This window comes from Limnobaculum zhutongyuii (assembly GCF_004295645.1).
Lineage (GTDB): Bacteria > Pseudomonadota > Gammaproteobacteria > Enterobacterales > Enterobacteriaceae > Limnobaculum > Limnobaculum zhutongyuii.
In genome coordinates this window covers 1,553,454-1,668,796 of record NZ_CP034752.1, presented here as the reverse complement: position 1 = coordinate 1,668,796, position 115,343 = coordinate 1,553,454, and the positions used below count along the sequence as shown (strand labels likewise).

Annotated in this window: 108 protein-coding genes, 3 tRNA genes, 2 pseudogenes and 1 other annotated feature (2 of these 114 cut by a window edge); of the genes and pseudogenes, 26 read left to right on the top strand and 87 right to left on the bottom strand. The window is 44.6% G+C overall.

All coding sequences use genetic code 11. The features are described from left to right. The 23 genes from EKN56_RS07285 to cydH form a co-directional block, all read right to left on the bottom strand. Positions 1–857, bottom strand: partial view of a DUF4123 domain-containing protein gene (locus EKN56_RS07285; RefSeq protein WP_130591167.1) — the 5' portion only. It extends 145 nt beyond the left edge of the window; only the first 857 of its 1,002 coding nucleotides appear in the window; it begins with the start codon at positions 855–857; the stop codon falls past the left edge of the window. A gap of 34 nt (positions 858–891) precedes the next feature. Further along, complete coding sequence (locus EKN56_RS07280) at positions 892–3,918, bottom strand: type VI secretion system Vgr family protein (protein ID WP_130591166.1); 3,027 nt, start codon at positions 3,916–3,918, stop codon at positions 892–894. A 4-nt stretch (positions 3,919–3,922) separates the two neighbouring features. Then, positions 3,923–6,679, bottom strand: coding sequence for a type VI secretion system ATPase TssH (gene tssH / locus EKN56_RS07275; protein WP_130591165.1), 2,757 nt, complete (start codon positions 6,677–6,679; stop codon positions 3,923–3,925). Positions 6,680–6,838: 159 nt separating this feature from the next. Further along, positions 6,839–7,327, bottom strand: coding sequence for an Hcp family type VI secretion system effector (locus EKN56_RS07270; protein WP_108899318.1), 489 nt, complete (start codon positions 7,325–7,327; stop codon positions 6,839–6,841). A gap of 10 nt (positions 7,328–7,337) precedes the next feature. Continuing rightward, entirely contained in the window at positions 7,338–9,053 is a 1,716-nt protein-coding gene (locus EKN56_RS07265; RefSeq protein ID WP_130591164.1) for an OmpA family protein, read from the bottom strand. A gap of 238 nt (positions 9,054–9,291) precedes the next feature. Further along, the gene (gene tssL, locus EKN56_RS07260; protein WP_130591163.1) at positions 9,292–9,951 is read right to left on the bottom strand and encodes a type VI secretion system protein TssL, short form; all 660 of its coding nucleotides are present in this window, start codon (positions 9,949–9,951) and stop codon (positions 9,292–9,294) included. Further along, on the bottom strand, positions 9,948–11,300 hold the full coding sequence (tssK, locus tag EKN56_RS07255; RefSeq protein ID WP_130591162.1) for a type VI secretion system baseplate subunit TssK: 1,353 nt from the start codon (positions 11,298–11,300) through the stop codon (positions 9,948–9,950). The genes tssL and tssK overlap by 4 nt, the downstream gene beginning before the upstream one ends. A 21-nt stretch (positions 11,301–11,321) precedes the next feature. Further along, positions 11,322–12,860 (bottom strand): type VI secretion system contractile sheath large subunit, encoded by a 1,539-nt coding sequence (gene tssC, locus EKN56_RS07250; RefSeq protein ID WP_130591161.1) that lies wholly within the window; start codon positions 12,858–12,860, stop codon positions 11,322–11,324. 37 nt (positions 12,861–12,897) lie between these two features. After that, positions 12,898–13,410, bottom strand: a complete 513-nt coding sequence (tssB, locus tag EKN56_RS07245) for a type VI secretion system contractile sheath small subunit (RefSeq protein ID WP_130591160.1) — start codon at positions 13,408–13,410, stop codon at positions 12,898–12,900. Positions 13,411–13,988: 578 nt separating this feature from the next. Further along, positions 13,989–14,750, bottom strand: coding sequence for a vitamin B12 ABC transporter ATP-binding protein BtuD (btuD, locus tag EKN56_RS07240; RefSeq protein ID WP_130591159.1), 762 nt, complete (start codon positions 14,748–14,750; stop codon positions 13,989–13,991). Further along, the gene (btuC, locus tag EKN56_RS07235) at positions 14,734–15,735 is read right to left on the bottom strand and encodes a vitamin B12 ABC transporter permease BtuC (protein ID WP_130591158.1); all 1,002 of its coding nucleotides are present in this window, start codon (positions 15,733–15,735) and stop codon (positions 14,734–14,736) included. The genes btuD and btuC overlap by 17 nt, the downstream gene beginning before the upstream one ends. 86 nt (positions 15,736–15,821) lie before the next feature. After that, positions 15,822–16,118 (bottom strand): integration host factor subunit alpha, encoded by a 297-nt coding sequence (ihfA, locus tag EKN56_RS07230; RefSeq protein ID WP_029095030.1) that lies wholly within the window; start codon positions 16,116–16,118, stop codon positions 15,822–15,824. A gap of 4 nt (positions 16,119–16,122) precedes the next feature. Then, positions 16,123–18,510 (bottom strand): phenylalanine--tRNA ligase subunit beta, encoded by a 2,388-nt coding sequence (pheT, locus tag EKN56_RS07225; RefSeq protein WP_130591157.1) that lies wholly within the window; start codon positions 18,508–18,510, stop codon positions 16,123–16,125. 16 nt (positions 18,511–18,526) lie between these two features. Further along, positions 18,527–19,510 (bottom strand): phenylalanine--tRNA ligase subunit alpha, encoded by a 984-nt coding sequence (gene pheS, locus EKN56_RS07220; protein ID WP_130591156.1) that lies wholly within the window; start codon positions 19,508–19,510, stop codon positions 18,527–18,529. A 97-nt stretch (positions 19,511–19,607) separates the two neighbouring features. After that, positions 19,608–19,730, bottom strand: a sequence feature (Phe leader region). Further along, a complete protein-coding gene (gene pheM / locus EKN56_RS20910; RefSeq protein WP_157953066.1) occupies positions 19,681–19,725 on the bottom strand; it encodes a pheST operon leader peptide PheM in 45 nt (14 codons plus the stop codon). Its footprint overlaps the feature before it by 45 nt. 145 nt (positions 19,731–19,875) lie before the next feature. Continuing rightward, on the bottom strand, positions 19,876–20,232 hold the full coding sequence (gene rplT, locus EKN56_RS07210; RefSeq protein ID WP_027273088.1) for a 50S ribosomal protein L20: 357 nt from the start codon (positions 20,230–20,232) through the stop codon (positions 19,876–19,878). A 37-nt stretch (positions 20,233–20,269) separates the two neighbouring features. Then, positions 20,270–20,467, bottom strand: a complete 198-nt coding sequence (rpmI, locus tag EKN56_RS07205) for a 50S ribosomal protein L35 (RefSeq protein WP_029095034.1) — start codon at positions 20,465–20,467, stop codon at positions 20,270–20,272. Positions 20,468–20,564: 97 nt separating this feature from the next. Then, entirely contained in the window at positions 20,565–21,107 is a 543-nt protein-coding gene (gene infC, locus EKN56_RS07200; RefSeq protein ID WP_130591155.1) for a translation initiation factor IF-3, read from the bottom strand. 3 nt (positions 21,108–21,110) lie between these two features. After that, on the bottom strand, positions 21,111–23,039 hold the full coding sequence (gene thrS / locus EKN56_RS07195) for a threonine--tRNA ligase (RefSeq protein WP_130591154.1): 1,929 nt from the start codon (positions 23,037–23,039) through the stop codon (positions 21,111–21,113). Positions 23,040–23,298: 259 nt separating this feature from the next. Next, complete coding sequence (locus tag EKN56_RS07185) at positions 23,299–24,087, bottom strand: DUF2071 domain-containing protein (protein WP_130591152.1); 789 nt, start codon at positions 24,085–24,087, stop codon at positions 23,299–23,301. A 76-nt stretch (positions 24,088–24,163) separates the two neighbouring features. Beyond that, positions 24,164–25,033 (bottom strand): fructosamine kinase family protein, encoded by an 870-nt coding sequence (locus tag EKN56_RS07180; protein ID WP_130591151.1) that lies wholly within the window; start codon positions 25,031–25,033, stop codon positions 24,164–24,166. Positions 25,034–25,239: 206 nt separating this feature from the next. After that, a complete protein-coding gene (locus tag EKN56_RS07175) occupies positions 25,240–25,785 on the bottom strand; it encodes a YniB family protein (protein WP_130591150.1) in 546 nt (181 codons plus the stop codon). Between the two features lie 185 nt (positions 25,786–25,970). Continuing rightward, positions 25,971–26,060 (bottom strand): cytochrome bd-I oxidase subunit CydH, encoded by a 90-nt coding sequence (gene cydH, locus EKN56_RS21610; RefSeq protein WP_168189621.1) that lies wholly within the window; start codon positions 26,058–26,060, stop codon positions 25,971–25,973. Positions 26,061–26,357: 297 nt separating this feature from the next. Here cydH and purR point away from each other — a divergent pair, with 297 nt between their 5' ends. Beyond that, positions 26,358–27,374 carry an HTH-type transcriptional repressor PurR gene (gene purR, locus EKN56_RS07165; protein WP_130591148.1) on the top strand — a complete coding sequence of 339 codons (1,017 nt, stop codon included), beginning with the start codon at positions 26,358–26,360 and terminating at the stop codon, positions 27,372–27,374. 300 nt (positions 27,375–27,674) lie between these two features. After that, on the top strand, positions 27,675–28,088 hold the full coding sequence (locus EKN56_RS07160) for a type VI secretion protein (protein ID WP_130591147.1): 414 nt from the start codon (positions 27,675–27,677) through the stop codon (positions 28,086–28,088). Between the two features lie 53 nt (positions 28,089–28,141). Here the strand turns inward: EKN56_RS07160 and htpX are convergent, their stop codons facing one another. The 9 genes from htpX to pgpB form a co-directional block, all read right to left on the bottom strand. Beyond that, positions 28,142–29,014: a protease HtpX gene (gene htpX, locus EKN56_RS07155; RefSeq protein ID WP_130591146.1), complete on the bottom strand. Its 873-nt coding sequence runs from the start codon at positions 29,012–29,014 to the stop codon at positions 28,142–28,144. Positions 29,015–29,240: 226 nt separating this feature from the next. Then, complete coding sequence (prc, locus tag EKN56_RS07150) at positions 29,241–31,301, bottom strand: carboxy terminal-processing peptidase (RefSeq protein WP_130591145.1); 2,061 nt, start codon at positions 31,299–31,301, stop codon at positions 29,241–29,243. Between the two features lie 19 nt (positions 31,302–31,320). Continuing rightward, positions 31,321–32,016 carry an RNA chaperone ProQ gene (gene proQ, locus EKN56_RS07145; RefSeq protein ID WP_130591144.1) on the bottom strand — a complete coding sequence of 232 codons (696 nt, stop codon included), beginning with the start codon at positions 32,014–32,016 and terminating at the stop codon, positions 31,321–31,323. A 133-nt stretch (positions 32,017–32,149) separates the two neighbouring features. After that, the gene (locus EKN56_RS07140; protein WP_130591143.1) at positions 32,150–32,608 is read right to left on the bottom strand and encodes a GAF domain-containing protein; all 459 of its coding nucleotides are present in this window, start codon (positions 32,606–32,608) and stop codon (positions 32,150–32,152) included. Between the two features lie 83 nt (positions 32,609–32,691). Beyond that, on the bottom strand, positions 32,692–33,018 hold the full coding sequence (yciH, locus tag EKN56_RS07135) for a stress response translation initiation inhibitor YciH (protein WP_130591142.1): 327 nt from the start codon (positions 33,016–33,018) through the stop codon (positions 32,692–32,694). Between the two features lie 16 nt (positions 33,019–33,034). Beyond that, complete coding sequence (gene pyrF / locus EKN56_RS07130; RefSeq protein WP_130591141.1) at positions 33,035–33,736, bottom strand: orotidine-5'-phosphate decarboxylase; 702 nt, start codon at positions 33,734–33,736, stop codon at positions 33,035–33,037. A gap of 62 nt (positions 33,737–33,798) precedes the next feature. Next, positions 33,799–34,968 carry a lipopolysaccharide assembly protein LapB gene (lapB, locus tag EKN56_RS07125; protein WP_130591140.1) on the bottom strand — a complete coding sequence of 390 codons (1,170 nt, stop codon included), beginning with the start codon at positions 34,966–34,968 and terminating at the stop codon, positions 33,799–33,801. A 6-nt stretch (positions 34,969–34,974) separates the two neighbouring features. Beyond that, positions 34,975–35,295: a LapA family protein gene (locus EKN56_RS07120; RefSeq protein WP_130591139.1), complete on the bottom strand. Its 321-nt coding sequence runs from the start codon at positions 35,293–35,295 to the stop codon at positions 34,975–34,977. Between the two features lie 201 nt (positions 35,296–35,496). Beyond that, on the bottom strand, positions 35,497–36,252 hold the full coding sequence (pgpB, locus tag EKN56_RS07115; RefSeq protein WP_130591138.1) for a phosphatidylglycerophosphatase B: 756 nt from the start codon (positions 36,250–36,252) through the stop codon (positions 35,497–35,499). 249 nt (positions 36,253–36,501) lie between these two features. Here pgpB and ribA point away from each other — a divergent pair, with 249 nt between their 5' ends. Next, positions 36,502–37,092, top strand: coding sequence for a GTP cyclohydrolase II (gene ribA / locus EKN56_RS07110; RefSeq protein WP_130591137.1), 591 nt, complete (start codon positions 36,502–36,504; stop codon positions 37,090–37,092). Between the two features lie 63 nt (positions 37,093–37,155). Here ribA and cysB read toward each other — a convergent pair whose 3' ends face one another. Both cysB and topA read right to left on the bottom strand, forming a co-directional pair. Beyond that, positions 37,156–38,130, bottom strand: coding sequence for an HTH-type transcriptional regulator CysB (gene cysB, locus EKN56_RS07105; protein ID WP_130591136.1), 975 nt, complete (start codon positions 38,128–38,130; stop codon positions 37,156–37,158). A 244-nt stretch (positions 38,131–38,374) separates the two neighbouring features. Then, positions 38,375–40,963: a type I DNA topoisomerase gene (topA, locus tag EKN56_RS07100; RefSeq protein WP_130591135.1), complete on the bottom strand. Its 2,589-nt coding sequence runs from the start codon at positions 40,961–40,963 to the stop codon at positions 38,375–38,377. A 379-nt stretch (positions 40,964–41,342) separates the two neighbouring features. On the opposite strand from topA, the gene EKN56_RS07095 reads away from it, so the two are divergent. After that, positions 41,343–41,594 (top strand): YciN family protein, encoded by a 252-nt coding sequence (locus EKN56_RS07095; protein ID WP_130591134.1) that lies wholly within the window; start codon positions 41,343–41,345, stop codon positions 41,592–41,594. Positions 41,595–41,634: 40 nt separating this feature from the next. Here the strand turns inward: EKN56_RS07095 and EKN56_RS07090 are convergent, their stop codons facing one another. Next, a complete protein-coding gene (locus EKN56_RS07090) occupies positions 41,635–42,045 on the bottom strand; it encodes a VOC family protein (RefSeq protein ID WP_130591133.1) in 411 nt (136 codons plus the stop codon). Between the two features lie 405 nt (positions 42,046–42,450). Continuing rightward, positions 42,451–43,497, bottom strand: coding sequence for a protease SohB (gene sohB, locus EKN56_RS07085; RefSeq protein ID WP_130591132.1), 1,047 nt, complete (start codon positions 43,495–43,497; stop codon positions 42,451–42,453). A 183-nt stretch (positions 43,498–43,680) separates the two neighbouring features. Here sohB and EKN56_RS07080 point away from each other — a divergent pair, with 183 nt between their 5' ends. Together EKN56_RS07080 and EKN56_RS07075 are read left to right on the top strand one after the other, a co-directional pair. Further along, complete coding sequence (locus tag EKN56_RS07080; RefSeq protein ID WP_130591131.1) at positions 43,681–44,442, top strand: YciK family oxidoreductase; 762 nt, start codon at positions 43,681–43,683, stop codon at positions 44,440–44,442. A 181-nt stretch (positions 44,443–44,623) separates the two neighbouring features. Beyond that, entirely contained in the window at positions 44,624–45,247 is a 624-nt protein-coding gene (locus tag EKN56_RS07075; protein WP_130591130.1) for a hypothetical protein, read from the top strand. 265 nt (positions 45,248–45,512) lie between these two features. On the opposite strand, the gene EKN56_RS07070 is transcribed toward EKN56_RS07075, so the two are convergent. The 14 genes from EKN56_RS07070 to rnm all read right to left on the bottom strand — a co-directional run bounded on the left by EKN56_RS07070 (position 45,513) and on the right by rnm (position 59,940). Then, the gene (locus EKN56_RS07070) at positions 45,513–46,784 is read right to left on the bottom strand and encodes an amidohydrolase (protein ID WP_130591129.1); all 1,272 of its coding nucleotides are present in this window, start codon (positions 46,782–46,784) and stop codon (positions 45,513–45,515) included. A 42-nt stretch (positions 46,785–46,826) separates the two neighbouring features. Continuing rightward, positions 46,827–48,125 carry a C4-dicarboxylate transporter DcuC gene (gene dcuC / locus EKN56_RS07065; RefSeq protein ID WP_130591128.1) on the bottom strand — a complete coding sequence of 433 codons (1,299 nt, stop codon included), beginning with the start codon at positions 48,123–48,125 and terminating at the stop codon, positions 46,827–46,829. 640 nt (positions 48,126–48,765) lie between these two features. Beyond that, positions 48,766–50,703, bottom strand: coding sequence for a BglG family transcription antiterminator (locus EKN56_RS07060; protein WP_130591127.1), 1,938 nt, complete (start codon positions 50,701–50,703; stop codon positions 48,766–48,768). Between the two features lie 336 nt (positions 50,704–51,039). Next, on the bottom strand, positions 51,040–51,780 hold the full coding sequence (gene dagF, locus EKN56_RS07055) for a 2-dehydro-3-deoxy-phosphogluconate aldolase (RefSeq protein WP_130591126.1): 741 nt from the start codon (positions 51,778–51,780) through the stop codon (positions 51,040–51,042). 3 nt (positions 51,781–51,783) lie between these two features. Then, entirely contained in the window at positions 51,784–52,896 is a 1,113-nt protein-coding gene (locus EKN56_RS07050; RefSeq protein WP_130591125.1) for a DgaE family pyridoxal phosphate-dependent ammonia lyase, read from the bottom strand. Beyond that, the gene (locus EKN56_RS07045; RefSeq protein ID WP_130591124.1) at positions 52,880–54,019 is read right to left on the bottom strand and encodes an amidohydrolase/deacetylase family metallohydrolase; all 1,140 of its coding nucleotides are present in this window, start codon (positions 54,017–54,019) and stop codon (positions 52,880–52,882) included. Before EKN56_RS07045 ends, EKN56_RS07050 begins: the two co-directional genes overlap by 17 nt. Before the next feature lie 29 nt (positions 54,020–54,048). Next, a complete protein-coding gene (locus tag EKN56_RS07040) occupies positions 54,049–54,699 on the bottom strand; it encodes a DUF4310 family protein (protein WP_130593627.1) in 651 nt (216 codons plus the stop codon). A 99-nt stretch (positions 54,700–54,798) separates the two neighbouring features. Next, positions 54,799–55,596 carry a DUF4311 domain-containing protein gene (locus EKN56_RS07035; RefSeq protein WP_130591123.1) on the bottom strand — a complete coding sequence of 266 codons (798 nt, stop codon included), beginning with the start codon at positions 55,594–55,596 and terminating at the stop codon, positions 54,799–54,801. A gap of 32 nt (positions 55,597–55,628) precedes the next feature. Next, positions 55,629–55,925 (bottom strand): DUF4312 family protein, encoded by a 297-nt coding sequence (locus tag EKN56_RS07030; RefSeq protein WP_130591122.1) that lies wholly within the window; start codon positions 55,923–55,925, stop codon positions 55,629–55,631. Then, complete coding sequence (locus tag EKN56_RS07025; protein WP_130591121.1) at positions 55,925–56,290, bottom strand: SFCGS family glycine-rich protein; 366 nt, start codon at positions 56,288–56,290, stop codon at positions 55,925–55,927. The genes EKN56_RS07030 and EKN56_RS07025 overlap by 1 nt, the downstream gene beginning before the upstream one ends. 20 nt (positions 56,291–56,310) lie before the next feature. Further along, a complete protein-coding gene (locus EKN56_RS07020) occupies positions 56,311–56,649 on the bottom strand; it encodes a transcriptional antiterminator (RefSeq protein ID WP_130591120.1) in 339 nt (112 codons plus the stop codon). 430 nt (positions 56,650–57,079) lie between these two features. Then, entirely contained in the window at positions 57,080–57,961 is an 882-nt protein-coding gene (gene rluB, locus EKN56_RS07015) for a 23S rRNA pseudouridine(2605) synthase RluB (RefSeq protein WP_130591119.1), read from the bottom strand. A gap of 106 nt (positions 57,962–58,067) precedes the next feature. Beyond that, on the bottom strand, positions 58,068–58,688 hold the full coding sequence (locus EKN56_RS07010) for an L-threonylcarbamoyladenylate synthase (RefSeq protein ID WP_130591118.1): 621 nt from the start codon (positions 58,686–58,688) through the stop codon (positions 58,068–58,070). A gap of 331 nt (positions 58,689–59,019) precedes the next feature. Beyond that, a complete protein-coding gene (gene rnm / locus EKN56_RS07005; protein ID WP_130591117.1) occupies positions 59,020–59,940 on the bottom strand; it encodes an RNase RNM in 921 nt (306 codons plus the stop codon). Positions 59,941–60,343: 403 nt separating this feature from the next. Between rnm and EKN56_RS07000 the strand changes: the two genes are divergently transcribed. Continuing rightward, on the top strand, positions 60,344–61,468 hold the full coding sequence (locus EKN56_RS07000; protein ID WP_130591116.1) for a ribosomal protein uL16 3-hydroxylase: 1,125 nt from the start codon (positions 60,344–60,346) through the stop codon (positions 61,466–61,468). Between the two features lie 85 nt (positions 61,469–61,553). Here EKN56_RS07000 and dppF read toward each other — a convergent pair whose 3' ends face one another. From dppF to pepT (EKN56_RS06970), 6 genes are all read right to left on the bottom strand, one after another. Further along, a complete protein-coding gene (gene dppF / locus EKN56_RS06995; protein WP_130591115.1) occupies positions 61,554–62,564 on the bottom strand; it encodes a dipeptide ABC transporter ATP-binding subunit DppF in 1,011 nt (336 codons plus the stop codon). After that, entirely contained in the window at positions 62,561–63,541 is a 981-nt protein-coding gene (dppD, locus tag EKN56_RS06990; RefSeq protein WP_130591114.1) for a dipeptide ABC transporter ATP-binding protein, read from the bottom strand. Before dppD ends, dppF begins: the two co-directional genes overlap by 4 nt. Positions 63,542–63,553: 12 nt before the next feature. Then, a complete protein-coding gene (gene dppC, locus EKN56_RS06985) occupies positions 63,554–64,444 on the bottom strand; it encodes a dipeptide ABC transporter permease DppC (RefSeq protein WP_130591113.1) in 891 nt (296 codons plus the stop codon). 10 nt (positions 64,445–64,454) lie between these two features. Then, positions 64,455–65,474, bottom strand: a complete 1,020-nt coding sequence (dppB, locus tag EKN56_RS06980; protein ID WP_130591112.1) for a dipeptide ABC transporter permease DppB — start codon at positions 65,472–65,474, stop codon at positions 64,455–64,457. Between the two features lie 125 nt (positions 65,475–65,599). After that, positions 65,600–67,192, bottom strand: coding sequence for a dipeptide ABC transporter periplasmic-binding protein DppA (dppA, locus tag EKN56_RS06975; RefSeq protein ID WP_130591111.1), 1,593 nt, complete (start codon positions 67,190–67,192; stop codon positions 65,600–65,602). Between the two features lie 520 nt (positions 67,193–67,712). After that, the gene (pepT, locus tag EKN56_RS06970) at positions 67,713–68,954 is read right to left on the bottom strand and encodes a peptidase T (RefSeq protein ID WP_130591110.1); all 1,242 of its coding nucleotides are present in this window, start codon (positions 68,952–68,954) and stop codon (positions 67,713–67,715) included. A 395-nt stretch (positions 68,955–69,349) separates the two neighbouring features. On the opposite strand from pepT (EKN56_RS06970), the gene potA reads away from it, so the two are divergent. The 5 genes from potA to EKN56_RS06945 all read left to right on the top strand — a co-directional run bounded on the left by potA (position 69,350) and on the right by EKN56_RS06945 (position 74,781). After that, on the top strand, positions 69,350–70,462 hold the full coding sequence (potA, locus tag EKN56_RS06965; protein WP_130591109.1) for a spermidine/putrescine ABC transporter ATP-binding protein PotA: 1,113 nt from the start codon (positions 69,350–69,352) through the stop codon (positions 70,460–70,462). Continuing rightward, positions 70,449–71,324 carry a spermidine/putrescine ABC transporter permease PotB gene (potB, locus tag EKN56_RS06960; RefSeq protein ID WP_130591108.1) on the top strand — a complete coding sequence of 292 codons (876 nt, stop codon included), beginning with the start codon at positions 70,449–70,451 and terminating at the stop codon, positions 71,322–71,324. Before potA ends, potB begins: the two co-directional genes overlap by 14 nt. Continuing rightward, complete coding sequence (gene potC, locus EKN56_RS06955; protein WP_130591107.1) at positions 71,321–72,097, top strand: spermidine/putrescine ABC transporter permease PotC; 777 nt, start codon at positions 71,321–71,323, stop codon at positions 72,095–72,097. The genes potB and potC overlap by 4 nt, the downstream gene beginning before the upstream one ends. 66 nt (positions 72,098–72,163) lie before the next feature. After that, positions 72,164–73,204 carry a spermidine/putrescine ABC transporter substrate-binding protein PotD gene (gene potD, locus EKN56_RS06950; RefSeq protein ID WP_130591106.1) on the top strand — a complete coding sequence of 347 codons (1,041 nt, stop codon included), beginning with the start codon at positions 72,164–72,166 and terminating at the stop codon, positions 73,202–73,204. A gap of 335 nt (positions 73,205–73,539) precedes the next feature. Further along, positions 73,540–74,781, top strand: coding sequence for a Zn-dependent hydrolase (locus tag EKN56_RS06945; protein WP_130591105.1), 1,242 nt, complete (start codon positions 73,540–73,542; stop codon positions 74,779–74,781). A gap of 620 nt (positions 74,782–75,401) precedes the next feature. Here the strand turns inward: EKN56_RS06945 and EKN56_RS06940 are convergent. The 7 genes from EKN56_RS06940 to lolC form a co-directional block, all read right to left on the bottom strand. Then, positions 75,402–75,596, bottom strand: coding sequence for a hypothetical protein (locus EKN56_RS06940; RefSeq protein WP_130591104.1), 195 nt, complete (start codon positions 75,594–75,596; stop codon positions 75,402–75,404). Between the two features lie 204 nt (positions 75,597–75,800). Further along, positions 75,801–76,256, bottom strand: coding sequence for a GNAT family N-acetyltransferase (locus EKN56_RS06935; RefSeq protein WP_130591103.1), 456 nt, complete (start codon positions 76,254–76,256; stop codon positions 75,801–75,803). Between the two features lie 110 nt (positions 76,257–76,366). Beyond that, positions 76,367–77,215 carry a Sir2 family NAD+-dependent deacetylase gene (cobB, locus tag EKN56_RS06930; RefSeq protein WP_130591102.1) on the bottom strand — a complete coding sequence of 283 codons (849 nt, stop codon included), beginning with the start codon at positions 77,213–77,215 and terminating at the stop codon, positions 76,367–76,369. A gap of 28 nt (positions 77,216–77,243) precedes the next feature. Continuing rightward, a complete protein-coding gene (gene nagK / locus EKN56_RS06925) occupies positions 77,244–78,155 on the bottom strand; it encodes an N-acetylglucosamine kinase (RefSeq protein WP_130591101.1) in 912 nt (303 codons plus the stop codon). A 28-nt stretch (positions 78,156–78,183) separates the two neighbouring features. Beyond that, positions 78,184–79,437: a lipoprotein-releasing ABC transporter permease subunit LolE gene (gene lolE, locus EKN56_RS06920; protein ID WP_130591100.1), complete on the bottom strand. Its 1,254-nt coding sequence runs from the start codon at positions 79,435–79,437 to the stop codon at positions 78,184–78,186. Continuing rightward, positions 79,437–80,141: a lipoprotein-releasing ABC transporter ATP-binding protein LolD gene (lolD, locus tag EKN56_RS06915; protein WP_130591099.1), complete on the bottom strand. Its 705-nt coding sequence runs from the start codon at positions 80,139–80,141 to the stop codon at positions 79,437–79,439. Before lolD ends, lolE begins: the two co-directional genes overlap by 1 nt. Continuing rightward, complete coding sequence (gene lolC, locus EKN56_RS06910; RefSeq protein ID WP_130591098.1) at positions 80,134–81,336, bottom strand: lipoprotein-releasing ABC transporter permease subunit LolC; 1,203 nt, start codon at positions 81,334–81,336, stop codon at positions 80,134–80,136. The genes lolD and lolC overlap by 8 nt, the downstream gene beginning before the upstream one ends. Positions 81,337–81,755: 419 nt before the next feature. Here lolC and mfd point away from each other — a divergent pair, with 419 nt between their 5' ends. Further along, a complete protein-coding gene (gene mfd / locus EKN56_RS06905) occupies positions 81,756–85,205 on the top strand; it encodes a transcription-repair coupling factor (protein WP_130591097.1) in 3,450 nt (1,149 codons plus the stop codon). A gap of 86 nt (positions 85,206–85,291) precedes the next feature. On the opposite strand, the gene EKN56_RS06900 is transcribed toward mfd, so the two are convergent. From EKN56_RS06900 to EKN56_RS21455, 8 genes and pseudogenes are all read right to left on the bottom strand, one after another. Then, positions 85,292–86,596, bottom strand: a complete 1,305-nt coding sequence (locus EKN56_RS06900; protein WP_130591096.1) for an NAD(P)/FAD-dependent oxidoreductase — start codon at positions 86,594–86,596, stop codon at positions 85,292–85,294. 253 nt (positions 86,597–86,849) lie between these two features. Beyond that, entirely contained in the window at positions 86,850–87,389 is a 540-nt protein-coding gene (gene ycfP / locus EKN56_RS06895; RefSeq protein ID WP_130591095.1) for an alpha/beta hydrolase YcfP, read from the bottom strand. An 84-nt stretch (positions 87,390–87,473) separates the two neighbouring features. Continuing rightward, entirely contained in the window at positions 87,474–88,523 is a 1,050-nt protein-coding gene (gene nagZ / locus EKN56_RS06890; protein ID WP_185955886.1) for a beta-N-acetylhexosaminidase, read from the bottom strand. Between the two features lie 155 nt (positions 88,524–88,678). Then, positions 88,679–89,260 (bottom strand): penicillin-binding protein activator LpoB, encoded by a 582-nt coding sequence (lpoB, locus tag EKN56_RS06885; RefSeq protein WP_130591093.1) that lies wholly within the window; start codon positions 89,258–89,260, stop codon positions 88,679–88,681. Between the two features lie 12 nt (positions 89,261–89,272). Then, a complete protein-coding gene (hinT, locus tag EKN56_RS06880; protein ID WP_130591092.1) occupies positions 89,273–89,623 on the bottom strand; it encodes a purine nucleoside phosphoramidase in 351 nt (116 codons plus the stop codon). 75 nt (positions 89,624–89,698) lie between these two features. Beyond that, positions 89,699–89,851: a hypothetical protein gene (locus EKN56_RS20900; protein ID WP_168189620.1), complete on the bottom strand. Its 153-nt coding sequence runs from the start codon at positions 89,849–89,851 to the stop codon at positions 89,699–89,701. 174 nt (positions 89,852–90,025) lie between these two features. Further along, a pseudogene (locus tag EKN56_RS06875) lies at positions 90,026–91,087 on the bottom strand (autotransporter family protein); the annotation flags it as partial. 25 nt (positions 91,088–91,112) lie between these two features. Then, the gene (locus EKN56_RS21455; protein WP_168189619.1) at positions 91,113–92,369 is read right to left on the bottom strand and encodes a pertactin-like passenger domain-containing protein; all 1,257 of its coding nucleotides are present in this window, start codon (positions 92,367–92,369) and stop codon (positions 91,113–91,115) included. A gap of 931 nt (positions 92,370–93,300) precedes the next feature. On the opposite strand from EKN56_RS21455, the gene EKN56_RS06865 reads away from it, so the two are divergent. Further along, complete coding sequence (locus tag EKN56_RS06865; RefSeq protein ID WP_130591089.1) at positions 93,301–93,531, top strand: DNA polymerase III subunit theta; 231 nt, start codon at positions 93,301–93,303, stop codon at positions 93,529–93,531. 422 nt (positions 93,532–93,953) lie between these two features. On the opposite strand, the gene EKN56_RS06860 is transcribed toward EKN56_RS06865, so the two are convergent. Beyond that, entirely contained in the window at positions 93,954–94,382 is a 429-nt protein-coding gene (locus tag EKN56_RS06860) for a universal stress protein (RefSeq protein ID WP_130593626.1), read from the bottom strand. 870 nt (positions 94,383–95,252) lie between these two features. On the opposite strand from EKN56_RS06860, the gene EKN56_RS06855 reads away from it, so the two are divergent. Then, on the top strand, positions 95,253–95,513 hold the full coding sequence (locus EKN56_RS06855; protein ID WP_130591088.1) for an IS1 family transposase: 261 nt from the start codon (positions 95,253–95,255) through the stop codon (positions 95,511–95,513). A 356-nt stretch (positions 95,514–95,869) separates the two neighbouring features. On the opposite strand, the gene EKN56_RS06850 is transcribed toward EKN56_RS06855, so the two are convergent. Beyond that, complete coding sequence (locus EKN56_RS06850) at positions 95,870–96,163, bottom strand: hypothetical protein (protein ID WP_130591087.1); 294 nt, start codon at positions 96,161–96,163, stop codon at positions 95,870–95,872. Between the two features lie 567 nt (positions 96,164–96,730). On the opposite strand from EKN56_RS06850, the pseudogene EKN56_RS06845 reads away from it, so the two are divergent. After that, positions 96,731–97,158 (top strand): annotated as a pseudogene (locus EKN56_RS06845) (TOBE domain-containing protein). Positions 97,159–97,233: 75 nt separating this feature from the next. Here EKN56_RS06845 and icd read toward each other — a convergent pair. Next, a complete protein-coding gene (icd, locus tag EKN56_RS06840; RefSeq protein ID WP_130591086.1) occupies positions 97,234–98,487 on the bottom strand; it encodes an NADP-dependent isocitrate dehydrogenase in 1,254 nt (417 codons plus the stop codon). Between the two features lie 132 nt (positions 98,488–98,619). Here icd and rluE point away from each other — a divergent pair, with 132 nt between their 5' ends. The 5 genes from rluE to purB all read left to right on the top strand — a co-directional run bounded on the left by rluE (position 98,620) and on the right by purB (position 102,931). Next, positions 98,620–99,240, top strand: coding sequence for a 23S rRNA pseudouridine(2457) synthase RluE (gene rluE / locus EKN56_RS06835; RefSeq protein ID WP_130591085.1), 621 nt, complete (start codon positions 98,620–98,622; stop codon positions 99,238–99,240). Further along, complete coding sequence (locus EKN56_RS06830; protein WP_130591084.1) at positions 99,233–99,682, top strand: NUDIX domain-containing protein; 450 nt, start codon at positions 99,233–99,235, stop codon at positions 99,680–99,682. Before rluE ends, EKN56_RS06830 begins: the two co-directional genes overlap by 8 nt. Before the next feature lie 122 nt (positions 99,683–99,804). Continuing rightward, positions 99,805–100,908, top strand: coding sequence for a tRNA 2-thiouridine(34) synthase MnmA (gene mnmA, locus EKN56_RS06825; RefSeq protein WP_130591083.1), 1,104 nt, complete (start codon positions 99,805–99,807; stop codon positions 100,906–100,908). Between the two features lie 2 nt (positions 100,909–100,910). Continuing rightward, positions 100,911–101,534, top strand: coding sequence for a high frequency lysogenization protein HflD (gene hflD / locus EKN56_RS06820; RefSeq protein WP_130591082.1), 624 nt, complete (start codon positions 100,911–100,913; stop codon positions 101,532–101,534). 26 nt (positions 101,535–101,560) lie between these two features. Further along, the gene (purB, locus tag EKN56_RS06815; protein WP_130591081.1) at positions 101,561–102,931 is read left to right on the top strand and encodes an adenylosuccinate lyase; all 1,371 of its coding nucleotides are present in this window, start codon (positions 101,561–101,563) and stop codon (positions 102,929–102,931) included. A 71-nt stretch (positions 102,932–103,002) separates the two neighbouring features. Here purB and pepT (EKN56_RS06810) read toward each other — a convergent pair whose 3' ends face one another. Then, complete coding sequence (gene pepT, locus EKN56_RS06810; protein WP_130591080.1) at positions 103,003–104,244, bottom strand: peptidase T; 1,242 nt, start codon at positions 104,242–104,244, stop codon at positions 103,003–103,005. Positions 104,245–104,650: 406 nt separating this feature from the next. On the opposite strand from pepT (EKN56_RS06810), the gene EKN56_RS06805 reads away from it, so the two are divergent. Further along, positions 104,651–105,313, top strand: a complete 663-nt coding sequence (locus EKN56_RS06805; protein WP_130591079.1) for a DedA family protein — start codon at positions 104,651–104,653, stop codon at positions 105,311–105,313. A gap of 55 nt (positions 105,314–105,368) precedes the next feature. Here EKN56_RS06805 and EKN56_RS06800 read toward each other — a convergent pair whose 3' ends face one another. Then, positions 105,369–105,599, bottom strand: coding sequence for a hypothetical protein (locus tag EKN56_RS06800; RefSeq protein WP_130591078.1), 231 nt, complete (start codon positions 105,597–105,599; stop codon positions 105,369–105,371). 160 nt (positions 105,600–105,759) lie between these two features. On the opposite strand from EKN56_RS06800, the gene EKN56_RS06795 reads away from it, so the two are divergent. Beyond that, positions 105,760–105,984 (top strand): hypothetical protein, encoded by a 225-nt coding sequence (locus EKN56_RS06795; protein WP_130591077.1) that lies wholly within the window; start codon positions 105,760–105,762, stop codon positions 105,982–105,984. A 120-nt stretch (positions 105,985–106,104) separates the two neighbouring features. Here the strand turns inward: EKN56_RS06795 and EKN56_RS06790 are convergent. From EKN56_RS06790 to uvrY, 6 genes are all read right to left on the bottom strand, one after another. Beyond that, a tRNA-Leu gene (locus EKN56_RS06790) sits at positions 106,105–106,191 on the bottom strand. Between the two features lie 11 nt (positions 106,192–106,202). Beyond that, positions 106,203–106,276, bottom strand: a tRNA-Cys gene (locus EKN56_RS06785). Positions 106,277–106,301: 25 nt separating this feature from the next. After that, positions 106,302–106,377: transfer RNA gene (locus EKN56_RS06780), tRNA-Gly, on the bottom strand. A 156-nt stretch (positions 106,378–106,533) separates the two neighbouring features. Beyond that, positions 106,534–107,088 (bottom strand): CDP-diacylglycerol--glycerol-3-phosphate 3-phosphatidyltransferase, encoded by a 555-nt coding sequence (gene pgsA / locus EKN56_RS06775; RefSeq protein WP_130591076.1) that lies wholly within the window; start codon positions 107,086–107,088, stop codon positions 106,534–106,536. A gap of 68 nt (positions 107,089–107,156) precedes the next feature. After that, a complete protein-coding gene (uvrC, locus tag EKN56_RS06770) occupies positions 107,157–108,989 on the bottom strand; it encodes an excinuclease ABC subunit UvrC (RefSeq protein WP_130591075.1) in 1,833 nt (610 codons plus the stop codon). After that, entirely contained in the window at positions 108,982–109,638 is a 657-nt protein-coding gene (uvrY, locus tag EKN56_RS06765; RefSeq protein ID WP_130591074.1) for a UvrY/SirA/GacA family response regulator transcription factor, read from the bottom strand. The genes uvrC and uvrY overlap by 8 nt, the downstream gene beginning before the upstream one ends. A 631-nt stretch (positions 109,639–110,269) precedes the next feature. Between uvrY and EKN56_RS06760 the strand changes: the two genes are divergently transcribed. Further along, on the top strand, positions 110,270–110,548 hold the full coding sequence (locus EKN56_RS06760) for a monooxygenase (protein WP_407656549.1): 279 nt from the start codon (positions 110,270–110,272) through the stop codon (positions 110,546–110,548). A 56-nt stretch (positions 110,549–110,604) separates the two neighbouring features. Here EKN56_RS06760 and EKN56_RS06755 read toward each other — a convergent pair whose 3' ends face one another. The 3 genes from EKN56_RS06755 to tusE form a co-directional block, all read right to left on the bottom strand. Next, positions 110,605–111,267 (bottom strand): phage N-6-adenine-methyltransferase, encoded by a 663-nt coding sequence (locus EKN56_RS06755; RefSeq protein WP_130591073.1) that lies wholly within the window; start codon positions 111,265–111,267, stop codon positions 110,605–110,607. A gap of 1,205 nt (positions 111,268–112,472) precedes the next feature. Beyond that, on the bottom strand, positions 112,473–112,790 hold the full coding sequence (gene hspQ, locus EKN56_RS06750; protein WP_130591072.1) for a heat shock protein HspQ: 318 nt from the start codon (positions 112,788–112,790) through the stop codon (positions 112,473–112,475). A gap of 118 nt (positions 112,791–112,908) precedes the next feature. Continuing rightward, positions 112,909–113,238 carry a sulfurtransferase TusE gene (gene tusE, locus EKN56_RS06745; RefSeq protein WP_130591071.1) on the bottom strand — a complete coding sequence of 110 codons (330 nt, stop codon included), beginning with the start codon at positions 113,236–113,238 and terminating at the stop codon, positions 112,909–112,911. A gap of 146 nt (positions 113,239–113,384) precedes the next feature. Between tusE and EKN56_RS06740 the strand changes: the two genes are divergently transcribed. Beyond that, positions 113,385–114,191, top strand: coding sequence for a sulfite exporter TauE/SafE family protein (locus EKN56_RS06740; protein ID WP_130591070.1), 807 nt, complete (start codon positions 113,385–113,387; stop codon positions 114,189–114,191). A 145-nt stretch (positions 114,192–114,336) separates the two neighbouring features. Here EKN56_RS06740 and EKN56_RS06735 read toward each other — a convergent pair whose 3' ends face one another. Then, positions 114,337–114,531, bottom strand: coding sequence for a hypothetical protein (locus EKN56_RS06735; RefSeq protein WP_130591069.1), 195 nt, complete (start codon positions 114,529–114,531; stop codon positions 114,337–114,339). Between the two features lie 392 nt (positions 114,532–114,923). Here EKN56_RS06735 and EKN56_RS06730 point away from each other — a divergent pair, with 392 nt between their 5' ends. Continuing rightward, positions 114,924–115,196, top strand: coding sequence for a YdgH/BhsA/McbA family protein (locus EKN56_RS06730; protein WP_130591068.1), 273 nt, complete (start codon positions 114,924–114,926; stop codon positions 115,194–115,196). A 114-nt stretch (positions 115,197–115,310) separates the two neighbouring features. Here EKN56_RS06730 and zinT read toward each other — a convergent pair whose 3' ends face one another. After that, a protein-coding gene (gene zinT, locus EKN56_RS06725; protein ID WP_130591067.1) for a metal-binding protein ZinT crosses the window boundary here: on the bottom strand, positions 115,311–115,343 show its final stretch. It continues 627 nt past the right edge of the window; 33 of the gene's 660 nt are visible here — the last part of the coding sequence; its start codon lies beyond the right edge, outside the window; the stop codon is at positions 115,311–115,313.

Genomic DNA, 115,343 nt, shown 5'->3' with positions numbered 1-115,343 from the left:
TGTAAATCAAAACAAGGATGAATAGTGAGGGCCCTGACAGATAATCTTTCCAATTCATCATAATAATGAAAAGTGTAATTCTGTAACCTTCCAAAAATTGGCATCAACAAATTATGTGCTTGTAACTCGCTAATCCATGGGGCATTGTCTGAACGACGATAGGTGCATAATCCGCAATTTATTGCCCCTATCCAACGAATTTGACTGTATTGTTCATCGGATAAACCCAGCGTATGAGCTCCAAATAGTTTCGCTTCAATAGCTGGAAATGTATGCAGTTCAGCTTCTCCGGACATTACCGTCCACTGTTCTGCTAAACCAAATAAAATTCGTTTTTGTACCTCTGATAGTATCGGCCAAAGTTGGCTCAAAACAGCCGGGTCGTAAAAACGCAATAATATCGTTCGGTCTTCGGATAAACGCTGAATAGCAACCTGTCCAATGTATCTGGCCAAATCGGGTAACTGAGTATTTGAATTCGCCGCTAACCAACCACAAAAGCGTCGCCCATCCCCCATATCAATTCGTTCCGGGTGAGATTCAAATAAAGATTCATATACCGAATGAAACAACAAATTACAATCTTCCTGCTGATTAAGATTTAATGGCAAAATGAAAGGAACTTTTGTTTTATCTATCGAAGGATGAGGTATAGGAATATAGGTGACCTGGTTGCTATTAATACGTTCATTTATGACATCATCATCAATAAAATCACGTAAGAAAGGATCTAACAATAAATAACATTGATTCGAATAAGTCAGAAAGCGTGTTTTTAACTGTTCAGTTAATAAAGTAGCCTGAACACTTAACTTGGGCTCATGAAATTTGGCATTAATTATTTTATTTGTTTTCATTATAAACCTGTTTCAACAGTCCGTGTTCTAAAGGTTAAAGTTCAACTGATGCCCTTTGCCCCTGAGAAGCCCCTTGTTGCGCTGGCTGACATCCTTCCGGAATTTCAATAACCTGATTCATGCTGGCCGCCCCTTGCTTCTGCAACGCAATCGACTTAACCGTCACATTCTTAGGACACCCCAACTCAATCCCACCATCCTTCAACCGAATATACCCACCACCACAGTTCAGCAATAACTCATTTTTGGCGCTAATGATCACCCGACCATCCACGCTGGCAATCTCCATATCCTGCTTCGAGGCCAACTGCATGGCGTCATTTTGCGCCTGTACTTCCACCTTCCCCTGATTGGCCAGCAGTTTCATACCGCTGTTCTGGGTAAACAGGCTGATACCGTCACCCGTTGCCAGCGTCAGTTTTTTAGCCACGCCAATATCCGCATTGCTGCCCGCGTTGAGATACAGATTGTTAGACGCCGCCAGCTGCATGTCCTCACCGCTGGCAATACCAATACCGTCCGGTGCGCTGGCCAGTATCACGCTCGCCGTCAGGTCCTTCAGTTTTTGCTCAATCAGCGTCTTCTGAGCAGCGATTTCCGCCACCAGCGCCTGTGCCTGTTCTGCTGCATGGTTCAGACCCTGCATCTGCGAGTAAGCCGCTTCCAGTAGGCTCAGCGCAGGCTCCATTTCCCGGACTTCACCTTTGGCGGTCTGCTGCTCATCCGCACTGATAAACAACCCTTTTCCCGCCCGTATCGCCCCCCACTCATCGGTGCGCAGCTCAAACCCTTCTCCCCGCTGTTTACGCTCCGCATCCACCAGATGCCCCATATTCAACTGGGTTTTGCCGTATTCGGTGGCAACTTTGATATGTTCTTTGCCGCGCTCGTCGTCCATCCGCAGTTTGTTATTGGCCGGGGTGCGAATAACATTACGTTTATGATTGGCCACAGTGACCACATCCCCATGACGGGAATCGTGCATGGCGTGGGCAATATACGGACGGTCCGGATTGCCTTCGGTAAAGGCGATAGCCACTTCGGTGCCGTCAATCAGCGGGAAGTGAATGCCGTAGGTTTCACCGGCGTAGGCTTTCGCCAGCCGCATCCACAGGCTATCTTCCCCTTTACGCCAGTTGTCGTTCAGGTCGAAGTCCATCTTCACCCGATAGCGACCCTGTGCGTCGATATAGCTGTAGGTGTCGTTATCCGGACTGGTCACCCGTGCCGGTAAAGTGCCGCTGATAGTTGGCCAGACTAAACGGGCCGGACGATAAGGGCGCAGGACGTCGTAAGGAATACCGGTAAAGCTGATAACGTAAGCCTGCTGACGGTCGCCCTGTGTCTCTACTGAAACAATCAGAATACCGCTGCCCGCTTCCGCTATCGGCGAGCCGGTTACGGTCAGAATCTGTCCCGGTGCCAGATGGGATAAGGTGGTTTTACCACTGATGGTGATTTGTTCAGTCATAAAGCGCTGATGACGCAGGCGTGCGTACCAGGCACCCTGACCTACGCTGTCCGGCTCATCACCAGCAGCGTCTTCACCTTCACTGCCGCCACCGTTCAGGCCATTCAGCAGGTCGCCACCTTTCTCCGATAAACCACTTAACGAGCTGCCAACGCTGTCAAAAGCGCCTTTGGCCTGACCCGCCATATTCTGCACCGCACCAGTCACACCGGAAACTGCTGAACCCGCCACACCGCTTAACTGGCTGACGCCGGGAATATCTCCCAGACCATTCGGCATCATATTGCTGAACTGACCCAGCACATCATCCTGCGCATTCGCGTGGTTAACCACTTCCCCTTTATCACGGTAGTGTTCACCATAAACATAATGCTGACCACGGGTGGTTTTATCTTTTTGCGCGCCGTTGACTTCCGACTTCATGCCGGTTTGCGCGTTACGGTAGTTATAGTCCTGAGTCAGCACACTTTGCGGCACGGTTTTACGCGCCACCGACATATCCCAGACCGACTCCACACCGTTATCATTATTGCCGGATGGCTGACGATAGCTGGCGGTTGGGCCGTCCTGATATTGCTGTTCCGAATCACCAAACACCACCACATAACAGCTGTGTTTGGTATGGGTTTCAAAACTGAACCAGATACCGCTGTCCGCCAGCAAGCGACGAATAAAGGTTAAATCACTCTCCTGCCACTGGGTGATGTACTCTTTTACCGGATAGGTTTCTGTCAGTTCAAAACGAAAATCCACCCCGGTCATCTCGTGTTGACGCAGAACCTGTTCCACCACCTGAGGCACCGTCTGGTTCTGGAAGATAGCGCTGTTTTGGCTGTTGTCCAGCAGGGCTAAACGGGGAGATAAGGTAATGGAATAGCGGGCTTCATCTGCTGAACCGGACAACTGGCTGAAAGCGGTGACCACGCCGTACAGAATCCGGGTTTCACTTTCGCCACCTGTCAGCGAACTGGCCATGCTGCTGATGGATGACAAACCGGAACCTGCTTTACCCAGTAAACCGGATGCCTTACCGGCAATGCCGCCAATGGAATCCGCCATGCCACCCAGCTTGCTTACCGCCGAACTGGCCTGATTCACCATCCCCATACCGCGACTGGCCATCTGGCTGACGCTGTTAATGGAAAAACCAGCGGAAGGAGAATTAAACGCGCTGCCAATTTTGTCACTGAACATGCCACCAAAGGCATTAAAGGCGTTCATCAGTTCATTACTTAACTGACCGGCTGCACCACTCAGGCTGCTGATACCACCGGGAGCCAGCGTGAATACCGCTTTTTCACTCAATACCTGTTCCATGGTCAGGCCATGCTGTGCGGTAAACTGAATGTCATATTGCCAGATTTCGCTCAGGTGCTCATGACCCTGTACGCTTAACACTGAAAGTTGGGCATTCAAGCCGTCAATCGCCAACTGATAACGGTTTAACCCATCACCTAATGATGAAAAGCTTGCGACAGAACTGCTGGTACCGTTGCCATTGCCGCTCTGACCTGACACTCCGCCCAGACCAAAGGCCTGAAGCTGTTCATCCAGCAGATCTTTACCTTTTTTTATCAGTTGGTCTTTCATTCAGTTACTCCTTTTCTGACTCAGAAACGCCCATGGTTATCTCTGCTTCCGGTGCAGAATGTGTACTTGAGACTTCAACGGTACCCTGTTCAATAATATCCAGCGTGATGCCTTCCTGCTCGTTGTAACCTAAGGCCAGCGCTTTGGCTTTTTTCTGCTGTGACTGCATTTGCAGCAGAGTTTGTGACAAGACCGGCAGGATTTGCTGGTTCAACAGGCTGTCGATATTGCGGGCTCCACTGTCTGGTAACAAACAGGCGCTCACCAGCTCGTCAAACAGACTCTCTTCAACCCTGAATTCAATGCCGTAGTGACGCTGTAATCTTTCCGCCACTTTGCCCATTTTTATCGCGACAATTTTTCTTAACGCTTCCGCGCCCAGCGGACGGTAAATCACGGTCTGGAAACGGGCCAGCAAGGCCGGTTGGAAGTGGTCACGCAGAATAGGATGGATCACTTCATGCAACATGGCGGTAGTCGCCTGCGGCTGTTCTTCCAGCAGCGCCATCATGTAGTCGCTGCCAAGGTTAGCGGTCATCAGAATGACGGTATTGCGAAAGTCAATTTCACGCCCTTCACCGTCGCGCATAAAGCCACGGTCAAATACCTGATAAAACACATTGATCACGTCACGATGGGCTTTTTCCACCTCATCCAGCAGAACCACACTGTAAGGGCGACGGCGCACCGCTTCAGTCAGTACGCCACCCTGACCGTAACCCACATAACCCGGAGGTGAACCTTTAAGTTGAGAAACCGTATGGGCTTCCTGATATTCAGACATATTGATGGTAATCAGCGAGCGTTCGCCGCCAAACAAAATATCTGCCAACGCCAGCGCACTTTCAGTTTTGCCAATACCTGATGGGCCCACCAGCAAAAATACCCCTAATGGTCCCTGTTCCGGCGTCAGGCCAGTTTTCGCTGCCCGCAGGCGTTGCGCCAGCGATATCAGCGCTTCATCCTGTCCAATAACCCGTTCTGCCAGTTCGTTTTCTAACATCAACAGGTTGCTTTGCTCATCTTTCATCAGGCTTTCTAACGGAACACCGGTCCAGTCAGCGATAACGCTGGCAACCGTGCGGCTATCAACATCCAGCGATAACAGCGGTACCGAATCCTGCACGTTATAGAGCTGTTGCTGAAGCTGATTAATCTGCTCGGCGATCTCCTGCGGTGTCTGCGGTAGGTCCGACTGATTCAGCCAGGAACGCAATTCGATCAGCTGCTCAATAATTTGCTTTTCACGAGTAAACTGTACGGTACGCTGCTCAATTTTCTGAATCAGCCCTTGCTGTTCAGTTTTAATTTCATCCAGCCGGGATTCAGGGATCGCTTCCCCCAGTTCCCAGTCTTCACTCAGGGCAATGTACTCATACTCCAGTGCGGAAAGCTGTGCTTCTAACAGGGTGATCTCTTCCGGAATAGTATCTAATCCCATGCGCACCCGGGCTGAAGCAGTATCCAACAGGTCCACCGCTTTGTCCGGTAACTGACGGCCCGTGATATAACGGCGCGACAGTGAAACCGCGGTACGAACCGCTTCATCTAAAATATGCACCCCATGGTGCTGGGCATAACGAGACTTAAGGCCTCGCAACATTAATGCCGAGGTTTCATCATCCGGCTCATCCACTTTTACCATCTGAAAACGACGCTCCAGCGCCGCATCACGTTCAAAATACTGTTTGTATTCAGACCAGGTGGTGGCGGCAATGGTGCGCAACTCCCCCCGGGCCAGTGCAGGTTTTAGCAGGTTAGCCGCATCGGCTCCCCCCGCCTGATTACCCGCGCCGATAATAGTATGGGCTTCATCAATAAACAGCAGAATAGGCGTGGGTGATTGTTGTACCGCTTCAATCACATTTTTTAATCGCTGTTCAAACTCACCTTTTACACCGGCTCCTGCCTGAAGCAGGCCTAAGTCCAGCGTGTGAATATTGACTGGCTTTAAACTGTCCGGAACGTTACCTTCGGCAATACGCAAGGCCAAACCTTCAACCAACGCCGTTTTCCCTACGCCGGGCTCACCGACCAGAATTGGGTTGTTTTTACGACGGCGGGATAAGATATCTACCATCTGACGAATTTCCACATCACGACCAAAGACCGGATCGATTTTTTGTTCTTTTGCTCTGGCGGTCAGATTGATGGTGAAACGGTCTAATGCGGTGTGCTGCGCCGGTGCCGCCGCGGTTTTATTTAACGAGCCGGTAGTCGGTGCCACAGGAGCGATATCTGCACCGACGGATTCAACGCTATCGTAAACCGGTGCGTTAACCCGTTCAGGGCTCTCATCAGAAAGCTCGTCCAGAATGGGTAATAAACGCTGAAGCTGAACCTGAGAAACGCTGAGCAATGGCCAGGCGTCACGCGCTTTCAGCCATTGAGGATTGTCGATCAGCGCCTGAAGAATATGGGCTGAACGCACGGAATCTGATTGATTTTCCAGCGAGGCGATAAGCCAGGCTGATTTTAATAACTCTTGTACTACGCCAGACAATACCGGCTTTTGCTGTACCGTATGGGGTAAGGCTTCCAGTTGACCCAGCAGTGCCTGCCATACGCCGTCCAAATCCAGCTCATAACGACGTGCGATCACCGTCATATCGCCGCACCCTTGCTCCAGCAATTTCAACAACCAATGCTCTAAAGTAATTTCTGGATGAGCCCGCGTCTGACACAGGCTGGCGGCAGCTTCTAATGCTCTGGCGCAATAGGGGTTTAATCGACGTAATAGTACGGAAGGATCGGTGATCATTGGCTGCTCCCTGGCACAACATGATTTTATATTGGAGATAGATGCACCGGCAGAAATCCTCCGGTGCATGATGGTGCGAATACCCTAAGTCATTGGAACCGTGGCAAGGCAGCAAGTGAACGCAGCTAACGCCGCCACTGTTTCAAGGACGACGGGGATTTAGCCGCGGCCTTCGTTCCAGCTGTCCGCGTGGATGATGTTGCCATCTTTATAAGTCCACGTGATTTTTTCATAACGCACTTCCACTTCTTCCAGGTGGTTGTAACGCTCTTTGCTTGGATCTTTGATGTTGTGCATGATTGGCTTAATAGAAACCACTTTCACGCTGTCCATCAGGGTGTTGAAGTACTCAACTTCCTGACCGGAATCATCAATACGGAACCATTTGATTTCAGCCGACTTCAGGGTCTGACCGGTGGTCACCGCTTTGTATAAATAAGGGGATGAAGAATCCACTTCTTTAACGAAAGTTAAAGGTGCATGTACGCGAGTACCGGTTAATTTGCCGGTATTACCATCAGTTGGAATATGAACCTTATGGTCAAACTCAACCAGTTCAATACTGCCTTCACGTCCTTGAACCGTCACCGAACCCTTGATGTCTGCACCACCATCATCTTTAACAAACAGATATGCAGGAATTGCCATTACTCTCTCCTTAGTTTTGTTGAGATATCTGATGCCCGGCTTGTGGCTGACACGCCGAAGCTTCTGGCACCAAACTGATTTCCACCCGGCGGTTAGCCGCTCTTCCTTCTGCTGTCTCATTGTCAGCAATGGGTTGAGTTGCCCCGTACCCCTGAATGGCGAAACAGGTTTTCTCGATATCACTGGTTTCTATCATCCAGTCGCGGACCGATTCCGCTCTGGCCAGTGACAGCTTCTGATTATTTTCTGGATTTCCTGTGACATCGGTATGGCCCGCAATCAGAATCAGCCATCCCGGCTTGGCTTTAATGTTGATTAAAGCGTCTACAAGAATTTTGGTTGAACCGGTTTTTAGCTGTGCTTTTCCGGTATCAAACAGTGACATACTGTCCAGCCGCACCAGCTTCGGTGCTTCCTCTGGTGGTGGAGGCGGTGGCGGAGGTGGCGGCGGCTGATAATTTTTAATCGCCACATCCAGCGGCATGATTAAACGCCCTGCGGTATACAACCCTACGCCCAGCCGTTCTGGCTCGCCTTCCCGGTAATACTTATCCAACAGTTGCCGATCGGTTTTCAGCACCTTCAGGCTGGTTAACTTCTCGTCATAGCTATCCATGGCAATCTGCTTGTAAGCATGCAGATCCCCGGCGATATGTTGCAGCAACTGGCGGTTGTTATAAGCCGATGCACACAATGCAACCGCCGCAAATAAGGCCGTCAACATCACTGCATGACAAAGTGCCCGTTTCTTTGCCGGTAGCTGACAGAACACCGGCATGTCTTCCACTAACCGTTCAGGCAGAGGAATTGACTGATTCGCCGTTGAGGCCGCTGGCAGCGATAAAGTGGTAACGTCGGCTAAATAACGCTGCCAGACGTTTTCATTTTCAACCGGCAGACTAACGTTCAGGCACGCTACCGCCCCCGGGATCCACTGGGGAACCGGCTGTTGTGTATCGCTTAGTACCTGAATAACCTGCTCATCCAGCCACTGTTGTAAGGTTTTCAACATCACCGCCAGATGCTGACGCTGATATTGATGTTGCTGCTCTCCCTGCTGACACCACTGGTTTAGCGGCATGTGGCAGTCATCTAAAATGCGTATTTCCGAACTCTGTTTATTCCACCAGAACCAGGGAGCTGATTCTGATGCTTCATCGCCCAGTCGGACATTGACGGCCAGGTATCCCGGTAGCTTATAGCCGCTGGTCTTACTGGCATCCGCCCATGACTGGCGAAACGTTTGCAGATATCCCGTCAGGGACTGGCTGTTGATATAACGTTCAGGTGTCAGGGTAAACAACACCCCTATCCTTCCTGCCATCTCGGGCCAGCGACCACTCAGGGCATCTGCCGTCAGAGAGAGCTCCGACATATCCGGTACTGCAATCCAGATACTCTTACCGCTTATTGCTACCTGCCGATCCTCTTGTTCAGCAAAGTAACGGGTGGTGGCATCGCCGGTGACTAATATCACCGGTAACCGGCGCCTCAGGCGTTCCGGCAATGCTTCCAGTTGTCTGTCCAGCGCATCCAGATAAGGTGATACATGTTTAACCTGTCTGGTATACCGTAAGGTGCGCCACCCTTTATATCCGCTGACCAATAGCGTCAGCACACAACCTATAACTACCCAGCCAGTTGGCAAAGGTAGGAAGAACAGCAGCAGAGCCAGACAGAGACAGGTGGCATACAGCAGCTGCACTCGCCAAGGGTAATCACCCACATTCACATCCTTAATTTCAATCCCACGTCGATTTTGCAATGCCGTATCGTTGTGCAGGATCCCTTACCCCATCGATAAGGTGACAACCCGGGTATGACGCTAAGCTATCCACACGCCTTAAAGTCAATACCTCAGGGACTTTCCCTATTGCTGTGTAAGTTTTTCTCTCCTGTAAAACGCCTGATTAATTGCATTATTTTTCATACCGGTTGCCGTCACAGGCCCGGATCGAAAGTTGTTATGCACCCTGTAATAGCTGAACCAGCGTGCTGTCCAGATGCTGACGTAACAGCATGTACAGTAAAATGACTGCCATGACTGAAATACCGGTCCAGAACAGCAGTGAAGAGTTCCGCCAGAAGCCACCTTTCCCTTGCACCGCGTTAATCATCGATACGTTTTTACTTGCTGAGGATTCAGGCAGCAGATCCCGTACCGCCATCACCAGCTGTTCTCTTTCCGTCTGTGGTTGCGATAAATAGCGCCCCTGAAAACCCAACCCTAAGATGCGGTCATAACAAGCCAGTACCAATTGAGCCCCTTCCGGATGGCGAATACGCTGACGGATACGCTCAAACAGTTCGTCACCGGCCTGATAAGTTTTAAAGAAAGTGACCTGCAATGGCGTGCCCTGCCAAACGTCGTAACCTTCGTCGTTATTGCGTAACAGCACGGTTTCATCCAGCAGAGCGCAGGCGGCATAGCTGATATCGTTAACGACATCCGTGCCACATTGCATTTCGGTTAAGCGTTTACGCAGTTGGTTGATTTGCTCCACGCAACGTTTGTATAGCGCTTCCCCATGTTCCACCACTGAGCCCGCACGTAAATGCACGACCGTCAGAGCGATATCACGCAGCAGTTCATCAATGGAGAGATTTTTCAGGTTTTGGCTCATGATTTAAGTACCGCAAACAGTTCCAGAGAAACGTCCGGCAGTGAACGCGGAACATAAAACTCGCAGCAACGTGCTGCCAGCATGCTCTGCGCGGCCGGATGGGTTAAGTCCAGAGCGAAATACTGATTATCCAGACGCAGCGGAATAGCTGCCGGTACATGACTTAATGCTTTAAGTGGAACGCCGGACAGCGCCGAGTTAATGATTTGGTTCACATCATCCGGCGAACCTACTTTGCACAGCACCGGCATCAGTTCCAGCAGTTGATGGGCAGGCAGTGATGAACGTACTGACAGATAGAAGTCGGTATCTTCCGTCAAACGGCTATCCTGTAAGCGACCGGACCAGCGGGTACCACTGCTGTGAACCAGATCGATAGCAATCACTCTGGATGGCAGGCTGGCTTCTAACAGTTGACCAATCAGCTTAAACAGCGGCGGAAACACCATATTTAACTGGTTATGCTGATAAGACGGGATCGCCTCAACGTCATGCTCCAGAGAGAACGTCAATAAGGCACCAGCCAGCGAAACCAGTTGCTGATAGAGCTGCTCCGGATGGGTCACCGGATATTGCTGTAAGAATTTAAGCAACGGTTCATGGCTGTTCAGCGCGTTAAGCAACCAGAACAGAGACACATCAGCGACGGCAAATTCCGCCATTTGCTGATTACGCTCACGACGCATTCCCATCAGGCGCTGGCGTTTCGACTGCACCTGAGTGCATAACATATCCAGCTGTTGAGTCAGCACGCCATTGCTGGCGGTTAAACTCAGTAGCGGAGGTAAGAAAGCCGGTTCAATGGCAAACAGGCCGTTAGCATCGCGTTTCAGGCGAACCAGTGGACAGGTAAGATAATCCCCCTGCTCTTCGAAATCGAACAGCAGCGTCAGCGCATAGCGCTCAACGGCAATGGATTCATTCCCCTGACCAAACAAGTCCTGAATTTCTATCCATTCCTGCCGGTAGCGTAACGGTCGCTCCGAGTAGTTGCCTTCCTGATGGCAGTTTCCACCGTTAGCGTGTAACAGCGGCAACCCCAACAGAACCGTCACTTCATTACGGTCGGCCGGAATGCTTTGTTTCAGGTCACGGGCCGGAGGTAACGCATCAGAGACGTCGGTATCTATCCAACTGCCATCGGGAAAACGCACGCTTAAACTTTCGGCATTGAGTTTATTCAATGTCAAAGCCTGAGCGTCAAATGCCACGCGCTGAACGCCCCAGGGATTAGCCAGGCAGAGCCTGGCAATCTGGTCGTTACTAAACGCTTCCCATCGACTTTGTTGCTGGAATTGTTCCGGCGACAAAAACGCACCTTCGCTCCATAACGGGCGGTGGATCTTCATTATTTCAAACTCCGGATAAGATTAAGCCTTGGCCTTTGGCATTTGAGAAACCATCGATAAATTGATGTCCATGCCTTCAATCTGGAAGTGAGGAATAAGGAATGTTTTCACCCGGAAGAAGCCCGGGTTATCGTCAATATCTTCTACGATAACTTTTGCCTGACGCAGCGGATGTGACGCCTGAACTTCATCGCTTGGATCGGTCATTTCGGTGACCAGATTATTGATCCAGGCATTCAGCTCCAGCTCCAGCACACGACGATCTTTAGTCGCACCAATGTTCTCGCGCTGAATCACTTTCAGGTAATGAGCAATACGTGACAGCAGGAAAATGTACGGTAAACGGGCATTGATTCGGCTGTTCGCAGTGGCTTCTTTGGTGTCATACAGCGCTGGTTTCTGGGCTGAGTTAGCAGAGAAGAAGCACGCATAGTCACGGTTTTTATAGAATGACAGTGGGATAAAGCCCAGGTTAGCAAATTCAAACTCACGGGTTTCCGGGATCAGAACTTCCGTTGGGATCTTAACCTGATTGCCAGTTCCCAGGTCGTACAAATGAATTGGCAGATCGTCAACTAAACCGCCAGCCTGCGGGCCACGAACCTGAACACACCAACCGTTACGCACAAAGCTTTTCACCATATTGGCAGCAAAAGCAAATGAGGCATTGGTCCACAGATAACGGTCGTGATCCGGTCCTTTTACCTCTTCGGTATAGTTGAAGTTACGCACCGGTACCGTATCCGGACCATATGGCAGACGCGCCAATACGCGCGGCAGGGTTAAACCCACATAGCGGGAATCATCGGTATCGCGGAAGCTTTTCCACTTGGTGTATTCAGCACGATCGAAGTAGTTAGCAATATCTTTAATTGCTGCCACTTCTTCCATGTTGTTCTTACCAAAGAAAGCCGGGCCAACAGAGGCAATAAACGGCATGTGTGCCGCTGCCGCCACTTTAGAGATATTACGCAGTAATGCGATATCCTGCGGACCACGATCAAACTCAAAGTTAGAAATGGTTACGCCAATTGGCTCACCGCCTGGGGTGTCATATTCCTGAATATAGGTATGACGATAAAAGCCGGTTTGAATGGTTTCTGGTGCATCTTCGAAATCTTGCTGCAGTGCTTCTTTTGAAGCATCCAGCACTTCGATTCTGACATTGCGACGGAAGTCAGTACGGTCAACCAGGAACTTTAAGCCGCGCCATGCCGACTCGATAGATTGAAATTCGGGATGATGCATCACGGCATCTAACTGCTCGCTCAACTGTTTGTCGATTTGGCTGATATGGAAATCCAGCAGGCTCTTATCCAGCTTATCCACTTTTTGCGCCGATTGCTGAACCATATTCAGAAATACGTTAACCGCCATAGTGACACGTTCATCAGCAGAGGCTTCCGCCAGCGCATCGTTATCCTGAAACTTAACGATATCGTCAAATTGAGCAACCGGAGTGAGATTAATTTTATCAAACAGAGACTGATAGACGCTGCTGGCATCTTTCACTACAGTGCTGGCAGTTTTAGAACTGGAACCTTGTGTAGAGGTAGACATAGACAATCCTTATAAAATACGTATCAAAGAAGAATGATTACTGAGAATCAGCGCCGTTTGGCAAAGAACCAATTGCCGCTAATTCAGCGCGCAGTTCGTCCGATAGTTGCTCATCTTTTAAAATACGTTCCAGTTCCAGGCGGAAAGTGGCGTTATCCAGCAGGTTGGATTTCAGGTCGCGTAATAAATTACGCATAGCGAGTAATGAACGTAATGCAGGAATTTGTTTTGCTACCTGCTCCGGTTCAAAATCTTTCATATCTTTAAAGCTTAACGATACGTTAGTTTCAGAATCATCACCGGCGAGGGTATTCTTAATGGTGAGTTTGGCTTTAGGATTTAAATCCGCTAATACGGCGTTAAAGTTATTTTTATTGATGGAGATTTTTTCTCTTTCAGCAATAGGTCGATTTTCCTGACCGTGACTGTAGTCTCCCATTACTAATAACTTCAGTGGTAACTCAACTTTTTTCTGTGCGCCACCGGTATGAAGATCCAGTTTTATATTTACGCGCGCTGCGGGAACTTCGTTTTGAAAGCTGTCAGCCATAGTTTTAGTCCTGATCCTTATTGGTAAAAAACACCACAACTACGTTCCCTATTTCCTTGTGTATCAACTACCTGAAATATCCGAGCGCTCGGATGAGGTTCTGCCTCATGGTCGATAACCGTGGTTCCGTCTATTGGTTATTGATAAAAGTTATATTCACTTTTGCGAATAACGTTATATCCACATAAAGATTAAATTGAACTTATTAGTATAAAAAACATTCAATTCATTAATTGAATTTGTTCTTTTTTATATCAAAAAGAACACTAACTAGATACCTGTCAAGGTTGACAGGTATTGTGTTGGCATTATATTAATTTGTTGATTTATATAAAAAATAAAAATTAAAATATCAGAAAGAGAATGTAATGAAGTGTATTTTTTAATCAATAGAGTTTTATTATAAAATAATAACTCTAATTATTAATTATCATTTATTTTGGTTTTTAATAGAGGATAAATTAAGAAATTAATGCGTTTTAATTTCTTCTTTAACAATTATTTCAGTTGAATTAGCTAGCATATACATTATTTTTTTGTGATGAACTTCAAATAAATTCTTTATGGTCAATAAAACATTAAAAACTTTGATTAATCGGCCTTAACCAACGTTGTTTATTTACTTGAAATAATTCAAAACCAATATGAAAGGCTTTTTCTAATTGTTGAACAGACATGACTTCAGCAGTCACACCGGCAGCCATCAATCGCCCCTGATACAGTAACCAAGCTTCATCAGCATGATGTAATGTGTGATTCAGGTTATGAGCGCTCACGATGGCGCTGGCACCTTGTAAGCAGAACTGGGTAAGCAAATTATCCAATGCCGCCTGCTGTGCCACATCAAGGCTGTTCATGGGTTCATCAAGCAACAGAAGTCGGGCTTCAGGATTTAATGCGGGCCAAACCTGTAGAAACACGGCGGCCAGTCGCACCCTTTGCCATTCGCCACCGGAAAGTTGGCTTAATGGTCGGCTCAATTTATCTGCTAATTCCAACTGTTCTGCCAAAAACATCACTACGGCTTCCACTTCTGCCGATGTTGCTATTTTAGGCTGATGCAGAGCGATATATTGAAAAACCTGCATCATCGCCCTGTTGTCTTGATGCTGGCTGAGATAAGCCCGCATGCCGGCCAATTTTATGGCTGAATAATGATGAATGTTGTGTTGCTGCAAAGCTACTGTCCCCTGATAAGGTAACAGACCGGCAATACAGGCTAACAAAGAACTCTTGCCGGCACCGTTTGGCCCTATCACATGTATCAACTTCCCTGCGTCAGCAGAAACGGTTATATCCGACAGACGGGAAGAGAGTGAGATATTAGTAAGTTTTAGCATGCCGTAATAACATCCAGATAAAAAGCGGTGCACCAATAGTCGAGGTAATCACGCCAATAGGTAATTCGGCGGATGACATGGCAACCCGGGAGGTTAAATCTGCCATTAACAAAAGCGTTGAACCAGTCAAAGCACAACCGGTAAGCAAATAGCGATGATCGGTAATATCTGTCAGCCTCAAAATATGGGGAATAATTAAGCCAATAAATCCAATAATTCCTGCCAGCGCCACACTGGTGCCGACTACCCAGGCAATAATCATGACAAAAATATTATGCCAGACGACTAATGGAACCCCTAACTGACGCGCCTGATCTTCACCCAAAGAGAGCAAATTAAGTTTATTACCCTGATAAATTAACCACACCAATGCAGGAACTAATGCCAGTATCAACCATTTTTGCTGCCAGCCAATGCCGCCAAAACTACCCATCAGCCAGTAGAGTAACTGACGTAAATCCATACTGGAGCTGAAATAGACGGCCCAGGTCATAATGGCGCTGCAGGCAATTCCTAACGCGAAACCAATCAGCAGCAGTCTGGCGCCGGGGAGCAGTTTGCGTCGCGATAATCCTAATAAAATCAGCGTCAGGATTAATGCCCCCAAAATGGCATTCATACTTAGCAACCAAACGGGTAATAAACCGCCACCCAGTAAAATGGTCAATACCAAAGCAACACCGGCACCGTTAGCAACACCCAATAATCCGGGCTCTGACAGTGGATTATCAAACAACGATTGCATCACGGCTCCTGACATAGCCAACCCTGCCCCTACGGCAATTACGGCTAATGTTCGGGGAAGACGCAGTTGCCAGACGAACAGCTGCGCCTGTTCGCTAAACCATAATTGTGGAGGCAGCCAGATATCTCCGGCCGACAGGCTGATAACTACTGTGATAGCTAAAAGCAACGCAAACAGACAGAGTTTTATTCTGTCTCTACGCTGTTGCCGTTGTTGAAGCTGAGTAAAACGCAGTCCCATGTCGTTACGGGGTTCTCGAATAGTGAGTATTAAGTGATGATACAAAAGAAAAAGGCCGCCTGCGCGGCCTTTTTAGGTCTGATGTCTTATTCTTTCGGCGTAGCGTTCTCAACCCGGCTCTTTAACTTCTGACCCGGACGGAAAGTGACTACCCGGCGTGCAGTGATAGGAATATCTTCGCCAGTTTTTGGGTTACGCCCCGGGCGTTGACTCTTATCCCGCAGGTCAAAATTACCGAATCCGGAAAGTTTGACTTGTTCACCGTTTTCCAAAGCCTTACGAACTTCCTCAAAAAACAGTTCAACGAGATCTTTTGCATCACGTTTACTCAGGTTAAGCTTTTCGCACAAGTGTTCAGACATTTCAGCTTTAGTAAGCGCCATAGGTTCAATCTCTCAAGGATGCTTGGAATCGCTGTTTCAATGCCTCTACGCATTCTGCAACGGTAGCGGCAATTTCCTCTTCTTCTAGCGTACGCGTGGTATCTTGCAATGTCAGACTGATAGCCAGGCTCTTATACCCCTCAGCGACACCCTTACCTCGATATACGTCAAATAAGTTTACGCCAACCATCTGATTTACGCCAACTTTTTTACATATTTCTAATACATTGGCAGCAGGTATGCTTTCAGCCACAACAATTGCGATATCACGACGGTTTGCCGGGAAGCGGGAAACCTCTCTGGCAAGCGGTACCCGGCGTTCTGAGACTTTGTCCCACAACAGTTCGAATACCACCGTACGACCGTTGAGATCGAGCTTCCGCTCAAGCTCAGGATGCACTACACCAATGTATCCAATGCGTTCGCCATTTAAATAAATAGCCGCACTTTGGCCGGGGTGTAATGCAGGGTTTGCCTCGACTTTAAATTCAATCTCCGACAATTTACCCGTCAATTCTAACACCGACTCAAGATCGCCTTTTAAATCATAGAAGTCAACTGCTTCACGCGCAAGGTTCCAGTGCTCTTCATAGCGATTTCCTGCAATAACCCCTGCCAGCATAACCTCCTGCCGGACACCAAATTCTGCTGTGGCATCAGGAACAAAGCGTAATCCGCTCTCAAACAGGCGTACACGACCCTGTTGGCGGTTCTGGTTATACACCACAGAAGTCAGCAATCCACTCCATAATGAAAGGCGCATAGCCGACATTTCAATCGAAATTGGGTTAGGTAAAATTAACGCTTCCTGTTGAGGATGCAGCAAATTTTGCACTTTAGGATCAACGAAACTATAGGTAATCGCTTCCTGATACCCTTTGTCTACCAGTAGCGCTTTCACTCGACGTAATGATAAGTTTGCTTCACGATGTGAAGTCATCTCAAGATTAGCGCGTAAAGGGACATTTGGAATACTGTTATAGCCATAAACGCGAGCAATCTCTTCAATCAGATCTTCTTCGATTTCCATATCGAAACGCCAGCTTGGTGCAACCGCTTTCCAGTTATCACCTTCACGAGAAACTTCACAGCCTAAACGGCTCAGAATATCGCTAACTTGCTCATCAGAAATGACATGACCAATCAGTTTATCCAGCTTTTCACGACGCAGTAAAATGGTGGCGCGTATCGGAAGCGTGGTTTTATTGGTTGCATCAATGACCGGACCCGGTTGTCCACCACAGATATCCAGCAGCAAGCGCGTTGCTCTTTCTAATGCTGTTTGCTGTAGGGCTGGATCAACCCCTCTTTCATAACGGTGAGAAGCGTCGGTATGTAAACCAAAGCGACGCGCACGACCAGCAATCGCCAGCGGATTAAAGTAAGCGCTTTCCAGGAAGACATCGGTAGTCTCTTCGTTTACACCAGAATGCTCACCGCCAAAAATTCCCCCCATCGCCAACGGCTTTTGACGATCGGCAATCACAACAATATCCTGACTCAGTTTTACTTTATTACCATCCAGCAAAACCAACTCTTCATTCTCTTTTGCCATACGCACGACAATACCGCCGTCAATGCGCGCCAAATCGAACGCATGCATTGGATGACCCAGTTCAAGCAGAACATAGTTAGTCACATCCACGACTGGATCGATAGAACGAATACCGCAACGACGCAGTTTTTCTTTCATCCATAATGGCGTAGCGGCTTTGACGTTAATGCCTTTTACTACCCGACCTAAATAACGAGGGCAAGCTTCACTGGCATCAACCTGAATGGAGATAACATCCTGAATAGCTGGAGCCACAGGAGACATATCAGGTTGGTTTAACGGTAGCTTATTAATCACGGCTACATCCCGGGCAACACCAATGATACCTAAGCAATCAGCGCGGTTTGGCGTTACACTGATTTCGATAGTGGCATCATTTAACTTAAGGAATTCCCGTACGTCCTGACCGATTGGTGCATCTTCTGGCAGTTCGATAATCCCGCTGTGATCGTCACTGATACCCAGCTCAGAGAAAGAACACAACATGCCTTCAGATGGCTCGCCACGCAGTTTAACGGCTTTAATTTTAAAATCACCCGGCAGTACAGCACCAACGGTAGCGCAGGCTACGGTTAATCCCTTACGGCAGTTTGGCGCACCACAAACAATATCCAGCAGGCGATCGCCACCCACATCAACTTTGGTTACACGCAGCTTGTCCGCGTTAGGATGCTGACCGCACTCTACGACACGACCAACAACCACACCGGTAAATTCACCGGCTACCGGTTCCACACCGTCGACTTCCAGACCGGCCATGGTAATTTGTTCAGACAATTGGTCACGATTAATCGCAGGGTTAACCCATTCACGTAACCAGGATTCACTGAATTTCATGTTTTGGCTCCTGCTATTATTTAAATTGTTTTAAGAAACGAAGATCGTTTTCGAAGAAGGCACGCAAATCGGTGACACCGTAACGAAGCATGGTTAAACGCTCCATACCCATACCGAAGGCGAATCCCGAGTAAACTTCAGGATCAATACCCACGCCGCGCAATACGTTTGGATGCACCATACCGCAGCCTAATACTTCCAGCCATTTACCATTTTTACCCATCACATCCACTTCTGCAGAAGGTTCAGTAAACGGGAAATAAGATGGACGGAAACGCACCTGTAAATCTTCTTCGAAGAAATTCTGCAGGAAGTCGTGGATGGTTCCTTTCAGATTGGTAAAGCTAATGTCTTTATCAACAATCAGCCCTTCCATTTGATGGAACATCGGGGTATGCGTCTGATCGTAATCGTTACGATATACGCGACCCGGAGCAATAATACGAATTGGTGGCTGTTGATGATTCATGGTACGAATCTGTACGCCAGAGGTTTGGGTACGCAGCAGACGCTTGGCATCAAACCAGAAAGTATCGTGATCAGCTCGTGCCGGATGATGACCCGGGATATTCAGGGCATCAAAGTTGTGATAGTCATCTTCAATTTCAGGGCCGGTAGCTACCGCAAAACCTAACTCACCAAAGAAATCAGCAATACGGTCAATGGTACGGGTTACCGGATGTAATCCACCATTTTCCATACGACGACCAGGCAAAGACACGTCAATGGTCTCTTCTGCCAGACGGGCATTCAGCGCGGCTGATTCCAGTGTGTGTTTGCGAGCGTTCAGCGCATCCTGAACTTCTTGCTTGGCCTGATTGATGACCTGCCCGGCGGCAGGGCGATCTTCCGCAGGAACATCGCGCAGCGATGTCATTTGCAGCGTCAGGTGACCTTTCTTGCCTAAATATTCCACGCGAACTAAATCTAACGCGGCAACATCATGGGCTTCTTCTATAGCCGCCTTTGCATTGGCAACCAGTTCAGCGAGATGTGGCATTATTTTCCTCTTCTTCCGGCTCTGGAGTTCCGATATCTGGTAATGAAACCCGGTTTATAAAATAGCGATACTGTTAATTTTCAATATTACTTCAGGCAACAAAAAAGCCTCCATCAGGAGGCTTTTGGCGCTAGTTTCCGTTTCTTCTCTTACGCGCAAGCCTCCCGGTGTCAGGAGCTAAAGTAAAAGAAGAAACGGAAAATAGCAGAATTCATACTTGCGTTACCTTGTTATTATTCTGGTTAGTGTTAAAAATCAAGCTGATAAAATGTACTGAGACTGACAATACTACGATTACTGTTTAATTTCACGTATTTGAGCAAAAAAAGTAAAAGAGGGAGTTTTCACCCCCTCTTTCATCTGACTTACGCCAGAACTGATTTTGCTTTTTCAACTAAAGCAGCAAATGCCACTTTGTCGAATACTGCGATATCAGCCAGAATCTTACGGTCGATTTCAACAGAAGCCTTTTTCAGGCCATTGATGAAACGGCTGTAAGATAAACCGTTTTGACGGGCAGCAGCGTTAATACGTGCAATCCACAGCTGACGGAACTGACGCTTACGTTGACGACGGTCACGGTAAGCATATTGTCCTGCTTTGATTACTGCCTGGAAGGCAACACGATATACGCGCGAACGGGCACCGTAGTAACCTTTCGCTTGCTTCATTATTTTCTTGTGACGTGCACGTGCGATTACACCACGTTTTACGCGAGCCATATGCTCTCTCCTATCGACTTATTATCTGAATTAAAAGTTATGCGTATGGCAGACATGCCACGACCAGACCCAGATCCCCTTTGGAGACCAGACCTTTCGGACGCAGGTGACGTTTACGCTTAGTAGCTTTTTTAGTCAGAATATGACGTAGGTTGGCATGCTTACGCTTAAAACCACCAGAGGCGGTTTTTTTAAAGCGCTTAGCTGCGCCACGCACAGTTTTGATCTTTGGCATTTTAAATATATCCACTTCGCATTGTTAATAAAACGAACCAGTTGGGCGAATAAAATCCGGATGGCATTAACCACCCGGATATTATTACTTGTATGCCTTACTGTTTCTTCTTAGGGGCGAGCACCATCACCATCTGGCGTCCTTCAATCCTACTTGGGTAGGATTCAACAACAGCCAGTTCGACGAGATCGTCACGGACGCGGTTAAGCACTTCCATACCGATCTGCTGGTGAGCCATCTCACGACCGCGGAAACGCAGTGTGATTTTAGCTTTATCACCCTCTTCCAGAAAGCGAATCAGGCTGCGGAGTTTTACCTGATAGTCGCCATCATCTGTACCAGGTCGGAATTTGATTTCCTTGATCTGGACAACTTTTTGTTTTTTCTTCTGCTCTTTCGTAGCCTTACTCTTTTCATAGAGGAATTTGCCGTAGTCCATGACCCGGCAAACTGGCGGCTCAGCATTTGGGCTGATCTCTACCAGATCAACACCAGCTTCTTCTGCTTTTTGCAGTGCTTCATTCAGACTAACAATCCCCAATTGCTCGCCATCGATGCCTGTTAGTCGCACTTCACGGGCGCGAATCTCGTTGTTTATGCGATTAGGACGCGCTGTTTGAACTCTTTTTCCGCCTTTAATACCTTATTCCTCCAGTTGATTAAGACTACGACTGCGAATTTCTTGTTGCAGTTTTTCAATCACGTAACTTACGTCAAGACTGCCTAAGTCTTTACCACGGCGGGTACGCACGGCAATTTTGCCTGCTTCTACCTCTTTATCGCCGCAGACTAACATATATGGCACACGTCGTAGAGTATGTTCCCGGATTTTAAAGCCTATTTTCTCATTTCTCAAGTCCGCTTTAGCACGAATGCCAGCAGCCTGAAGTTTTTTCGTTAATTCTTCGACATATTCGGCCTGACTGTCGGTAATATTCATTACCACCACTTGTTGTGGGGCCAACCATGTCGGGAAGAAACCTGCACATTCTTCAGTCAGAATACCGATAAAGCGTTCTAATGAACCTAAAATGGCACGGTGAATCATCACCGGCACGTGACGCTCGTTATCTTCACCAACAAAAGAAGCGCTTAAACGCTCTGGTAATGAAAAGTCGAGCTGCACAGTACCACACTGCCATGCACGATCCAAACTATCATGCAAAGTAAATTCAATTTTAGGACCGTAAAACGCCCCTTCGCCCGGCTGATAATCAAATTCCAAACCGTTCGCGGTCAATGCTTCAGCCAGATCGTGCTCGGCTCTGTCCCACATAACATCAGTACCAATGCGCTTTGCAGGACGAGTTGACAGTTTTACACTAATATTTTCAAAACCAAAAGTGCTATACAGATCGTAAACCATTTTAATACAGCTGGTTACTTCTGCTCTCACCTGTTCTTCAGTACAGAAAATATGCGCATCATCCTGAGTGAAACCACGAACTCGCATTAAACCATGCAGAGAACCAGAAGGTTCATTACGATGACAGCTACCAAACTCAGCCATTCTCAACGGCAGGTCACGATATGATTTTAGACCCTGATTGAAAATCTGCACGTGACCCGGGCAGTTCATTGGCTTAATACAGTATTCACGGTTCTCTGAGGAAGTGGTGAACATGGCTTCTTTATAGTTTTCCCAGTGCCCGGTTTTTTCCCACAGCACGCGGTCCATCATAAATGGCCCTTTCACTTCCTGATAATCGTATTCTCTGAGCTTCATACGCACAAAGGCTTCCAGCTCGCGGAAAATTGTCCAGCCATCGTTGTGCCAGAACACCATACCCGGCGCTTCTTCCTGCATATGATACAGGTCAAGCTGCTTACCAATGCGACGATGGTCGCGTTTGGCCGCTTCTTCCAGACGCAATAAATAAGCTGCTAATTGCTTTTTATCCGCCCATGCGGTGCCATAAATACGCTGCAGCATTTTATTGTTGCTGTCTCCACGCCAGTAGGCCCCGGAAACTTTTTGCAGTTTAAAGTTATGGCAGAAACGCATGTTCGGCACGTGCGGACCACGACACATGTCGATATATTCTTCATGATGATACAGCGCCGGGTGAGCATCACGGCTGATGTTTTCATCAAGAATGCGTAATTTATAAATTTCACCACGGGCTTCAAAAGTATCCCGTGCTTCTTGCCAGCTAACCTTTTTCTTGATGACGTCGTAATCTTTCTTGACCAGCTCCATCATGCGCTGCTCAAGCAGATCAATATCTTCCTGATTTAACGTCCTGTCGATATCAACGTCGTAGTAAAAACCATTATCAATGGTTGGACCAATTGCCATTTTGGTATCAGGCCAAAGCTGTTTGATTGCATGACCTAACAGGTGTGCACATGAGTGGCGGATAATCTCCAAACCATCATCATCTTTGGCAGTAATGATTTCCAGATTTGCGTCGTTTTCAATCAGATCGCAAGCGTCAATACGCTCACCGTTAATGCGGCCGGCGATACAGGCTTTAGCCAGACCGGGACCGATATCACGAGCAATATCCATAACTGATACAGCATGGTCATACTGACGTTGGCTTCCATCAGGAAGAGTAATAACTGGCATTATAATTCCTTAGTTACAGTGGTGACCCACACGCAAGATCACATGCAAACAATATTTTTATATGTAAATCAATGGATTGATGCCTTTCCCGACTCACAGTTATCGAACGGCCGCTCAATTGTGTACACACATTGACTTGTCGGTTTACGTTTTATAAAAACGAAGGGCGAATTTTACCACTGAGTACCGTAGCTGGATAGTACAAAATAAAAAAAGCCCACATAGCACAAGAGATAATTCGCTGAGTCAATTAGGCTAGCTAACGAACTCGCCGTGGTGGAAGATAAACGGTAAATTCATTCAGCGGCTCAATTAAAACGTTATAGGGGGATTGTTGCTCAGATTCAGTCACTAATCCTAATCGACTTAATAGATCAAAACGTGCGCTTATCAGTCGCCCCGGCGTGACATTAAGCTGTTTATGCCAGACCTGGTAACTGCCAAGTTTTCCATCACGACGATAAAAAAATCCGCTAAGTGGATGCGTCAGATAAACCATTCCGGTTTCCAGATCGGGGAATCCGGGGAGCGTAATCGTATCATCGAGGTTCTGAGTTAGCTCCACACTGGCAGGTGCCCATTCAGCCTGAGTTTCCATTCGGTATTTGGTATAACAAGCTCGCTGTTCATCATATTCACAATCAAAGGTGACTTTTCCGCTATACCAGGGCAAATTCCATAATAATCGGGGAACAAACAGAGTCCATGAGTCCAGCGTAGTACCTAAAAACCAGACGCACTTTTCTCCTGTTACCGTATCAATCACATAAATACGGTAGTTGGTCTGGCCCATAGTAAATTTTGGAAAAGGATAAACCGCAGAGGTAAAATCAACATCAACAAAAGGAACCACTGACAACAGCCCTTTTTCCTGACCATCAATCACAATGGTATCCAGTTTGAAACGTTCTGAAATCAAACCGTCAAACCGCTGAGGATCTATCGCATAGGTGATAATGGAAAAGTGCTTCAGACGACAAAAAACATCAATACCTGTCGGCTTAGGTTGAGGATGAAGGAAATCTTCAAAAAATAATGGTGTCTGCACTATCACTCCCTGATTATCAGTGCCGGTAGCTTTTATTGCCTGTCAAAAAGCCATTTTGACAGGCAATCGTCAATAATTACAACTCATCACCAAACAGCTGCGTTACCGCCTGCTGTGCAACATGAATATGTTCTCCGCCAAATAGATTAGCCCGGTTCAATAGATAATAAAGTTGATACAACGGTTGGCGATCGATAAAGCTAGCGGGTAACGGCCAAACACTCTGATAGCCATCGTATATTTGCGGTGGTAAATCGGGATACAACGGTAACATGGCTAAATCGCACTCACGATCGCCCCAGTAGCATGCCGGGTCGAAGATTATCGGCCCTACGGCACTTACACCGCAGTTTGCTGGCCATAAATCACCGTGGAGTAAAGAAGGCTGTGGATGATGGCTTTTCAGCCGCTGGCTGACAATATCAATGATGGTATCAATATCGCCATAGTGCAGCCCTTTTTCATCCGCCAGTTGAAGCTGCCACCCTATACGCTGTTCGGCAAAGAACACATTCCAGTAACGCTGCCAGCGGTTAGGTTGTGGCGTGGTTGCCAAATCACTGTCAAAATCCAGCCCAAACTGTGGTTGATCGCTCCACTGGTGTAATCGAGCCAGTTGCTGACCTAAACAATAGGCATGGTGGGCATCCAGTGGTTTTAACGGCAGATACTCCAGCAGCAAAAAGCTAAAGTCTCGATCGTAACCAACGCCATAAACCTCAGGCACCCGAACTGTGCCACTCTTAGCTAAAGCCGTAAGTTGATCGAATTCCGCATTGAAGATAGGAAGAATATCCCGCGTGTCATACTTGATGAAAACCTCTTTTTTGCCGTTGCTTACCCGGCGAGCATGATGAATATCACCCCCTGACAGCTCCTCCTTTTCAGTAATTGTATAAGTCTCACCCAAATACTCACTTAATAAACGACTGACGGATTGCCACATGACATCACCCCAAGGTTATGATCAAGATAGACTCAGGTTAACCTTTTGATTCCAGCGAAACTTCGATCCAATGCACAGCTTTGGTCTAAAAAGATCGCTACATGTTGATTTTGATATCGCAGGCCGCGGGAGACCAAAAGATTAACCTACAGACGCGGTATAATTACCGGTCTGTAGCATTAAGCGTAGAAGGCAATGAGGGAATATTAAAGCCGATTGATCAGATACAGGATGATATAGATAAAAATACCCCATAAAACCGGAGAAACATATAACAACCCAAATTGGGCAAAGATTGAGGTATTCGGTATGGAGATCAGTTTCTCCAGATCCTTGAATGAACGAGCTTCATCGCCATTCATCGCTTCCAGTATAGCCCTTTCTCTCACCCCTTCGCGCACGTTATACACGCGCTTAGCCAAACGAGCACCGGAAGCCTGTAGTGCCAGACCGATAAACATTAGCAGGAAGATAATAATAAACCATACGCTACCGCTGGCAGACCAATTGCTAATATCAGGTATTGGGGAATTGACCCAAAAATACTCCAGGAATGAAGTGTACTGACGAACAATTTTAATAATGACCTGCACAAAATCCATAATCATTGCAGTCATTTCTTGCATGTTGGTCTTAGGTTCAACCAGATACTTCAGTACAGAGATAACCGTTGAAATTAATGCCGGAATAAAAATAACGATTCCCGCAATACGTTTAATCAACGCGACTGTACTGGCCTGTTGGTGAGTCATTCTGCCTCCATGTTGAAACACCGATTCTTTATCAAATCAATCACAAAAAAATTATGTTCCAGTTTAATGGAACATAATATGATGGTTTCCGGAAAGAGTCATATCACATTGACCAACAACGATATTTACCACCCTACCAGAATGTATAAAGCTCGATACATGATATGTATCGAGCTTTTAATATATTAGTGTGTTACCGCAATTAAACTGTAAGTAACGATAACAAATAAAGCAAAAACTACTGTGCTCAGCGACCATCTCAATTCAGCAGACATATCTTTTTCCTTTATGTAAACGTGATTAGACACGGGAATCATTGTAAAGCGCTTAACAAAAATGTATACCCCAAAGCGATTTTTCCATGATATCTCTTGGACTTTTGTATCAAATGCGCCAAAATTCACCGCCTGTTATCACTGAAAGGCATATAAGCCACAAACAGTGATGGTTCAAGGAATTCTACACCGTTTTGCTTTTAATGTGTAATGCGTTGGTTATAAACAAAAGCAAACGTTAACATATCAGCTTACACTGTATTTGATACCAGTATAAGCTCAGGAGTGCTCTGTTTTATGGCAACTATAAAAGATGTGGCAAAACACGCTGGTGTTTCAACTACCACCGTCTCCCACGTTATTAATAAAACGCGTTTTGTCGCCGAAGATACCAAAGCTGCCGTATGGGCGGCCATTAAAGAGCTTAGTTATTCACCCAGCGCCGTTGCCCGTAGTCTGAAGGTAAATAACACTAAAACCATTGGCCTGTTGGCAACCGCCAGCGGCTCCCCCTATTTTGCCGAAGTGATTCAGGCAGTTGAAGAGGCCTGCTATAAAAAAGGCTATACGCTGATTCTGTGCAATACACAAAATGATTTAGAAAAGCAGCAGGCCTATCTGGCTATGTTGGCACAGAAGCGTGTTGATGGCCTGTTAGTGATGTGTTCCGAATATCATCCTCCGTTACTTTCGCTATTAGAGAATAACCACGCTATCCCGATGATGGTGATGGACTGGAATAAACACAGCGGCTTTACCGATAATATTGAAGATAACGGCTTTCATGGCGGTTATCTGGCTGCTCGTTATCTGATAGAGCGCGGACACCGGGAAATCGCGACAATCACCGGTCAACAGAATGAATTTACCGGCCGTGAGCGCCACAAAGGTTTCCTTCATGCCCTGAAAGAGGCCAATATCGATATTCTTCCCGAGTGGATTATCGAAGCGGACTTTCAACCACAGGAAGGCTACGATGGCGTCATGAAGCTGATGAAGCTGAAAAAGCGCCCGACCGCCCTGTTCTGCGGTGGTGATGTTATCGCTATGGGCGCTCTGTGCGCTGCCGGAGATATGGGTTTTCGCGTACCGGAAGATATTTCAGTTATTGGTTATGACAACATTCGTCATACTCGTTTCTATAATCCACCATTAACCACTATTCAACAGCCAAAAGAGAGCCTGGCGGTAATGGCGCTGGACATGTTATTAGATCGAATCATCAATAAGCGGGAAACGTCTCACTCTATTGAATTACATCCTGAACTGGTTGAGCGAAAATCTGTCGCGGATGGCCCTTATTTGAAAAAATAATTATCGCTAACTCTTTGCTCCAAAATCAACTTCCCTCACGGGTTTGGTTTTGGAGCGCCTTCCTCTTCTTTCCTTGATATATCACACTCCAGCCATGGAACATAGTCGTTAGTTTGATTCAGTCTGAATATCAGCCTATATTTTAATTGATGTATTAATCAGGTACAGGATTTAATTCGCCCGTTCAGAGTCTAATAAAAACATACATACAGGCTTTGAATCACAAGTGGTCACATTATGATATTTTCAACATTGCCCCATCGCTCCCGCTCCCTGCGTTTCGGGATAATCTTAGCCACCATGAGTTTGACGTTATCTGCCTGCTCTTTTATGCCATCTCATGTTGAAATGAGTTCAGCTCAGCTTAACGTGACGGATAAGGCCAATGATGGTAAGCCATTGAATGTCGATTTTGTTGCCGTGCGCAGCGATAAACTGGTGCAACAGATCGAAGCGCTCAGCGCCAGCCAGTGGTTTGAGCAGAAGCAACAGCTGCTAAAAGAGAATCACGGTAATTTAATCGTATGGCCAGTGAAAATGTTGCCCGGTTCACAAATTACCGTAAAAAATGTCCCTATCTCCGGTAAACCTGCCGACTCTCTCATTCTGTTTGCTGGTTATAAAAGCAAAGGCGCTCATCGCTTAATATTGAATGATATTCGCCATCCTAAATTAGAGTTCCGGGATGATGATGTTTATCTGTTTAAAGATTAAAAAAATCAGGGAGCCATAGGCTCCCTGATTCATAACAGACATCCAGAGTTTTATTACTTCAGATGGGTTCCCGCACGCAGCGCTTCAATACGCTTGTCTAACGGTGGATGAGACAAAAACAGTTCACTAAAGGTTTTTGACTTACCGTTAATACAAAATGCCATCATGGTAGAGCCTTCCTGCGGTTCGTAGCTGGTTTTCAGGCGTTGCAGCGCCGCTATCATCTTCTCACGACCAACCAGCTTAGCCGAGCCGGCATCTGCCTTAAATTCACGGTGGCGAGAGAACCACATGGTGATAATGCTGGCCAAAATACCAAATACCAGTTCCAGCACCATCGACACGATAAAATAGACCATGGTGTTGCCTGATGAACTTTCGTTATCGCGATTCATAAAACCAGCGGCCACCTGAGCAATCAGGCGTGAAGCAAAAATAACGAAGGTATTTACCACACCCTGAATCAGAGTCATGGTAACCATATCACCGTTAGCAACATGGCTGATTTCATGAGCCAGAACCGCTTCTGCTTCATCGCGACTCATGTTTTGTAATAATCCGGTACTAACGGCAACCAAAGAGGCATCTCGTCTGGCTCCGGTTGCAAATGCGTTAATATCAGGAGCCTGATAAATAGCCACCTGTGGCATTGCAATACCTGCCTGCTGCGACTGGCGTCTGACGGTTTCAACTAACCAGCGTTCTACTTCATTTGCCGGTTGTTCAATCACCTGTCCGCCAACAGAACGCAGCGCCATCCACTTTGACATCAACAAAGAGACGAATGCACCACCAAAACCAAACAAACCGGCCATGATCATCAGACCCTGAACGCTACGTCCCTGAATGCCGGTTAAACTCAGCACTATGCCAAAAACCACCATAACTGCGAGGTTTGTTAATAAAAATAACGCTATACGCATCATAAAATGATAGTTTCCTCAGAGAAATAAAATAATGTTCTTACCAGACAGATCTTATGGGCTTATATCCAAAATTCAAGTGTGAACAACACTCACATAACAATTAGATCATAACTTTACAATGACAGGTGATTAACTTCACACTTCCCCTGCTTTTCCTGGCTTCTGGTGGTGATAAAAAAGGCGCTCAAAGAGCGCCTTTCAAAGGTCTTATTAAAAATGTTGCTGCTTAGTCTTTCTTCACTGCAGCTGTTGCGGTTGCTTGTGCAGCATCATTCTTTTCTAAATCCGCCAAATCTACCGCAATTAATACCGTCTCATCCAGGTAAGGATCGGCTTCTTTATAATCTTTTGGTAAATCTTCCAGCGACTTCAGCTTACTCTTACCTTCGCGCTCCAGACGGTCGTTGATGCGTTTTAAACGAATTGCATCATCTTCACTGCTCTCTTTTTCACGCTTAGCATAGTTTAGTGAAATAGTCGCACGCTTATCTTTATTCGCCTTATAACGGGCAATATCCTGCATAATAAACTGGAACTCCGGATCTTTAGCAATCCGCTCATCATAGTTTTTCTTCAGGATTGGAATATAGCGAGATTCATCACCTAATAAAGAGTAAGTCGCTTTGTCAACGCTGTCCCACGGTAATGCGTTATCTTCAAAGCTTTCACCCGTTTCTACCGGATCGATACCCGTAGGCATAATGATGTCTGGCGTTACCCCTTTACGCTGAGTACTGCCACCATTAATACGATAGAATTTTTGAATGGTATACTGCACTGAGCCCAGTTCAGGCCAGTCAGGACGCAGCATTTGATCGTAAATACGATTTAATGCGCGGTGCTGTTGTACAGTCCCTTTACCAAAGGTTGGTTCTCCAACGATCAGTGCACGACCATAATCTTGCATTGCAGCGGCAAAAATCTCTGATGCTGAGGCACTAAAGCGATCGACTAATACTACCAATGGACCTTTGTAGTAAACAATGCCATCAGTATCGCTGTCTTCACGAATTTTTCCGTTGTTATCACGAACCTGAACTACCGGACCGCTTGGGATAAATAATCCGGACAGAGAAACCGCTTCGGTTAATGCACCACCACCGTTAGTACGCAAATCGATAATAATGCTGTCAACGTTTTGCTTGGTCAGCTTTTGCAGTTGGGTTTTAACATCTTCCGTCAGACCAACGTAGAAACCCGGAATATCCAGTACACCAACTTTTTTCTTACCGACGGTTTTCAACGTCATCTTAACAGCGCGATCTTCCAGACGGATACGTTCACGCGTCAGTACAACGGTCTTCGATTTAGCCCCTTTAGCCGCGGGTAAAATCTCCAGACGAACCTTACTGCCTTTTGGCCCTTTGATTAATGCAACCACATCATCCAGACGCCAACCGATAACATCAACCATTGGCTTATCCTGCTGGCCTACGCCAACAATTTTATCACCAACGGCAATCGATTTACTCTTAGCGGCAGGTCCACCGGCAACCAGTGAGTTGATTTGCGTATAGTCATCTTCCATTTGTAACACGGCTCCGATACCTTCCAGAGAAAGGCTCATTTCCGTATTAAATTGCTCGGTATTTCGAGGAGAAAGATAACTGGTATGCGGATCAATTTCACGGGCAAAAGCATTAATAAATGACTGAAAAACGTCTTCACTTTTCGCCTGGCTTAAACGCTTAATCGCTGACTGATAACGCTTGGTCAGAATATCTTTAATTTCTGGCCACTCTTTACCTGCCAGCTTCAGGTTGAGTTCGTCGTATTTGACTTTTTCATACCACAGCTTGTCCAGCTCTTCGATGCTGGTTGGCCATGGTGCTTTGCTGCGATCAACTTCAATTGAGTCATCGCCGTCAAAAGTCATCGGTTTATCCAGTAACGTTAACGCATAGGTTAAACGCTCAAAACGACGTTTCTGGGCATAGTTATACAGATCGTAAGCCGTATCCAGTTGACCGGACTTTAACTCATCATCCAGCTTAGTTTTTTTATCGGCAAACTTAGCAATATCAGAAGCCAACAAAACATTGTGGCTAAAATCCAAAACGTTCAGATAACGATTAAAGATTTTCTCTGAAAATGCATCATCGAGGTCAAATTGACGATAGTGTGAACGTGTAAAACGTGAAGTTACCCGTTCACTCACCGTGGCATGCTGCCCTTCCTGTTTCAGGACAGGTAGTTGATCGACACGGGTTATCGTCGTTTCCTTAGCATAACTTAATCCTGCGAGAAATAAGCTTGCAATGGCCGTTAACCGGATTAAGTTACTCATGCTTTGGCTGACCTCCAACTTAAAACTGTAAATGCTCTGCTCGAACCAGCATAGCTAAACCTGAAGCAAGTTGAACCCGAACGCCATCTTTAGCGATTTCAAGAACCGTTGCATCCATGGCGCTCTGACCTGCTCGTACTTTGACATTCTGCCCGGTTTTAAGAGCAGCTATATCAGCAGCAGAAGCTGGGCGAAGTTTTTCAACCACTTTAGCTGCTGGAGCCGGAGCAGTAGAACGTGTCGGAGCCGGTTTGGCTTTTGCTTTTGCCTGAGACGATGGCTGAGCAGCTTTGCTATCCGGTGCTGTTTTTTTAGCTGCCGGGCGAGGACGGCGAGCCTGAGGGGCTTCTCCTGACTCTTTACGTTGTGCTGCACGCTGAGCCTGAACTCGGGCTTTCGCCTCTTCCAGTTGTTTACGCGCATGCTCTACGTGCTGCTCTTCCAACAGACCACAATCTGCACCGTCTAAATCAACACGCTGAGCATTTAATTTCAGACCGTGCAGATAACGCCAGCTGGAGGTATATAAGCGTAACGCAGTACGTAATTGTGTTTTACTGAACAAGGTCTCTTCAGGCAGTCGGGTTACGACATCCTGAAAGATTCCAATTTTCAGAGGCCGGGCTTCACCCTCAAGGGTAAAACAAAGCGGGAATTTTTCTGCCAGGTAGGCAATGACTTCTTTACTGCTGTTCAACTTAGGTTGATTTTCCATGAAATTTCCTGATTACAACGAACTTACCCAAAAGCGCAAGCGTAGATTACGCGCCATTATAATCACGCTTTTAGTAAAAGCTACGTTATCCGCACTTCAAGTTTAAACTAATGATGATAACCGTCCGTAAATATTAGCTGATATGTTGCGAAAGCAATGCAGCAATATTTTCCAAACCCTGTTGATCATCACTATCAAAACGACCAAATACCGTACTATCTATATCTAAAACAGCGATAATGCTAGTTCCCTGATAAACAGGAAGCACTATCTCCGCATTGCTCGCACTGTCGCAGGCAATGTGTCCTTCAAATTGATGAACGTCATCAATACGTTGAATTCGATTCTCTTTAACTGCCGTCCCGCAAACACCCCGACCAACGGGAATACGCGTGCAAGCAATCTTTCCCTGAAAAGGCCCCAGCACCAGCACATTATCTTGTAACAGATAAAAACCAGCCCAGTTAACCGCTTCCAGTCGCTCAAACAGAAGTGCGCTGGTATTAGCGAATGTGGCTATCAGATCCGGCTCCCCTTCAATCAGGGCAGCCAGGTCTCGGTGCAACTCGGTATAAAACGCTTTTTTATTCATTTTATCAACATAAACTATAAAACAGACTGCCAGAAATTTGACTATAAAAGTGAGATATCATTCCAAAATTCCAGTATTTAAACTCAACCACCGGCCAGTTTAACTTTGAATCCTTTATATTCTAGCAGCACTTTTAACTCATCGCGTTTATCACCTTGAATCTCTATCAGGCCGTCTTTCACTGCGCCACCGCAACCGCATTTTTTCTTTAATTCAGCCGCCAGTTTTTGCAGTTCAGCATCATCAAGATCCAAACCAGTGATAATACAAACACCTTTACCTTTACGCCCGCTGGTTTGTCGTTGAATTCTAACGATACCATCGCCTTTTGGACGTTCAACTTTAACCTCTTCCGGCGTAATGCGTCCGGAATCAGTAGAATAGACTAAACGACTGTTATTATCTGTCATGATCGTGTCATATCTATTATGCCAGGCTGGCCAGAATATTCTGCAGGGTCTGGGCTGGATTGGCTGATTGTGTAATCGGTCGGCCAATGACCATATAGTCAACCCCTGCATCCAGAGCCTGTGGAGGCGTCATTACCCGACGTTGATCGCCAATATCACTACCTACCGGACGAATTCCCGGCGTAACTAACTGAAATGCCGAACCAAACAGTGACTTCAGGTGGCGAGCTTCATGGGCTGAACACACTACGCCATCAAGTCCATTATCTTTTGCTAAACGCGCCAACCTTTCTGCATGTTCTTCCAGCGATGACGTAATTCCAATTCCCCGTAAATCACTCTCATCCATGCTGGTTAATACCGTAACGGCAATTAGCTTAGGCGCAGAATCACCATAAGGCAAAAGTGCCTTTTTTGCTGCCTCTAGCATACGGGCTCCGCCACAGGCATGCACATCAACCATCCAGACGCCCAATTCAGCTGCCGCGGCGACGCTTTTGGCTACAGTATTGGGAATATCATGAAATTTCAGGTCCAAAAAAACATCAAAACCACGATGATGTAACTCACGTACCAGTTCAGGACCACAAAGAGAAAACATCTCTTTACCAATTTTCAGCCGGCAATCTTTAGGTTCTATTTTATCGGCCAGTTCAAGCGCTGAGCGTTGATTATCGTAATCCAGAGCAACAATTATGGGTGAAGTCGACATCGACATACTGTTTTCCTGTAATGCATTCTTACTAAAAGAAGCCCAATCGCTATCAGGCTATTATCTGTTTATTGACCGTCTAATCCACGAATAGGTTTTACCGTTGACCAGGCCCGGCAAGAAGGACAGTGCCAGTAGAGCGAGTTAGCCGTCAGTCCGCACTTTTCGCAGCGATAACGGGGGCGGATACGAATTTGCTCACCCACCATTTCTCGTAACACCAGCAAACTCTCTTTAGCTCGCCCTTCTTCTGCTTCCGCCAGTTGATAATCCATCAGACGATAGAAACCTCGGGTCGTTGGATGAAGCTGTAGCTGGCGATTAATATAGGTTTGAGCCACATCTCGCCCTTCAGTTTGTTCCAGCATATCCGCCAGTCTTAATTCTGCTTCGGAGCCGGTATTTTCTGCCACACAGCGCTTCAGGTACTCTATCCAACGTTCAGGCTGCTGTAATCGTTGATAACACTCATACAACATGGCGATAGTTTCGCTGACAAAATCTTTATCCTGCTCGATAACCCGCTCCAGCTCATTAATCGCTTTGGTATCATCACCGCGGGCAATCCAGATACGACCGGACATAATCGATACCCGGGCACAATTTTTATCGGCAGCGGCGGCTTTTTTCAGCAGTCCCATCGCTTTATCCAGATCTTCAGAGCCCATCGCCTGTAGAGCTAACTCACAATAAAAATGGGCAATCTCAAGACGAAACTCATCTTTTCCTGCTTTAACCAATTTCTCGGCCATCTCAATGGCCTGCTGCCAATCGCTGGTTGTCTGATAAATAATCAGCAACTGCTTTAACGCAGGAATCCTGAAGTCTGCTTCATCAATTAGCTGAATAAACATCTGTTCAGCGCGATCGTAGAGCCCTGCTGCCATATAGTCCCAGCCTAATTGCTGGGTAACCAGCAAACGCTGTTCAAACGTCAGGGAAGCACTCTCAATCAAAGACTGGTGAATACGGATAGCACGGTCAACTTCACCCCGTGAACGGAATAAGTTGCCTAAGGTCAGGTGGGCTTCAAAAGCACCGCCGTCCTCTTTTAGCATATCGACAAAGAGATCAACGGCTTTATCTTGTTGGTTAGAAAGCAGGAAGTTAACCCCGTCCACATAGCCACGGGACAGTTTATTCGCTTCCTGCTGCCGCTCCTGTTGTACGCCTCTTCGGCCCATATACCAGCCGTACGCGGCAGCTACGGGCAACAACAGAAACAGCAGTTCTAGCATACAGCCTTATTCCTTTGTGGGTTGCGGCAACGCCACAGGTGCAGGCTCGCTGACCGGTGACGAAGAAGGTGTTGCAGCTTGCTGCAAGCGTTTAATCTGACGCTCTGCACGACCTAAACGCAAGCGTAAACGCAGGTAAAACAGGCCACTGATCAGCCAACCCAGAATAAAGCCACCGCCAAATAATATCGCCAACAGAGTAGATAGAGCGTAATCCCCCTTGGCAATCAAAAAGTTGAACGTAACGACCTGTTCATTATGTGCGCCTAATGTTACCGAGATAACCAAAATAACAATGGCGATGAGTCCAATTATTAAATATTTCACAATGCTATCCAAAATAGAGATAAACGGATGAATTATACCAAGAATACTTGATTAATGTTCTATAACTTAGCATTTCTACTCACAGATAGAAAACCTCTCTTTCTCTCCGTGGGTTGTTTATCACTGATATAATCTAATAATACTATCACACAATCTTACTGACTCTGGAGAGTCGTGGCGAATAGTATTGTTTTGTATTCACTATTCTTCGCACTTTTCAGCAAGGTTCACTGCGACCTGCCTGGGAGAAAATACCCAATACTCTGCAGCCCAACTGGCCAGAAAAGCAAATAAACCGCTGAGTAAAACCGAAACAATTAAATCTTCCGGCCAGTGCATTCCAAGTAACAGCCGGCTACCTGCAACAGTAATCGCCCAAACCATCAATACCACAGCGCTGATATAGCGACGGCGAGGTAATAGCATTCCTATTCCCAACAGCGCCCAGGTTGCAGTAAATAGCGTATGTCCTGATGGAAAAGAGTAGCCGGTTTCTCGTTCCCAGTGTTTAGACAACCAGGGCGGAACACGTTCTTCACCTTTGAGATGTTGTTCCACTATCCGGGCACGCTCTTTGCGTGGTAACGCATAAAAGGCATTATCATCAAGCTGAAACTCATTCTCCATCCAGAGAACAAACGGACGAGGCTCTTCCATCGTTTCTTTGATGGCTGACTTTACCCCTTGCCCACCAACGATAGTCACCGCCAGTATAGCAATCAGCAAAGCACCTAGTTTAAAGGTAAGTCGCAAACGCCAGACAAACCACAGCGCCAGCACCACACTGGTAATAGCTCCCCAGGGAGAACTGGCCGTTTCTGTCATCCAGAATAATGGTTTAAGAATAGGATTGTCTTCATTCGGTGTCCATGTCCAGTCAATAAACCAGACAAATACTGGCATTATCAAAAGGATTAAAACCCCAATAAATATTCGCTTTGCAAGCCCACTTAACATATTACGTCTCAGTTCTGATATAATAACAGCGGTCTATAATCCCACAAAAATGGCTAAAAGAGTAAAAATACCGCACTCGCCAGCTGATTTTTTCTTAACTATTCAGCAACAAAATTCATTTGATTAGATTATACTGATACGCTTTATCCGACTGATAAAGTCATAAGCATTAGAATTGCTGTTTATTTTCGCCGTGTTTTCGCGAGATAACAGGGTTCATAACGTAGCAATAGGTTATTGGAGAGTATCATGCAGCTAAAAAGAGTGGCAGAAGCCAAACTACCGACACCATGGGGCGATTTTCTGATGGTCGGTTTTGAAGAGCTTGCCACAGGGCATGACCATGTAGCACTGGTATTTGGTGACATCAGCGATCCAAAACCTGTTTTAGCCCGAGTTCATTCAGAGTGCCTGACTGGCGATGCGTTATTTAGCTTACGCTGTGATTGTGGTTTCCAGCTGGAGGCTGCATTGCAGCATATTGCTGAAGAAGGTCGCGGCATTCTGCTCTATCACCGTCAGGAAGGTCGTAATATCGGTCTGTTGAATAAAATTCGCGCCTACGCCCTTCAGGATAAAGGTGCGGATACAGTTGAAGCCAACCATCAGTTAGGTTTTGCCGCTGATGAGCGCGACTTTACACTGTGTGCAGATATGTTCAAATTGCTGAATGTTGATTCTGTTCGCCTGCTAACCAATAATCCAAAGAAAGTTGAGATTTTGTCCGGCGCCGGTATCAATATCGTTGAACGAGTGCCACTACAGGTTGGCCGTAATCCTAAAAATGAGAAGTATCTGGATACTAAAGCCGCCAAGATGGGACATATTCTGTCCAAATAATAAGCGTCTCAGTAAACATAAAGCCCGCCAATTGGCGGGCTTTATCGTTCTGTTACTCAGAAATTATCTCACCGGTAACTCAATATTTTTAAACAGCGTATCAACCTCTTCCTGAGTTCTCGCCGCGACCGCTTTATCAACCACATCACGAGTTAAATGTGGCGCAAAGCCTTCAATAAAACTGTACATATAGCTACGCAGGAACGTGGTACGGCGAAAACCAATTTTAGTCGTACTATGAGAGAAGATATGACTGGCATCCAACGCAACCAAATCAGGGTCTTCAACAAGGTCTACCGCCATGTTCGCTAATACACCGACCCCTAAACCTAAACGAACGTAAGTTTTAATCACATCCGCGTCAGTGGCAGTGAACACAATTTTTGGTGTTAGCCCTGCCCGACTAAAGGCGATATCCAGTTCAGAGCGTCCGGTAAAGCCAAAGGTATAGGTCACTAACTGATATTCAGCCAGCTCTTTAATACTGACTTGCTTCTTATTGGCTAATGGATGATCGGACTTCACAACAATCGCCCGATTCCAGTGATAGCAAGGCAACATAACTAAATCTTCGTACAGATGTAATGCTTCCGTGGCAATCGCGAAATCAGCATTACCTTTTGATACAGCTTCCGCTATTTGGGTTGGCGACCCCTGATGCATATGCAGTGAGACTTTAGGATAGCGTTCAATAAAGGTTTTAATTGATTTTGGCAATGCATAACGTGCCTGAGTATGGGTGGTGGCAACATACAAAGAACCTTGATCGGGATAAGTATGTTCACCAGCAACCGACTTGATCGCATCTATTTTAGATAACACTTCACGGGCGATACGTACCACTTCCTGCCCGGCGGGTGTTACTTCAGTTAAATGTTTACCGCTACGGGTAAAAATCTGGATGCCCAGTTCATCTTCCAGCATTCGAACTTGCTTGCTGATGCCGGGCTGCGAAGTATAAAGGCGCTCGGCTGTAGAAGAAACGTTAAGATTATGATTCACCACTTCAACAATATAGCGAAGCTGTTGTAATTTCATGCTTTACACCACCACTTAACAAGTATCTCAATACTGAAAATAAAAAGTTATATTCCCTTGTCGAGTTCAGTGAATACTTCCCTCTCGTCACGCCACTGAAGGTTTATCAGGGTGTTAAAAATGCTATCAGCTAATCTGGCTTTATTTTACGCGCCATTCGGCTGAAAAATAAAAACGCCCTGCAGTTAAATGACACACAGGGCGTTATATATCAAGTAATATTCTACTTAATCAGCAACTTTCGTTACTTTTTCGGTGCTTCAGCCCACTTACCATCGGTGTAAAACACTGACCAACCGGTCGCCTTGCCATTCTTTTCAGATGCCACATATTGCTGTTTCGTTTTACGACTAAAACGAACAATCGATTTGTTACCTTCAGGATCGGCAACCGGGGCATCAGCCAGATAACTAAGCTTCTCTGGTAGACGATCTTTAAAGCGACGCAATTCTTCTACTGTTGGCGCACGTGTTTCACGAGATTTAGGGAAGGTGTTGGCCGCAAGGAATACGCCTGCCGCACCGTCACGTAACACAAAATAAGCATCTGATTTTTCGCAAGGCAGCTCCGGTAATGGAACCGGATCCTCTTTCGGCGGTGCAATATCGCCGTTACGTAAAATCTTACGGGTGTTTTTACAATCCGGATTGGTACAACCCATGTACTTACCAAAACGCCCTACTTTCAGGTGCATTTCAGAACCACATTTCTCACACTCAATCACCGGACCGTCATAACCTTTAATGCGGAACTCACCCTCTTCAATCTCATAACCATCACACTCAGGGTTATTACCACAGACGTGAAGTTTACGCTGATTATCGATCAGGTAGCTGTCCATTGCCGTACCGCATTTTTTACAACGATGACGGGCACGTAATGCGTTAGTTTCTGCATCATCCCCTTCAAGCACGTTTAGTACTTCAGATTCAGGGATCAGGTTAATCGTCTGCTTACAGCGCTCTTTCGGCGGTAATGCATAACCAGAACAACCTAAAAACACGCCGGTACTGGCGGTACGAATACCCATTTTACGACTACAGGTTGGGCAATCGATAGAGGTCAGCACCACCTGATTTGGGCGCATACCGCCTTCTTCAGGCTCCTGCTCGGCTTTCTCCAGTTGGTTATTAAACTCGCTGAAGAAATTATTCAGTACCGTTTTCCAGGAAGCTTTGTTGGTTGCCACGCTGTCCAGGTCGTTTTCCATACGAGCGGTAAAATCGTAATCCATTAAGTCGCGGAAGTTCTCTTCCAGACGATCGGTAACGATTTCACCCATTTTTTCCGCATAGAAACGACGGTTTTCCGTATGAACATAGCCCCGGTCCTGAATAGTCGAGATAATCGACGCATAGGTAGATGGGCGACCAATGCCGCGTTTTTCCAGCTCTTTAACCAATGAGGCTTCGCTAAAACGTGCCGGTGGTTTAGTAAAATGTTGTCCTGGCAGTAACTGTTCCAGCTTCAGTGCAGTACCTACTGCGATTACCGGTAAGGTTTTATCCTCATCGTTTTTACGTAATGCAGGCAGTACTTTCGTCCAGCCATCAAAACGCAGAGTGCGCCCTTTGGCTTTAAGCAGGAAGTCACCTGCTTTGACCGTTAACGTAGTAGAGTCATATTTAGCCGGAGTCATCTGACAAGAGACAAACTGACGCCAGATCAATTGATACAGACGCTGTGCGTCTGCTTCCATATCTTTTAGCTGCTCAGCCTGAACATTCACATCAGAAGGACGAATCGCTTCGTGCGCTTCCTGTGAGTTCTCTTTGCTGCTGTATTGATTTGGCTGCTCGGGCAAATATTTATCACCAAAATTGTCGGTAATATAGCCGCGAACCATTGCCAGAGCATCCTGACTCAGGTTGGTTGAGTCAGTACGCATATAGGTGATATGACCGGCTTCATACAGACGTTGAGCCATCATCATGGTTTTCTTCACCCCAAAGCCCAGGCGAGTACTGGCAGCCTGTTGCAGCGTAGAGGTAATAAATGGTGCACTTGGTTTACTGCTGGTTGGCTTATCTTCACGCTCCAACACTTCGTAGTGCGCTTTTTCCAACAGTGCTACCGCCGCGTGAGTTTCATCACGCGTAACCGGCTTAAACGCTTTATCATTATAATGTGTCACCTGCATTTGCAGTGGCACGTCTTTACCGTGACTTAAATCGGCGTGCAGTTCCCAATACTCTTCAGGAACAAATGCTTTGATTTCGCGTTCACGCTCCACTACCAGACGCACGGCAACAGACTGCACCCGACCGGCTGATAAACCGCGAGCAATCTTTTTCCATAATAATGGGGAAACCATATAGCCTACGACGCGGTCCATAAAACGACGCGCCTGCTGGGCATTGACCCTGTCTATATTCAGTTCGCCCGGCTCTTCAAACGCCTGACGAATCGCATTCTTGGTAATCTCGTTAAACACAACCCGACGATAGCGATTATCGTCACCACCAATAACTTCCCGCAGGTGCCACGCTATAGCTTCCCCTTCGCGGTCAAGGTCGGTTGCGAGATAGATGGTATCGGCTTTTTCAGCTAACGCTTTCAGTTCAGCAACGACTTTTTCTTTACCAGGCAAAATTTCATAATGTGCTGCCCAATCATGATAGGGATCGATTCCCATTCGGTTAACCAACGCCTGTTTAGCATCCTTTTTTACTTTGGTGCCTTTTGTTGCAGGGCTGCTTTTAGTTACCGAACCACTCGTTGGCAAATCCCGGATATGACCAACGCTGGACTTAACCACGTAGTCATTTCCTAAATATTTATTAATCGTTTTGGCCTTAGCCGGGGACTCCACAATGACGAGCGCTTTACCCATAATATTGTTTACCTAAATTAGTCCTTCTAAATGAAACTCAACATTTCAATTTTCAGCAAAATGATGAGAAAGCATGGCTTCTATATTGTAGCGAAAATACAGAATCTCAACCTGTAACGCCAAATTCCGGGTGATATTGATATTACTTACAATCAGTTAACATCACCAAACATCATGCTGACTCTGCCGTTGAAAGCCCATAACTGTACCTGATAAAAAGCGCTACGCAACAAAATTAGCATATTGATACCGTTTTTATCGGTAATAGCACATCCTGTCAAACCGGAAAAAATGCACTATTACATCCCATTTAACGCATTGCTCTGACAAGCTCAGGTGACTAAAATAACCCATTCGTAAAAATTGAATGGAGGTATTCATGCTTAACCAAACATCACCTATTTCCCGTCAGGCATTGCTAACTGAAGCGAACGAAATTATCCGCAACCATGAGGATTTTCTTCACGGTATGGAAGCCACCGATGTAGAGCAAAAAGGCGATGTACTGGTTTTTCGGGGAGAGTATTTCCTGGATGAAGATGGACTACCCACCCCTAAAACCACTGCAGTATTTAATATGTTTAAACACCTGGCTCATGTGTTATCCGGCAAATATCATCTGCAAGATTAATTCCGTTCTGTTACCAGCAACTCTGCAAATGGGTTGCTGGTTAGCCTGGCATCTGTGACATATCCATATCCATATACACTAATTCCCAAACGTGTCCGTCCGGATCGATAAAACTATGCCCATACATAAATCCATGATCCTCGGGCTGACGGTAAGTACTTCCACCTGCACTAACCGCCCTGGCAACCTGACTATCTACCGCTTCCCGACTCTCACAAGAGAGACAAATCAACACTTCATTGGCTTCATGACTATTACAGATAGCTTTGGGAGCAAAATCACTAAAACGCGCTTGGGTCAGTAACATCACATAAATAGAATCACTGACAATCATGCAGGTCGCATTTTCATCAGTAAATTGAGGATTAAAACTAAACCCTAACTGAGTAAAGAATTGAACGGAACGAGGTAAATCCTGAACGGCTAAATTGATAAAAATTTTCTGAGTCATAAACCACCTCCACAATCCAGTATGTTCAGTGTAGTTGGTTTATAACGGTTGTGGCGGCTGTCCATCTCGCTTTTTTCTTAACTAAATTTCTTACCTAAGCCAATCAGAGGGAGAGATTTACAGGCTGGCGCCTGCCCTTCGGGGCAACGCAAAGCGTTGTCCGTGGGGGTCGACTTGGCGTAATCCAATGACAAGCAGGCGAAAGCCTGTTTGAACAGCGCTTGCGCTGGCCCGCAGGGTGAAACACCGTAAGGTGTTTCATAACCGCCCATAGGAAATCTAGGCCCGATGCACTCCTATGCTGAGTACAGATGGTCTTCCGGCCGAGCACAAAGGTGATATAAGCCCTTTGTTTTTACGGCCGGAATATCCTCAAAATTCAATTAAAACAATCAAAAACAACAACTACACTAACGGCTTCTGCCCACGCTGCCACCACCTTAACAACAAGCGGTCAGCACCTTCCGCAACACTACCGGTCAGACGATCTATCAGCTTTTTACGCTGTGCATAGGTGACACCCATCACATCGCGATCTTTCATTTGAGCAATCACCAAGTCATCACTGGTACCAATATCGTCGATTAACCCCTTCTCTTTTGCCTGAATACCAAACCAGTGCTCTCCCGTGGCAACCTGATCGATATCCAACGATGGGCGTTGTTCACGCACAAAGTCTTTAAACAGTTGATGGGTTTCATTCAGCTCTTCGCGGAATTTTTCACGCCCCTGATCGGTATTTTCACCAAACAATGTCAGTGTGCGCTTAAATTCCCCGGCAGTATGTAGCTCCACATCGATATCATTCTTCTTCAGTAAATGATGGAAGTTTGGCAACTGAGCAACAACACCGATAGAACCAATTACCGCAAAAGGTGCAGCAACAATGTGGTCAGCCACACAGGCCATCATATAGCCACCGCTGGCAGCCACCTTGTCCACCGCCGCCGTCAGTCGAATACCGGCTTTACGTAAACGATCCAACTGTGATGCCGCCAGACCATATCCGTGTACCATTCCTCCCGGACTTTCCAGTTTCAACAGAACTTCATCACCCGATTTAGCAACTGCCAGAATCGCGGACACTTCTTCTCTTAAAGACTCAACTTCATGGGCATCAATACTGCCTTTGAACGACAGCACATAAAGGCATGGTTTCAGGGTTTCCTTTTCGCCATTTTTAGCCGCCAGCTTTGCTTTTTTAGCCTCAGCTTTATCCTTTTTCTTTTGTTCCTTATGCCACAATTTCTGCTCAGCCGGTTGTAAACGGGCAAACTGCATATCTTCTTGCATATTGCGGTACTGCTCGCCCAAATCAACCAGCGTTAACTCCCCGCGACGTCCAGATTTACGTTGGGTTACGCTGATTACAAGCAATGCAGCCGCAGCAACCACCACCACAAAAGTCACAATTTTTGCTAAAAAAAGACCATACTGAGAAATCCACTCCACAGACATATTCCTATATAGTTGAACCAAACTCGCAATGAACTAATATGATGAACAATAACCCATCAAGTATAGCTATTTACTTTCGCTACTCATGCAAAAGTTTGTTTAAACGCTACAATTCTGTATTCGCTATACCTTGTCACCTAGTTCGTGATGCCGACAAATATACCGTAAGGAGAGACTATGCACTACCAACCACCGTCCAATTTACTGAATAACAAAATTATCATGATAACCGGAGCCAGTGACGGTATTGGCAAAGAGGCGGCGCTAACCTACGCCCGCTATGGTGCTCAGTTACTATTACTTGGCCGTAGCGAAGCTAAATTGAAACATGTACAGCAAGAAATTGCCGTTCAGGGCAGCCATCCTGTGTTAATTTTTCCTTTTGATTTACTAACGGCAAAAACCAGCGACTATCAGGCCCTGGCAGAAAGCATAGCCAATAAAATTGAACGTCTGGACGGGTTATTACACAGTGCTGGCCTGCTAGGGGAAATTGCCCCAATTAGCACCCAGGATCCAGAGCTCTGGCAGCAGGTTATGCAGGTAAACGTCAATGCCGGTTTTATGCTTACACAGGCATTATTACCGCTATTGCTCAAATCCCCTAAAGCATCACTGGTCTTCAGCAGCTCTGGCGTGGGCCGTAAAGGTCGCCGTGGATGGGGAGCTTACTCGGTATCGAAATTTGCTACCGAAGGCCTGATGCAGGTGCTGGCGGACGAATATCAGGGGACTTCACTGCGAGTTAACTGCATTAACCCGGGAGGAACCCGCACCAGTATGAGGGCTTCGGCTTTCCCGCAAGAAGATCCCGGTCTGCTAAAAACTCCCGCTGATATTATGCCAACCTACCTGTACGTCATGGGAGACGACAGCAGCAATGAATCTGGCGTCAGCTTTGATGCGCAACCTAATCGGGTTCCCGGTGCAGCAAAATAACTAGTTAAATCATTTCAAGTAAATGATAGAAAGCCCTGACACCAAAGTGCAGGGCTTTCTACTATGAAAAATATACCTTGCAGTAAGGTAAACATCATAACAAAATTCGAAATTTAGATAAGATGCTTAATCAAGAGCGAGTTAATTTAAGATAATTATTTAATATATAAGGAATTAATAATTGAAAAAAATCATCGGATTAATAATTGGTTCTATTCTTTTATCTGGTTGTTCAATGGTATCTCAGCATAACAAAGCACTCACTGACTATGAAGGTAGCGACAGAGTTGGCATTGCCTTTGATGTTCATAAGGATGGTATTTTATCTAATAATGATCCAATACGTATTTATCCAGAAACCATGGGTTGCATTGATTTACAGTCAGAAAAAAATGGATATTTAGGCAGACAAATGTTTGGTAGTGGTGAGTCCTACAGCGCAGGAAAAAGTATTGGCGTTCCTGAAGCAACTGGTATGTCTAAAGATAGAATCGAGCTTTGGGTTAGTGCAAAGTATGACATTGCGATTAGAACTGTTTATGTCGGAGCTACCGGAAAAACTGGTTATCTTTCACCACGAAAAGGGGTGGTAGAAAGTGTCGTTACATTTAAACCAGAAGCTGGGGCTTTTTATTACGTTACCGTAGATTCTAATGAAGTAGAACCAATCAGTAAATTTATGAAAGTTTATCAAATCATTGATGACGGAACAGGTAGAAAAACGTTGCAACCAGTTAAGGAGTTGAATATAAAAAATTGTCCTGGCCAGCATCCATGGTATCAAAAAGGCGGGGCCATAATGTAAATATGCTTTACTAACAATAAATAACAATGAAATGTAATACTACAAATTAAAACTATTGAACAATCTTGCCAGTAAAAAGACCAGAATCAACAAAATAATTCCGGTCTTTTTGTCTCTGTAACATTCTGAATTACCAAAAATAAAGCACCGAAGATATAAAACTTCGGTGCTTCAAATTCCGCCTTGTTGCCTATCTTTTCTCTAAAAGATTAAGAGAATCATATTGCTTCTGCAAGGCGGCTTTTTAATCACATCAATACGATGTTTATTTAGTCATCAGTTTTTGCAGGCAGCCAATGAACAGATTTGCAGCGGTTTCCAGCTGTTTCTCGTCAAAGTCAAACTCTGCCTGATGATGGCCTGCTTTCAGGTCCGCACCCACAATAAAGTACAGTGACTTACCACCATGACGCTGAACGCGTTTAGCCAGTACGGTCGCATCTTCACTACCGCCAAAGATACGCTCTGGTACTACGGTCAGTTCAGGATTTTGCTGCACAACGCTGGTTAACAGATCGACCAGCTCTTTATCGTTTTGCAGATCAACCGCTTCACCCATGACTTCGCTTTCTAAACGTAAGTCAAAGCTATGAGCCGCACCGGCAGCCATACGCTCTACTTGTTCAGCCATGTAGGTGTTAATGGATTCATCTTCACCACGAACCTCAACCTGAAGCTCGCCATAAGCTGGAACGACGTTACGGCCTTCACCGGCACGGATAACGCCCACGTTAATGCGGGACATACCTTTACCATGACGGGAAATACCTAACATTTGAGTTGCAGCGTGGCAGGCACCTGCCAGTGCATTACGACCTAAATGAGGCTCTGCACCAGCATGCGCGGGTGCACCGTAAAAACGGAAATCATACTTGGTAGTGCAAAGGAAGCTATTTGGATTAACAACGATCTCACCGGTTTTAGCAATAAAACCGAGGTGCATACCCAGGAAGTAATCGGCATCGTCTACGATACCGCTTTCCGCCATTGGTCTTGCACCACGAACGCCCTCTTCAGCCGGTTGGAATAGTAATTTCACTTTACCACTCAGTGAACTGCCATTCTCAACTAACCATTTGGCAATGCCTAAACCGATGGACATGTGGCCATCATGGCCACATGCGTGCATCAGACCAGCGCTTTTCGATGAAAAGCCCTCTTTATTAGGAACGTGCTCACCCGCAGCACACTCCTGCACGTTAACGCAGTCAATATCAAAACGCAGAGCAACTGTCGGACCAGGTTTACCACTGTCAAATGTTGCCATACAGCCGGTTAATTCATCCATCTCAGCTAACAGTGCTTCGTCAACGCCTCTTTCTCTAGCCAGCTCCAGCCCACGTGTTACTACGTCAGCTTTACGACCACGGACAAACTCACGATTAATAACTTTTGGACCAGCGATAACTTCCAGCCCCATCTTGCGTAATTCAGTAATTAAACGTGCCGTAGTAGTAAATTCGGACCAACCGATTTCAGGAAAACGGTGAAGTTCACGACGCCATGTTACTAATTGGTTTAAATCAATAGTCGACATTACTCTTCCTTCCTTATTATCTGATAATTACTGCATAACGGTTTACAACATAAACAGAGCTACGAAACATACAGCGATAAGCATACCAGGAGCAGTACGTTTGATTAGCTCAACTGGGTTTGCTGCTGCTAAACCAGCACAAACGATAGTTACACCAGCGATTGGTGACATAGTACGGCCTAATGCGCCAGCAATAGCCGCCGCCATACCCAGGTCAGGAATGGTATATCCCAGATCCGCTGCATGACGAGTAACGGTTTCGTTAAAGGCTAATGCCGCAGCATCACCAGAACCGGTAATGATACCCATCAGGAATGGACCAATAGTACCGCCCCAACGAGCCAGCTCAGGATGGTGAGTCAGGAAGAAAATGAAGCTGTCGATTAAGCCAGATACTTTCAGACCTGCCGCAAACACGGCGGCTGCAATGATGATACCCAGAACGTCACCGTACGCATTTCCCATACCGCTGAAGAATTGTTTGGTCATAGTGGTAGGATTGCAGCGGGTAATGATCAATGCATATATTGCGCCAATAACCATTGCTGATGGTACGGTCATTTTAACAGTACCGAACCAATCGGTTAAACCGGCAATCAACAGCAGCACTAATGGAACAAATGGAGCGGTAGCATACAGGTAGTTAGCTTTTGGTTTCTCTTTCACTTCAGCGCCTTGCGCTGCGCCATCAGCTAATTCAACGCGGAACTCTTTACGAACCAGAGCAACAACTGACAAAGAAACGGCACCAATAATACCCACTGCAATACTGATTGGCGCATGATGTTTAATAAGATCCATCACGTTCATTTCTTTGAAATCTTTAGTACCAATCATTACTTCATTATACAGATTAAATACAAAGGCATTATGCGACATACCCGGGCTTAAGAAAGAACCGATGGTACCACTCAGTACTGCTGCACCAGCAATGGCTGGGTGGATACGAGCACCAATCAGTAATGGAATTAACGTTGCCCCTACCGCTGCCGCACACCCGGCTGCAGAAGGAATTGCAATATTTATTATATAGGTTACAACCACCGTCATTGGGATCAGGAAGAAACCCATACGGCTCATCATGCCGGTTAACGTACGTACCAGATGGGTATCACACTCGGTGTACTTCATCACGTAAGCAAAACCCATACTCGCACAGATTGCCTGAATCAGACTACCTGAGGTCATACGTTCACTGAATGCGTCCAGACCCGCCATTGGTGTCAGTGCTAACAGACACATTACCAAGCCGGAGCCGATTAGCACCATCCGCGTTTCATACTGTTTTATCAGTAAATAAATAGTGATTGCGACAACCACTAGGGAAATTATTTGTAGCATATTATACTCACCATCTGCTTTATTAAAATTGCAATCGCTTGATTGCTTCCACACCTAATTACAAATATATCAGATCTATAATTACCTAAGACTTGGTACAAATAAACTATAATCTCAAAACTCTATTTCCGCACTACTGCACTATAGCAACTGACCCGTTGATATCGTTGATGGATGTCAAAAAAAAAGAAATTGAATAACTAAAAAGAGTATGTGTATCAAAGATGTAAATGATTAGCTTATTTTGAATAACGTAAGCGTGGTTATCATTTATTATTAAGCATATGTAATTTAATATTAAAAGAATAAAGATCAGCTAATTATGCTTGGACTGATGACTACAACATGTCTATAACATATAGGTTTTTTATCATCAGTAAATAGCCACCATGATGGGATTGTGTACAATTTTACAGCATTATTAGTTTTAATGTTTGATAACGAATTAACAGAAAGTGAGCAACAACCACAATAACCATGATGATTTCATGGTTTATTCTCTATCGAGAATAGTTATTAATATTATTCATATTACAAATAGATAGAATAATACTCATAGCCGATGAAATTAGTTAATCATGCAGTTAATCAACTGATTCAACAATATTTCAACACACTTTTAGTAATAATAAGGGCAACACTATACGCTTCGACCAAGGCTATCTTTAGCAATCACCTGAAAGTCATTAAAGCTCTTACTATTCAGTAGCCTTTTGGTGGCTTTTTCCCGCACAAAAGTGACAAATAAATCGTAAATCGCCATCGCTTCTTCATACTCTGCCTTACTGATTGCCAGCAGGAATATCACATTGGCGGTCTCTTTCTTATCCTTATTCCATTCAATACCGTTGGGTGCCAGTATAGTAACAACTACCGTCTTATTAGCCAGCAGGCCCAGCGAGTGTGGTAATGCAATCCCCTCACCCAACAACGTTGAAACAATAGATTCCCGTTCGACTAATGAAGGATAAAATTCCTTGGTGATATAGCCATCAGCCTCAAGCTTTTTACACACTCGCTTAAACAAGGCTTCCTGAGTCATTTTGCCTTTAACAATCATAAAGTGTCGTTCATCAAAGAAACGCTCAAGAATATAAGGTTTGGTTCGGTCTATCATAGCCAGTCGCCCTACCTGTTCTAACTGATATGGCGTTGGGAACGGCGCTATTTTCACAATCGGTTTATCTTTTTCCGTTAGCCTGACCGTGGTGATAACAAAGTCTTCATCCACTGACACCAGGCCTTCGTACTCTTGTAGATCGATGACCCGACTTAACTTAAGCTGAGGAAACTCCCGTACGATTTTAGCTTCAATCATTCTGACGGTTGAATTACCAGAGTCCGTCACCACTAAAGCGTGAGGATGGCGGGTATATCCCACGCTGTAATTACGTTCCAGACCAACGCCAATGTGTACGGCTAAATATCCCAGTTCATCCTCACTGATAGGATAAGGCAGTTTATGTTCAACATTAGCCATTGCACTCAGCGTAACGTCATAGGCGAAGGGATAATATTGTTTAATATCTGACAGCAGCGGGTTTTTGCTATTAATTTGATAGCGTACACGGGTCAACATTGCCGCCAGATGGGTCGAAAGATCGGTTTTTAGCTTGGTATCATTACGTAAATCGTAATTATAAGAGTCATTGATATAGGTAAGGATATAATCCACTAACTCATCACTGTTACTTTCGCTCTCTGGCTTCGCTGACGCGACATTATTAGGAATGCGGCGGGCAGAGATCTGTACGCTCAGATACTCCTCTTCGGCAAACGAAACATCATTTCCCAGAAAATAGACGAAACCTTTAGAAATTTCACTGGCGGTGCTTCTAATCACGCCATCAATACCTTCTGCGTCATAGCTAACAATTTCATGACCGCGAGTAATACGTAAAATAGAGACGGCACAGTTAATAATCAGATACTGACGCCCTTCATTGGTCAGACGAATATCAAAGCGGTTAACGCTGTTTTGTAGCACTTTTTCAATATAGGTCAGATCGATATTGGCCAGAATTTCTTGCTTAAAGTTATTCAGCGAGCGTTCGTTTTCCATAGAGAACTGATGCCACAAAATATCGGTAATACAGGCACGAATAGCCGACTCACCACCCGTCAGTTTGATACCCTGGCGAGGTACTGTATCCAGCGTTAACTGATATTTGCTTAACTGTTCCCTTACCGACGTCATATCATGCTGTAGCGTTCCCCGACTGACGAACCATTCTTCGGCGATGTCATCCAGCTTAATTGGTAAAGACGCCATCAAAAACTTCAACAGCAACGCATCTACCCGCTCTTTTGCCGTGCGCGGAATGCTTTTTACCTGATATTTCTGCATCGGTAATGCAGCAAAAGCCTGTGGATCATCCACTTTCAGACGATAACCTAATCCCCTTTCATAAGTTACGCTTGCGCCATAGCTGGCCAGAACATCATTTAAGGCCGCTACATCAGTACGAATCGTTCGTGTTGATACGTCAAAACGTTTAGCCAGCTCTTCTTGTGGCAGCGTTTCGGACTGAATGGCATCAAATAGATAAGCAAGTCGCTGATAGGGAAATAACGTCACGAATAGGCCTTTTGCTTGAAATGAACTACGTAGTTAAAAATAAAAATCAGTCGTCAATAGCTTTTGAAATCCGCGCCGGTGGATATTCCGGCCGTAATAACAATATACTAATATTACCTTAGAGTCCGGCCGGAAGACCGTTTGTACTTAAGTACGGAGAGCGTTGGGCCTAGTCCGCCTAGGGGCGGTTATGAAACACCTTACGGTGTTTCACCCTGCGGGCCAGCGCAAGCGCTGTTCAAACAGGCTTTCGCCTGCTTGTCATTGGCTTACGCCAAGTCGACCCCAACGGCGGCCTCTCCCAACGATTAGCTCTTAATACATTAGAGCAAACGATTAACCAACAAGCTTCTTCACCATCGCCAGTAATGTTTTTACATCTTCCGGGCGGGTGTTGCCGGTTTCAGAATCGATGATGGAACTATAAATGTGTGGGATAATTTTTTCCACACCGGCGTCCAGAGCGATTCGCATAATCTCTTCAAAGTTTTCTAAATCAATTCCACCCGTTGGTTCCAGATAAAAGTGATTTTCAGCACAGGCTTTAGCAACGTAAGCAAACTCATCTTTGTAAGTTAAGCCGCGCATATTAAAGAATTTAATTGAGCTGGCACCCATGTCTTTCAACATGGCAATCGCGGTTTCAACCGGCACGATCGCATCAGGGAAGGTAGAGCTTAATGGACCAGTAGAGATCTTAACCCAGCCTACTTTACCCGTTGGTGAAACCAGCGCGTTCACGACGGTTTCATTTTGGCCCAGTAGCGCACGGCTGACTGGCGCACCGGTAAATACCTGATTGACGTGCTGTGGTTGAATGACTTTTGAAATCTGAGAAACCATTTCTGACTGGTTAGGATCACCCGCTCCCAGACCAACAGAAACCGCATTTTCGATATCATTGGCATACTTAGTCATATCTTCAATGGCGCTGGCCAAATCAGGATAGTTTTTTGACAGTACGCCAACCACTACATGCTTTTCTGCAGCTGCATACACGTCACGGGCATTTTCTCTGGAACCCGCCAGAACGTTAAGACAAACACGATCTTTATAATAATTAGGACTTAATTTCATTACTTATGCTCCGGTAACCAATTTACGAATAGAAGAAGAAATAACATCTAACTGCGGTGCGGATACGCTACGCACATCAGCCTCAACTTTGCCTTCATTCGCTTTGTATTCGCGGAAATAAATAGCGGTATCGCCCTGCTTTAACAGTTTCATTATTTCGAATGTATTCTTGCCAATGGCTTGCTCATCAAAAGAGATTTCCGTTCTGGCGATATCGCGTCCGGCGGCATCCCATACCACTTTGGCGGAGATACCCGGAATCGCATTCAGGTCATGAATAAACGGGGTCATTTTCTCCACCATTTCCTGACCGGTCTCTTTTTTCGCTGTCAGATAGAGTTCAATTGCCAGCGTCAGGCCAAGAATGCCTTCTTTACCTACTTTCATCGCACGTCCAATACCGCTGCTTTGCTGCTTGACCCATTCAACATATTGCTTTTTACCAATCACCAGACCGCTGGTTGGTCCTTCAATCGCTTTAGCGCCACTGTAGATAACTAAGTCCGCGCCCATATTGTAATAAGCGGTCAGTTCTTCTTCCGCTGCTGCGTCAACGATTAAAGGTAAGTTATGCTTTTTAGCTACCGCTGCGGCATCAGATACGGTCAGCATACTTTTCTGTACCGTATGGTGAGATTTGATATACAAAATAGCGGCAGTTTGCGGCGTAATTTTCGCTTCAACCTGAGCTGCACTGCACTCATTGGCAAAACCGGCTTCGATGACTTTACCGCCGCCCAGAGAAATCATGGTATCAACCGGCGCACCAAAGTTTACGTTGTGCCCTTTAGGAACAATGATTTCACGAGGAACAACTTTATCGGAGCTGTGCAGGTTTAACAGCAGATCGCTGTCATCTTTCACAATCACCGCGGCAACAGACTGAGCAATACCAGCAGAAGCACAGGACACCACGACTGCGTTTTCAACGCCCAGCAGTTTGGCAATATATTCGCCGGTCTTATTGACCAGATCCTTAATTTCAAAATATTGGTTCAGCCCGTAAGAAACCACATCAACCACTTCGGGTTTAGGGGTAGAAACACCTAATGCGGTCATTCTGCCTGAAGCATTAATCACATTCTTTAAGTGATACTTCTCATAAATTGATTGCATATTCTGACTCACCTTCTTTAGTTGCAATACTTTCCCCCGCAACAATCGCCGCGATAGGAATAAATTTTTGAGTGCCGATTCTTACCTGACCTTCTGCATCAGAAAGTTCGATTCGCTCATCTTTAATATCGAAAATCGTTACATCACCGTCATAGCCAACGTTCAGATGCCCTTTTCCTTTCAGGTGAAGTAGATCTGCTGCTTTAACCGTGACGCAATCAAGAACCTGTTTCAAACTAAAACCCATGCACAGGAATTTAGTCATTACTGCCGCCAGACTATATACCGGGCCGTTAATACGGTTTTTGTGATAGATATCTGAACTGATAATGTCAGGATAGGTACCAATTCTCATTGCCTGTTCGGCAACAGAAAAACTAAAACTCTCACCACCGTGTCCTACATCGAGGATCACACCGCGCGCTAATGCACGTTGAATAGCCGGTTTAAGGTTGCCATCCTGATCGAGGATGCGGTTTGGCTTGCCGTTAAAGCAATGGGTGATAATGTCACCTTTGGTCAGTAAATCGGCAATTTCATCCAGATTAGGCGGGTTATTACCGATATGAACCATCAGCGGTAAACCGCTCTCTTTTTGCATCTCTTTTGCGCGAATCAACGGCAGAATACCGTTCTCACCGACCACGCTCTTACTCATTCGGGCTTTGATACCCACAACGAAATCAGGATGGCGTTTAATTGCCTTCTGTAAGCTTTCGTCGTCAATTTTGCTCATATCCGAAAGTTCGTTTTGAGCAATGATACCGATTCTGGCAATGTTCAAAAACGAATAAACATTGGTCTTCGCCTTTTGTACCAGAGAATAGAAATGGTCGACATCATCAGCACCAACGCTGCCTGCATCAATCATGGTGGTAACACCGCAGGCAGCACCGGCTAAATCCGGCTCATCAAAATAGATGGGGGAAGCCGGATAACAATGGGTATGAGCATCAATCCAGCCAGCACTGATATAGTATTTTCCGTCGAGATCGATCTGTTTCTTTGCCGTCAGCCCGTTACCTACTGACGCACCAATTTCACGGATTTTCCCCTCATTAATGACCACGTCCACCACGTCGCCATTAATAAGTTTTGCCTGCTTAATGATTAAATCGTTCATGATATCTGCTCACTTATTAAAACTATGACTTATGCTGCTACCAGCGGGAAGAAATAACCGAACACCATAGCACCCAGAATCGCACCACCAGCAACCGGTTTTTTCCATACGTAGAAGATCAGCGCACCAATCAAAGAACCAATACCGATTGGAATCGATGCAGCCATGGCAGCAAGGATAATCAAAGGACCGAGGAAACGACCAGAGGTGTTACCCGCACCCATCATTACGTCTGCACCAAAGGTAGAGTTACCCTGTCCTACGGTAAATTTACGCGCCAGAATAATCAGTAAACCTACCATTACTCCTAACACCATGCCAGTAACCAGCGAAGCGTAGAAGTTAGTCACCAGGAAGTCGAAACCACCGGCCAGTAGCAGTGCCGGAACCCCCAGACCTAAACCTGTCTGAATCGCACCACCGATATCCAGAATACCGACCAGAGAGCCTTCGATAATCCGCGCAAACAGGAAGCTGGCACCAAAGGCCGCAACTGCCCCATAAACCCCGGTATCAATACCTGAACGTAACATGGCAACGAATGCCACTTCGTTAAAAGCACCAAAGCCGTGTACTACGTACATATGTGTACCGGCGAATACACCGGCAGACAACAATCCTACAAACAGAGGGAATGTCCACTCTGCGTACCAAAAATCACTTTTCAATTCTGTATTCATCATCAAGTCCTGGTAATTACATTTACTGTCGTTGATTTATATGATGACCGAGAGAGCCTGTTCCTCATTGCCACACACCGAGGAGCTCATTCGACTTAATTATTTTCCGCTTAATACGTTATGGACGTGCTGTAACCAGTCTGGTACGCCTAAGGCGAAAGACTGCAGCAACTTAACGTCGAAGCCACGGAAGAAACCACTCAGGACGAACAGCAGAATTACTGCGATCATCATAGTACGAGTAATCTTATTCCAGCCGTTGTCATCAACGCCTTTACCAATCAGGATACCAAGCACTAAACCAGGAATAGCGTTACCCATGATTAACTGAGCACAACCACCAAACAGGGTTGCCCAGAAACCAGAACGACGACCAGCATCCATTGCAGCCAGCCAGAAAATAACTGGCATCACGGTGTTAACCAGCAGGTTAGCTGCGGGAACCAGTACGTTAGTCGCTGTCGTTTGTAGAGAAGCAGGAACCGCAGAAGCCGTGGTATTCAGGAAGGCAACCACCAGCGCACCGATAATCCCACAGGCAATCGCCATTTTTCTTGGGTTATGCAGTGTTTCAGTAACGTTACGGTTTTTGATCATCAGTGCAGCAGCACCCCAGTTAGGGATGATGCGGTGATCAACGTCTTGAGTAAACGCACCCGCGGCAACAGAAGATGCCCAGGCGTTAAAGAAGAAACCTAAACCAAAAGAGAAGTGAGACGCTGGATCCCCTTCACAGGAGTTCAGCTCGCCCAGGGTACGGAATGCACCCATTCCTTGAACTGTTGGAGCATGGAACATACGAGCAGCACCGGCACCCAGGCCGAAACCGCAGAGACCACCGATAATCAGGGACTTTATCAGTATCTCAAAAACAGAAACAGTGGTATTTGCATCCATTTGTTTTTCCTCTAAAACATTTCTGCCGGTAGTTAAACCGGCTCGAAATGTATCTCTTGAACATTCAGCAAGGTCACATCTAAAGCGACATCTAAAACAACAGAGTAGAATTCACGTTTACGCGGCAGAAAGAAAAACAGGAACTTCTCGTTACTCACTTTCACCGTGGCGTTAACGATTTCTACATCTTGAGGTTCGATACGCAGAATGATGTTGGTGCTCTCTTTCAGGACCGTACGTTGTACGGAGTTCAATGCGTCAGCGATGGCTTTTTGTTTAGTATCGCCCTTACCACTGACGCGAACTGATGTTTTAAGATGCTCTTTCATTATGCGTTGCCGTATTTTTTATTAAATGCTTTAACTAAACGCTCACCCAGCTCTTCTTTATCCATAAAACCAAAGCCCAGTACGGTGCAACCATCAGCAATAGCGGTTTCACCCTCTTCCACAGAACGCATACCGTGACGCACTTTGTAGCCATATTTATTTTGAGCAGTAATAGCACCGGCACCACCGCTTCCGCAGAAAGAGATCCCGATATCGCCCTGCTCTGCATTCATCACATCGCCCAGTTTCATATCTGCGGCTACGCCAGGAATAACGATAGCTTTACCACCTGCTGCTTCAACACCAGCTGCAACTTTTTGTCCTTTACCTAAACGGTCACCAATCACGACTACGATTTGTTTCATGTGTTCTATCTCCAATAGGATTAAGCGTTTGAACGCGCAATTTCAAAATGAACCGACAGCAGATAAGCTTCTTCAATCGGTAAGCCCGGCAGCGCATTTACCGCGCGTTCGGCCAATGCCATTGACTCAGCAGAAATCTCATCAAACAGCGATTTATCTACTTCCGGCAGGGGTTCACCTGTTTTAGCCCTCAGGACCATTGCCTTGACGTGTGACTCCAGCATTTGTTGCTGAACGTCGGTGGTGTAAGCCCCTTCCTGTTTTAACCAACCATCAATCACCGTCAGAAGTTCACTGGTAACGACTTCGGGTTCCAGATTGTCTTCCACCATGTTGAAACGAATATGACTCTCACTCATGCAACTTTATCTCTAATATTCAAACTCATTAATTATGGACGAATATCGGAATTTTGCCGCTAAACCATCTATGAAAGCAGACACTCTCAGCACGGCACTCCAGATTCAGTAAATCATACAAAATAAAAAACTACTGCTACTGACCGGGTTCATTGTTACTTCCGATGTCAGCACACTACACATTTTATTTATTGGTTAGGAGACTGACTTTTTCCGGTTCAAAGTGGAAATAAAGTGGAAATGAACAATAAGATTAAACGTAAAGTGGAAATAAGTGGCAATACAACATGAAAGCGTTGTAACAATATCCACAGATAAAAAGAGGGATTGATTTATTACGATTAATTGATTGATAAATAAGGATAAATAGATAAATTTCCAGATAAAAAAATAGCGCCTTAAAAGGCGCTATTCTCATCAATTTTGGTTATTAACGCTTCGGTTGAGCGCTTCTTCTGCCGCTATTTCTGGAAGCGGGTCTTTGGCTATGTTTCTTCACCGCACGGCGAATTTGATTTGCTTTTGTGCGACGACGGTCACGTTCCACCGGCAGCTTACTTTGAGTTTCTGGAGGTAAACCAACCATTTCGCGCAGGTAATTTGTCGCGTTCAGATCGAGTTCAGTCCAACCACCGCGTGGCAACCCTTTAGGCAAGCCTAATGCACCGTAACGGATACGGATCAGGCGACTCACCTGAACGTCTACCGCCTCCCACAGGCGACGAACTTCACGGTTACGTCCTTCTGTCAGCGTAACGTTATACCACTGGTTCATCCCCTCACCGCCCTGGAAGCTGATGGTACGGAATGCGGCCATGCCGTCTTCCAACTGCACGCCTTTTCTTAACTGTTTGATCTTCTCTTCATCAACCTGACCGAACACGCGTACTGCGTATTCACGTTCAACTTCACGGCTTGGGTGCATTAAACGGTTTGCCAGTTCACCATCGGTAGTAAACAGCAACAGGCCTGAAGTATTGACGTCCAGACGCCCTACTGCAACCCAGCGGGAACCGCGCATTTTAGGCAGGCGGTCAAATACGGTTGGACGACCTTCCGGATCTTTACGGGTACAGAGTTCCCCTTCCGGTTTGTAGTAGGCCAACACGCGACATACGGTTTCTTCCGGTTCACGTAGTGCAACCACATGACCATCGATACGGACTCTGATTGACGCATTAACTTCAATGCGATCGCCCAAAGTGGCAATTTTGCCATCAACACTGATTCGGCCAGCCTGAATCATCGCTTCGATTTCGCGACGAGAACCATGACCAGAGTTAGCCAGAACTTTTTGTAACTTTTCGCTCATTGAGCAACCTCGTTTGTCGCCTTCACAGGCGTCATAATAGTGATAAATCGGTGGTGGTGATTAATTTATCAGTGGATCTGAATCATACCTTATGCGGTCCTATCCATCAACGAAACGGTGTTGGATCCCCAGCGCCAACTCTCACCACGACCGGTGAATCATCGGTCAGATCAATGACCGTGGTTGGCTGTTGGCCTAAATAACCGCCGTTGATAATTAAATCAACATGCTTTGACAATGTATCACGAATTTCTTCCGGATCGGATTCCGCAAAGTCATTGCCCGGTAGCATCAATGTGGTAGACATCATAGGTTCGTTGAGTTCTGCCAGCAATGCCAGTGCGATTGGGTTAGATGGCACCCGCAGACCAATGGTTTTACGTTTTTCATTCATCAGACGACGTGGAACTTCTTTCGTCGCTTTTAAAATGAAGGTGTAATTACCCGGCGTATTGTTTTTGATCAACCGGAAAGCGGTGTTATCAACGTGAGCATAGGTGGAAAGCTCAGACAGATCGCGACACATCAGAGTGAAGTTATGGTTACTGTCCAACTGACGAATACGACAAATACGCTCCATGGCGTGTTTATCTTCCAACATGCAGCCTAATGCATATCCGGAGTCAGTTGGGTAGACAATCACTCCGCCTTTGCGTAAAAACTCTACCGACTGGCTAATCAGCCGCGGTTGGGGGTTATCCTGATGGATATAGAAAAACTGACTCATGGGGACTCCTGTAGTGCCTGGCGGTTAGCGGTATTCGTGTTGTGGGTCGGGCGCTAACGGCTTAAATCGATAATTTATTACGAAATCGTTTATTTTGGTTCTGTGGATATTCCGGCCGTAAAAACTATGAACTACTATCGCCATAGTGCTCGGTCGGAAGACCATTTGTACTTTAGTTTAGAGGACGTCGGGCCTAGGCTGCCTATGGGCGCTTCGTTGGCTTACGCCAAGTCGACCCAAACGGCACCCTCTCCCTCCGATTGGCTATATTAAAAAATAGATCCAATTCAATAGCCGATTTCCCTAATTAAATTTTTTCTCAATACATCAACTACACAAACCAGTTATGCCATACGGGAATGACTTTATCCGGTAGGAATAGTCGTCGCCCCAGTTCAACCCAGGCACAGGGGTAGTGGAAGTCTGAGCCCTGAGAAGCCAGTAGCTGGTATTCCTGAGCATACAGTGCCAGCTGTGCGCGTTCCTGTGGAGCCTGCTGGCATTGAGAGACTTCCATAGCATCACCACCGGCTTGTTTAAACTCAATGATGAGTCGCCTCAGCCATTTAGCCGACAGGTCATAACGTCCCGGATGTGCCAATACCGCCTGCCCACCGGCCAGATGAATGGCTTCCACCGCTTCTGTTATTGTACACCACTGCGGTGGTACATAACCGGTTTTCCCCCGTGCCAGGTAGTTTTTAAATACCTGAGCCATATCGGAGGCTTTGCCTAATTCAATCAGATAGCGAGCAAAATGCGCGCGGGTAATAGCCGCATCACCGGCAAAACGCTGTGCTCCGCTTAGTGCATCAGGGATATGGTGCTTTTCCAGCCGTCGGGCTATCTCTTGGGCACGTTCCGCCCGTCTGATTGCCTGTGCCGCTAACAGCCCGGTCATGGCTTTTGAATCAGGATCGATATTCAGGCCAACAATATGAATATCAAAACTTTCCCAACCGGTCGAAATCTCTACGCCATTGATCAGATGCAGTGCCAATCCCTTTTCTTCAATTGCCTGCTTCGCAGCCGTCAAAGCGCTGGTGGTATCATGGTCAGTAATAGCCAGCACGCTAACTCGCATTTCAACGGCCCGCTCTACCAACTGCGCCGGTGTTAACATCCCGTCGGAAGCGTTGGTATGACTATGGAGATCGTACAGTGGAAAACGCGGCAGCTCCGGAGATGTTATCGCTGAATTCTGTTCGTTCTCTTGTACATCAGAGGGTATTTGTGGGCTATCTAAAGGCATGGGGATTTAAAGTGGTCCTGCTTTACTGTCTGGTGGCGTATTGAATCTCTTCAACCAAATAACAATGTTGTGGTTGGGTAATATTCGTTTATTTGCCTTATATGATAGCGCTTAATGCGGATAGCCCCTAACAGATAATGGGATTTATTTCAGATTGCGGGCAATGTTATTTCAGCCATTAATTTTTAATATTAAATCAGCACGCTTATACCATGATCATCCTGTCTTCCTTCTACCCAACCAGAGCACTTTATTGATTCTCTTTTGGTCTTTACCCTGCTTAATTTTTATCTGAAAAATCAGTTATCAATCAGAAATAGAAAAAACTGCGAATCCAGTCCGGTATTCTTCAGCAACCTTCGATATAATCACGCCAATTTCCTGCTGAATGGTAACTGAAACGATGGATTATCAACTTGATTTAGACTGGGATGACTTCTTAAACCGCTACTGGCAGAAGCGTCCGGTGGTATTGAAGAACGTTATCAAAAACTTTATTGATCCAATCTCGCCGGATGAGTTAGCAGGATTGGCTATGGAGAGCGAAGTTGACAGCCGTTTGGTGAGTCAGCCAAATGGTCACTGGCAGGCCAGTAATGGTCCTTTTGAAAGCTATGATCACCTGGGAGAAAAAGGCTGGTCATTATTGGTACAGGCGGTTAACCACTGGCATGCACCTTCTGCGGCTTTAGTGCGTCCTTTCCGTAAGCTGCCTGACTGGCGTCTTGACGATTTGATGATCTCTTTCTCTGTTCCTGGCGGTGGTGTAGGCCCACATATCGACCAGTATGATGTATTTATTATTCAGGGTATGGGCAGCCGCCGTTGGCGCGTGGGGGATAAAAAGCCGTTAAAGCAATACTGCCCGCATCCAGCCTTACTTCATGTAGAGCCTTTTGATCCCATCATTGATGAAGATTTAGCGCCGGGCGATATTCTGTATATTCCACCAGGATTTCCACACGATGGTTTCACTCACGAAACGGCACTGAACTATTCCGTTGGCTATCGTGGGCCTAATACTCGCGATCTTATCAGCAATTTCGCCGATTATGTGCTGGAACATGATTTAGGTGGTGAGCACTACAGCGATCCGGATCTGAAGCTGAGAGAACACCCGGCATTAGTTGAAGAGTATGAACTGGAACGCCTGCGCGGCATGATGATTAATCTGATTAATCAACCAGAAGATTTCAACCAATGGTTTGGTCGTTTCGTGACAACGTCACGCCATGAGCTGGATATTGCACCAGCTGAACCTGCATACCGTTCTGATGAAATTTATGATTCATTAGTACAGGGAGAGAGTCTGATTCGCCTGAGCGGTCTGCGAGTGCTGCGCGTTGGTGACCTTTGCTTCGCTAACGGTGAGCTTATTGATACTCCGCACCTTGAAGCCGCGGATGCACTATGCCGTTATCCATTAATCAGCCAGAAAGAGTTGGGTGATGCACTGGAAGATCCGGCGTTTGTTGCGGTGCTGGCGCATCTGGTGAATAGCGGTTATTGGTATTTTAACGACTATTGATCTCATCTGTTTGCAGCAAATATAAGGCCTCGCTAATGCGAGGCCTTTTCATATCTATCTTCTAATATATTGTTATCTCAACGCGCTATACCGCTTTTTCAAGGCTACAAACCTTATTTTCCTCATCCTGCTCCACGGCAAAACAGGCGATTAGCTGCCCGTCATAGTTCTTCAATGCCGGTTTAATGTCAAAACAGGTATCAAAGGCGCGCTGGCAACGAGCGTTAAAGGCACAACCTTGAGGTGGATTTAACGGACTGGGTAGTTCACCGGTTAGCTTGATTCTTTCACGGCGTACATCCGGATTTAAACGCGGAGTGGCAGAGAGTAATGCCTGAGTATAAGGATGACGCGGATTATTAAAAATCTGGTCTTTGGTGCCCTGCTCTACACAACGCCCCAAGTACATCACCATCACATCATCGGCAATATGTTCCACGACCGATAGATCATGGGAAATAAAGACATAGGAGAGCCCCATTTCCTGCTGTAAATCCATCATCAGATTCAGTACCTGTGCCCGAACGGAAACGTCCAGCGCCGATACCGGTTCGTCCGCCACAACAATATCCGGATTAAGCATCAATCCGCGAGCAATAGCGATACGCTGACGCTGGCCACCGGAGAACATGTGCGGATAACGCTCATAGTGCTCGGTTCTCAGCCCGACTTTAGCCATAATTGCCAGTGCCTTTTCGCGCCGTTCCGCTTTAGATAATGAGGTATTAATCCGCAGCGGCTCTTCCAGTATCTCACCTATCTTCTTGCGTGGATTCAGCGAACCATAAGGGTTTTGGAATACAATCTGAATTTTCTGACGACGCAGTTTTTGTGCCGCCGGATCGTGTTTCAGCAGATCCTGCCCCTGATAGTAGAGTTCACCTTCTGTGGGTACTTCAATCATGGTTAACATACGACCCAGCGTTGATTTACCGCAGCCGGACTCACCAACCACCGCCAGCGTTTTTCCCCGCTCCAGAGTAAAGGAAACCCCATCCAGAGACTTCACCTGTTGTTGAGCAGAGAACAGCCCATTTTTAACTGAATAATACTTCTTCAGACCAATAGCCTGTAATAATGGATATTCCTGACTCATAGCGTTGGCCTCCCCTGATCGTCAAGCGGCGTATGGCATTTCACCTGTCTTCTGGCTTCCCCTTTAAGTTCCGGCTCCTGCTGGCGGCAGAAATCGGTGGCATAAGGGCAACGAGGGCTTAATAAACAGCCTTTAGGTCGATCGTATTTACCGGGAACTACCCCTGGCAACGAGTTTAAACGCTCTTTCTCACTGGAAAACTCAGGCAATGCGCGTAACAACGCCTGTGTATAAGGATGGCGTGGGGTACGGAAAATCTCTTCCGCCTTACCGCTTTCCATTACCTGACCGGCATACATCACGATAATGTACTGTGCGGCTTCAGCCACCAACGCTAAATCGTGAGTGATCAGAATCAGCGCCATATTTTCGCGACGCTGTAGTTCCAACAGTAATTCGATAATTTGCGCCTGAATGGTCACATCCAGCGCTGTTGTTGGCTCATCGGCAATCAATAACTGAGGGCGACAGGCGATAGCCATTGCTATCATCACCCTTTGGCTCATACCACCCGATAGCTGGTGAGGATAGTTATCCAGACGGGACTCCGGAGCCGGAATGCCAACCTGAGTCAACAAGTCAATGGCGCGCTGGCGGCGCGTTTTTCGGTTGCCGCCCTGATGAATCTTCAACGCTTCCATAATCTGATAACCCACGGTATAGCATGGATTGAGGCTAGTCATTGGGTCCTGAAAAATCATAGCGATTTCATCACCTACAATCTGACGGCGCTCTTTTTCAGAGATAGTTCGCAAATCCCGACCGTCAAAATGCAGGCTGTTAGCCATGACTTTGCCAGGAAAATCAATCAGTCCCATAATGGCCAGCGAGCTGACCGACTTACCCGAACCGGATTCTCCTACAATCCCAACCACTTCCCCTTTCTCGACGCTGTAACTCACCCGGTCAACCGCCCGAAACGGGGTACTGTCGTCACCGAAATGAACCGATAGTCGATCAATATCTAATAGTGCCATTTCTTCCCCCGCTTACTGCTTAAGTTTAGGGTCGAGCGCATCACGTAGGCCGTCCCCCATTAAGTTAAAGGCCAGTACGGTAAACAGAATGGCCAGTCCCGGGAATGTCACCACCCACCAGGCACTTTGAGCAAACTGTAATACGGAAGAAAGCATGGTTCCCCACTCGGGCGTTGGTGGCTGTGCCCCCATTCCCAGGAAACCCAATGCCGCCATATCTAAAATGGCGTTCGAAAAGCCCAGTGATGCCTGAACGATCAGCGGCGCCAGACAGTTTGGCAGAATATTGATAAACATCTGGCGCATTGGGCCTGCGCCCGCCACGCGAGACGCCGTGACGTAGTCGCGATTCACTTCAGACAACACCGCTGCCCGAGTTAAACGCACATAGTGCGGCAATGATACAAACGTCAGGGCCAGCGAGGCGTTAACAATCGAAGGGCCAAAAATCGCCACCAGCACCAAGGCTAACAGTAAGCTGGGCAGAGCCAGCATAATGTCTGCTACACGCATAATCGCGATATCGATAATGCCACCCAGATAACCGGCAATAACCCCCAGAATCACCCCAAGGATCAGCGATAAACTCACCACTAAACAACCAACCAGCAGTGATAAACGGGTACCGTACATCAGACGGGAAAGAATATCTCTGCCTACATCATCGGTACCTAAAATATGCTGCATACTGCCGCCATCCTGCCAGGCCGGTGGCGTTAACAATGCATCACGGAACTGCTCTGCCGGTGAATATGGCGCTAACCACTGAGCCCCAACGGCAATAATTAACATGATGATGATATAAATCATCCCTACTACTGCGCCTTTATTGCGACGAAAGTAGTGCCAGAATTCCTGCAGCGGCGTCATTGGTTTTGGCGCAGATACGGTTACTTCACTCATGATGCGCCTCCTATTTTCTATGCCGAATACGTGGGTTCACCACGCCGTAGAGAATATCTACCAGCAGGTTAACCAGAATAATCATAATGGCGATCAGTAACACGCCACCTTGTACTACCGGGTAGTCCCGACGCTGTAAACCATCGATTAACCAACGTCCCAGCCCTGGCCAGGAGAAGATAGTTTCAGTTAAAATTGCACCGGCCAACAGCGTACCTATCTGTAATCCAATAATGGTTATTACCGGCAACAGCGCATTACGCAGCGCATGAACCACAATCACCCGAATACGACTCAGCCCTTTGGCTCGTGCGGTACGAATATAGTCTTCCCCCAGCACTTCCAACATTGACGAACGAGTCATACGCACAATGACTGCTAAAGGAATCGTGCCCAGCACCAGCGCAGGCAGAATAATATGGTGAACCGCATCCCAGAAGTCACCGTGCTCCCCATATAGCAAGGTATCTACCAGCATCAGGCCGGTTAACGGTTTACTATCATCAAGAAAAATAAAGTCACTGATACGCCCGGAAACCGGCGTCAGATTAAAGTGTACCGAAACCAGCATAATCAGCATCATTCCCCACCAGAAAATAGGCATGGAATAGCCGGTTAATGCCAGGCTGACAGAGACATGATCAAATATCGATCCGCGTTTTACCGCGGCCAGTACGCCAACCGGGATACCCACGGCGATAGCAAATAGCATCGCACAAAAACCCAGTTCAAACGTCGCCATAAAACGAGGTACAAACTCATCCCAGATAGGGATTTTGGTATTGATGGATACCCCTAAGTCGCCATGCAATAAATTGACCACATAATTGATATATTGCTCATACAGCGGCTTATCCAGCCCCAGTTGAGCCATCATTTGAGCATGACGTTCAGCTGATATACCCCGCTCGCCAGCCATTATCATTACCGGATCGCCGGGAATGACATGAATAAAAGCAAAGCTTAATAAGGTAATTCCGATGAAGGTTGGAATAATTAATCCGAAACGTCGGAGGATGAATTGAAGCATAATTGTGTATCTCAGTAGTTATTATAATTACGACAGATTATTGCTCTGTTACAGAGAGACGAGTTTTAGTCGACTGACCCCGAATCAGCATCAATAACTGAGACGGGGTCAGAGTTAACTACTTTTTATTTTTCAACGGACGCGGTAGCAAAAGCATGGCGACGGCCATCAATCACGTAGCCTTTCACCTCTTTACGTACCGGTTCAGACACGGTTGAGTGAGCAATCATCAGTGCCGGAGCCTGATCGTGCATCACTACCTGAGCCTGTTTGTACAGCTCAATACGCTTATTATGGTCAGATTCAACGCGGGCAGCCTGAATCAGGTCTTCAAACGGCTTATAGCACCAGCGAGAATAGTTTGAGCCATCTTTAGCCGCATCACAGCTAAACAGGGTCGCGAAGAAGTTATCCGGATCCCCATTGTCACCGGTCCAGCCAATCAGCATTGCCTGATGTTCACCGTTCTTGGTGCGTTTCAGATACTCGCCCCATTCGTAGGTCACAATCTTGGCTTTCACACCGATCGCCGCCCAGTCGGATTGAATCATCTCAGCCATACGGCGCGCATTAGGGTTATAAGGTCGCTGTACCGGCATTGCCCACAGATCAATACTGAAACCATCTGGCAAACCTGCTTCTTTCAGCAGCGCCTTAGCTTTAGCCGGATCGTATTCATAGTCTTTTACGTCATCGTTATAAGACCACATTGTTGGTGGGATCAGGTTTTTGGCTGGCTGACCAGCGCCCTGGAATACTGCATCAATAATTGATTTTTTATTCACCGCCATGGTTAATGCCTGACGAACTTTCAGGTTATCCAACGGTGGTTTTAACATATTGAAAGAAAGATAGCCGATATTCAGACCCGCTTTTTGTTGCAGAACGATATCTTTATCCTGCTTCATTTTTTCCAGATCCGCAGGGTTTGGATATGGCATTACCTGACATTCATTTTTCTGAATTTTTGCATAGCGCACAGAGGCATCAGGGGTAATTGAGAAGACTAAACGATCGATTTTGGGTTTAGTGCCCCAATACTGGTCAAACGCTTTATACAGAATACGGGCATCTTTTTGATACTGCATCAACTGGAATGGCCCGGTACCGATAGGTGACAGATCCACTTGCTCTGGCTTGCCAGCTTTCATCATGGCATCTGCATATTCTGCAGAGAAAATAGAGGCAAAATCCATCGCAATATCGGCGATAAATGGTGCTTCAGGACGAGTTAATACCATCTTAACGGTATAGTCATCAACCTTCTCAATGCTTTGAATCAGATCTTTCATGCCCATATCGCCAAAGTAGGCATAGTTGCCACCGGACACTTTATGGTATGGATGATTTTCGTCTTTTTGACGCATAAAGGAGAAGAGAACGTCATCCGCGTTAAAATCGCGGGTGGGTTTGAAATCTTTATTGCTGTGGAACTTTACGCCTTTGCGCAGATGGAAAGTATAGGTTTTACCATCGCTGCTCACATCCCACTTTTCGGCCAGGCCTGGAATGGTTTCGGTACCGCCAATTTTAAACTCGACTAAACGGTTATAAATAGGCACCGAGCTGGCATCAAAGGTTGTACCACTGGTATACAGTTGTGGACTAAAGCCTTCAGGCGATCCCTCAGAGCAATATACCAATGTATTTGCCTGTGCGCCGGCAACAATACCCAGCGCAGCCAGTCCGATACTCAGATTAAGTAACTTCTTTTTCATTATTAACTCCCACGATAATAGGATGTTGTCTGCTTGCTTTGTTTACGATCCGGTTAACGGTTGTTTCTTTGCATTTTAATAACGCAATTTATTATTTATATTGACAGTTTTTTGATTCGGCGATCAAAAAATAGTCAGTCGCCAGCATAACCTCATATGGAGATAAATAACAAATCGCATAAAAGATACATTTCATTAACATTTACGCAAATGAAGTATAGTCATAAAATTTAAATCAGAATAGTTGCGTCAATTTTGTTCTTTTAAGCTGTGAAATGATCAAATATCAGTTGATAACATCGTTAATGTTATTTTTTTGCTCAAAATACCAGATGAGAAATCGTTGTAAGTTATTTTCACAGGAAGGGAAAAATAAGAATTCAGTGATGGAGAAAAGATTACTTTTAAAACTCTGAATATCATCACACTTTCTGAACCGGTTGGTTCACAAAATGAACAAAAAGGTTGCACTTAATGGTGACAATGTCACCTATGGTGCAACCTGATTAATTTATTTAACTCAAAAAGCGTGAGTTTTGGCTTTATCTGCGGTTAATTCTGCAATGCGCATAATGACAGAGACCGCTTTTTCCATACCATCAACCGTGACAAATTCATGTTTGCTATGGGCATTGTAGCCACCGGTAAAGATGTTTGGACAAGGAATCCCCATATAAGAAAGGATTGCACCATCAGTTCCTCCACGGATAGGATTAATTACCGGTTCAATCTGATTATCCAGCACTGCCTGACGAGCAATATCAATCACATGAGGATGACGAGCTACTTCATCGCGCATATTGTAATAAACATCTTTAATGTTAACTTCAATATGGCAGTCTCGGTGTAACCCTTCCCCTACCTGCTGTGCAACCTCAATCAGCATCCGCTTACGACGTTCAAAACCATCGCGTTCAAAATCACGAATCAGATAGCTCATTTCAGCGTAATCAACGCTGCCACGCATCGCATTTAAATGGAAGAACCCCTGATGCCCTTCAGTATGTTCAGGCGTTTCCTGTGCAGGCAGCGCCTGTTGAAAACGAGCTGCCAGAGAGAGTGCGCTAACCATCACTCCTTTTGCTTTACCAATATGTACCGCATTACCAACAATTTTGATCGTCGCCTGAGCAGCATTGAAGTTTTCACATTCCAGCTCACCCACGCCCCCGCCATCCACGGTATAAGCCCATTTAGCGCCAAACTGCTCAACATCAAAATTCTTCATGCCCTTACCCACTTCTTCATCGGGGGTAAACGCAATTCGAATATCACCATGGGAAATATTACTGCCTTTAAGACGCGCTATTGCTGTAATAATCTCTGCAATACCTGCTTTATCATCCGCACCAAGCAAGGTTTTACCATCGGTAGTGATCAGGGTGTGGCCATACAACTGATGTAATATTGGGAACATCACAGGAGATAACACTTCATCACCAATGCCCAGCGCAATATCGCCGCCGCGATAGTTTTCTACAATTTGCGGCCTGACGCCTTTACCCGAAACTTCTGGCGAAGTATCCATATGGGCAAGAAAACCAATGGTGGGAACTGACCAGCCAACGTTTGAAGGCAGTGTTGCCATCAGACAGCCACTCTCGTCTAACACAACATCCGTTAAACCTAGTTCAATCAGTTCTTTTTTCAGATTTTTTGCCAACACGGTTTGTCCTTCCGTACTTGGAATCTGACGGGCATTAGGCCTTGACTGAGTATCAAACGAGACATAGTGAAAAAAGCGATCGAGTAGTCTGTCCATTTTTATCCCCTTAAATATATCTTTATCATTATGCGTATCCCTTGGTTCAATATATTGCGTCAAGTCAGTTTTAGACCTGTTTTTGCATGATATTTAAAGGAAATAGACAGCAAAAAAATAACATCCAAATGCCAATTTATTCTTTTCGGCAACTCGTTGTTAACCATTAAAAAAATTACTGATAAAAAAACAGACAATAATTGCCCAAATGGGCTTTCATTTATTAACGTCAGGGTCTATTATCCGCGCTCGAAAAATCGAATGGGGTCACTGGTTTTGGATTGGCAGAAATAAGCGGAATAAGTCAATTGCGCTACACTTAATGTTTATCCATGCAGTCTTTTCCAGTGATGGTTCTATCTGCCTCAATCCACGGGATAGAGTAACTAAATTAAATGACTGATAACACCTCTATTTTACCGGTTGTCGAACTTAAAAACGTACGTAAAGCATTCGACGGTCGTGACATCATTAACCATTTTAATTTAACGATTAATGATGGTGAATTCCTGACTATCCTGGGCCCTTCCGGCTGCGGAAAAACCACAGTACTTCGTCTGATTGCCGGTTTAGAAACCGTCGATGATGGACAAATTTTACTGACTAATCAGGATATTACGCACCAGCCTGCGGAACAGCGGCATGTGAATACCGTATTCCAGAGCTATGCGTTATTCCCTCATATGACGATTTTTGAAAACGTCGCTTTTGGCCTGCGTATGCAAAAAACGCCGGCAGACCAAATTACGCCTCGCGTAATGGAAGCCCTGAAGATGGTACAACTGGACTCTTATGCCCAGCGCAAACCTCATCAGCTTTCCGGTGGTCAACAGCAGCGCGTTGCCATTGCTCGTGCTGTAGTGAATAAGCCAAAAGTTTTATTGTTGGATGAATCACTTTCTGCGCTGGATTACAAACTACGTAAACAGATGCAAAGTGAGCTACAGGCATTACAGCGTAAACTGGGTATTACCTTCGTGTTCGTTACTCACGATCAGGAAGAAGCCCTGACCATGTCTGACCGTATTGTGGTTATGCGTAATGGTCAAATCGAACAAGACGGTACTCCTCGTGAAATTTATGAAGAGCCGAAAAATATGTTCGTTGCTCGCTTTATCGGTGAGATCAATGAATTTGATGCGGTCATTATTAACCGTATTGATGAAAAACGCGTCTGGGCCAATGTTGAAGGCCGTGAGTGCGGTATTCTGACCGATCTGGATGTACAACCAGGGGATAAAGTTAAAGTTCTGCTGCGTCCTGAAGACCTTGCCGTTGTGGCCGTTAAAGACGGCGAAAAAGTGGATGGCCTGGTTGGCTATATTCGCGAACACAACTACAAAGGAATGATGCTGGAATCTGTGGTTGAGTTAGAAAGCGGTAAAATGGTGATGATCAGTGAATTCTTCAACGAAGACGATCCTGATGTCGATCACTCACTGGACCACAAAGTCGCAGTGACCTGGGTTGAACGCTGGGAGGTGGTACTGGCAGATGAACTCGCATAATAAACCGTCACAGCGTAAGCTGTTTCAACAGGTTTCTATCGCAATCATCGTATCCTGGTTAGTGTTGTTTGTTTTCTTACCTAACCTGATGATTATTGGAACCAGTTTCCTCACCCGGGACGATGCGAATCTCATCTCGCTGGTATTCAGTCTGGACAACTACAGTCGGCTGTTTGACCCGATGTATTTGCAGGTGATGTTGCACTCGCTAAATATGGCGCTGATCGCGACATTCTTCTGTTTGATTATCGGCTATCCGTTTGCCTACTGCATTGCCAGCATGCCTAAACGTGCCCAGCCTATTATGTTATTCCTGTTGATTATTCCATTCTGGACTAACTCACTGATTCGTACCTATGGTCTGAAAATTTTTATCAGTACCAAAGGAATATTGAATCAGATTTTGTTAGGTATTGGTTTAATCGATGAGCCGCTGCGTATCATGTACTCACAAGAAGCGGTCATCATTGGTCTGGTATACATTTTGCTGCCGTTTATGGTGCTTCCTCTCTATTCCAGCATTGAAAAACTGGATAAAACCTATATTGAGGCAGCCCGGGATCTGGGTGCGAAAAAGGTTCAAACCTTTGTACGCGTGATTATTCCATTAACCATGCCTGGAATTATTGCCGGTTGTTTACTGGTTTTACTGCCAGCGATGGGCATGTTCTATATTGCAGACCTGCTGGGTGGTGCGAAGAACTTACTTGTCGGTAACGTAATAAAGAACCAGTTCCTGAGATTGCGCGACTGGCCATTCGGTGCAGCAACCAGTATTAGCTTAACCATTCTGATGGGTCTGATGCTGTATTTCTATTACCGCGTAGCTAAGTTACTTAACCGGAAGGATGAACTGGAATGATTGGACGCCTTTTCCGTGGCGGCTTTATGACCGCCGTTTATGCCTTTTTGTATATTCCGATCGGTATTCTGATCGTTAACTCCTTTAACTCCGCAAAATATGGCGTGACCTGGAAAGGATTTACTACCCAGTGGTATGAAATCCTGATGAACAACGACAGTCTGTTACAGGCTGCTGGTCACTCGGTGGTGATTGCAACCTTCTCTGCCACCTTTGCCACACTGATTGGTTCACTGACGGCCGTAGCGTTATATCGCTATCAGTTCCGCGGTAAGCACTTTGTCAGCGGCATGCTGTTTGTGGTGATGATGTCTCCGGATATCGTTATGGCTATCTCGCTGTTGGCGTTGTATATGCTGTTAGGGTTATCGCTGGGCTTCTGGTCATTGATGCTGGCACATATCACCTTCTGTCTGCCTTTCGTGGTGATTACCGTTTACTCTCGTCTGAAAGGTTTTGACGTCAGAATGTTAGAAGCGGCTCGCGACCTGGGTGCGACAGAATTCACCATTATGCGTAAAATCGTGTTACCTATTGCTATGCCTGCGGTGGTAGCCGGTTGGTTATTGAGCTTTACGCTGTCAATGGACGATGTCGTGGTCTCCTCATTTGTGACCGGACCATCCTATGAAATTCTGCCGTTGAAGATTTATTCAATGGTGAAGGTAGGTATGTCTCCGGAAGTGAACGCATTAGCCACCATTATGCTGGTGTTCTCACTGATCATGGTGCTGGCCAGCCAGCTGGTTATGCGTGATCGCAATACCAAATAAGTTTGTCGCCGGGGCCCTGCTCCGGCGTTTCATCTCCAACCGTTCCCTTTTAAGGAGATACGCTGAATGAAAAAGTGGTCTCATCTGCTGGCTGCAGGAGCCATGCTGCTCTCTATCGGCGCTGCACAAGCCGATAAAGATGTCGTTTATTTCTATAACTGGTCTGAATATGTTCCTCCGGGATTGATGGATGATTTCACCAAAGAGACCGGTATTAAAGTGATCAACTCATCCTTTGAGTCGATCGATACCATGTATACCAAGCTAAAAACTTACAAAGATGGTGCTTACGATTTAGTGGTACCTTCCGCGTATTTCGTTGCCCGTATGCGTGATGAAGGTATGATTCAAAAGATCGATACCAGCAAGCTGAAAAACTTTAAAAATATCGACCCGGCTCTACAGTCAAAACCTTTTGATCCTACCAACGAATGGTCTATTCCTTATACCTGGGGTGCTACGGCTATCGCGGTGAATACGGATGTTATCGACCCGAAAACAGTTACCAGTTGGGCAGACCTGTGGGAACCGCGTTTTAAAGATCGTATTTTGATTCTGGACGATGCCCGTGAAGTGTTCCCTATCGCTTTACAAAAACTCGGTTACTCTATTAACACTACCGATCCTAAGCAAATTCAGGAAGCCTACGAAGAATTACGTAAGCTGATGCCTAACGTGGTGGTATTCAACTCCGACGCCCCTGCCAACCCTTATATTGAAGGGGATATCGATATTGGCATGCTGTGGAATGGTTCTTCATATATGGCCCGTCAGGAAGGTGTTCACCTTCAGTTTATCTGGCCTAAAGAGGGTGCCATTTTCTGGATGGATAGTATGGCGATTCCATCAAATGCTAAAAACGTTGAAGGCGCGCTGAAGTTAATCGATTATCTGTTACGCCCTGAAGTGGCAGCTAAAATTGCTAATGAAATTGGTTATCCAACGCCAAACATTGAAGCCAGAAAGCTATTACCTAAGTCACTAACAGAAGATAAATCGTTGTATCCTGACGAAGAAACGCTTAAAAATGGTCAATGGCAAGGTTCTGTCGGAGAGTCTGGTTTATTGTATGAAACATTATTCCAGAACCTGAAAGCAGGCGGCTGATAAGCGTTATTTTATTATCGCCCCACAGGTTAAATAATACTGCCGGAGAAACCGTGATATCGTCTTCTCCGGTATTTTTTTATCATTACCACCCTTTCATTTTGTCTCTTCTTACCGCTAGATGTGAGGCGGATATGATGTATATCAAGTCAATGCCGAAATTAGACTGAAGTCTAAATTATCCCTTGTTATGATTATCTGGCATATTGTTACCGTTAATCATATTGTTTCACATGCGTGGGTTTATTTATTTCATGGTTTCCTGATATAAAGAATAAACACTCATCGCAATATTAAACATCCTGAAATTTAGGGATGACAAGAGGATAACTGGAATGGTTCAAGCACTAACAAAGCAATCGGCTCTCGACCTTTTTGAACAAATTACTGCCTTCAGCGTTAATGATTCAACACCAGGGATTACCCGTCTGGCCTACTCAAAAGAAGACGAGCAAGCACATAAACTGATGATTGAGAAAATGCAGCAAATGGGGCTGCAGGTACGTCAGGATATGATGGGAAATATATTCGCTCGCCTGCCAGGTAAAAATCCGGAGCTACCGGCTATTGGTACCGGCTCCCACATTGACTCAGTACCTCAGGGCGGTGCTTACGATGGTGTTATCGGCGTTATTGCTGGCCTGTATGCTATCTCCCAGTTTAAACCTCAACAATTAAAACGCTCCCTTGAGTTGGTGATCTTCCGTGCAGAAGAGTCCAGTCGTTTTGGTTTTGCCTGTATGGCCAGTAAGGTGATGGCAGGTCAGGCCGACTTTGATAAGTGGGCAAAAAATACCGACAGCGAAGGTAATAATATTTTTCAGGTGTTAGATAACTGTGGTTATCAAAGCCAGAAACTGGATGAGTGCCGTCTGCCTGCAAATTACTTCGATGGCTTTATCGAAACCCACATTGAGCAGGGCAAGGTGCTGGAACATCAACATAAGCGTATTGGTGTGGTTAACGGTATTGCGGCTCCGTGTCGCTATCGCGTTGAAGTTCACGGTCATGCAGACCACTCTGGCGCAACACCCATGTCTCAACGTCATGATGCGTTAGTGGCCAGTGCCGCTATTATCACCGATATCAACACCGCAGCCTGTTATGAATCAGCTTATGGCACCGTGGGTACTGTTGGTCGCCTTGACGTGACGCCGAATGCGATTAACGTTATTCCTGGCGATGTAACTTTCTATGTGGATATTCGTGGCGTCGATAAAGCCAGCGTAAACCGCGTAGTGGCTAAATTCCTCTCATCGGTAGAGCATGCTAAAGCAGCACAGGATGTAGTGATTCACGTTTCTGAACTGGCGAATGATATGCCAGTGTTGATGAAAGATGAGATTGTGCAACGTCTGGAGCGTATTTGTCAGGAACACAGTGTTCCTTACGTTACCATGATGAGCGGTGCTGGTCATGACACCATGTATATGGCGCAAGACTTCCCTGCTGGTATGCTGTTTATTCCTTCAAAAGAAGGCGTGAGCCATCATCCGGATGAGTATAGCGAGTTTGAAGATGTGATTCTGGCGGCAGAGATTTTGAAGCAAGCGATGGGCGAGTTAGCGGACGCTTGATGTTTGATAAGATCTTTTAAATTGGCTTTAAAGAATATTCCGGCCGTAATGGCATATTACCTATGCACACGACCGGAAGACCATCAGTACTTCAGCCCGGTAAGCGCCGGGCTTGCCCGCTTAATTAAAATCGCCCTGTGAGGACATTCCGGCCATAATGACAATGTGCTTATATTGCCGGTGTGACCGGCCGGAAGACCATCAGTACTTAAGCCCAGTAAGCGCCGGGCTTGCCCGCTTAATTAAAATCACCCTGTGAGGACATTCCGGCCGTAATGACAATGTGCTTATATTGCCGATGTGCCCGGCCGGAAGACCATCAGTACTTCAGCCCGGTAAGCGCTGGGCTTGCCCGCTTAATTAAAATCGCCCTGTGAGGACATTCCGGCCGTAATGACAATGTGCTTATATTGCCGATGTGCCCGGCCGGAAGACCATCAGTACTTCAGCCCGGTAAGCGCCGGACTTGCTCGCTTAATTAAAATCGCCCTGTGAGGACATTCCGGCCGTAATGACAATGTGCTTATATTGCTGGTGTGCCCGGCCGGAAGACCATCAGTACTTAAGCCTGGAGCGCGTTGGGCCTAGTCCCCCTAGGGGCGCTCCGGCAGCTAAAGCTGCTACGACCCCAACGGCGGCCTCTCCCAACGATTAGCTATAGCTAAAAAAGAAAAAGAAAAAGAAAAAATATTCAGGGCAACGCCCTGAATACTAAACAATCCTTTGGCCTTCTTCTGTTGACCTTTAAGAGCACTGGAATCCAGCTGACGACTGAAAGAGGGTAGCACGCCAAACATGGAAGTTTGGCGAGGCATGGCTTCGTCTGAAACGAATCCATGCCGGTGCGTAAGCCCGAGTGAAGGAGGAAGGGAGTCGCGTAGCGACCTGAATTCGTGTGCGAAGGCGCGGAGGTGCAGGAGGCGTTCGCCTTAACGCCTCCTGCTCGTCCACTCGCACAAATGCTCAGACAGATTCTGTTCTATTAGTGGACGAAACTTACTCTGTTCTAAATGCCCTACTTATAACGCAGTTTTCTTCAACCTCAACCGCAATATCGGATACGCCTTCCCCATACCATCCAGTTCAGATCGCCCCACCACCTCAAACCCACAATTGAGATAGAAACCCACTGCCTGTGGATTTTGTTCGTTCACGTCTACTTGAGTAATCTGTTTCTGAGCAATGGCATAGTTTAATAGTCGTTTCCCCAATCCCTGACCACGATAGTCCGGATCGATAAACAGCATTTCGACTTTATCTTCTGCTATACCAATAAATCCGCTAATACGGCCCTGCATAGTTTTGGTACAAAACAGCGTTACCATCGGCAGGAATTCATTCAATATCAGCGGGCGAAAAAACTGAATATCCTCTTCTGGCAAAAAGTCATGAGTGGCTCTGACAGAGCGTTCCCATAGTTCGGTCACTTCCGGATATTCTGATGCAGTAACCGGAAATATCAGGTTATTGTTCATCTCATCTTGCCTTTGTAATTGATTTTTTAGTTAAAGATGATCGGGTATATCAAATGATTAAGATTCAATGGTTAATAAATAATCCCTTATTTATTAACCATCTACTATCATTACTTCTTTACACAATCAGTCGCAATGGTATTTAAAAAAGTATCCTGAATATATTTGGGTACCACTTCACTGGCTAAACCATAGTGTTTTTCCGTAAAGCTACTGCCAACCTGGCTCTCTTCCAGATTCAACTCTACGGTATGGGCACCATATAAACGGGCGCTGCGTACAAATCCAGCGGCAGGATAAACATGACCCGAAGTGCCGATAGCAATAAAGTAATCAGCTTCAGCAATGGCCTGATTTATTTTATCCATTTCAAACGGCATTTCACCGAACCAGACAATATGCGGACGCATCGGTTGCGGAGGCTGACAACAGTCGCAGAGATCGTTAACCGACAAATCCCCTTTCCACTCGCTAACCTTGCCTGATTGAGTACAACGAACTTTCATCAGTTCACCGTGCATATGGATAATTCGCATATTACCGGCACGTTCATGTAAGTTATCGACGTTTTGCGTAATTAGCAGAAAGTTATTGCCCAGTACGTCTTCCAGTTTAGCCAGTGCTTTGTGTGCTTCATTGGGTTGAATTTCAGGATTGAGCAATTGGCGGCGGCGGGCGTTGTAGAATGTCTGAACCAGTTCCGGATTGGCTTCAAAACCTTCCGGAGTCGCGACATCTTCAATACGATGCTCTTCCCATAATCCATCTGACGCCCGGAAAGTACGAATGCCGGATTCAGCAGAAATACCTGCGCCAGTTAATACGACTACTGATGGATTTTGGCTGGCTTTCACCTCTTCACAGGCTGAACATAGTACGCTGTGGTAATAACGCATACGATGGCGCTGATGTCGTATATGTTTCACTCTCGTACGAAACAAACGGCGATGAACTCGCATTGCTACAAACTCCTTTTATTACCCGGATTTAATCCAATAAATTTAAAAATGCGGCGCCACGAACACCGCCAGAATCGCCCCAGCGGGCTTTTTCGATACGAGGTACTTTTGCCACGCTTAATAAGTGTGGCTTAATTCGCTCTGGTAACAAAGGATACATCTCATCAAAGTTTGATAATCCACCGCCAATCACCACTAAATGTGGGTCGAGAACGGTAAAAATATTAGCCAGACAAACCGCCAGTAAATCTAAGAAACGCTCGACGTGTTCAACGGCTTTCGCCTCTCCGGCTCGATAATGCTGGATAATTTGCTGAGCCGGTAATTTTTCATTAAAGAAATGCTGATACACCCATTCAAATCCCCGGCCAGAAATATAGTTCTCAATACAGCCCGCATGACCACAACCGCAGGCTACACGGGGAATATCTCTGCCCAACACGTCCAGTGCATCAACCGGTAACCTCAAATGACCAAACTCACCAGCAATGTAATGACGACCGCTAAAGGTTTTTCCATTGATAACAATGCCGCCACCAACCCCGGTACCCAGAATAATACCTAATACGCTGGCATACTGGCGAAACTCACCATCCCAGGCTTCTGACAGGGCAAAACAGTTGGCATCATTATCGACTCGTACCGGGCGCTGAATTAAGGCTGCCAAATCCGACGCCAATGGCTTCCCCATTGCAGCCGGAACATTAGCGGTAAACAGTTCCCCCGTTTCACTATCGGGCATACCAGGAATGCCAATACCGACCTTACCCTGGCATCCTAACTGACTATCCGCCTCGAGAACCAGCTCTGATAGTACTTTCAATAATGCCGGGTAATCATCACGAGGAGTGGGAACCCGTTTTTGAATCAGACGATGATGTTGTTCATCAAAAGCACCGAACTCTATTTTGGTACCGCCCATATCAAAACCGTAGTACATATTCCTTCCTTTCTCGCTTATCATACTGTTATTGCCCGCTCAACACGCGAGCAGGATCAATGCGGCTTGCGCGTCGGGCTGGATACCAGCTGGCTATCAAACTCAGAATAATCGAAGTGATCAGTACGCTAACCACATCAAGCCAATGTAATTCAGATGGCAGGAAATCAATAAAATAGACGCCACCCGATAAGAAATGGTGTCCAATCATGTTTTCTATCATCTTTATGATATTAGTGAGCTGCATGGATACGATCACACCAACGACCACACCACTGATGCTACCAATCAAACCTGCCATTAAACCGTACCAGATAAACACCGAACGAATCAGCCGGTCTTTCGCACCCAGCGTTCGCAATACAGCTATATCTGAGCTTTTATCTTTTACTGCCATCACCAGCGTTGAAACAATGTTAAAACAGGCAACACCAATCACCAGAATCATCGCCAGATACATGATGCTGCGTACCAGTTGAATGTCACGGTACATATAACCATAGGTCGAAATCCAACTGCGGTAATAGGCATATTTACCCGTCGCTTCTACCGCGCGCTTAGAGACCACATTGGCAGTGAAAACGTCATTCGCTTTAAATGCGATACCGGTGACACTATTCCCCATCTCCAGATATTGCTGAGCGTCACTCAGTGGCACCATACCAAAGCTATGATCGAGCATGCCACTCAGCTGTAAAATTCCCGCAATATGCAGACGAATACGCTGCGGCTGACCGATTTTCATCTCACCACTTGGGTCACTGCTTGGGATCATGACCGTTACCCAATCCCCCTGCTTTACATTTAGTTCGTCAGCAATGCCTTTGCCCAGAATCAGTTGCTGCTCACCGGCTCTAAACGCTTTCCAGGCATTATTTTGTACGAACTGCGGTAAGGCACTCAGTTTTTCTTCCTGATCCGGTTGAACACCGTGAACCTGAATCGCTCGTAGTTGAGTACCGCTTTCCACCAGACCAGTGAACGAAATAAAAGGTGCAGCCGCTGCTACACCGTCTGTCTGTTCAACTTGTTTTAGTGCCGCAGGCCAGTCATTAAATGGCTGATCGACCGCTTCAATTTCACCATGGGGAACTACCGCCAGAATGCGGTTCTTCAGTTCACGTTCAAAGCCATTCATGGCACTCAGGCCAATAATTAATACCGCTACACCCAGCGCAATGCCTATGGTCGAAATGATAGATATCAGCGATACCATTCCACTGCGGCGTCGCCCACGGCTAAAACGAAGTGCAATTTTTAACGACAGAGGGGCAGCAGACATTACTCAGCCTCCAGCATCATTGACTGCTGACTCAGGTGGCCATCACGCATTTCAAGCTGACGATCGAGGCGACGGGCCAGCTTCAGATCATGAGTGACGACCAGAAATGCGGTGCCCTGCTGGCGATTCAGATTTCCTAACAGTTCAAAAATACTGTCAGCGGTGCGTTGGTCCAGATTACCGGTGGGCTCATCCGCCAGTACCAGTGCCGGATTGTTAACCAGTGCCCGGGCTATCGCCACTCGCTGGCGTTCGCCACCGGAAAGTTCTGATGGACGGTGTGCCGCTCGTTTTTCCAGCCCTACTGCTGCCAACATTGCTCTGGCGCGGTCTTCCGCTTCTGAAGGTTTAACCTGACCAATCATTAGCGGCATGGCGGCATTTTCTAATGCGGTAAAATCTGGCAATAAATGGTGAAACTGATAGATGAATCCCAGTTGTGTATTACGTAGTTCTGCTTTGGCGGTTGAACTCATAGAGCTCAAAGAACGATCTTTAAAAATAACATCACCGGAGGTTGGTGCATCTAATCCGCCAAGCAGATGCAAGAGCGTACTTTTACCCGAACCAGAACTACCGACAATCGCCATTAGCTCACCCGGAGCCATTGAAAAGGCAACGTTTTTCAACACTTCGGTTTTCAGCTTGCCTTCCTGATAAGTTTTGCAAAGGTCTACACATTGCAGTAACAAAGATTTATTCATAGCGTAATGCCTCTGCGGGTTGTACGGCGGCAGCCCGCCAGGAAGGATAAAGCGTGGAAAGCAGCGCCAGTCCCATAGAGAACAGCGCAATGATAATCACCTGAGAATAATTGATAACTACCGGTAAGCCCGCCCCGGACAGCGAACGCCCAATAAATGGCATCAGTACATTCAGGTTACTGGCGAGAAGAACGCCCAATAGTGAACCTAACAGCGCGCCAATGATGCCGGCCGTAGCTCCCTGAACCATAAACACGCTCATAATATGGCGACGTTTTAGCCCCTGAGTTTTCAGAATAGCGACTTCGCCTTGTTTCTCCATTACCAGCAGGCTAAGAGAAGTCACAATATTAAACGCGGCTACGGCGATAATCAGGCCAATCAGCAGCCCCATCATGTTTTTTTCCATCCGAACCGCCTGAAACAGTTCACCTTTGCGATCCCGCCAGTCTTTCATCACCAGCCCTTCGGGTAATGGCTGTTGGCTAAGAGAAACCACATCCAGCGGTTTTTGCATATACAAACGCCAGCCGCTGATATTACCCACCGCATAACGCATTAAGCGGGAGGCGTCTTGCTGATTCACCAGCAATTCGCTGGCATCGACTTCACTACCGGCAGCAAAAGTACCAACCACGGTAAACAAACGCTGGCTGGGAATGCGTCCCATCGGCGTAAACTGACTGGCTCCGGTGACCATAATTCTGATTTGATCGCCCAGCTTGATACCCAGCTGTTCTGCCAGCTTCTCACCGAGAATCACCCGATAGCTGCCCGCCTCCAACTGAGAAACATGGGCACCGTATACCGCACCCGCCAATGGATCATTATCTTCTTTATTGATACCCAACATCACACCAACAGAGAGCCCTTTGGCGCTCTGCAAAATAACATCACCGGTGGTTAGCGGAACAATGCGTGTGATGCCCGGTAGCGACGATAGCTGGGTAACGGGATGTTCCTGAGGATTGATATTCCCCTGTTTGGTGGTGACTAATGCCTGTGGCATCAGCCCTAAAATATTCTTTTCCAGCTCCTGTTCGAAGCCATTCATTACCGATAAGACGGTAATTAACGCCATCACACCGAGAGTAATACCGATGGTGGACAACCAGGACACAAACTGGCTAAACCGGTCTGTCGCTCTTCCACGCATGTAGCGCAGACCTATAAATAACGCAACGGGTTGATACATTAAGATCTATTTACTCTTTTTATGGACGCTCACCTGTGAGTACTTCCCGGTAAGTCAGTCAGCCAGTAATAAAAATCATCGTATTAGGACGAAACGCTTTCATTGCATTATCGCTCAGGGATAATAAAGGCTGATGGCACTTTATGGAACCTTTAAGCGCTTATCTGCCGATATTTCTTCCGGGCGCATTTTATCATTGATATACCGATGGAAAAATCCCCGTTACCCCAACCTTTACACAGATTTAAATCTTATTTCACCGGACAACAGCCCATGGATTAGATTAATATAGAACCCATCATGACCTGTGCCATGATGCACAACGTTACATATACTCAGCCAGATTGATATGGGATGTGCTTTTGTCACCTATCCCTACGGGTTTAACCACCTGACAGATAAAGAGATTTTATTACAGAATGTCCCTTCAACATCGCTTTACGCTACCAGAGCGCCCGGGTGACTTGCGTCAGATAGGTCATTTATACGGTTCTTCCATTGCCGTTATCAGTGCCGAAATCATTAACCGGCATTCTGGTCCGGTTCTGTTAATTGCTGCGGATATGCAGCAGGCTCTGCGAATTAACGATGAACTGCGTCAGTTTACCCGCAAGCCTGTAACGGCGCTGCCCGATTGGGAGACGCTGCCCTATGACAGTTTCTCTCCCCATCAGGAGATTGTCTCTTCACGCCTCTCCAGCCTGTATCAACTACCACAGATGCAAGACGGCGTGATGATTCTGCCGGTTAACACCCTGATGCAGAAAGTTTGTCCTCATTCATTCTTGATGGGACACGCACTGGTGGCGAAAAAAGGCGATCGCCTGTCGCGAGATAATTTGCGCGCCCAGTTAGAACAGGCAGGTTATCGCTCGGTAGATCAGGTACTGGAACACGGTGAGTTTGCTACCCGTGGCGCTCTGCTGGACCTCTTCCCGATGGGAAGCGAAGAGCCTTATCGCCTGGACTTTTTTGATGATGAAATCGACAGTATTCGCCTGTTTGATGTAGACACTCAGCGCACCCTGAACGAAGTGGAGCATATTAATCTCCTGCCGGCCCATGAGTTCCCAACGGATAAGAATGCTATTGAATTATTTCGTAGCCAGTGGCGCGAGCAATTTGAAGTACGACGCGATCCGGAACATGTTTATCAACAGGTCTCTAAAGGCGTCTGGCCCGCCGGTATTGAATACTGGCAGCCACTCTTTTTCAGTCAACCTCTTCCAGCCCTGTTTAGCTATTTACCAGAGAATACTTTGCTGGTTAGTCTGGGAAATATTGAACAAGCCGCCGAACGTTTTTGGGCCGATGCTTCACAGCGTTTTGATAATCGTCGTGTTGATCCCATGCGTCCTCTTCTGCCTCCGGACAACTTGTGGTTACGCGTTGACCAACTATTTGCTGAATTAAAACAGTGGCCACGTATTCAGCTTGATCATGAAAGCGTTAGTAAAAAAGCAGGTAGCCTGAATCTGGATTATCAGCCGCTACCGGATATTGCCGTTCAGCATCAAAATAAGTCACCGTTAGATAACCTGCGTCGCTTTATTGAATCTTTTGCAGGGCAAGTGGTGTTCTCAGTGGAAAGTGAAGGCCGCAGAGAGACATTGCAGGAGCTATTAGCGCGCATTAAGTTACGCCCTGTATTAATAGATGAACTCGCTCAGGCGCAACAGCCAGGCCAGTATCTGATGATTGGCGGCTGTGAACACGGTTTTCTTGATAATAACAACCAGCTTGCCGTTATCTGTGAAAGCGACCTGTTAGGCGAGCGTATTATGACTCGCCGTCAGGATAATCGACGGACAATTAATACCGATACCCTGGTGCGTAACCTGGCGGAGCTTCGCCCGGGACAGCCAGTAGTTCATCTTGAACACGGCGTCGGTCGCTATGCGGGTCTGACTACATTAGAAGCGGGTGGTATTAAAGCTGAATACTTGATTCTGACTTATGCCGGTGAAGATAAGCTGTATGTTCCGGTCTCTTCTTTGCATCTCATCAGTCGTTATTCCGGTGGTGCCGAAGAAAATGCGCCGTTGCATAAACTGGGTGGCGAAGCCTGGAGCAAAGCGCGGCAAAAAGCGGCAGAAAAAGTACGTGATGTGGCGGCAGAGCTACTGGATATTTATGCCCGTCGTGAAGCCAAGCCGGGATTTGCTTTCAAACAGGATCGCGAACAGTATCAGCAATTCTGTGAATCATTCCCTTACGAGCCAACGCCAGACCAAACCAATGCCATTGGCGCAGTTTTAGGGGATATGTGCCGGACTAACGCCATGGACCGTTTGGTATGCGGTGACGTGGGCTTTGGTAAAACCGAAGTGGCGATGCGGGCCGCATTCCTTGCGGTTATGAATAATAAGCAAGTCGCTATTCTGGTACCCACTACGCTGTTAGCCCAACAGCATTATGATAACTTTCGCGATCGCTTTGCCAACTGGCCGGTGCGCATTGAGGTGATGTCGCGCTTCAGAACCGCTAAGGAACAACAGCAAATTTTAGAGGCTGCCGTCGAAGGTAAGATTGATATTCTGATTGGCACCCACAAATTACTTCAGAGCGATCTGCGCTGGAAAGATTTAGGCTTACTGATTGTCGATGAAGAGCACCGCTTTGGTGTTCGTCAGAAAGAACGCATTAAAGCGATGCGTGCCAATGTGGATATTCTGACATTAACCGCTACCCCTATTCCACGAACCTTAAATATGGCCATGAGCGGTATGCGCGACCTGTCGATTATCGCCACGCCACCAGCACGTCGTTTAGCGGTGAAAACCTTTGTTCGCGAGTATGATGACCTGATTATTCGCGAAGCTATTTTGCGGGAAGTGTTACGTGGTGGGCAGGTCTACTACCTCTATAATGATGTCGCCAGCATCAATAAAGCAGCAGAACATCTGACTCAGTTAGTACCCGAAGCTCGTATCACCATTGGTCACGGCCAAATGCATGAGCGAGATCTGGAACGCGTCATGTCAGACTTCCACCATCAGCGTTTTAACGTTCTGGTGTGTACCACCATTATTGAAACCGGTATTGATATTCCAAATGCCAATACCATTATTATTGAACGTGCTGACCGTTTTGGACTGGCGCAACTTCATCAATTACGTGGGCGTGTGGGCCGTTCTCACCATCAGGCTTACGCCTATCTGCTCACTCCACATCCAAAAGTCATGACGACCGATGCGGTTAAGCGTCTGGAAGCCGTGGCTTCACTGGAAGATTTAGGCGCTGGTTTTGCATTAGCCACGCACGATTTGGAGATTCGCGGTGCCGGTGAGCTGTTAGGAGAAGATCAAAGTGGTCAAATCACCACTATCGGTTTCTCGCTGTACATGGAGCTTCTGGAAAGCGCAGTAGACGCACTGAAAGATGGCCGCGAACCGTCATTAGAAGATTTGACTCAAAGCCAGACCGATGTAGAACTACGAGTCCCGGCGCTGTTGCCAGACGACTATATGCCAGATGTAAATACTCGCCTGTCATTCTACAAGCGTATTGCCAGTGCAATGACCGAAGACGATCTGGATGAACTGAAAATCGAACTGATTGACCGTTTTGGCCTGCTACCTGATGCGACCCGTAATCTGTTACAAACCGCAGCCATACGTCAACGCGCTAAAAAGCTGGGAATTAAGCGTATTGAAGGCAATGAAAAAGGCGGATTTATTGAATTCAGTGAGCGTAACCATGTCGATCCAAGTTATCTGATTGGTCTGCTACAGAAACAACCTCAACGCTACCGTCTGGATGGTCCAACCAAACTGAAGTTTAATATCGATTTAACTGACAGAATAAAGCGGTTGGAATTTATCACTGAATTGCTGGGAAATTTTGAACAACACCGATTGGCATCTTAATTAACCCGTTCTGATAACGGAATAGTTTAAAGGGGAATTCAGCTATTAACTGAATTCCCCTTCTCATTTAGTGCCTGATGAAATAATTAATGCAACTTCAACCTTGGTCGAATAATCCGGTTAATACTTCCCACCAGCACAATCAGTCCGGTCTTCACACAGCCAAACAGCGCAACCTGATGCATACGGTACAGAGAAATATAGGCCAGACGAGCCAGACGGCCTTCGATCATCATTGAGCCTTTGGTCAGGTTACCCATCAGACTACCAACGGTGCTGTATTTCGATAACGAAACCAGCGATCCGCGGTCAGTATAGCGATAGTTTTTCAAAGTGCCGCCGTTAAGCAGAGCCATAATATTGTGGTAACACAGCGTTGCCATTTGATGTGCGGCCTGAGCGCGTGGAGGAACTGGCGTGCCATTATCTTGCATGCAGTTAGCGCAATCACCTAAAGCAAAAATGGAAGGAACACGAGTAGTTTGTAGCGTTGGTTCAACCACTAACTGATTAATGCGATTAGTTTCCAAACCTGCAATATCTTTCATAAAATCAGGTGCTTTAATACCCGCAGCCCACACTAAAAGATCGGCTTTAATAAACTCACCGTCTTTAGTATGTAATCCATTAGCATCAGCGCTGGTTACCATGGTTTTGGTTAATACGTTTACACCTAAATTGGTCAATTCCTGATGGGCAGAAGAAGAGATACGTACCGGCAGCGCAGGTAGAATACGCTCACCCGCTTCGACCAGAGTAACGTTTAATGCTTTACTATCCAGTCCTTTATAACCATAGCTGTGTAACTGTTTTACTGCATTGTGCAACTCAGCTGACAGTTCAACGCCCGTTGCCCCACCACCAACAATAGCAATGTTGACTCGCTCTTCTTCATGAGGTTGAGAAGAAAACTTGAGGAACAGGTTTAGCATTTTATTATGGAAAAGTTGCGCCTGTTTTGGATTATCCAGATAGATACAGTGATCTTTGACGCCTGGCGTACCAAAATCATTAGAAACGCTACCCAGCGCCATTACCAGAATGTCATAAGACAAATTGCGCTCAGGTACCAGCTCTTCCCCCTGCTCATTATCAATACGTGCCAGACGAATAAACTTGTCGTCACGGTTAATATCGATCAATGTCCCCAACTGGAAGCGAAAAGCGTTGTTCCTGGCATGAGCCAGATAGCTTAATGCATCGACACCATCATCCAGCGCACCGGTTGCCACTTCATGTAATAAAGGCTTCCATAAGTGACTGTGATTGCGATCCACCAGCGTGATTTCCGCTTTTCCTTTACGACCCAGTTTTTTACCCAGACTAGTCGCAAGCTCAAGGCCACCCGCGCCGCCGCCAACAATGACAATTTTTTTAGTTTCTGTTTCCACGTTAATATCCCACTAAAAAATAAACCACGAATTCGGGTAATGGTTTTCTCTCATCGCCTTTTAAAACAACAGCTCGACTTGATTCTCATTACAACATTGGAGACAGAATATCATAATTGGGCATTTGGTCATACCAAAATTGATGTAAATCAATTTATGTTAAAACTACACACTTTCATTTCATTTACATCAACAACAGGCATAAAAAAACCGGCAGTCAAAACTGACTGCCGGTTGATTATCTGAAAGAGAATTATCGTTGCTTAAATGCTTTTATAGCCTGCAAATGGGAAGAAATTTCTTTGAATTTATGCCCCTGCTTTTCGTCCCAAATCAACGGATAGTAAGGACTTAGCACTTCAGCACTACGCTGGCTATCCAGCGCTTCATCATGTCGGGAGAGGATCACTAAACAGTTATCCTGATTTTTGGTACGAAACTCAGCCACACACTTAGTCGCAATATCCAGATACTCTTCAGGACGGTCAATCTTTCCGGGCATATTCTCATGAGGAAACAAATTCGGATTGAAAACAGTTTGGCGAATACCGCATAAAAAACCAATTCTTTCAGCCCAAAAGCCCCCCAGCCCTACACCACAAATCAACGGTGAACTATCTTCCGATTGCTGTACGGCTTTATCTGTTTCTTTCAATAAATATTGCATGTCATGGCGCGGATGGCGTGTGCTGTAACTGATAAAGCGCACATCCGAATCAATAAACTGTAGCTGTAAGACCTTTTCATGATTCCCCGGACTGGTTGAATCAAAACCGTGTAAATAAATAATCATATTTAGCCCCACTGCCTACCGGTGTATGACGTCATTACCTTATCTTGCCCAAAAAGAGTGTTTCTGTTCAACTCTTTTATTGATTCAGCCTTGTCTTTCTTTCATCTGCTGCTTGTGCTGTTCCCAACGCTCGCTAAGCTCACTCAGCTGTTTATTCGCCTGTTTCCAGCGAGGTAACGCCAGTAAGTCACGACGAGTCATCTTATTTTTATGATAAAGCGGGGTAATTCTTTCAGCATGAATACGCATATCAGAAGGTAAACCATCCAGAACGCTAACAGCACCCTGCCGATTATTACATACCAGAATCATATCGCATCCGGCATCTAAAGCCGCCAGCCCACGTTCGGAGTAACTTCCCATAATGGCGGCACCTTCCATTGACATATCATCCGAAAACACCACACCACTGAAGCCAAGCTGTTGGCGCAGAATATTCTTTAACCAGTAAGGTGAACAACTGGCTGGACGCGGATCGACCTCACGATAGATCACATGGGCTGGCATGACCGCATCGAGAAGTCCTGCTGCAAATAAATGGCGGAATACCAACATATCTTTATCAAACAGTTGCTGATAAGTACGAGTATCTACCGGTGTTTCTTTGTGAGAATCAGCAGACACTGCGCCATGCCCGGGAAAATGTTTACCGGTTGCACGCATTCCTGCGCTATTCATTCCCTGAATAAACTGACTGGCTAACAACATGACGACTTCCGGATCGCTGTGAAATGAGCGTTCGCCGATTGCTGCACTGGTATGGCCGACATCAAGTACAGGCGCAAAACTAATATCAATATCCATAGTAGTCAGCTCTGCCGCCATTAACCAACCGGCTTCCTGTGCCATTTGTTCAGCCTGACGATCTTCCAATAGCGCAGCAAACGATTGTGGAGCGGGTAATTGAGTAAATCCTTCACGGAAACGCTGTACTCGCCCCCCCTCCTGATCCACCGCCACTAACAGGCGATGGTGAGACGCTTCTCTGACCTGACGAACCAATTCGGCTAATTGCTTAGGATCGTGAAAGTTACGGGCAAAAAATATTAAACCACCCACCAAAGGATGCTTTAATATCTCACGCTCTTCGGCATCAAGTTCATAGCCGACAACATCTAACATCACTGGTCCCACATTAACCTCACTTTTCATACTCTGAATTAATATAAATCTGAATGGCCTGTATAGTTCATTATGTTTAAAATAACGGCCCTGTTATGAAAACAGGCTAAACCTGCACAAAACAAATTTAGCCCTTTAACTTCATGATCTGATAGCTATTCAACTCATCAACGTTGAGTATTTCCCTGACCAGACCAGATAATTTCACCGGTTGAAGTCTGCAACAGTTGAATCATGATTTCCGGCAGGCTTGGATTACCGCTGGCTGATGCATAGACCACATATTTAGCCCCTAAATAACGCGCTAAACTCACCGCTTTCGCCCGGGAAACCAAACTATCATCCCCTTGTAGCCCCAGCGCCTGACGAGCTTCATTCAGCTTACTTTCAGGTACTAACTCAAAATGGCTGTTAGACTGCATAGCTTCTTTTAATGCATCGGTAGCATCTACCGTCGAAATACTGCCAGAAGTATTATTTTTTACCTGATTCAGCAACAAAATACCGTTATTGGTTTCTGCCGCAGAAGCGCTAACCATTTTATTAACCAGAGGCTGCACACTGGCCATCCAGTTAATAGGCGCTTCTGGTGGTGGTAATGTCGGCGGCGTTGGCGGCGGCTGATACGGAGGTTGAGCGGGCGGCTGAGGCGTTACCACTACCGGCGGCTTAGGTTGGGGCTTAGTCCCCTGACAACCAGCAAGCGCTAAAACCGCTAAGCCTAATCCCAAAAACAAAATCTTTTTCATTCTCAGCTCCAGTTAACGGGATAGCATTGGTCCCAGAATTTTACCACCCAGCAAATGCATATGAATGTGGTAAACCTCCTGACCGCCATGACTATTACAGTTGACGATCAGACGATAGCCATCTTCAGCAATACCTTCCTGTTCGGCAATTTTAGAGGCCACGACCATCATTCTTCCCAACGCTTGCTCATGCTCAGGTTTTACATCATTTACCGTTGGGATCAGAATATTTGGAATAATCAGAATATGAGTTGGAGCCTGTGGAGAAATATCGCGAAACGCAGTTACCAGTTCATCCTGATAAACGATATCTGATGGAATTTCACGACGAATAATCTTACTAAAAATAGTTTCTTCAGCCATAGGTGCCTCTTATATAGAAATAAGCATGGGTCAGGTGCTTTCAGTATGAGTGAGATAATTCTGCTGTTTCAAGTTTTACGATAAATGAAAAGCATCAATAATCAGCGTTAAGCCTGCAATAGCTGCAACTGCAATTAAAAAATAGCGTAGATGGAATCTTGTCCCTCTGGCTGCCAGTACCAAACAGCCAACCAGAATAATTATGCGAAAAATTGACTCTGAATCCATGATACCTATCCATAAATAGCCAGAAAGTACTGGCGGCAACTAATTAAATATTGGCGGATTATAGCCCGAATCAGCGGGGAGCACTATGGCGCTACGGTTATGACAGAAAATATTATAAAAACGGCCTCCAAAGGAGGCCGTAAATAAACTGGATATTTAACTATATGTAGACAATTAGAAACGGCCCTGCACACCCGCATGGATAACATAACCGTCAAAGTCACCTTCAAAACTTTGCAGATATTTCGCATCCATATAGAACGATGTGTTTTTAGTGGCATTAGCTGTCATACCCGCACCTGCTTGCCACCAAGTAGAATCAAAGTCAGCTGTAATATCAGTGCCGCCAACATTAACGCTAGGATCTTTACCTATAGTAGAAACAGCATCTAATGTCAGATAAGGTTTAAAGAATTCGCTTTCTTTATTCACTGCCTGATCGCGGAAGAAACGGATACCGGCACGTGCTAAACCGCCATTATAATCATCACCTTTAATGTCAGAAACTTCATCACTGAAGTTTTCAGATGTTAGATATTGATAAGCGATCTGGCCTTGCGGTTCAATTTTCCAGTTTCTGGTCACGCCAAACGGCTTGCCACCTTCCAGAGAAACAATGGCACCATAGCTCTTCTGGTCAGCATCATAACGACTGTTATAGCTGTTATCATAATAGGTAAATTGAGTTACCGCATCGATATAGCCACCGTCTTGAGCATAGCGGGTATAATAACCACCGATACTGTAAGCATTAGTGGTGATATCACCAGTATTAATACTTTCACCAGCAGCAGTACGGCCTTTATCTTTCGCTTTAGTATGCTCCTGACCTAATGTTACAGTCAGACCACCAGTAACAGATGTCCCCGCAGAAGTGGTGTCTTCATAGATGTCACGGCCAAATTGAGCAAACATGGTGTCAACATCATAGTTGAAGCGGCCAGATTTAGACTCTAAATGGCTGCCGCCAAAGCGACCCCACGTTTTATTATCAGAACCTCTGGCGAACTGCTGAGTATCACCCATACGCTCATGCAACGTACCTATCGTTTGATAACCGTATAACATATTGACATAAGGGGCAGCGATATACCCAGGTACTTCCTGACGATAAGACTTCGCTGTGTCTTGTGGTGTTGGAGTAGGCGTAACTGGATTAGTTGGGTCTACTGGATTAGTCGGATCTACTGGAATAATAGGATCCACAGGCGTAGGTGCTACATTTCGTAAATACCAGTCATTAACATCCGCTCCAGCTACATCACCTTACATACAGGTAGTAGTCGAAAGCACCCATGCTGACATAGTTGCCATTACCTAACGTAAATTGTGATGTGCTGTTACCATCAATTTGAACAACTTTAATACCATCATCTACGGTATAAGCACCATTACCATGAGCAGAAACAAACAGACGGTGGTTACCTTCCGCATCTCCCGTTACGTGAATTTGGTCAGAGTTAGTTCCTGCACCACCTTCATTCAGTTCGGTATGAATGTAAAAATCACCGCTACCTGACAGGCTACCGGTTGTTAATACGCGGTTATACGTAGTACCTGTTGGCGTCGCAAATTTCACCGAACTGTTTGTCATCTGCAAAGAGGTAATGGTTGAAGAATCAGTCATGTTCCAGGTACTCCCTGTCGCCTGTAACTTGATATCACCATTAGCCTTACCGGTAAATTCTGAATTAGTCATTGCGGTATCTAGCTTAGCACCGCTATCCACATTCATATCGCCAGTAATATTAGTATCTACAAACGTTGAAACCCAATCGCCGCCGGTCACTTTCACTGCGTTACCCGTAGCAATACTTAGCTCTGAATTAATAAAACTCAGTGCTCCATCAGTAGCAGGCCCTTCTAAAAGAATCAGGTTTGAGGCTGAAGTCGTTGTTAATGTGCTTCTCGTACTACTATTTCCGATAGCAACTTCTGAACCTTCATTAGCATAAACAGCTTCTTTAGTGGATGTAATATCTGCTCCACCACTTAAATTAACTTTACTATCGCCAGTGACAGCGACACCGGTTCCTGCTGAATTAATTTTAGTTGAGCCTTTGATAAGAACGTCACCACCCGCTTCGGCATCAACACCTGAACTCAGAGCACCATTGGTGATAACAGTAATGTTTCTGTTTAATGTGACAGAACTACCCGCTCCCTTAGATAGAACACCAATACCATTGCCGCTCGATGGAGTGGTAGTAACGGATGTACCATCAGTACTTACTGTTGATATAACACCTGTTGTTATGGTTATATCACTGATAGTACCATCAAAAACAACCTTACTACCCGCTTCTGCACTTAGACCATTTCTTGAATCAGAATAAATTTCTTTTAAAACGTTCTGATCGTCTACCAGTGTCCCACCACTGTAGGCACGTAAAACATAAGCGCCCGAACTATTCACCGCATAAATATTAGCGTCCGGGTTAGCTGAAAGATCCAGCACACTGCCATTAGCCTGTGTTGAAGTCGTATTTACATCAGCAACAGACACATTGCTATACATTACTGTTCCAGCCAGAGCTACAAAAACAGATAATGGTCTCAATTTCGCATTAATTATCAACATATCCAAATATCCCTATTAATAAATATTATCTGTGTCAACTTATTCTGTTCAAATAAATCACAGCGCAACAATATAGTTTTCACTTAACGTCTCATCTTATTAGCAGGGACTAAAAACAATCCCAAAAAATATAAGAAAACTCTTAAACCAACTAATATGAGAATTTTAACAAATCAAAGAATGTTAAAAGCACAAAGAATATACAGGCGTCTAACCATAGGCGTCCGTTACTCAATTAGAATCCGAAAGGACTATAATCAATATTCAAAAAAAATAAAGATAAAATTGCCATAAAATATCTTTTATATAAGTCAAGAAAACAGACTACCATCTCATAAAAATAATCATGATTTATAATTTTCATGTAAATACATTTAAATAAACAACAAAAAATGCTTAAAAATCAAAAGAAATGAAATATTAATAAAAAATAGATCATTATTTTAATGATTATTTGAAAACAAATAGAATTTTTATATAAATAAAAAAATATCATTAAACCACCAATTCACTGAACTTCACAATTACACATAAAATTAAATGGAAAATAATCACGAAAATATTAAAAAAACCACCTTAAAATAATAAAAAAGAAATACACCAAAATTAATTAATAAACAAATTTTTTCTCTTACGATATAAAAACATTAACACGGGGGAATTATTACCATGTGTTAGCATGTAGTTGGCTTGTATTAATATTATTTCTAATTCCGGCAAAAACCAATATCTTAAAAAGAGTGTTTTTGTCCTTCAGGAAAGTTAAAAATAGATTTTGAGATACATTAAAATCACCAATAAAAACTCACACAATGAAATCAGCTAAAAGTCAGGGTATAATCATCGCCAGATACAGAGGAGTTTAGATATGAGTCATAATCTGGCAGATCTTCCAAAAGAAGAGCGTGAAAAGGTCGACGTGGATTTGCACGCATCAGGTATTGCGTATAAAGAACGTTATGGTATGCCATTTAACTTTCGTGAAATCGAAGCGTTGATTCCGGTTAACCTTCGGGAATACTTTAAGCAACGCGTCGATTTCTATCGTAGTAACCCCTACCACTTGGGTAAGTTACCCTATATTGCTAATGAAAAATAACTACAGTGACCTGATATATACATAACAAAAAAGTACCTGAACATAAGGTATAACCCAATACAACAGGCAACCAGTCATCTCACTGACGCATTCTATAATAGTAGTCAAACATGGCCTGTAATCTTATCTATCCACTTCGTTTTTTTATGTGTACAGCGTAAAAAATGAAAATTTGCTCCATCCATTGATGTTTATCATTATGTGACTAAAATCACACTCACAATAGAATTTCGTGATAAATATCACATTAAGATTTAGAAGGAGGATAAGTTATGAAAACGATGAAATCGATGTTTTCTCGTCTTAATCAGTTGGTTAATGACCTGTCAAAACCAACTTTTTACTAAGACAATCCGGGGCAGCTTCAGCTGATATTCCCCTACAACAAAGCCACCATTCGGTGGCTTTGTCATTTTAGCCGCTTATCTTACAACCAGGACGCAAGTATTCGCATATCGCACAATACCCGACGCATTTGATCCTAATAGATGGGTGGTTATATTTGGCCTCCTTGAGCCAATAACAATTAAATCTGCAGACACTTCACTCGCAACTACGGCTATTTCATCTCTGGGCGAACCAAATGCAATAGAGTAGGAAACCTGCCCCACAGGGAGATCAATTGAATCTGCCAGTTTCTTAAGGTCTTCTTCTGCTTTAACGGAAGCTTTATCTTTGAGCTCTGGATAGCCCAAAGCATAAGAGTTAATAATAGCTGATGAGATAGGTAATACGTGGAGTAATCTCATCTTCGCATCTGACAATTTAGCCAGATATACCGCATGCTTGACTGCATTCCCTGTCAGTTCTTCTTCCAGAATATCCACCGGGACTAAAATAGATTTGTACATCATGCACTCTCCTCTAATTTAGAAACAGAAAAGATCGGCTGATAACATTATATTTCATTACCCATCATTTTTTGTGAGTTGGCTAACTTAACAGCAATAACTTGTCATTAGTGAAGAAAAAACATCTTTCAGATGGTTATCACAAAGTATGAACTTTACATGAAAAGGTATGATCGGTTAGTATCTTCATTGACATTGTTTATCTTGAATAACGACCATGTTATTAATGCCAGCGCTTTAGCTGGCATTTTTTTACTCAAACATCCGCTCTTATGATAAAAACACTTTCTTTCAACAATATCTTTAACCCTACTTTTAACATAACTGTATAAAATATTTAGATGTTATTTCTCAGATTAATTATTAAGTTACCCATTAATAAAACTAACTTTTTCATCATAAATAACAAAATTGAAACATCTATAATCAATATTCAAAAAATCAAATTCTATAAAGAACCATCATTTGATGATTTTATAATTTAGATAAAAATTAAAATCAACACATTTACAAAAAATTAAAAATCATTGAACCATAAAATAAATCAATAAAAATCAATTGGTTAATAAAGATGAAATCATATGAATCAATAAAATTAAAAAAACAAAATCACATTGGCCATTGACAAGAAAATCCCATTAATTAAAATAAAAACATCAATGGCAATCTAATTGTTTTAAAAAATCAAGAAAAAATCAAACCAGCAATTTAAAAACCACACAAAAAACAAGTTATCAAGCCTGTTAAAAATGAAAATAAATAAAGAAAAAATGATGATTTTAAAAATAATTATCAACATATTAACAAGGCCTAAAATTAATTAATATGAAATCAAAAATATTGTTACCCACATTAAATAATGGAGTGTTTATGAATAAAAATATCATATGTATATTTTGTGAGGATGAGACGAATGTTACCAAGTTTGGGACAACAAAAACCAATATACAACGCTATCGTTGTAAAGCTTGTGGTAAATCATTCCAAACTGATTACCTTTACAGAGGAAAAGAATCTTTGGCTCTCTCATACACCATTCAAAAACTCTCCTCTTCTGGATATTCTCCTGAAGAGATAAGAAAAATGACCGATGCCAGACAAGAGACAATTTTTAGACACCTAAATAACTAAGCTACAGCTATAGATATATGGTTCTACTCTTATGTCATTTTTTGATTGCATTAATATACATGCTCATATAATAAAAAATTAAAATATTTATCAACTATATTATGATTTTTTAGTAAAAATGGGAGGTTATACTCCCACTCACTATGAAAGGTCTATCAATTTTTATCAAATCATTCACTAAATTAACTATCGCTATCAGACACTTTTTAGCTTATTAGCGATGAGCTTAATAACGATAATATTTTTATTCGTATCAATTTTTAGTGGTTTTAATTTAACAGCTAGTTTTAACTTGTCATTATCATCTAAACAGAATTTTCTATAAGTTAGATCAATAAAATACATCCAATTGATATTTAATCAGTTTCAATACCCAATATGGCATTCACTCCACCATCATTAAGAAGAAAGTCAAGACCTCTGTTTGTAATGCGTAACTGTCCTAAATTAATCATATAATCATTCACACAACGGGTGATTCCGCTGGTCAAAAGTTTATGCTCTTCAAGATAGAGTAAATTAGCAACAAGAGTATCTTTATCACCAGCGACTGAAAGTAATGGTAGCCATTCCTCTCTATGAATATTATTAGGATATACGTTAGATAAAATTTTCAATATGCTATTTTGTAGATCTCTGTTGATTTTCAAAACACTCTCTCCCTTAGTTTTTCCCCGGCAAGAATAACACTTAGGCTAATTCAATTACATAATTTATTATTATAAAGAATATAAATATACTACCGATAAAGCTTTAGAGGAATCAATAGTTAAATCAGATTTCATCTACATCTATTTTACGAAATTATTAGTAATTTAGTTGCTAAAAATAAAAATATTGAATGATTTAAAAAGCAAATCTGATATGCATTAGCCTGTATAAAAAACAGATCATTTATTTTATTTCTATTTATAGGCAATCACTATTAATCATCTATCTTTTGCGTTGACAAAATCTTTCCTTATATGATTTAGTTAATTTTTTATTTAAAAATACATTCTGATATCGTCAGCAATCATTCAATAATAAATTCATAACACTAAATATATTAACTAGTTAGTATTAGAAAAGATGATATCTATCTTAATACGCCTAAGTCACTATTCAACACTTACACCAGAAAAATCGTGGACCTCAAAAATGAACATTAGTGTTGAAATCAGATCGCCGTTTTAGGTAGTCTGCTGTTACCACAGGCTACGAATGAAAGGTAAAAAATGAAAGTATCCGCAAGAAACCAGTTAAAAGGCATTATTGAATCCATCAATTCTGGTGCAATCAACGATGAAGTCGTCTTACATTTAAACGGCGGAGAAAACATTACTGCAGTTGTCACTAAAACAGTGTAACGACATTAGGCTTAGTAAAAGGTAAAGCGGCTATCGCTATCTTTAAAGCTCCCTGGGTAATTCTGGCATCCGCTGAAAATGGTTTGAACTTCTCTGCCCGTAATCAGTTTAAGGGTAATGTTGAGTCATTAGAAAAAGGCAGCGTGAACTCGATTGTCAATATGGTTACTGAGACTGGCCTTAAGCTATCTGCCGTCGTTACCAACAATAGCGTTGAAGAAATGCAGCTTCATACAGGTGCCCCCATTATAGCTCTTATTAAGGCATCAAACGTTATTCTGGCTACTGAGAAATAAGCTAAACAAAAAACCGGATCCAATAAAAAACGGGAGCATTCAGGCTCCCGTTAATATTTGTGACACTTTTTACAATTACATGCAGCCGATCACATCTTTGCCAAACTCGCTGCAGGAGCGCTCTTTAGCATCATCCATCATACGGGCGAAGTCATAAGTGACAGTTTTATTCTTAATTGCCCCTTCCACGCCTTTGATGATTAGGTCAGCCGCTTCGGTCCAGCCCATATGACGCAGCATCATCTCAGCAGACAGAATAACTGAACCCGGATTCACTTTGTCCTGACCAGCATATTTTGGTGCCGTACCGTGAGTCGCTTCGAACAACGCACAGTCATCACCAATGTTTGCTCCTGGTGCAATACCAATACCACCAACTTGTGCAGCCAGCGCATCAGAAATGTAGTCACCGTTAAGGTTCATCGTTGCGATCACATCATACTCTTCCGGACGCAACAGAATTTGTTGCAGGAAAGCATCAGCGATAACATCATTGATAATAATATCTTTGCCAGTTTTAGGATTTTTGACCTTCAACCATGGGCCGCCATCAAGCAGTTCACCACCAAACTCTTCTTTCGCTAACTGGTAACCCCAGTCTTTGAAAGCGCCTTCGGTAAATTTCATGATGTTGCCTTTATGAACCAGCGTAACAGAGTCACGATCGTTATCAATCGCATACTCAATTGCTGCACGAATCAGGCGTTTACTTCCCTCTTCCGAGCACGGTTTAATACCGATACCGCACTGTTGTGGGAAACGAATTTTAGTTACGCCCATTTCGTCACGCAGGAATTTAATCACTTTATCAGCTTCGGCTGTACCAGCTTTCCACTCAACACCTGCATAGATATCTTCTGCGTTTTCACGGAAAATCACCATATCGGTCAAATCAGGGCGTTTAACCGGACTTGGCGTCCCCTCAAAATAACGCACCGGACGCAGACAAATATAGAGATCCAACTGCTGACGTAGTGCTACGTTCAACGAACGAATACCACCACCAACCGGTGTTGTCAGAGGACCTTTAATAGCGACTTTATATTCACGAATTAAATCCAGCGTCTCATCAGGTAACCAGACGTCTTTACCATATACCTGAGTTGATTTCTCACCAGTATAGATTTCCATCCAGGAGATTTTGCGCTCGCCGCCGTAAGCTTTCTTTACTGCCGCATCAACAACATCAATCATGACAGGCGTTACATCGACACCAATACCGTCGCCTTCAATATAAGGAATAATAGGATCTTGCGGAACTGTGAGTTTGCCATTAGCGTTAACTGTAATTTTTTTACCTGTGGCAGGAACAACTACTTTGCTTTCCATCAAACTCTCCTCTGAGGACATGTTTGTTAATTTTTTGTAAGATGCGTACATGATACTACTTGAATACTTTCAGTCCGCCAATCAAAAACTTTTTCAAGTATAATGATTTAACGATTCAACACGCGAAATGTCATGTTAAAGCTAGCAACTAAAAAAAATTCTGCCACTGGCAGAAGACAAAAAACCGTCAACCGTGCGCCAAAAGGCCCACGGCGCGTAATCTTGTTCAATAAACCCTTTGATGTCTTGCCTCAGTTCACCGATGAAGCCGGCAGAAAAACCTTAAAAGATTATATTTCTGTAACCGGCGTTTATGCCGCGGGAAGACTGGATCGCGATAGCGAAGGCCTGCTGGTTTTGACAAATGACGGCAAATTACAGGCAAAATTAACACAACCGCAACATAAAACAGGGAAAGTCTATTTGGTTCAGGTGGAAGGAATTCCTGACACTGAAGCACTGGAAAAATTACGTCATGGCATAACGCTTAATGATGGTCCAACTCTTCCCGCGGGAGCAGAGCTCATTGCTGAACCCGATTGGTTATGGCCACGGGATCCGCCAATTCGCGAACGCAAAGCGATTCCAACCAGCTGGATAAAAATCACGCTGTATGAAGGGAGAAACCGTCAGGTTCGCAGGATGACAGCTCATGTTGGATTTCCAACCCTGCGATTAATTCGTTACAGTCTGAATAACTGGAATCTTGATGGCCTTGCCCCTGGCGAGTGGAAAGAGGTGAAATATGTCTGACAACCAATATAAACCCCATGTCACCATGGCCTGTGTTGTTCAGGCTGAAAATCGATTTTTGATGGTAGAAGAACGGATTCATGGTTTGCCAACATTAAATCAACCGGCTGGTCATCTTGAGGCCCACGAAACGCTGTTAGAAGGTGCACAACGCGAACTTTGGGAAGAAACTGGTATTCATGCCGCACTGCAATCTTTGTTGCAAATTTATCAGTGGATTGCCAACGATGGCACACCGTTTATTCGCTTTACTTTTGCCATTGATTTACCAGAAATGCCTGAAACCATGCCTCACGACAGCGATATTGACCGGTGCCTGTGGTTAACGGCGGAAGAAATTATTCATGCGCCTAATTTACGTTCTCCTTTAGTCAGAGAAAGTATGATTCGCTACCTACAACCTGAACGCTACCCCCTTTCAATACTGGAAAACTTTAAATAGCGAAAAAGCGTTTGTGTTAAGCGGTGCGCCGGCGCTATCAACGTGCTAAAATGCTGCGCTGCAAAGCAGTCTCAACAATATATTTTGTATCACCCTAAGTCATAACAGTACGTGAGAGCCCCATGTCAGATAATAGCCAGAAAAAAGTCATTGTCGGTATGTCCGGCGGTGTTGACTCCTCCGTTTCAGCCTGGTTGCTACAGCAACAGGGCTATCAGGTGGCCGGTTTATTTATGAAAAACTGGGAAGAAGATGATTCCGATGAATATTGTTCCGCCGCCACTGACCTGGCGGATGCTCAGGCTATCTGCGATAAGTTAGGCATCGAACTATATACCATCAACTTCTCCGCAGAATATTGGGATAACGTATTTGAGCATTTTTTGGCTGAATACAAAGCAGGCCGTACGCCAAATCCGGATATTCTGTGCAATAAAGAGATCAAATTTAAAGCATTCCTGGAATTCGCAGCAGAAGACCTAGGCGCAGATTACATTGCAACTGGGCACTACGTACGTCGTCAGGATGTTGATGGTAAAAGTCGCCTGCTGCGTGGCGTCGATACCAATAAAGATCAAAGCTATTTTCTTTATACTTTAAGCCATGAACAAGTTGCTCAAAGCCTGTTTCCCGTTGGCGAACTGGAAAAACCGGAAGTTCGCAAAATTGCTGAACAGTTAGATTTAGCGACAGCAAAAAAGAAAGACTCCACGGGTATCTGCTTTATCGGTGAGCGTAAATTCAAAGATTTTCTGGCCCGTTATTTACCTGCGCAACCGGGTGACATAGTGACTGTTGATGGTGACAACGTTGGTACCCACCAAGGGTTGATGTATCACACTCTGGGTCAGCGTAAAGGATTAGGCATTGGCGGTTTGAAAGACGGTGGTGAAGATCCATGGTACGTGGTTGATAAAGACCTCATAAATAATCGCCTGATTGTTGCACAGGGTCACGACCATCCCAGCCTGTTCTCTAATGGTTTAATAGCCCAGCAGCTACATTGGGTCGACCGTAATGAAATCACTGAAACGTTCCGCTGTACGGTTAAGACTCGTTATCGTCAGCAGGATATTCCTTGCACAGTGATCCCTCATGCTCCGGATCGGATTGAAGTTCGTTTTGACGAGCCCGTAGCAGCGGTTACCCCAGGACAATCGGCCGTATTTTATCAGGGCGATGTTTGCCTTGGCGGCGGCGTTATTGAAGAACGTTTACAGGATTAATTGTGGCAAAAAATTATTATGATATTACTGTAGCGCTGGCTGGCATTGCTCAGTCAGCTCGTTTGGTTCAACAACTGGCTCATAACGGTCAGTGTGATAACGATGCCCTTTCTGTTTCGCTAAAAAGCATTCTGGTGACAGATTCCCCTTCTACTCTGGCGGTTTTCGGGCATGAAAGCGATCTGAGTGTAGGACTAGATACCTTACCCTGTGTTCTAACCAATAACCGTCAGGAGCTTAGTGCAGAAATCACACGTTATGTGCTTAGCCTGATGGTACTGGAACGTAAACTTTCGGGTAATCCTCAAGCATTAAATGAACTATCGAATCGCATCAGCCAACTCGATCGTCAACTGGCTCATTTTGATATTGAGTCAGAAACCATTATTAGTTCCCTTGCCAGTATCTACGTTGACATTGTCAGTCCTCTGGGACCGCGCATCCAGGTGACAGGCTCCCCGGAAGCGTTACAAAAGCCACTGGTTCAGGCTAAAGTCCGTGCAGCACTGTTAGCCGGTATTCGTGCTACGGTACTTTGGCAGCAAGTCGGTGGAAGCCGTCTGCAATTTATGTTTTCACGCAATCGCCTGTTACAGCAGGCCAGAGAAATTGTTGCTCATCGTTAAACTTTCAGACTTCAGGAGTCTTACTGATGGAATTATCTTCACTGACCGCCGTATCCCCTATTGATGGACGTTACGGAGATAAAGTCAGTTCATTACGCTCAATCTTCAGCGAGTTCGGCTTGCTTAAATTCCGCGTTACAGTGGAAGTTCGCTGGCTACAAAAATTAGCGGATTGTGCACAAATCAAAGAAGTTCCTGCTTTTAGCAAAGAAGCAAACGATTACCTTGATAAAATTGTCGCTGACTTCAATGAATCTGATGCCCTGAGAATTAAAACTATTGAGCGAACCACCAATCACGACGTTAAAGCCGTGGAGTATTTCCTCAAAGAAAAAGTGGCCGCTATTCCTGAATTACAGGCAATTTCAGAATTTATACACTTCGCCTGTACTTCTGAAGATATTAATAACCTTTCCCACGCCCTGATGCTATCTACCGCCCGCCAAACTGTGCTGTTACCAACCTGGCGTGAAATAATTGATTCAATAAAGCATCTGGCGGCACAATACCGGAATATCCCCCTGCTTTCTCGTACCCATGGACAACCGGCTACACCAAGTACCATTGGTAAAGAGTTTGCAAACGTTGCTTATCGTATGGAGCGTCAATATAAGCAACTGAGTCAGGTTGAAGTTTTGGGTAAAATTAATGGTGCCGTAGGTAATTACAATGCCCATATGGTGGCCTATCCTGAGGTTAACTGGCACCAGTTTAGCGAGAGTTTTGTTACTTCGTTAGGTATCACATGGAATCCTTACACCACACAAATTGAACCACACGACTATATTGCCGAACTGTTTGATTGTGTAGCCCGATTCAACACCATCCTGCTGGATTTTGACCGTGATATCTGGGGTTATATTGCTTTGAATCATTTCAAACAAAAAACCATTGCCGGTGAGATTGGTTCTTCAACCATGCCGCATAAAGTAAACCCTATCGACTTTGAAAACTCCGAAGGTAATTTAGGCTTAGCTAATGCCGTACTGGGACATCTGGCAGCAAAACTGCCGGTATCTCGTTGGCAGCGTGACCTGACTGATTCTACTGTACTGCGTAATTTGGGTGTTGGTATTGGTTATGCCATGATCGCTTATCAATCCACCATGAAAGGCATCAGCAAGCTGGAAGTTAATGAAAGTAACCTTCAGAATGAACTGGACCATAACTGGGAAGTTCTGGCTGAGCCAATTCAAACCGTAATGCGTCGTTATGGTATTGAGAAACCTTATGAGAAACTGAAAGAGTTAACCCGCGGTAAACGCGTTACCGCTGAAGATATGCAAGTCTTTATTGATAAACTGGAATTGCCAGAAGATGAAAAAATACGTCTGAAGGCTATGACACCTGCAAACTATATTGGCTATGCAGTAAATATGGTTGATGAACTGAAATAATTTAGACTTTAATACTTTCAATACAGGGCGCTAAAACAGCGCCCTGATTGTTTTGCCCTACCGATTAATTATCACGGTTTAAAACGTTGTTCTGTCAGCTTCACAATTTCTACCAAGACATCACTGGCTGCCCGAAGTGATTTAACCGGCAAATATTCATAAATAGAATGAAAGTTATGCGCCCCGGTAAATACATTAGGACAAGGCAAACCATTTTGCGACAAGGCTGCGCCATCGTATCCACCACGCATAGGTGTCACTTTAGGCTCAATATTCAAATTACGGTAAGCTTGTGTGGCGATATCAATAGGATAGGCTGACTCCCCCTGCAAGCTGTTAAACACATTGGCATACCGATCGGAAAGAGTACATTTCACGCTTCCCTCTCCCCAAAGTGCTGCGCAACTTTCTGAAAGGTTTTTCAGGAATTGCATTCGTTGTTGATAGCCCTGTTCAGTAAAATCCCGAACATCCATATTCAATACGGTCTTAGCACTGTTTCCCTGCAGTTGCTTAACCCAATAATACCCTTCCCGGCCTTCGGTATATTCTGGTGCTTCGCCGCCTGGTAACATGGAGATAAATTTATGAGCCATCAGCAGTGAATTTTTTAGCTTTCCTTTTGCCGACATGGGATGAGCAGATTGGCCGGTAAATACAATCACGGCATCACCCGCATTCCAGTTCTCGTACACCAGTTCACCAATGCCGCAACAATCCAACGTGTAGGCAAAATCAGCACCAAAAGTTTTAACATCAAACACCTTGGAGCCTCGCAGACCTTGTTCCTCATCAGGAACCAGTCCTACTTTTACTGGACCATGTTTAATCTCTGGGTGCTGCACTAAATACTGGATCATATTAACAATCGAGGCGATAGCTGCTTTATCATCCGCACCTAACAGGCTGGTTCCATCGGTTACAATAATCTCATCACCAATGTAATCCTTCAGCTCAGAAAACTCACTTTGACGTAAATAGATGTTCTGTTGTTTATTCAGGCAAAGGTCTCCACCGGAATAAGGCAATATTTGTGCATGTGTATCCGTTGTTTGCTCTGCGCTGGTATCCAGATGCCCGAAGAAAGCGACTGCCGGAAGTGGATAGTTAACATTGGCAGGAAGCGTCGCTGTTAGTATTGCTCTCTCACTCACCTGTACATCCTGTAGGCCAAGTGCCCTCAACTCTTCCCCAACCTGATTAGCTAAAACTCGCTGGCCTTCAGACGAAGGCATAATACCAGCAGCCCCATTCTCTCTATTAGTTGTTGTATTAATTTTGGTATAGGAAATAAAACGCTCAACAATATCCACTCTATTCACCTTTTATTTTTTAAGTTGTTTTACTTACGGTATCACAAGGGGAATTTTTGTTGAATTCATTTCAATTCGACATAAATCATTATTTATCAATTAATTGACGAAACAAACTCATATAGATGTCATAATGTTATAAAAATGGTTCTGCATATATAATAATTATCTTTCAGGTAAAAATAATATTTTCAAACTATCATATAAGCGTGTTCCTTATTCATACAAGAGCTCAAAAATAACAATATCATTATATATTTCAATGCTGATTAACGCGGTTAACTGTATAGTTAACGCTGATGATGTTAGACTTATCTTCATAAGCCAGTTTTTGGCATTCATTTCATCTTTACCGCATTAACTCTGTCTGAAACAGTCTCTGCTAATGTCATGCATAGGAAAGAAAATGGGTTCGATAACAGATTTATTCCAGGCACTCCTGCACCAGGACTTTAAAACATTAGCTAATCCGGAATTTCTTTGGGCCATTTATGGCATCTTATTTTTGATAATCTTTCTGGAAAATGGTCTATTACCTGCTGCATTCTTACCCGGTGATAGCCTGTTATTACTGGCTGGTGCTTTAGTTGCCCAAGGCTCGCTGCATTTTCTTCTCACGGTTTTGGTTCTTTCTACTGCTGCAGCTATGGGGTGCTGGTTTAGTTACCTTCAGGGGCGATGGTTAGGCAAAACGAAAACGGTTCAGGGGTGGATGTCGAAGATACCTGCTCACTATCACCAACGGGCGCATCAGCTATTTCATCGCCATGGTTTCTTTGCTCTGCTTATTGGTCGTTTTTTGGCATTCGTGCGCACCTTATTACCAACGATTGCGGGTCTTTCTGCCCTTGATGCAAAACGCTTTCAAATTTTTAACTGGTTAAGTGCTGTGCTATGGGTAACTGTTGTTACCAGCCTTGGCTATCTCATCAGCCTGACGCCATTGTATAAGCACCATGAAGCGGCCGTTATGAATGGGTTGATGATTCTACCTGTCGCCCTGTTGGTCATCGGGCTGATTGGTTCTTTAATTGTGGTATTAAAGAAAAAGTCTGAAAAGAAGAAATAATTAACATTCCAGCTATCAGATATCACAGTTCGTCATGTAATATCTGAAATATTTGTTAGTCACAAAGTGCATCCATTGCTATCTTGCATCGGGAAAGGAAAACGGTAATAGCCTCATCATAATTCAACTCTTTAAACAAAATAGCACGTTCAAATAGCTGCTCACCCGACTCACCATCCCAACGCCACTGTATCTTTACTGTGTTCTTTATCGGGTCTATTTCTATAGTCACTAAAGCGTTTGGGCAGCTTTGTTGAGCATGAAGGATAAAATCCGTAAGTTCCATAAGAGTTCCTGAACAATATTGATTACGACTTGTATAACAGTCTTTATATTAATTGGCATAAGCTCAAAAAGTTACAGCTCAAATGGTAACATCCTGCTGCTTTTTCAATGCTATAGTTCCAACAAATTAATACTGTTATTTTTAGGAACACGTTAATTCTATGAGTATTGAAACACTTAAATTTATGCAGGATGAGCGCCAAAGGCTTATCGGTAAATCCGTATGTCGCCTCAATACCCTTGGGGAAGATATCTCCCGTGAGAACATCATCAAGACACTGGAGGATTTAATTAGTGAAACAGATGACACCTCACAGCAACGAGTTATTCAAGATACCATCACCGCTTTTATCGCCACTAATGGAAAGTTTACCTTAGCACGCTGAAACCAAATCGGGACAATAGCGAACAAACTCAGATACAGCAATGCTTAAACTTCAGACATAAAAAAACCACCTCACAGGTGGTTTTAACTAACTCAAAATTCTGATTTTATCAATATCAAATGGTGCCCGGGGCGAGACTTGAACTCGCACGGCGTTGCCGCCGAGGGATTTTAAATCCCTTGTGTCTACCGATTCCACCACCCGGGCATACTTGATATTGGAGGCGCGTCCCGGAGTCGAACCGAGGTAGGCGGATTTGCAATCCGCAGCATGGCCACTCTGCCAACGCGCCGTAATATTCCAGATGAATATTAATTTGGAGCGGGAAACGAGACTCGAACTCGCGACCCCGACCTTGGCAAGGTCGTGCTCTACCAACTGAGCTATTCCCGCGCCTAAAGCATTATATCAGAACTTACTGATTTAGCTGCTTATCCCAATCATGGCTGCTGCCGTAATTGGATGCTGTGCATTCTACTTACCTGACGAGGTGAGTCAATAGAATTATTACAACATTTGGTTCGTTTGCTGCTTTTTCCGGCGTATCGACTATGGTTCCAGCAAATCAGCCTTTGAGGCTTTCAAATATTGGAACATCGACCAGAATGTTAAGATCGTGGCAATATATAACAAAATAAAACCAAAAATCTCAACCATCGGGTTAGGCCGCCACAACAATATGACTAAAGCCAGCATCTGAGCGGAGGTTTTCACTTTACCTACCCATGAAACCGCAACGCTGCTTCGTTTACCGATTTCGGCCATCCACTCTCTCAACGCAGAAATAATAATTTCACGCGCTATCATGGTCGCTGCAGGTAGTGATATCCACCAAACGTGATAATACTCAGAAACTAACACTAAGGCTGTCGCAACCATTACCTTGTCAGCGACCGGATCGAGAAAAGCACCAAAGCGTGTAGTTTGCTTCCAGCGTCGAGCCAGAAAGCCATCAAACCAGTCAGTCACCGCAGCAACGACAAAAATGATGGCACAGACCATTGGAGCCCACTGATATTGCGCCGGTAAATAGAACGCCACAACAAAGAATGGAATCAAAATGATACGAAAAAGTGTAAGCAGAGTCGGTATATTAAATTGCATAGTGCTCTGGTGCTCTATTGCTGTTCAGTATAAAAGGGAAGGCGTATGCCTATGTTGCTACATACTCTTCAGGGTTTCAATGCATTGTGTATCTTTTCTGCTAAAGATTGCGATATTCCAGGTATTTTTGCGATCTCTTCGACGGTAGCATTCAATAATGGTTGCAAGCCTCCCATATATTTTAGCAATGCCTGACGACGTTTGGGCCCCACGCCTTCAATATGTTCTAATGCGCTGGTATTTCTTACTTTTGCCCGCCGCTGGCGATGCCCGGATATGGCATGGTCGTGCGAATCGTCACGAATATGTTGAATGACATGCAATGCCGGTGAATCTGGAGGTAAAGAAAATCCTTCGCCTTCAGCAGCCAGAAATAGCGTTTCCAACCCCGCTTTACGATCGCTGCCTTTAGCAATACCAACCAATAATGGCCTGGTTTTATCCCAATCAACATCCAACTGATTAAAAACATCGATGGCTTGCCCCAATTGCCCTTTTCCACCATCAATAAAAATCACATCTGGAATTTTCTCATCCGTTAGCGCTTTTCCATATCGCCGCTTTAGTACTTGTGACATTGCCGCATAATCATCACCGGGTGTTATACCGGTGATATTGTAACGTCGATATTCAGAGCGCAATGGACCATTGCTATCAAATACTACGCAGGAGGCAACGGTCTCTTCCCCCATAGTATGGCTGATATCAAAACATTCCATCCGGCTAATTTTAGTTAGTTTCAGCACTTCAGTTAGCGATGCAAGACGCTGATGGATTGTTGATTGCTGTGATAATTTCGTTTTAAGTGCAATTTGCGCATTAGTTCTTGCCAGTTTTAGATAACGAGCCCGATCCCCTCTGGGATTGCTTTGTATCTGAATTTTTCGCCCGGCAACTTCTGATAATGTCTCTTCCAGTGCGTTCTTATCCGGTAAAGTGAAGTCCAGTAAAATCTCACCGGGTAACGATCTTGACTGACTCCCCTGCAAATAGAATTGACCAACGAAAGTCTGAACAACTTCGTCCAGCTCAGTTCCTTTAGGAATTTTAGGATAATAACTCCGGCTGCCAAGCACTTTGCCCTGTCGCAAGAACAATACATGCATACAGGCCAGGCCAGCCTCATAAGAGACGCCAATGACATCCAAATCATCACTATCACCAGAAACAAATTGTTTTTCAGTGACTCGTCGAATGGCCTGAATTTGATCGCGGATGCGGGCTGCCTCTTCAAAATTGAGTGACAAACTTGCCTGCTCCATATTGGCTATCAGTTGATTCAGTACTTGTTGGTCTTTACCTTCCAAAAACAATCGAACGTAGTTGACCTGCTTCTGATATTCCTCATCACTGACCAACCCAGCAACACAAGGCCCTAAACAGCGGCCAATTTGATATTGCAGACAGGGGCGCGAACGATTGCGATAAACGCTATCTTCACACTGACGAACAGGAAAAAGTTTCTGTAGCAACGCTAAGGTTTCACGCACCGCTCCCGAATTAGGGAATGGTCCAAAGTACTCGCCTTTGGCATGTTTCGCTCCCCGATGCATTTTTAAGCGAGGATGCTTATCTGAACTAAGAAAAATTAACGGGTAAGACTTATCATCACGCAGCAAAACGTTATAGCGAGGTTGGTATAACTTAATATAATTATGTTCGAGTAATAACGCTTCTGTTTCAGTATGGGTAACCGTAACGTCAATATTAGCGATACTCTTAACTAAGGCCTCTGTCTTTCGACTACTTACGTTTTGGCGAAAATAACTGGACAGACGCTTTTTAAGATCTTTTGCCTTTCCTACATAAATAACAACGCCAGAAGTATCGTACATACGATAAACTCCTGGCTCATTGGTTACATATTTTAAAAATGCTTTACTATCAAAACTGTCAGTCACTATTTAACAATTTCTCTGATGTCACAATACCATGACGGATAGCAAGATGCGTTAACTCCACATCACCACTAATATTCAGCTTGCTAAACATTCTGTAACGATAGCTGTTGACCGTTTTAGGGCTGAGATTGAGTGTTTCCGCAATCTCATTAACTTTCAATCCCTTAGTAATCATCAGCATAATTTGCAGTTCACGTTCAGATAAACTGGATAATAGCGTATCCGCCTCCGGCTCTAACTGACTTAATGCCATTTGTCGGGCAATATCCGCACCGATATAGCGCTGCCCGGATGCAATCGCTCGAATAGCATTAATCACTTCCTGGGGTGCAGAACCTTTGCTTAAATAGCCAGAAGCACCCGCCTGCATAACTTTTGCCGGCAGTGGGTTTTCAGTATGGATAGTCAGCATAATGACTTTAATATCTGGTGAGTAGCGCAAAATCTTACGCGTAGCCTCCAGGCCACCAATGCCCGGCATATTCATATCCATTAAGACGATATCTACGCTATTGGAACGACACCACTTTACAGCATCCTCGCCGGTTTGTGCTTCGCCAACAACTTTTATCCCTTTGACATCTTCCAGAATGCGTCGGATCCCTACGCGCACCAATTCGTGGTCATCAACAAGAAGAACGCTTATCAACAGAAAGTCTCCAAACAAGAAAGGTAAAGTGATGCTTTTTATTTATTACGCAATAGTTCATAAAAAACACTCAACCAACTGATAGTACAGGATGAAACACCATTTCAAAATCAAAATATATTCAACCTGCCAACAAATCCATCCTTCAAAGGTAACTTAGGTTTACATATCCTCACTGCAAACTCAACGAAAAGATTTACTACCATACTGCCATTTTTATGATTATATCAATAATATAGCTGTTCGTCTGTAATGATAATCTAATCAACTAAAGACAGCCACAAAGCTTATATAATGGAATAAGAAGGCAACATTAATAAATGCTATTTGGTTATAATTCATCCGTGAATGTCTCAAAGAGTTACAAAGTCAGTCAACATAACTCTCCCCCATAAAAAGACAATCATATCGTTTAGTACTGTCTACAAATCAAAACCGTTGTGTTATTAACTTCTCAAATAAAAATGACATTGATAAATCATTATTTTTTGTGTCTACTTGTTGCTGTAACTTTGTAGTTAAATTGTTAATTGTGAAGAAATCATATTTGATGTGATTCCCTTCTCACCATTGTAGACAACTTTATTTTCAGGAGGTCATGATGACCGTATTACTTCAAGTGGATTTCAGTATGCCTGCAGAAATGTTAGGTGATAATTTATCCAAGAGCGCCGTTTCTCTGGCTGAAAGTATCAATAATGAACCTGGTTTTATTTCAAAAATCTGGACTGAAAACCTACAAACGGAAGAAGCCGGTGGAATTTATTTGTTCACTGACCGCGAATCAGCTGAACGCTATTGGGAAATGCACCAAAAGCGCATCGCTTCTTTTGGTGTTAAAAGCGCAAATTGTAAAATTTTTGATATTAACCTCCCACTCACTAAAATTACCCACGGCCAGGTTGAATAGCTATCATATGTGACATAAGTCCCTCCTAAAATAGGCTTATGTCACATATGTCCTGATCAGGCAGCTACAACAATACGTGATGCTTCATCTTTCATCCTCGTCATGATCGTATTTCCTCTGGTAAGAAGATCATCGCGGTGAACATAACTTAATTGTGGCCCTGTCCATGTTTTATCAAAAATCAGTATTGCCACACCAAATGAAGCCGTTGTAACTTCTTGTCGCTTATCTGCCGGAATGAACCATTTGGGCATATCAAATGAAATTCGTCCTCGAATAAAAGCGATATGATCGGCTTTATCGCCCGGCCACCATTCTTCTGCAGTCGCCACCTTAACTAAATAGACATAACGTCCACCCAGTTCTCGTTGTTTAATGGTATGGCTCATAATATGCGACATACCTGTAATGTAATGGCCTCTGTGCTGTTTAGCTCTCGAATATGGGGGATTGGCGAATGCCGCACCATTAAGCTTGGATAATTGGTCAGCCCAGTTTTTTGTCAACGCATTATCTGCTGCAGTGTAATAGTTTAAACATTTGTTGTTTTCACCATCGCTAAACAAATCCAGAACCAATGGCCCGAATAAACTATCAATCCCCCAAAACAACGCATCTGGAGTACACCATTGATCACCAATATCTTTCAGCTGATGATTAGATTTTGAACGTAATGTGTTAACTTGCTTCAAATACTCTGCTCTTGAAAAATCAACCATATATCCACTCTTAAGCTTAATAATTTTCAAATGGAAATAACAACGCCACAAAAGTATTCATGATTAAAAAATACTCAACAATAGGTATATGATAAATATTTTTGTGAGATGTCATCAAAATAAAAGCCAGGATGATGGCTTGCATATAAATATAAAGTTTATATTTATATTTATATTTATATTTATATTTATATTTATATTTATATTTATATTTTCAAATAAAAAATAAAATAATTCATGAGAAATTGTATCAGACCAACACTTTTCATTATCAAATCATATAAATACACGACAAAATAGATAGAAAACCAATTAAAAACAATATGATAACAAACAATAACCAGTATATATTATTTTTAAAAATATAAATATATATTGATTAATAATTAAGTAACACGCCAATTAGATACATTAACTAAATAATAACAACTTATAACAGAGATTTTATAATTTAATTCTAATCATATATAAAAATATAAAAAAAATGATATTCATTCTATTTATAACCGTAACCCTCACTTTTTTAATCAACACTTTGATTGGTAAAAACATCGAATAAAACGAACTTAGCATCTCATAATCATGTAATTATATTGATTGATTTAATTTTTTTGACTAAAAACTCACAACACAAATGAATATTGTTAATTATGTAACAAAATATTTTAATGGATACATGGGAGTAAAATTTTTTATCATCATGATTGCCGTTAATTTTAAGAGATCTACTCTTTAGTTGGAGTAGAAAAATTAATCTAATACATGTGATAAATTTTAAAAAAAATAAAAGATCAATCAGGCCTCTAATTTGGATTTTTATATCGAATAAAATTATAAAATCAAAATAAAAAACTAAAAAAAGTAATTCAGATCAAATTGATTTGAGACTTGCATCTCTTAAATAACGCATAGCAATAATTATCATCAGCTAAAAAACTAGTGATTTTACCAGCTTGTTTTATAGGACAATTCTCAGTGATAATTACCCCAGCGTTTTATCAGTTACAAATTTACTATTTTTGGTTTGCCGTGAAACCGACTCCACACACTTTTTGGGTTTCACGGCTATTTTTTTGCCCTGATTCTGCATAATCTGACCTACAGCAAACACCCATACTGCTTTTTCATTCAAAAACAAATCACATCATTTTCAGGCAATAAAAAAACCACTCTGTGACAAACAGAATGGTTTTTCAGTACCAAAATCAATTTCTCAAGCGAGGTGCTTGCAGTTGATCTCTGATCGATGCAGCCAACTCATCAAGAGAAGGTTGCTCAGGGTGTGTTTCTGCATCCTCTCCGGCAAGTTGTATCTCTGCAAGGTAGGTATGGATAGGCTGCCCCTCTTCATCTTCCATAACAACGTGATACCAGGGGGCGTTTCTCAAGTTATCATCAGCAGCAACTTCATCAGAAGCTGGCTGCTCCAGGGAGTACTCGGCATCAATATCAATTATTACGCCAAGGTTACCCAGTAACTTATGTCTGACTTGCTGACCAATAGAAAATTTACTGGTAATCATTGTAGCCTCCTCGTATTCAGGTCCTGCCTTTTCCTTAAATATGGGGGGAACTAGTCATATTTCAAGTTAAATTGTGCTATTGGAACAATTTCAACGCTAAATCCACTTAACTTTACATTCAAATGCACTTAACTGGTTTAGGTAAACCTGCGATTTTGGTGGCCTGTTTTGCGGGACCTTTCACAAAAAGGCGATAAAGATAGCGGCTATTCCCCTTTTCTTCACCATACTTTTGAGTCATTGCTTTAACTAACATTCGAATAGCTGGAGAAGTATTAAATTCCTGATAGAAGTCTCTTACAAAATGGATCACTTCCCAATGCTCTGCGGTTAACTCAATATTTTCTTGCCGGGCCAGAATAACTGCCATTGATTCACTCCAGTCATTACTGTTAAGCAGATACCCTTGCGCATCGGTCTCTATCATGCGTCCTTCAAACTCGAACATACAACCTCAGCATTGTTATTGATGAAGATATTGATTTTTGATTATTGTAACGTAAAAACTCTATACTCAGAACCTATGCTCTGGCTGATGACGGAGTTAGTATTGGTTAACCTGTGGTTTATTAAAATTTCAATCAAGGAAATTCAATGGCTATTGAATGGATATTAGCGTACTTATTACTGGGCGCTGTGGTGGGTTTTATGGCTGGTCTGCTGGGAATTGGTGGTGGCGGTATAATGGTGCCAATATTAACAACCATTTTTGCTGCACAAGGAATTCCTCAAGAACATCTGGTCCATCTAGCCCTGGGCACATCAATGGCCTCTATTGTGATAACCGCATTTTCAAGTTTAAGAGCACATAATCGTCATCAGGCTGTTTTATGGCCAGTAGTTTGGAAAATTACCCCTGCAATACTGATTGGTACTTTATCGGCAACCTGGTTAGCTGCATTATTACCTACGAAGGCATTGGGAATATTCTTCTCCTGCTTTATGGCGTATGTCGCTTTACAGATGATCTTAAACATCAAGCCCAAACCCAGCCGTCAATTACCGGGTACCGCTGGCATATCTATTGCCGGGCTCTCTATCGGTGGTATATCCGCTCTGGTTGCCATTGGTGGCGGTTCGCTTACCGTCTCCTTCCTGACCTGGTGCAATGTTCGTATACAACATGCTATAGGAACATCTGCGGCGGTTGGTATGCCTATCGCTCTGGCTGGTAGTATTGGTTATATGATTAATGGCTGGAACACATCAAATACGCCTGATTACAGCGTTGGGTATGTCTATTTTCCTGCCGTCATTCTTATTTCAGCCTTGAGCTATTTTACTGCACCTATTGGTGCTCGCCTGGCTCACAAAATGCCGGTTGCCACGCTTAAAAAGGTTTTTGCCTGCTTATTGATATTGTTAAGCCTGAAAATGCTACAAACGATCTTTTTTGGTTAATCGCTATAATCGGCTTAAATGAAGAAGGGTTAGTCCTGGACTAACCCTTTTACGAATTCTTTGGCATCCAAAATGCTGAATGCTGTTATATCAGGATAATAAACCGTTTCTAAAACAGCTAATTCCCTGCTACGTGGTTAAAAAATCAAGACTCGCTTTGTGCCAGAAACTCCAGCGCTGATGTAGCAATCCTGCCTTTTTCAGAATCTGCGGAATCTTTGTGTATAACCCGTAACAACCTCTCCGTTATTGAATCTTTGCTTACCGGAACCTTTTTTTCACATAGCTTAACGACCGTTTCACCGATGATTTTCTGTATAGCATCCATTTTTTGAGACATAAGCCACCTGTGTATAAGTTGGTTGAATTTTCATTAAGCTATAAATAATTTAAATATTCAAGGGATTATTATTTTATCTTTTAACTGACAATAAATTTTTAACATTCTGAAAATTATCTAATAATCCCTGATAAAAAATGAAAAACTTAATAAAATTAACTTTCTTTTATACCATTCATTAATGTTTTAATAACAAAAACGAATAAACAAAAATAATAATTAATTACAATGAGTTATAGGTAAGGAAAGGTAAAGTACTATGTTTTTATCGCAATATACTGATATTTATTAGAAATCTGTTAGCGACTATTCTTTGACAAATCGATGCGTTGTTAAATAATTATAACGTTATTGTAATTATCCTTAACTTAATTCTCTATCGAGGCATCATCATGAAAGTATTTAACGCTCTGATAATTACCCTTGCCGCAAGTTTTTTCTCTCTTAGCGCATTCGCTGCAACAGAGATAACGCAAGAACAGGCAAAAGCTAATAATTACGAAAAAATTGGTGTAGTGGATGTCACTAAAAAAGTAACTCAGTCACCTACTGATATCAGCGAAGCATTATCAAAACTGGCAGATGAGAAAGGTGGCAAGTATTTTGTCATTATTGCAGAGGGTGGGAATAATGAAGTTCACGCCTCTGCGGATGTGTATAAATAATCGTTTCCTGTCGACCCAAGAGAAATACCATTTCATGGTATTTCTCTTGATATGTAATTCTCATATTCCATCAGAAGATCGTTACTCAAACTGGAACAGCAAGACCTGAAAGATTTAGTGATGCAGCATCTCGTGAACAATTTGCTC

Coding starts and splice junctions, on each gene's coding strand:
- lolE (WP_130591100.1), bottom strand. CDS start 79,437: ATGTCTGCTGCCCCTCTGTCGTTAAAAATTGCACTTCGTTTTAGCCGT.
- EKN56_RS07180 (WP_130591151.1), bottom strand. CDS start 25,033: ATGTGGCAATCCGTCAGTCGTTTATTAAGTGAGTATTTGGGTGAGACT.
- dcuC (WP_130591128.1), bottom strand. CDS start 48,125: ATGCTACAAATAATTTCCCTAGTGGTTGTCGCAATCACTATTTATTTA.
- EKN56_RS06740 (WP_130591070.1), top strand. CDS start 113,385: ATGGCTATTGAATGGATATTAGCGTACTTATTACTGGGCGCTGTGGTG.
- EKN56_RS07270 (WP_108899318.1), bottom strand. CDS start 7,327: ATGGCAATTCCTGCATATCTGTTTGTTAAAGATGATGGTGGTGCAGAC.
- EKN56_RS07030 (WP_130591122.1), bottom strand. CDS start 55,925: ATGAAAGAGCATCTTAAAACATCAGTTCGCGTCAGTGGTAAGGGCGAT.
- mfd (WP_130591097.1), top strand. CDS start 81,756: ATGTCCCTTCAACATCGCTTTACGCTACCAGAGCGCCCGGGTGACTTG.
- rpmI (WP_029095034.1), bottom strand. CDS start 20,467: ATGCCAAAGATCAAAACTGTGCGTGGCGCAGCTAAGCGCTTTAAAAAA.
- EKN56_RS06830 (WP_130591084.1), top strand. CDS start 99,233: ATGTCTGACAACCAATATAAACCCCATGTCACCATGGCCTGTGTTGTT.
- EKN56_RS07080 (WP_130591131.1), top strand. CDS start 43,681: ATGCACTACCAACCACCGTCCAATTTACTGAATAACAAAATTATCATG.
- purB (WP_130591081.1), top strand. CDS start 101,561: ATGGAATTATCTTCACTGACCGCCGTATCCCCTATTGATGGACGTTAC.
- EKN56_RS06735 (WP_130591069.1), bottom strand. CDS start 114,531: ATGTCTCAAAAAATGGATGCTATACAGAAAATCATCGGTGAAACGGTC.
- dppB (WP_130591112.1), bottom strand. CDS start 65,474: ATGCTTCAATTCATCCTCCGACGTTTCGGATTAATTATTCCAACCTTC.
- EKN56_RS07050 (WP_130591125.1), bottom strand. CDS start 52,896: ATGCAATCAATTTATGAGAAGTATCACTTAAAGAATGTGATTAATGCT.
- EKN56_RS06865 (WP_130591089.1), top strand. CDS start 93,301: ATGAGTCATAATCTGGCAGATCTTCCAAAAGAAGAGCGTGAAAAGGTC.
- EKN56_RS06945 (WP_130591105.1), top strand. CDS start 73,540: ATGGTTCAAGCACTAACAAAGCAATCGGCTCTCGACCTTTTTGAACAA.
- rplT (WP_027273088.1), bottom strand. CDS start 20,232: ATGGCTCGCGTAAAACGTGGTGTAATCGCACGTGCACGTCACAAGAAA.
- pheS (WP_130591156.1), bottom strand. CDS start 19,510: ATGCCACATCTCGCTGAACTGGTTGCCAATGCAAAGGCGGCTATAGAA.
- EKN56_RS06730 (WP_130591068.1), top strand. CDS start 114,924: ATGAAAGTATTTAACGCTCTGATAATTACCCTTGCCGCAAGTTTTTTC.
- EKN56_RS06935 (WP_130591103.1), bottom strand. CDS start 76,256: ATGAACAATAACCTGATATTTCCGGTTACTGCATCAGAATATCCGGAA.
- pepT (WP_130591110.1), bottom strand. CDS start 68,954: ATGGACAGACTACTCGATCGCTTTTTTCACTATGTCTCGTTTGATACT.
- tssH (WP_130591165.1), bottom strand. CDS start 6,679: ATGATCACCGATCCTTCCGTACTATTACGTCGATTAAACCCCTATTGC.
- EKN56_RS06805 (WP_130591079.1), top strand. CDS start 104,651: ATGGGTTCGATAACAGATTTATTCCAGGCACTCCTGCACCAGGACTTT.
- EKN56_RS06940 (WP_130591104.1), bottom strand. CDS start 75,596: ATGCCTCGCCAAACTTCCATGTTTGGCGTGCTACCCTCTTTCAGTCGT.
- EKN56_RS07095 (WP_130591134.1), top strand. CDS start 41,343: ATGCTTAACCAAACATCACCTATTTCCCGTCAGGCATTGCTAACTGAA.
- hspQ (WP_130591072.1), bottom strand. CDS start 112,790: ATGATTACCAGTAAATTTTCTATTGGTCAGCAAGTCAGACATAAGTTA.
- rluB (WP_130591119.1), bottom strand. CDS start 57,961: ATGAGCGAAAAGTTACAAAAAGTTCTGGCTAACTCTGGTCATGGTTCT.
- cysB (WP_130591136.1), bottom strand. CDS start 38,130: ATGAAATTACAACAGCTTCGCTATATTGTTGAAGTGGTGAATCATAAT.
- EKN56_RS07280 (WP_130591166.1), bottom strand. CDS start 3,918: ATGAAAGACCAACTGATAAAAAAAGGTAAAGATCTGCTGGATGAACAG.
- tssL (WP_130591163.1), bottom strand. CDS start 9,951: ATGAGCCAAAACCTGAAAAATCTCTCCATTGATGAACTGCTGCGTGAT.
- rnm (WP_130591117.1), bottom strand. CDS start 59,940: ATGCCTTTAGATAGCCCACAAATACCCTCTGATGTACAAGAGAACGAA.
- thrS (WP_130591154.1), bottom strand. CDS start 23,039: ATGCCAGTTATTACTCTTCCTGATGGAAGCCAACGTCAGTATGACCAT.
- purR (WP_130591148.1), top strand. CDS start 26,358: ATGGCAACTATAAAAGATGTGGCAAAACACGCTGGTGTTTCAACTACC.
- potA (WP_130591109.1), top strand. CDS start 69,350: ATGACTGATAACACCTCTATTTTACCGGTTGTCGAACTTAAAAACGTA.
- EKN56_RS07040 (WP_130593627.1), bottom strand. CDS start 54,699: ATGAATACAGAATTGAAAAGTGATTTTTGGTACGCAGAGTGGACATTC.
- btuC (WP_130591158.1), bottom strand. CDS start 15,735: ATGGGACTGCGTTTTACTCAGCTTCAACAACGGCAACAGCGTAGAGAC.
- hinT (WP_130591092.1), bottom strand. CDS start 89,623: ATGGCTGAAGAAACTATTTTTAGTAAGATTATTCGTCGTGAAATTCCA.
- EKN56_RS07090 (WP_130591133.1), bottom strand. CDS start 42,045: ATGACTCAGAAAATTTTTATCAATTTAGCCGTTCAGGATTTACCTCGT.
- topA (WP_130591135.1), bottom strand. CDS start 40,963: ATGGGTAAAGCGCTCGTCATTGTGGAGTCCCCGGCTAAGGCCAAAACG.
- dppA (WP_130591111.1), bottom strand. CDS start 67,192: ATGAAAAAGAAGTTACTTAATCTGAGTATCGGACTGGCTGCGCTGGGT.
- potC (WP_130591107.1), top strand. CDS start 71,321: ATGATTGGACGCCTTTTCCGTGGCGGCTTTATGACCGCCGTTTATGCC.
- EKN56_RS06795 (WP_130591077.1), top strand. CDS start 105,760: ATGAGTATTGAAACACTTAAATTTATGCAGGATGAGCGCCAAAGGCTT.
- ihfA (WP_029095030.1), bottom strand. CDS start 16,118: ATGGCGCTTACTAAAGCTGAAATGTCTGAACACTTGTGCGAAAAGCTT.
- lapB (WP_130591140.1), bottom strand. CDS start 34,968: ATGCTAGAACTGCTGTTTCTGTTGTTGCCCGTAGCTGCCGCGTACGGC.
- yciH (WP_130591142.1), bottom strand. CDS start 33,018: ATGACAGATAATAACAGTCGTTTAGTCTATTCTACTGATTCCGGACGC.
- tssC (WP_130591161.1), bottom strand. CDS start 12,860: ATGTCTACCTCTACACAAGGTTCCAGTTCTAAAACTGCCAGCACTGTA.
- ribA (WP_130591137.1), top strand. CDS start 36,502: ATGCAGCTAAAAAGAGTGGCAGAAGCCAAACTACCGACACCATGGGGC.
- lpoB (WP_130591093.1), bottom strand. CDS start 89,260: ATGAAAAAGATTTTGTTTTTGGGATTAGGCTTAGCGGTTTTAGCGCTT.
- EKN56_RS07035 (WP_130591123.1), bottom strand. CDS start 55,596: ATGGATGCAAATACCACTGTTTCTGTTTTTGAGATACTGATAAAGTCC.
- EKN56_RS07070 (WP_130591129.1), bottom strand. CDS start 46,784: ATGTCGACTATTGATTTAAACCAATTAGTAACATGGCGTCGTGAACTT.
- cobB (WP_130591102.1), bottom strand. CDS start 77,215: ATGCGAGTTCATCGCCGTTTGTTTCGTACGAGAGTGAAACATATACGA.
- potB (WP_130591108.1), top strand. CDS start 70,449: ATGAACTCGCATAATAAACCGTCACAGCGTAAGCTGTTTCAACAGGTT.
- EKN56_RS06760 (WP_407656549.1), top strand. CDS start 110,270: ATGCCTGCAGAAATGTTAGGTGATAATTTATCCAAGAGCGCCGTTTCT.
- dppD (WP_130591114.1), bottom strand. CDS start 63,541: ATGGCACTATTAGATATTGATCGACTATCGGTTCATTTCGGTGACGAC.
- EKN56_RS06755 (WP_130591073.1), bottom strand. CDS start 111,267: ATGGTTGATTTTTCAAGAGCAGAGTATTTGAAGCAAGTTAACACATTA.
- pyrF (WP_130591141.1), bottom strand. CDS start 33,736: ATGTCGATGTCGACTTCACCCATAATTGTTGCTCTGGATTACGATAAT.
- dppF (WP_130591115.1), bottom strand. CDS start 62,564: ATGAGTCAGGAATATCCATTATTACAGGCTATTGGTCTGAAGAAGTAT.
- dagF (WP_130591126.1), bottom strand. CDS start 51,780: ATGAAATTAAGTCCTAATTATTATAAAGATCGTGTTTGTCTTAACGTT.
- EKN56_RS20900 (WP_168189620.1), bottom strand. CDS start 89,851: ATGGATTCAGAGTCAATTTTTCGCATAATTATTCTGGTTGGCTGTTTG.
- EKN56_RS07025 (WP_130591121.1), bottom strand. CDS start 56,290: ATGAAACAAATCGTAGTCGTGATTGGTGACCGTTTAGGTAAAGGACAA.
- EKN56_RS07020 (WP_130591120.1), bottom strand. CDS start 56,649: ATGAGTGAGAGTCATATTCGTTTCAACATGGTGGAAGACAATCTGGAA.
- potD (WP_130591106.1), top strand. CDS start 72,164: ATGAAAAAGTGGTCTCATCTGCTGGCTGCAGGAGCCATGCTGCTCTCT.
- tusE (WP_130591071.1), bottom strand. CDS start 113,238: ATGTTCGAGTTTGAAGGACGCATGATAGAGACCGATGCGCAAGGGTAT.
- proQ (WP_130591144.1), bottom strand. CDS start 32,016: ATGGAAAATCAACCTAAGTTGAACAGCAGTAAAGAAGTCATTGCCTAC.
- mnmA (WP_130591083.1), top strand. CDS start 99,805: ATGTCAGATAATAGCCAGAAAAAAGTCATTGTCGGTATGTCCGGCGGT.
- ycfP (WP_130591095.1), bottom strand. CDS start 87,389: ATGATTATTTATTTACACGGTTTTGATTCAACCAGTCCGGGGAATCAT.
- btuD (WP_130591159.1), bottom strand. CDS start 14,750: ATGCTAAAACTTACTAATATCTCACTCTCTTCCCGTCTGTCGGATATA.
- rluE (WP_130591085.1), top strand. CDS start 98,620: ATGTTAAAGCTAGCAACTAAAAAAAATTCTGCCACTGGCAGAAGACAA.
- cydH (WP_168189621.1), bottom strand. CDS start 26,060: ATGTCTGCTGAATTGAGATGGTCGCTGAGCACAGTAGTTTTTGCTTTA.
- htpX (WP_130591146.1), bottom strand. CDS start 29,014: ATGATGCGTATAGCGTTATTTTTATTAACAAACCTCGCAGTTATGGTG.
- tssK (WP_130591162.1), bottom strand. CDS start 11,300: ATGAAGATCCACCGCCCGTTATGGAGCGAAGGTGCGTTTTTGTCGCCG.
- EKN56_RS06800 (WP_130591078.1), bottom strand. CDS start 105,599: ATGGAACTTACGGATTTTATCCTTCATGCTCAACAAAGCTGCCCAAAC.
- dppC (WP_130591113.1), bottom strand. CDS start 64,444: ATGAGTGAAGTAACCGTATCTGCGCCAAAACCAATGACGCCGCTGCAG.
- lolD (WP_130591099.1), bottom strand. CDS start 80,141: ATGAATAAATCTTTGTTACTGCAATGTGTAGACCTTTGCAAAACTTAT.
- EKN56_RS06855 (WP_130591088.1), top strand. CDS start 95,253: ATGAATAAAAATATCATATGTATATTTTGTGAGGATGAGACGAATGTT.
- tssB (WP_130591160.1), bottom strand. CDS start 13,410: ATGGCTGACAGCTTTCAAAACGAAGTTCCCGCAGCGCGCGTAAATATA.
- EKN56_RS07045 (WP_130591124.1), bottom strand. CDS start 54,019: ATGAACGATTTAATCATTAAGCAGGCAAAACTTATTAATGGCGACGTG.
- icd (WP_130591086.1), bottom strand. CDS start 98,487: ATGGAAAGCAAAGTAGTTGTTCCTGCCACAGGTAAAAAAATTACAGTT.
- EKN56_RS07010 (WP_130591118.1), bottom strand. CDS start 58,688: ATGAGTCAGTTTTTCTATATCCATCAGGATAACCCCCAACCGCGGCTG.
- EKN56_RS21455 (WP_168189619.1), bottom strand. CDS start 92,369: ATGTATAGCAATGTGTCTGTTGCTGATGTAAATACGACTTCAACACAG.
- EKN56_RS07175 (WP_130591150.1), bottom strand. CDS start 25,785: ATGACTCACCAACAGGCCAGTACAGTCGCGTTGATTAAACGTATTGCG.
- EKN56_RS07140 (WP_130591143.1), bottom strand. CDS start 32,608: ATGAATAAAAAAGCGTTTTATACCGAGTTGCACCGAGACCTGGCTGCC.
- pgsA (WP_130591076.1), bottom strand. CDS start 107,088: ATGCAATTTAATATACCGACTCTGCTTACACTTTTTCGTATCATTTTG.
- lolC (WP_130591098.1), bottom strand. CDS start 81,336: ATGTATCAACCCGTTGCGTTATTTATAGGTCTGCGCTACATGCGTGGA.
- EKN56_RS07160 (WP_130591147.1), top strand. CDS start 27,675: ATGAGTTTGACGTTATCTGCCTGCTCTTTTATGCCATCTCATGTTGAA.
- EKN56_RS06860 (WP_130593626.1), bottom strand. CDS start 94,382: ATGTACAAATCTATTTTAGTCCCGGTGGATATTCTGGAAGAAGAACTG.
- EKN56_RS07000 (WP_130591116.1), top strand. CDS start 60,344: ATGGATTATCAACTTGATTTAGACTGGGATGACTTCTTAAACCGCTAC.
- nagK (WP_130591101.1), bottom strand. CDS start 78,155: ATGTACTACGGTTTTGATATGGGCGGTACCAAAATAGAGTTCGGTGCT.
- prc (WP_130591145.1), bottom strand. CDS start 31,301: ATGAGTAACTTAATCCGGTTAACGGCCATTGCAAGCTTATTTCTCGCA.
- pgpB (WP_130591138.1), bottom strand. CDS start 36,252: ATGTTAAGTGGGCTTGCAAAGCGAATATTTATTGGGGTTTTAATCCTT.
- pheT (WP_130591157.1), bottom strand. CDS start 18,510: ATGAAATTCAGTGAATCCTGGTTACGTGAATGGGTTAACCCTGCGATT.